General features: G+C 56.6%; 108 protein-coding genes and 1 tRNA gene (2 of these 109 only partly in view). 53 read left to right on the top strand and 56 right to left on the bottom strand.

All coding sequences use genetic code 11. The features are described 5' to 3' along the window. A protein-coding gene (ctaD, locus tag AC2FJC_RS05730) for a cytochrome c oxidase subunit I (protein ID WP_496738759.1) crosses the window boundary here: on the bottom strand, nt 1-1,265 show its 5' portion. It extends 409 nt beyond the left edge of the window; only the first 1,265 of its 1,674 coding nucleotides appear in the window; its start codon is at nt 1,263-1,265; its stop codon lies off the left edge, out of view. 289 nt (nt 1,266-1,554) lie between these two features. Between ctaD and AC2FJC_RS05725 the strand changes: the two genes are divergently transcribed. Continuing rightward, nucleotides 1,555-1,974 carry an HIT family protein gene (locus AC2FJC_RS05725; protein ID WP_496738758.1) on the top strand — a complete coding sequence of 140 codons (420 nt, stop codon included), beginning with the start codon at nt 1,555-1,557 and terminating at the stop codon, nt 1,972-1,974. Between the two features lie 11 nt (nt 1,975-1,985). Here AC2FJC_RS05725 and AC2FJC_RS05720 read toward each other — a convergent pair whose 3' ends face one another. Continuing rightward, nucleotides 1,986-2,411, bottom strand: coding sequence for a MerR family transcriptional regulator (locus tag AC2FJC_RS05720; protein ID WP_496738757.1), 426 nt, complete (start codon nt 2,409-2,411; stop codon nt 1,986-1,988). Nucleotides 2,412-2,495: 84 nt separating this feature from the next. Here AC2FJC_RS05720 and AC2FJC_RS05715 point away from each other — a divergent pair, with 84 nt between their 5' ends. Further along, entirely contained in the window at nt 2,496-3,443 is a 948-nt protein-coding gene (locus AC2FJC_RS05715) for a cation diffusion facilitator family transporter (protein WP_496738756.1), read from the top strand. Nucleotides 3,444-3,741: 298 nt separating this feature from the next. Here AC2FJC_RS05715 and lipB read toward each other — a convergent pair whose 3' ends face one another. Beyond that, the gene (gene lipB / locus AC2FJC_RS05710) at nt 3,742-4,398 is read right to left on the bottom strand and encodes a lipoyl(octanoyl) transferase LipB (RefSeq protein ID WP_496738755.1); all 657 of its coding nucleotides are present in this window, start codon (nt 4,396-4,398) and stop codon (nt 3,742-3,744) included. Between the two features lie 39 nt (nt 4,399-4,437). After that, nucleotides 4,438-5,097: a DsbA family oxidoreductase gene (locus AC2FJC_RS05705; protein WP_496738754.1), complete on the bottom strand. Its 660-nt coding sequence runs from the start codon at nt 5,095-5,097 to the stop codon at nt 4,438-4,440. Between the two features lie 144 nt (nt 5,098-5,241). Here AC2FJC_RS05705 and AC2FJC_RS05700 point away from each other — a divergent pair. Together AC2FJC_RS05700 and AC2FJC_RS05695 are read left to right on the top strand one after the other, a co-directional pair. Beyond that, nucleotides 5,242-5,328: transfer RNA gene (locus AC2FJC_RS05700), tRNA-Leu, on the top strand. 222 nt (nt 5,329-5,550) lie between these two features. Further along, complete coding sequence (locus AC2FJC_RS05695) at nt 5,551-5,712, top strand: hypothetical protein (protein WP_496738753.1); 162 nt, start codon at nt 5,551-5,553, stop codon at nt 5,710-5,712. Nucleotides 5,713-6,197: 485 nt separating this feature from the next. Here AC2FJC_RS05695 and AC2FJC_RS05690 read toward each other — a convergent pair whose 3' ends face one another. After that, the gene (locus tag AC2FJC_RS05690) at nt 6,198-7,631 is read right to left on the bottom strand and encodes a sensor histidine kinase (RefSeq protein WP_496738752.1); all 1,434 of its coding nucleotides are present in this window, start codon (nt 7,629-7,631) and stop codon (nt 6,198-6,200) included. 382 nt (nt 7,632-8,013) lie between these two features. On the opposite strand from AC2FJC_RS05690, the gene AC2FJC_RS05685 reads away from it, so the two are divergent. Next, nucleotides 8,014-9,264 (top strand): cytochrome P450, encoded by a 1,251-nt coding sequence (locus AC2FJC_RS05685; RefSeq protein WP_496738751.1) that lies wholly within the window; start codon nt 8,014-8,016, stop codon nt 9,262-9,264. Nucleotides 9,265-9,330: 66 nt separating this feature from the next. Here AC2FJC_RS05685 and AC2FJC_RS05680 read toward each other — a convergent pair whose 3' ends face one another. Both AC2FJC_RS05680 and AC2FJC_RS05675 read right to left on the bottom strand, forming a co-directional pair. Continuing rightward, on the bottom strand, nt 9,331-10,464 hold the full coding sequence (locus AC2FJC_RS05680) for a response regulator (protein WP_496722239.1): 1,134 nt from the start codon (nt 10,462-10,464) through the stop codon (nt 9,331-9,333). 402 nt (nt 10,465-10,866) lie between these two features. Beyond that, entirely contained in the window at nt 10,867-11,607 is a 741-nt protein-coding gene (locus AC2FJC_RS05675; RefSeq protein WP_496738750.1) for an acyl-homoserine-lactone synthase, read from the bottom strand. A 557-nt stretch (nt 11,608-12,164) separates the two neighbouring features. Here AC2FJC_RS05675 and AC2FJC_RS05670 point away from each other — a divergent pair. From AC2FJC_RS05670 to AC2FJC_RS05640, 7 genes are all read left to right on the top strand, one after another. Next, complete coding sequence (locus tag AC2FJC_RS05670) at nt 12,165-13,106, top strand: response regulator (protein WP_496722243.1); 942 nt, start codon at nt 12,165-12,167, stop codon at nt 13,104-13,106. 503 nt (nt 13,107-13,609) lie between these two features. Continuing rightward, nucleotides 13,610-14,032 carry a hypothetical protein gene (locus AC2FJC_RS05665; RefSeq protein WP_496738749.1) on the top strand — a complete coding sequence of 141 codons (423 nt, stop codon included), beginning with the start codon at nt 13,610-13,612 and terminating at the stop codon, nt 14,030-14,032. A gap of 393 nt (nt 14,033-14,425) precedes the next feature. Then, a complete protein-coding gene (locus tag AC2FJC_RS05660) occupies nt 14,426-15,409 on the top strand; it encodes a glycosyltransferase family 2 protein (RefSeq protein WP_496722247.1) in 984 nt (327 codons plus the stop codon). A 5-nt stretch (nt 15,410-15,414) separates the two neighbouring features. Continuing rightward, the gene (locus AC2FJC_RS05655) at nt 15,415-16,359 is read left to right on the top strand and encodes a hypothetical protein (RefSeq protein ID WP_496738748.1); all 945 of its coding nucleotides are present in this window, start codon (nt 15,415-15,417) and stop codon (nt 16,357-16,359) included. Beyond that, nucleotides 16,356-18,371, top strand: coding sequence for a hypothetical protein (locus AC2FJC_RS05650; protein WP_496738747.1), 2,016 nt, complete (start codon nt 16,356-16,358; stop codon nt 18,369-18,371). Before AC2FJC_RS05655 ends, AC2FJC_RS05650 begins: the two co-directional genes overlap by 4 nt. A gap of 108 nt (nt 18,372-18,479) precedes the next feature. Beyond that, nucleotides 18,480-19,478, top strand: coding sequence for a glycosyltransferase family 2 protein (locus AC2FJC_RS05645; protein WP_496738746.1), 999 nt, complete (start codon nt 18,480-18,482; stop codon nt 19,476-19,478). 31 nt (nt 19,479-19,509) lie between these two features. Beyond that, nucleotides 19,510-20,493 carry a hypothetical protein gene (locus AC2FJC_RS05640; RefSeq protein ID WP_496738745.1) on the top strand — a complete coding sequence of 328 codons (984 nt, stop codon included), beginning with the start codon at nt 19,510-19,512 and terminating at the stop codon, nt 20,491-20,493. Nucleotides 20,494-20,496: 3 nt separating this feature from the next. On the opposite strand, the gene AC2FJC_RS05635 is transcribed toward AC2FJC_RS05640, so the two are convergent. After that, on the bottom strand, nt 20,497-20,802 hold the full coding sequence (locus AC2FJC_RS05635) for a DUF6476 family protein (protein ID WP_496738744.1): 306 nt from the start codon (nt 20,800-20,802) through the stop codon (nt 20,497-20,499). On the opposite strand from AC2FJC_RS05635, the gene AC2FJC_RS05630 reads away from it, so the two are divergent. Both AC2FJC_RS05630 and rpoH read left to right on the top strand, forming a co-directional pair. Next, nucleotides 20,801-21,835 (top strand): RluA family pseudouridine synthase, encoded by a 1,035-nt coding sequence (locus AC2FJC_RS05630; RefSeq protein ID WP_496738743.1) that lies wholly within the window; start codon nt 20,801-20,803, stop codon nt 21,833-21,835. The two genes, AC2FJC_RS05635 and AC2FJC_RS05630, sit on opposite strands and share 2 nt — an antisense overlap. Nucleotides 21,836-21,981: 146 nt before the next feature. Beyond that, a complete protein-coding gene (rpoH, locus tag AC2FJC_RS05625) occupies nt 21,982-22,878 on the top strand; it encodes an RNA polymerase sigma factor RpoH (RefSeq protein WP_058273882.1) in 897 nt (298 codons plus the stop codon). Nucleotides 22,879-22,919: 41 nt separating this feature from the next. Here the strand turns inward: rpoH and AC2FJC_RS05620 are convergent, their stop codons facing one another. After that, entirely contained in the window at nt 22,920-23,990 is a 1,071-nt protein-coding gene (locus AC2FJC_RS05620) for a fasciclin domain-containing protein (RefSeq protein WP_496738742.1), read from the bottom strand. A 224-nt stretch (nt 23,991-24,214) separates the two neighbouring features. On the opposite strand from AC2FJC_RS05620, the gene AC2FJC_RS05615 reads away from it, so the two are divergent. Genes AC2FJC_RS05615 through AC2FJC_RS05605 form a run of 3 tightly spaced genes read left to right on the top strand, consistent with a single transcriptional unit; the run spans nt 24,215 to nt 26,418 of the window. Then, the gene (locus tag AC2FJC_RS05615) at nt 24,215-25,189 is read left to right on the top strand and encodes a Gfo/Idh/MocA family protein (RefSeq protein WP_496738741.1); all 975 of its coding nucleotides are present in this window, start codon (nt 24,215-24,217) and stop codon (nt 25,187-25,189) included. Between the two features lie 58 nt (nt 25,190-25,247). Next, nucleotides 25,248-25,517, top strand: coding sequence for a DksA/TraR family C4-type zinc finger protein (locus tag AC2FJC_RS05610; protein ID WP_496738740.1), 270 nt, complete (start codon nt 25,248-25,250; stop codon nt 25,515-25,517). 13 nt (nt 25,518-25,530) lie between these two features. After that, nucleotides 25,531-26,418: a DMT family transporter gene (locus AC2FJC_RS05605; RefSeq protein ID WP_496738739.1), complete on the top strand. Its 888-nt coding sequence runs from the start codon at nt 25,531-25,533 to the stop codon at nt 26,416-26,418. On the opposite strand, the gene AC2FJC_RS05600 is transcribed toward AC2FJC_RS05605, so the two are convergent. The 3 genes from AC2FJC_RS05600 to AC2FJC_RS05590 form a co-directional block, all read right to left on the bottom strand. Beyond that, entirely contained in the window at nt 26,419-28,239 is a 1,821-nt protein-coding gene (locus AC2FJC_RS05600; RefSeq protein ID WP_496738738.1) for a M3 family oligoendopeptidase, read from the bottom strand. Between the two features lie 68 nt (nt 28,240-28,307). Beyond that, nucleotides 28,308-29,291, bottom strand: coding sequence for an alpha/beta fold hydrolase (locus tag AC2FJC_RS05595; RefSeq protein ID WP_496738737.1), 984 nt, complete (start codon nt 29,289-29,291; stop codon nt 28,308-28,310). After that, the gene (locus tag AC2FJC_RS05590; protein ID WP_496738736.1) at nt 29,291-29,581 is read right to left on the bottom strand and encodes an SCP2 sterol-binding domain-containing protein; all 291 of its coding nucleotides are present in this window, start codon (nt 29,579-29,581) and stop codon (nt 29,291-29,293) included. Before AC2FJC_RS05590 ends, AC2FJC_RS05595 begins: the two co-directional genes overlap by 1 nt. A 69-nt stretch (nt 29,582-29,650) precedes the next feature. On the opposite strand from AC2FJC_RS05590, the gene AC2FJC_RS05585 reads away from it, so the two are divergent. The 6 genes from AC2FJC_RS05585 to AC2FJC_RS05560 all read left to right on the top strand — a co-directional run bounded on the left by AC2FJC_RS05585 (nt 29,651) and on the right by AC2FJC_RS05560 (nt 35,539). Continuing rightward, complete coding sequence (locus AC2FJC_RS05585) at nt 29,651-30,220, top strand: tetratricopeptide repeat protein (protein WP_496738735.1); 570 nt, start codon at nt 29,651-29,653, stop codon at nt 30,218-30,220. 22 nt (nt 30,221-30,242) lie between these two features. Continuing rightward, a complete protein-coding gene (locus AC2FJC_RS05580) occupies nt 30,243-33,074 on the top strand; it encodes a helicase-related protein (protein ID WP_496738734.1) in 2,832 nt (943 codons plus the stop codon). Nucleotides 33,075-33,080: 6 nt separating this feature from the next. Beyond that, nucleotides 33,081-33,446 (top strand): RNA-binding S4 domain-containing protein, encoded by a 366-nt coding sequence (locus AC2FJC_RS05575; RefSeq protein WP_496738733.1) that lies wholly within the window; start codon nt 33,081-33,083, stop codon nt 33,444-33,446. A 66-nt stretch (nt 33,447-33,512) separates the two neighbouring features. Beyond that, complete coding sequence (gene fdxA, locus AC2FJC_RS05570; protein WP_058273871.1) at nt 33,513-33,851, top strand: ferredoxin FdxA; 339 nt, start codon at nt 33,513-33,515, stop codon at nt 33,849-33,851. 285 nt (nt 33,852-34,136) lie between these two features. Next, nucleotides 34,137-34,655, top strand: coding sequence for a CarD family transcriptional regulator (locus AC2FJC_RS05565; RefSeq protein ID WP_058277666.1), 519 nt, complete (start codon nt 34,137-34,139; stop codon nt 34,653-34,655). Nucleotides 34,656-34,771: 116 nt separating this feature from the next. Beyond that, nucleotides 34,772-35,539: a potassium channel family protein gene (locus AC2FJC_RS05560; RefSeq protein ID WP_058277667.1), complete on the top strand. Its 768-nt coding sequence runs from the start codon at nt 34,772-34,774 to the stop codon at nt 35,537-35,539. Here AC2FJC_RS05560 and cobS read toward each other — a convergent pair. Next, a complete protein-coding gene (gene cobS / locus AC2FJC_RS05555; protein WP_496738732.1) occupies nt 35,536-36,300 on the bottom strand; it encodes an adenosylcobinamide-GDP ribazoletransferase in 765 nt (254 codons plus the stop codon). The two genes, AC2FJC_RS05560 and cobS, sit on opposite strands and share 4 nt — an antisense overlap. 79 nt (nt 36,301-36,379) lie before the next feature. On the opposite strand from cobS, the gene cobT reads away from it, so the two are divergent. Then, entirely contained in the window at nt 36,380-37,393 is a 1,014-nt protein-coding gene (gene cobT / locus AC2FJC_RS05550) for a nicotinate-nucleotide--dimethylbenzimidazole phosphoribosyltransferase (protein WP_282150975.1), read from the top strand. A 28-nt stretch (nt 37,394-37,421) separates the two neighbouring features. Here cobT and AC2FJC_RS05545 read toward each other — a convergent pair whose 3' ends face one another. Together AC2FJC_RS05545 and AC2FJC_RS05540 are read right to left on the bottom strand one after the other, a co-directional pair. Then, nucleotides 37,422-39,302 carry a monovalent cation:proton antiporter-2 (CPA2) family protein gene (locus AC2FJC_RS05545; protein WP_282168519.1) on the bottom strand — a complete coding sequence of 627 codons (1,881 nt, stop codon included), beginning with the start codon at nt 39,300-39,302 and terminating at the stop codon, nt 37,422-37,424. 19 nt (nt 39,303-39,321) lie between these two features. Beyond that, nucleotides 39,322-39,777, bottom strand: a complete 456-nt coding sequence (locus AC2FJC_RS05540; protein ID WP_496738731.1) for an Lrp/AsnC family transcriptional regulator — start codon at nt 39,775-39,777, stop codon at nt 39,322-39,324. Between the two features lie 146 nt (nt 39,778-39,923). Here AC2FJC_RS05540 and hppD point away from each other — a divergent pair, with 146 nt between their 5' ends. After that, the gene (hppD, locus tag AC2FJC_RS05535; protein ID WP_496738730.1) at nt 39,924-41,021 is read left to right on the top strand and encodes a 4-hydroxyphenylpyruvate dioxygenase; all 1,098 of its coding nucleotides are present in this window, start codon (nt 39,924-39,926) and stop codon (nt 41,019-41,021) included. Nucleotides 41,022-41,087: 66 nt separating this feature from the next. Here hppD and AC2FJC_RS05530 read toward each other — a convergent pair whose 3' ends face one another. Further along, nucleotides 41,088-43,244 carry a hypothetical protein gene (locus AC2FJC_RS05530; RefSeq protein ID WP_496738729.1) on the bottom strand — a complete coding sequence of 719 codons (2,157 nt, stop codon included), beginning with the start codon at nt 43,242-43,244 and terminating at the stop codon, nt 41,088-41,090. A gap of 164 nt (nt 43,245-43,408) precedes the next feature. Between AC2FJC_RS05530 and AC2FJC_RS05525 the strand changes: the two genes are divergently transcribed. Continuing rightward, nucleotides 43,409-44,104 (top strand): SIMPL domain-containing protein, encoded by a 696-nt coding sequence (locus tag AC2FJC_RS05525; protein WP_496738728.1) that lies wholly within the window; start codon nt 43,409-43,411, stop codon nt 44,102-44,104. 2 nt (nt 44,105-44,106) lie between these two features. On the opposite strand, the gene AC2FJC_RS05520 is transcribed toward AC2FJC_RS05525, so the two are convergent. The 3 genes from AC2FJC_RS05520 to AC2FJC_RS05510 all read right to left on the bottom strand — a co-directional run bounded on the left by AC2FJC_RS05520 (nt 44,107) and on the right by AC2FJC_RS05510 (nt 47,181). Continuing rightward, entirely contained in the window at nt 44,107-44,817 is a 711-nt protein-coding gene (locus AC2FJC_RS05520; protein ID WP_496738727.1) for a GNAT family N-acetyltransferase, read from the bottom strand. Nucleotides 44,818-44,820: 3 nt separating this feature from the next. Continuing rightward, a complete protein-coding gene (locus tag AC2FJC_RS05515; protein WP_282150981.1) occupies nt 44,821-46,113 on the bottom strand; it encodes an O-acetylhomoserine aminocarboxypropyltransferase/cysteine synthase family protein in 1,293 nt (430 codons plus the stop codon). Between the two features lie 72 nt (nt 46,114-46,185). Continuing rightward, nucleotides 46,186-47,181 (bottom strand): GT-B fold glycosyltransferase domain-containing protein, encoded by a 996-nt coding sequence (locus AC2FJC_RS05510; RefSeq protein WP_496738726.1) that lies wholly within the window; start codon nt 47,179-47,181, stop codon nt 46,186-46,188. A gap of 167 nt (nt 47,182-47,348) precedes the next feature. Between AC2FJC_RS05510 and AC2FJC_RS05505 the strand changes: the two genes are divergently transcribed. The 4 genes from AC2FJC_RS05505 to preA all read left to right on the top strand — a co-directional run bounded on the left by AC2FJC_RS05505 (nt 47,349) and on the right by preA (nt 51,681). Next, entirely contained in the window at nt 47,349-47,981 is a 633-nt protein-coding gene (locus AC2FJC_RS05505; protein ID WP_496738725.1) for a cupin domain-containing protein, read from the top strand. Nucleotides 47,982-48,140: 159 nt separating this feature from the next. Beyond that, nucleotides 48,141-49,475: an NAD(P)-dependent oxidoreductase gene (locus tag AC2FJC_RS05500; RefSeq protein WP_496738724.1), complete on the top strand. Its 1,335-nt coding sequence runs from the start codon at nt 48,141-48,143 to the stop codon at nt 49,473-49,475. A gap of 46 nt (nt 49,476-49,521) precedes the next feature. After that, entirely contained in the window at nt 49,522-50,358 is an 837-nt protein-coding gene (locus tag AC2FJC_RS05495) for a methyltransferase domain-containing protein (RefSeq protein WP_496738723.1), read from the top strand. A gap of 18 nt (nt 50,359-50,376) precedes the next feature. Further along, entirely contained in the window at nt 50,377-51,681 is a 1,305-nt protein-coding gene (preA, locus tag AC2FJC_RS05490) for an NAD-dependent dihydropyrimidine dehydrogenase subunit PreA (RefSeq protein WP_496738722.1), read from the top strand. A gap of 102 nt (nt 51,682-51,783) precedes the next feature. On the opposite strand, the gene AC2FJC_RS05485 is transcribed toward preA, so the two are convergent. From AC2FJC_RS05485 to AC2FJC_RS05465, 5 genes are all read right to left on the bottom strand, one after another. Then, nucleotides 51,784-53,043: a TRAP transporter large permease gene (locus AC2FJC_RS05485; RefSeq protein ID WP_496738721.1), complete on the bottom strand. Its 1,260-nt coding sequence runs from the start codon at nt 53,041-53,043 to the stop codon at nt 51,784-51,786. Beyond that, nucleotides 53,040-53,573, bottom strand: a complete 534-nt coding sequence (locus tag AC2FJC_RS05480; RefSeq protein ID WP_496738720.1) for a TRAP transporter small permease — start codon at nt 53,571-53,573, stop codon at nt 53,040-53,042. The genes AC2FJC_RS05485 and AC2FJC_RS05480 overlap by 4 nt, the downstream gene beginning before the upstream one ends. A gap of 63 nt (nt 53,574-53,636) precedes the next feature. Continuing rightward, on the bottom strand, nt 53,637-54,611 hold the full coding sequence (locus AC2FJC_RS05475) for a TRAP transporter substrate-binding protein (protein WP_496738719.1): 975 nt from the start codon (nt 54,609-54,611) through the stop codon (nt 53,637-53,639). Between the two features lie 24 nt (nt 54,612-54,635). Then, on the bottom strand, nt 54,636-55,178 hold the full coding sequence (locus AC2FJC_RS05470; RefSeq protein ID WP_058273852.1) for a 3-hydroxyanthranilate 3,4-dioxygenase: 543 nt from the start codon (nt 55,176-55,178) through the stop codon (nt 54,636-54,638). Between the two features lie 95 nt (nt 55,179-55,273). Further along, entirely contained in the window at nt 55,274-56,227 is a 954-nt protein-coding gene (locus AC2FJC_RS05465; protein WP_496738718.1) for a dihydrodipicolinate synthase family protein, read from the bottom strand. Nucleotides 56,228-56,372: 145 nt separating this feature from the next. Between AC2FJC_RS05465 and AC2FJC_RS05460 the strand changes: the two genes are divergently transcribed. From AC2FJC_RS05460 to AC2FJC_RS05450, 3 genes are all read left to right on the top strand, one after another. Then, nucleotides 56,373-57,146, top strand: a complete 774-nt coding sequence (locus AC2FJC_RS05460) for an aspartate dehydrogenase (RefSeq protein ID WP_496738717.1) — start codon at nt 56,373-56,375, stop codon at nt 57,144-57,146. 2 nt (nt 57,147-57,148) lie between these two features. Further along, the gene (locus AC2FJC_RS05455; protein ID WP_496738716.1) at nt 57,149-58,093 is read left to right on the top strand and encodes a LysR substrate-binding domain-containing protein; all 945 of its coding nucleotides are present in this window, start codon (nt 57,149-57,151) and stop codon (nt 58,091-58,093) included. 103 nt (nt 58,094-58,196) lie between these two features. Continuing rightward, the gene (locus tag AC2FJC_RS05450; protein WP_496738715.1) at nt 58,197-59,627 is read left to right on the top strand and encodes an NAD-dependent succinate-semialdehyde dehydrogenase; all 1,431 of its coding nucleotides are present in this window, start codon (nt 58,197-58,199) and stop codon (nt 59,625-59,627) included. Between the two features lie 30 nt (nt 59,628-59,657). On the opposite strand, the gene AC2FJC_RS05445 is transcribed toward AC2FJC_RS05450, so the two are convergent. Then, nucleotides 59,658-60,266 (bottom strand): TetR family transcriptional regulator C-terminal domain-containing protein, encoded by a 609-nt coding sequence (locus AC2FJC_RS05445; RefSeq protein WP_496738714.1) that lies wholly within the window; start codon nt 60,264-60,266, stop codon nt 59,658-59,660. Nucleotides 60,267-60,437: 171 nt separating this feature from the next. Between AC2FJC_RS05445 and AC2FJC_RS05440 the strand changes: the two genes are divergently transcribed. The 10 genes from AC2FJC_RS05440 (at nt 60,438) to AC2FJC_RS05395 (ending at nt 70,377) form a co-directional block, all read left to right on the top strand. Next, entirely contained in the window at nt 60,438-61,688 is a 1,251-nt protein-coding gene (locus AC2FJC_RS05440; RefSeq protein ID WP_496738713.1) for a Zn-dependent hydrolase, read from the top strand. Between the two features lie 74 nt (nt 61,689-61,762). Further along, the gene (gene hydA / locus AC2FJC_RS05435; protein ID WP_496738712.1) at nt 61,763-63,217 is read left to right on the top strand and encodes a dihydropyrimidinase; all 1,455 of its coding nucleotides are present in this window, start codon (nt 61,763-61,765) and stop codon (nt 63,215-63,217) included. A 79-nt stretch (nt 63,218-63,296) separates the two neighbouring features. Then, nucleotides 63,297-64,343 (top strand): hypothetical protein, encoded by a 1,047-nt coding sequence (locus AC2FJC_RS05430; RefSeq protein ID WP_496738711.1) that lies wholly within the window; start codon nt 63,297-63,299, stop codon nt 64,341-64,343. Further along, nucleotides 64,340-65,137 (top strand): ABC transporter ATP-binding protein, encoded by a 798-nt coding sequence (locus AC2FJC_RS05425; RefSeq protein ID WP_496738710.1) that lies wholly within the window; start codon nt 64,340-64,342, stop codon nt 65,135-65,137. Before AC2FJC_RS05430 ends, AC2FJC_RS05425 begins: the two co-directional genes overlap by 4 nt. After that, nucleotides 65,130-66,059: an ABC transporter permease gene (locus AC2FJC_RS05420; protein ID WP_496738833.1), complete on the top strand. Its 930-nt coding sequence runs from the start codon at nt 65,130-65,132 to the stop codon at nt 66,057-66,059. Before AC2FJC_RS05425 ends, AC2FJC_RS05420 begins: the two co-directional genes overlap by 8 nt. Then, complete coding sequence (locus AC2FJC_RS05415; protein ID WP_109312097.1) at nt 66,056-66,901, top strand: ABC transporter permease; 846 nt, start codon at nt 66,056-66,058, stop codon at nt 66,899-66,901. The genes AC2FJC_RS05420 and AC2FJC_RS05415 overlap by 4 nt, the downstream gene beginning before the upstream one ends. A gap of 56 nt (nt 66,902-66,957) precedes the next feature. Then, nucleotides 66,958-67,947, top strand: coding sequence for an ABC transporter substrate-binding protein (locus AC2FJC_RS05410; RefSeq protein WP_496738709.1), 990 nt, complete (start codon nt 66,958-66,960; stop codon nt 67,945-67,947). Between the two features lie 153 nt (nt 67,948-68,100). Next, nucleotides 68,101-68,814: an ABC transporter permease gene (locus AC2FJC_RS05405; protein ID WP_058277689.1), complete on the top strand. Its 714-nt coding sequence runs from the start codon at nt 68,101-68,103 to the stop codon at nt 68,812-68,814. Then, nucleotides 68,807-69,541 (top strand): ATP-binding cassette domain-containing protein, encoded by a 735-nt coding sequence (locus AC2FJC_RS05400; protein ID WP_496738708.1) that lies wholly within the window; start codon nt 68,807-68,809, stop codon nt 69,539-69,541. The genes AC2FJC_RS05405 and AC2FJC_RS05400 overlap by 8 nt, the downstream gene beginning before the upstream one ends. A gap of 20 nt (nt 69,542-69,561) precedes the next feature. Beyond that, nucleotides 69,562-70,377, top strand: coding sequence for an ABC transporter substrate-binding protein (locus AC2FJC_RS05395; protein ID WP_496738707.1), 816 nt, complete (start codon nt 69,562-69,564; stop codon nt 70,375-70,377). A gap of 4 nt (nt 70,378-70,381) precedes the next feature. Here AC2FJC_RS05395 and AC2FJC_RS05390 read toward each other — a convergent pair whose 3' ends face one another. The 11 genes from AC2FJC_RS05390 to AC2FJC_RS05340 form a co-directional block, all read right to left on the bottom strand. Next, complete coding sequence (locus AC2FJC_RS05390) at nt 70,382-71,254, bottom strand: substrate-binding domain-containing protein (protein WP_496733016.1); 873 nt, start codon at nt 71,252-71,254, stop codon at nt 70,382-70,384. Then, nucleotides 71,255-71,380 (bottom strand): hypothetical protein, encoded by a 126-nt coding sequence (locus tag AC2FJC_RS05385; protein WP_255414867.1) that lies wholly within the window; start codon nt 71,378-71,380, stop codon nt 71,255-71,257. It lies immediately after the preceding gene. A 13-nt stretch (nt 71,381-71,393) separates the two neighbouring features. After that, complete coding sequence (locus AC2FJC_RS05380) at nt 71,394-72,656, bottom strand: c-type cytochrome (protein WP_496738706.1); 1,263 nt, start codon at nt 72,654-72,656, stop codon at nt 71,394-71,396. Next, nucleotides 72,657-73,856, bottom strand: coding sequence for a formate dehydrogenase subunit gamma (locus AC2FJC_RS05375; protein ID WP_496738705.1), 1,200 nt, complete (start codon nt 73,854-73,856; stop codon nt 72,657-72,659). It abuts the gene before it with no gap. A 27-nt stretch (nt 73,857-73,883) separates the two neighbouring features. Continuing rightward, nucleotides 73,884-74,234 carry a putative quinol monooxygenase gene (locus AC2FJC_RS05370; protein ID WP_496738704.1) on the bottom strand — a complete coding sequence of 117 codons (351 nt, stop codon included), beginning with the start codon at nt 74,232-74,234 and terminating at the stop codon, nt 73,884-73,886. A gap of 111 nt (nt 74,235-74,345) precedes the next feature. Beyond that, the gene (gene fdh3B / locus AC2FJC_RS05365; RefSeq protein WP_058273836.1) at nt 74,346-74,939 is read right to left on the bottom strand and encodes a formate dehydrogenase FDH3 subunit beta; all 594 of its coding nucleotides are present in this window, start codon (nt 74,937-74,939) and stop codon (nt 74,346-74,348) included. An 11-nt stretch (nt 74,940-74,950) separates the two neighbouring features. Next, entirely contained in the window at nt 74,951-77,845 is a 2,895-nt protein-coding gene (locus tag AC2FJC_RS05360) for a formate dehydrogenase subunit alpha (RefSeq protein WP_496738703.1), read from the bottom strand. 128 nt (nt 77,846-77,973) lie between these two features. Then, nucleotides 77,974-78,162, bottom strand: a complete 189-nt coding sequence (locus AC2FJC_RS05355; RefSeq protein ID WP_058273834.1) for a ubiquinol-cytochrome c reductase iron-sulfur subunit N-terminal domain-containing protein — start codon at nt 78,160-78,162, stop codon at nt 77,974-77,976. A 61-nt stretch (nt 78,163-78,223) separates the two neighbouring features. After that, on the bottom strand, nt 78,224-78,835 hold the full coding sequence (locus tag AC2FJC_RS05350) for a TorD/DmsD family molecular chaperone (RefSeq protein WP_496738702.1): 612 nt from the start codon (nt 78,833-78,835) through the stop codon (nt 78,224-78,226). A 4-nt stretch (nt 78,836-78,839) separates the two neighbouring features. Next, nucleotides 78,840-79,424 (bottom strand): DUF3306 domain-containing protein, encoded by a 585-nt coding sequence (locus AC2FJC_RS05345; protein ID WP_496738701.1) that lies wholly within the window; start codon nt 79,422-79,424, stop codon nt 78,840-78,842. Continuing rightward, entirely contained in the window at nt 79,421-79,975 is a 555-nt protein-coding gene (locus AC2FJC_RS05340; protein WP_082637104.1) for a DUF3305 domain-containing protein, read from the bottom strand. The genes AC2FJC_RS05345 and AC2FJC_RS05340 overlap by 4 nt, the downstream gene beginning before the upstream one ends. A 263-nt stretch (nt 79,976-80,238) precedes the next feature. Here AC2FJC_RS05340 and AC2FJC_RS05335 point away from each other — a divergent pair, with 263 nt between their 5' ends. Further along, nucleotides 80,239-82,191 carry a 4Fe-4S binding protein gene (locus AC2FJC_RS05335; protein ID WP_496738700.1) on the top strand — a complete coding sequence of 651 codons (1,953 nt, stop codon included), beginning with the start codon at nt 80,239-80,241 and terminating at the stop codon, nt 82,189-82,191. Here the strand turns inward: AC2FJC_RS05335 and AC2FJC_RS05330 are convergent. Beyond that, a complete protein-coding gene (locus tag AC2FJC_RS05330; RefSeq protein ID WP_496738698.1) occupies nt 82,185-82,913 on the bottom strand; it encodes a c-type cytochrome in 729 nt (242 codons plus the stop codon). The genes AC2FJC_RS05335 and AC2FJC_RS05330 overlap by 7 nt on opposite strands. A 132-nt stretch (nt 82,914-83,045) precedes the next feature. On the opposite strand from AC2FJC_RS05330, the gene AC2FJC_RS05325 reads away from it, so the two are divergent. Genes AC2FJC_RS05325 through AC2FJC_RS05315 form a run of 3 tightly spaced genes read left to right on the top strand, consistent with a single transcriptional unit; the run spans nt 83,046 to nt 85,278 of the window. Beyond that, nucleotides 83,046-84,107: an Mrp/NBP35 family ATP-binding protein gene (locus AC2FJC_RS05325; protein WP_496722359.1), complete on the top strand. Its 1,062-nt coding sequence runs from the start codon at nt 83,046-83,048 to the stop codon at nt 84,105-84,107. Further along, nucleotides 84,104-84,799 (top strand): biotin/lipoate--protein ligase family protein, encoded by a 696-nt coding sequence (locus AC2FJC_RS05320; protein ID WP_496738697.1) that lies wholly within the window; start codon nt 84,104-84,106, stop codon nt 84,797-84,799. The genes AC2FJC_RS05325 and AC2FJC_RS05320 overlap by 4 nt, the downstream gene beginning before the upstream one ends. After that, nucleotides 84,799-85,278 carry a DUF6505 family protein gene (locus AC2FJC_RS05315; protein WP_496722363.1) on the top strand — a complete coding sequence of 160 codons (480 nt, stop codon included), beginning with the start codon at nt 84,799-84,801 and terminating at the stop codon, nt 85,276-85,278. Before AC2FJC_RS05320 ends, AC2FJC_RS05315 begins: the two co-directional genes overlap by 1 nt. A 3-nt stretch (nt 85,279-85,281) precedes the next feature. Here AC2FJC_RS05315 and AC2FJC_RS05310 read toward each other — a convergent pair whose 3' ends face one another. From AC2FJC_RS05310 to acs, 9 genes are all read right to left on the bottom strand, one after another. Next, on the bottom strand, nt 85,282-85,971 hold the full coding sequence (locus tag AC2FJC_RS05310; protein WP_496738696.1) for a sulfotransferase family 2 domain-containing protein: 690 nt from the start codon (nt 85,969-85,971) through the stop codon (nt 85,282-85,284). A 61-nt stretch (nt 85,972-86,032) separates the two neighbouring features. Beyond that, entirely contained in the window at nt 86,033-86,533 is a 501-nt protein-coding gene (locus AC2FJC_RS05305; RefSeq protein WP_496738695.1) for a flavin reductase family protein, read from the bottom strand. An 89-nt stretch (nt 86,534-86,622) separates the two neighbouring features. Next, nucleotides 86,623-88,035 carry a 3'-5' exonuclease gene (locus tag AC2FJC_RS05300; RefSeq protein WP_496738694.1) on the bottom strand — a complete coding sequence of 471 codons (1,413 nt, stop codon included), beginning with the start codon at nt 88,033-88,035 and terminating at the stop codon, nt 86,623-86,625. Between the two features lies 1 nt (nt 88,036). Further along, nucleotides 88,037-88,555, bottom strand: a complete 519-nt coding sequence (locus AC2FJC_RS05295; RefSeq protein WP_496738693.1) for a hypothetical protein — start codon at nt 88,553-88,555, stop codon at nt 88,037-88,039. Between the two features lie 24 nt (nt 88,556-88,579). Beyond that, entirely contained in the window at nt 88,580-90,403 is a 1,824-nt protein-coding gene (locus AC2FJC_RS05290; RefSeq protein WP_496738692.1) for a DUF294 nucleotidyltransferase-like domain-containing protein, read from the bottom strand. A gap of 109 nt (nt 90,404-90,512) precedes the next feature. Continuing rightward, nucleotides 90,513-92,297, bottom strand: a complete 1,785-nt coding sequence (locus AC2FJC_RS05285; RefSeq protein WP_058273825.1) for a sodium:solute symporter family protein — start codon at nt 92,295-92,297, stop codon at nt 90,513-90,515. A 5-nt stretch (nt 92,298-92,302) separates the two neighbouring features. After that, nucleotides 92,303-92,587: a DUF4212 domain-containing protein gene (locus AC2FJC_RS05280; protein ID WP_496722375.1), complete on the bottom strand. Its 285-nt coding sequence runs from the start codon at nt 92,585-92,587 to the stop codon at nt 92,303-92,305. Nucleotides 92,588-92,772: 185 nt separating this feature from the next. After that, a complete protein-coding gene (locus AC2FJC_RS05275; protein WP_496738691.1) occupies nt 92,773-93,456 on the bottom strand; it encodes an adenylate kinase in 684 nt (227 codons plus the stop codon). Nucleotides 93,457-93,463: 7 nt separating this feature from the next. After that, on the bottom strand, nt 93,464-95,428 hold the full coding sequence (gene acs / locus AC2FJC_RS05270; RefSeq protein ID WP_496738690.1) for an acetate--CoA ligase: 1,965 nt from the start codon (nt 95,426-95,428) through the stop codon (nt 93,464-93,466). Between the two features lie 427 nt (nt 95,429-95,855). Between acs and dctP the strand changes: the two genes are divergently transcribed. From dctP to AC2FJC_RS05255, 3 genes are all read left to right on the top strand, one after another. Further along, nucleotides 95,856-96,872, top strand: a complete 1,017-nt coding sequence (gene dctP / locus AC2FJC_RS05265; protein WP_282168483.1) for a TRAP transporter substrate-binding protein DctP — start codon at nt 95,856-95,858, stop codon at nt 96,870-96,872. Between the two features lie 64 nt (nt 96,873-96,936). Then, entirely contained in the window at nt 96,937-97,566 is a 630-nt protein-coding gene (locus AC2FJC_RS05260; RefSeq protein WP_496738689.1) for a TRAP transporter small permease, read from the top strand. A gap of 3 nt (nt 97,567-97,569) precedes the next feature. Then, nucleotides 97,570-98,973 carry a TRAP transporter large permease gene (locus AC2FJC_RS05255; RefSeq protein WP_496738688.1) on the top strand — a complete coding sequence of 468 codons (1,404 nt, stop codon included), beginning with the start codon at nt 97,570-97,572 and terminating at the stop codon, nt 98,971-98,973. A 52-nt stretch (nt 98,974-99,025) separates the two neighbouring features. On the opposite strand, the gene ocd is transcribed toward AC2FJC_RS05255, so the two are convergent. From ocd to rocF, 3 genes are read right to left on the bottom strand one after another with little or no spacing between them, the layout of a single operon-like run. Further along, on the bottom strand, nt 99,026-100,069 hold the full coding sequence (ocd, locus tag AC2FJC_RS05250) for an ornithine cyclodeaminase (RefSeq protein WP_496738687.1): 1,044 nt from the start codon (nt 100,067-100,069) through the stop codon (nt 99,026-99,028). Between the two features lie 6 nt (nt 100,070-100,075). Continuing rightward, complete coding sequence (gene ctlX, locus AC2FJC_RS05245; RefSeq protein ID WP_496738686.1) at nt 100,076-100,996, bottom strand: citrulline utilization hydrolase CtlX; 921 nt, start codon at nt 100,994-100,996, stop codon at nt 100,076-100,078. Next, nucleotides 100,996-101,916 carry an arginase gene (gene rocF, locus AC2FJC_RS05240; protein WP_496738685.1) on the bottom strand — a complete coding sequence of 307 codons (921 nt, stop codon included), beginning with the start codon at nt 101,914-101,916 and terminating at the stop codon, nt 100,996-100,998. The genes ctlX and rocF overlap by 1 nt, the downstream gene beginning before the upstream one ends. Before the next feature lie 86 nt (nt 101,917-102,002). On the opposite strand from rocF, the gene AC2FJC_RS05235 reads away from it, so the two are divergent. After that, on the top strand, nt 102,003-102,431 hold the full coding sequence (locus AC2FJC_RS05235) for an Lrp/AsnC family transcriptional regulator (protein WP_496722388.1): 429 nt from the start codon (nt 102,003-102,005) through the stop codon (nt 102,429-102,431). 98 nt (nt 102,432-102,529) lie between these two features. After that, complete coding sequence (mprF, locus tag AC2FJC_RS05230; protein WP_496738684.1) at nt 102,530-105,139, top strand: bifunctional lysylphosphatidylglycerol flippase/synthetase MprF; 2,610 nt, start codon at nt 102,530-102,532, stop codon at nt 105,137-105,139. 3 nt (nt 105,140-105,142) lie between these two features. Here mprF and AC2FJC_RS05225 read toward each other — a convergent pair whose 3' ends face one another. The 6 genes from AC2FJC_RS05225 to AC2FJC_RS05200 all read right to left on the bottom strand — a co-directional run bounded on the left by AC2FJC_RS05225 (nt 105,143) and on the right by AC2FJC_RS05200 (nt 109,892). Continuing rightward, nucleotides 105,143-106,705, bottom strand: coding sequence for an efflux transporter outer membrane subunit (locus AC2FJC_RS05225; protein WP_496738683.1), 1,563 nt, complete (start codon nt 106,703-106,705; stop codon nt 105,143-105,145). A gap of 11 nt (nt 106,706-106,716) precedes the next feature. Further along, the gene (locus AC2FJC_RS05220; RefSeq protein ID WP_058273814.1) at nt 106,717-107,862 is read right to left on the bottom strand and encodes an HlyD family secretion protein; all 1,146 of its coding nucleotides are present in this window, start codon (nt 107,860-107,862) and stop codon (nt 106,717-106,719) included. A 21-nt stretch (nt 107,863-107,883) separates the two neighbouring features. Then, the gene (locus AC2FJC_RS05215) at nt 107,884-108,246 is read right to left on the bottom strand and encodes a DUF3302 domain-containing protein (protein WP_113788976.1); all 363 of its coding nucleotides are present in this window, start codon (nt 108,244-108,246) and stop codon (nt 107,884-107,886) included. A gap of 34 nt (nt 108,247-108,280) precedes the next feature. Next, a complete protein-coding gene (locus AC2FJC_RS05210; protein ID WP_496738682.1) occupies nt 108,281-108,850 on the bottom strand; it encodes a disulfide bond formation protein B in 570 nt (189 codons plus the stop codon). Between the two features lie 9 nt (nt 108,851-108,859). Then, a complete protein-coding gene (locus tag AC2FJC_RS05205) occupies nt 108,860-109,015 on the bottom strand; it encodes a DUF5993 family protein (protein WP_496738681.1) in 156 nt (51 codons plus the stop codon). A gap of 115 nt (nt 109,016-109,130) precedes the next feature. After that, a complete protein-coding gene (locus AC2FJC_RS05200; RefSeq protein WP_496738680.1) occupies nt 109,131-109,892 on the bottom strand; it encodes a DeoR/GlpR family DNA-binding transcription regulator in 762 nt (253 codons plus the stop codon). Between the two features lie 193 nt (nt 109,893-110,085). Between AC2FJC_RS05200 and glpD the strand changes: the two genes are divergently transcribed. Then, nucleotides 110,086-111,678 carry a glycerol-3-phosphate dehydrogenase gene (gene glpD, locus AC2FJC_RS05195; RefSeq protein WP_496738679.1) on the top strand — a complete coding sequence of 531 codons (1,593 nt, stop codon included), beginning with the start codon at nt 110,086-110,088 and terminating at the stop codon, nt 111,676-111,678. 47 nt (nt 111,679-111,725) lie between these two features. On the opposite strand, the gene AC2FJC_RS05190 is transcribed toward glpD, so the two are convergent. Beyond that, nucleotides 111,726-112,908: the end of an efflux RND transporter permease subunit gene (locus AC2FJC_RS05190; RefSeq protein ID WP_496738678.1), read on the bottom strand. It continues 1,955 nt past the right edge of the window; only the last 1,183 of its 3,138 coding nucleotides appear in the window; its start codon lies beyond the right edge, outside the window — the gene reads right to left on this strand; it ends in the stop codon at nt 111,726-111,728.

The following is a 112,908-nucleotide window of genomic DNA, read 5'->3' as shown; positions in this document are numbered from 1 at the left end:
GCAAACACGGCACCCAAGCTCATCACGTAGTGGAAGTGCGCAACCACGTAATAGGTGTCGTGATACGCACGGTCCACACCGGCCTGCGACAGAACCACACCGGTCACACCGCCAACGGTGAACAGGAACAGGAAGCCGAAGGCGAACAGCATCGGTGTCTTGAACTCGATCGAACCGCCCCACATGGTCGCGATCCACGAGAAGACCTTAACCCCGGTCGGCACCGCAATGACCATCGTGGCCAGCATGAAGTACGCCTGCTGACGCAGTGACAGGCCAACGGTGTACATGTGGTGCGCCCACACGACAAAGCCCAGCACACCAATCGCGATGATCGCCCAAACCATCGGCAGGTAACCGAAGACCGGCTTGCGCGAGAAGGTGGCGATGACGTGACTGATAATTCCGAACCCAGGCAAGATCACGATGTACACTTCCGGGTGGCCAAAGAACCACAGGATGTGCTGATACAGGATCGGATCGCCGCCACCGGCGGGATCAAAGAAGGTGAAGCCAAAGTTGCGATCCATCAGCAACATGGTGATCGCACCCGCCAGAACCGGCAGGGACAACAGAATCAGCCACGAGGTGACAAAGATCGACCAGCTGAACAGCGGCACCTTAAACAGAGTCATGCCCGGGGCACGCATGTTCAGAAAGGTGGTGATCATGTTGATCGCGCCGAGGATCGAGGAGGCGCCCGATACGTGCACGGCAAAGATCGCAAGGTCCATGGACATGCCGCCTTCGGTCGTCGACAGCGGCGGGTACAGAACCCAGCCAACGCCCGAACCGAGCTGATCGTTACCACCGGGGCTCAGCAACGAGGCCACACCCAGCGACGTACCAGCGACATAAAGCCAGAAGGACAGGTTGTTCATCCGCGGGAAGGCCATGTCCGGTGCACCGATCTGCAACGGCATGAAATAGTTGCCAAATCCGCCGAAAAGCGCGGGGATGACCACGAAGAACATCATCAGAACACCGTGGTAGGTGATCATAACGTTCCACAGGTGTCCGTTAGGGGTGCAGAGCTCGGCTCCGCTGCCGAACAGTCGGAAGCCTTCCAGGCACATATGCTGCACCCCGGGTTCCATCAATTCGATCCGCATGACAACAGTCATCAGAACTGAAATCAGACCGGCAAGTGCCGAGACGACCAGGTATAGAATCCCGATGTCCTTGTGGTTGGTCGACATGAACCAGCGCTGGAAAAATGTGCGCTGGTCTTCATGGTCGTGACCATGAATGGCTGCGTCTGCCATTATAGGTGCCTCCTGTTGCAACTGCACCGCGCAGTTGGACCTCTCCAACGCGCGGGATTCCTGCTGGTTTTAGATTGCGGGGGGACGACCTTCAATGGTCGAGTTTGATCTGGATCAAGATTAATTGTCGCGGGCAGGAGGGCGACCCGCGAAATTTTCACCAAATTCCGCATTCATCTGGGTATCAGCGCCTCGAATTCAAGGGGGCGGCTGGGAATTGCGTTCCCCGCTTGACCCGGGCCAGGGTGCGCCGCAGAACTGTCGGCAACGCGTTAATCGGAGAATTGAAATGACCGCTTATGATCCCGAGAATATTTTTGCCAAGATTTTGCGCGCAGAAATCCCTTCGAACCGAGTATACGAAGATGACGATACGGTGGCCTTCATGGATATCATGCCGCGCGCGGACGGGCATCTGCTGGTGATCCCTAAAACCCCCTGCCGCAACATTCTGGATGCAACGCCTGCACAACTGGCTGCTGTGACCGCAACGGTCCAGAAAATGGCCAAGGCCGTCGTTGCAGCGTTCGATGCGGATGGGGTCACGGTCCAGCAATTCAACGAGGCCGCCGGAGGGCAGGAGGTGTTCCATCTGCATTTCCATATCCTGCCACGCCATGATGGTGTTGCCGTGCGGGCACCCGGAACGATGGGCGATTTCGACCTGATCGCGCAGCATGCCGAAAAGATCAAAGCCGCGCTGAGCTGACCGGCAAGCAGTTACTTCGAGTGCGCGTGTGGCCCCGCGCACTCACTGTGATCGCCAAATGCGTGAAGCACGGCGCAGACATGGTCGTGCTTGCCATCGCAGGCTTTGGAAATTCGGGTCAGTTCGGCCTCAAGGCTGCGCAGGCGGGAAATACGGTCCCGCAGGTCGGCCAACTGTCTTTCGGCAATTTCATGAGCTTGGTTAAGGTCGCGGCCAGACGCGCCTTCCAGAGACAGCAAACCTACGACATCGGTCAGCGGTAAACCCAGATCGCGGCAATGGCGAATAAAAAGCAGCCGTTTCAATGCAGTGTCGTCGTACCGGCGCTGATTACCCGCTGTTCGGTCCGGGCGCGGCAACAGCCCTTTGTCTTCATAAAACCGGATGGTCGGAACCTTGACCCCCGTATGACGCGACAGAAACCCAATTGAATACATCTTTTTTCCTCAGGGCTCTTGAACCTCTAGTTACTAGAGGAATTACATGCAATGTGCAGCCGTAACAAGGGACAAACATTTCAGATGGCACATGATCACTCTCATAAGGGGCACAGCCACGCGCACCATCACATAGACCCGGAGGCAGGAGACGCGCGCGTTGCTTGGGCCATTGCCGTCAACATGTTCCTGACGCTGGCACAGGTCATTGGGGGCATTTTTTCAGGGTCGCTGGCGTTGATCGCTGACGCCCTGCATAATTTCTCTGACGCCATCGCGTTGGTCATCGCCTTTTTTGCCCGCAAAATCGCCCGCCGACCTGCCGACCCACGCATGAGTTTCGGCTATGGCCGGGCCGAGGTCGTAGCCGCGCTTGTCAACTACACCACTCTGGTCGTGCTGTCGGTGTACTTGTTCTACGAGGGTGTGATGCGGTTTTTTGAGCCTGAGCCGGTCAACGGCTGGATGGTCGTCTGGATCGCGGCGCTGGCTTTGATTGTGGACCTTGTCACGGCTGCGCTAACTTACTCGATGGCCAAGGACAGCATGAATATCCGGGCGGCGTTTCTGCACAATGTTGCGGACGCCTTGGGATCGGTGGCTGTGATTATTGCCGGCGCCGCGGTGATCCTGTTCAACTGGACATGGGTAGACCCCGCCGTCACGATCCTGATTTCGGTCTACATACTGTGGCATGTCAAAAGTGAAATTGGCGAAACGATCCGCGTTCTGATGATGGCAGCGCCCCCCGATCTGGACCCGGAAGAAGTTGCCTCGGCCATCGAGGGTGTACCCGGAGTGTCCGAGGTTCACCATATCCACCTGTGGAGCATGCAGGAGAGAGAGCCTGCATTAACGGCCCATCTGGTCGTGGACGCGGCGGCCTGGGCTGATGCGGAAGGGGTGAGAGCCAGCGTCAGACATTCGCTCCGCGACCGGTTTGCCATTGGTCACGCCACGCTTGAGCTTGAGCAGATCGACCGCGCGTGTGTCGGGTCGTCACGTTTTGGGCATACAGAAGAGAATCCATAGAGTTTAATGTGAATTGCCGCTCCGATTTGGGGTCGGAACGGCAGACTCGTTAACTAATACATTTCCGATTGCTCAGGATGACCCAAGATCACCGGTTAAAACACCACTCACTCTAAGAACGGTAAGCCTATACTACTCGCAAATACGCGCGATGTATCTATTTGAGTGAGTTTTTCACCCATTTGCCCTATTTGCACTGTAGCCATTGGGAAATTTTGGCTCAGTATGGAAACAGAAGCGTCAGAATTTGTGAGATTGTTAACAGCGCATTGATTTTGAACGATTCGCAGGTATCATTTTAGCACCCATTGGAGGCAAAAACCTCTGAGAAGGTTTTGCGCAGGGCCGCGTCAACGTCCATCAGGGTGACCGGCAACCCCAGATCGACAAGCGACGTAACCCCATGTTCGGTGATGCCGCAGGGGACGATGCCCGAAAAATGTTCGAGGTCAGGTTCGACATTGATCGAGATGCCGTGGAAGCTGACCCATTTGCGCAAGCGCAATCCGATCGCCGCCACCTTATCCTCGGCAGGTTGGCCCGAAGCGGTCAGTGGTTTGTCGTTGCGCCGCACCCAAACACCAACGCGCCCGTCACGGATTTCACCGTGCACGTTGAACTCGGCCAGCGCTGCGATCACCCATTCTTCCAGTTGCTTGACGAAACGGCGCACATCCTTGCCGCGTTTGTTCAGGTCCAGCATTACATAGGCCACGCGCTGGCCGGGGCCGTGATATGTGTATTCACCGCCACGCTTGGCCTCAAAGACCGGAAAGCGATCCGGGTCGGTCAGGTCTTCGATCCGGGCTGAGGTGCCGGCGGTGTATAGCGGCGGATGCTCCAGCAGCCACACACACTCATCCGCTTCTCCGGCCGCAATTGCAGCCACGCGCGCCTCCATGAAGGCGACGGCGTCATTGTAATCGGTCAGCCCGTCAGTGATCTTCCATTCCATAAGTGCTCCTTACCGCCGGGGCAGGGCGAAGAAAAGAGGTCACGCAGCCTCGGTCAGGCACCGCTGCAACAGGTCAGAATAGGTTTCGGCCCCTTGCGCACCGGTCACCAGGTACTTGCCAGCAAACACCATCGACGGAACACCTGAAACACCACGACTGATCCAGAACTGTTGCTTTTCGCGAACCGGCGCAATGTGATCGCCCGAAGTCAGAGCCGCTTGGGCGGCGTCCCGATCCAGCCCTGCCGCTTGGGCTGCATCAAGCAGGACCTCAGATTGGGATACGTCCTGCTGATTGGTAAAGTAGGCCTCGAACAGGGCCATCTTCAACGGATGCTGGCGGCCTTGCGTTTCGGCCCAGTCCAGCAGCTGATGCGCGGCAAACGTATTTACCATCCGGCTGTCGTCATTGAAATTGAACGTAAAGCCAAGCTCGGCGCCGATCTGGGTTAACCGATCGCGGGCCTGCTGGCTCTGCTCGACCGTCGAGCCATACTTCTCCATGATATGTTCGCGCAGATTCTGGCCCTCTGGCGGCATATTGGGGTTCAGCTCAAAAGGATGCCATCTGAGATTGGCGAGAACGTTTTGTTCTTTCAAAGCCAGGTCCAGCTGGCGAAACCCCACGATGCACCAGGGGCACACAACGTCTGAGACGATATCAATCTGGACAATTGGGCGGGGATCTTGCGCGGTCATGGGCGGGCTCCGGGGAAGGGGGAAATATTCGCTGTCTGCAGTACAGATAAGGATGGCACTGCGGAATTCAAATCGGCGTGTTTTTTGCCTCTTCACATCCTGTTCGCCACCGTCTATATGCCCCTCTACCAAGTCATTGGCAGTGCGGTCGTGGCGGAATTGGTAGACGCGCAGCGTTGAGGTCGCTGTGGGGTAACACCCGTGGAAGTTCGAGTCTTCTCGACCGCACCATATCTTGTAAGCTATTGAAAATAAAAACAATACCTTTCGGAGTGAAGCTCAAAAAAAATCACTGTAATTTCAACTGTTTCGTAGACCTTTACGCAATATTTTCGCATCGATTACGCATAAATTGAACGGCATCGTTTGCTTACGTACAGGCGGCAACCTGAGGTTGCCACTAGATCTGCCACTCAGAAGTTCATCGACGCCCAGCAACTTGCAAAGCATTAAATGGCGGGTGTTCAAGGGTTGGACCCCGACGATAGCTGGACCCGTCGGCTAGTGGGGGAAAGCCTAGAAGCCCGTGGAGAGGCCCGCGAAGTTGTAGCCGCTATCCTGAACCATAATCGGGAACCCCCGAAGCCGATGTTGTTCGGCATGCTGGATATTTAAGCGCAAGACAACGAGTGAATTAGTTCAAATAGAGAGTGCCGAATCGATGGGTAAGCTGAAAAACGTTAACAGTTTGGTGGCCATTGCCTTCTTTGTTTCCAGTTTCTATCATTTGGAACAGCGGAAACGAACAAAACACGAGAAATTCTCAGTGCTTGGATAGTTCATACCTTAATATAAATCTTGTGATATCGCGGCCTGCAAGTAGGAGGCCTTTTTGCCGAAAGTTGTGAACCTACCGCATCTTAGGAAATGTACTTAGTAACGAGTTTGCTGTTCCGATCGCATGATCGGAACAGCATTTTCTTTTTGGAGTTGCATTGGCATTACGCAGAATCCCTCTTTTCACCACAGGCGGTTTCGAGTGTGCCACGAGGTCTTGTGATTTTAGGGTTAACTCTACCATGGAAAATCCGCTCGGGAACCATGGGATTGCTTCGAAGTAGTACGTTGATGTGCCATCGAAATTGCTCAGTAGGATTCCGCTAATGTTGCTTGGATTGCATGGCGCAGGGTAGTGAGGTCTGCTCGTCTCCGGCGGTACCTACTTCATGCCCGCATATGGCGGGAAGCATAATAAAAAACTCTGTGCCTTCACCAAGTTTGCTTCTGTAGTCTATTTCTCCTCCCAAATGCTCCACAATTTCTTTTGAAATGTGCATCCCGAGCCCTGTACCGCCTGCGTGACGTTCATCGGAAGAGTCAATCTGTGAAAAACGATCGAAGACTTTGTCCTGGCACCCCTCGGGTATCCCTATGCCGTGGTCTTTGACGAAGAGGCGAATCTTCCCACGGACTTTTTCGCATCCGACCGTTATCTCGCCTCCATCAAGGGAAAATTTGGCTGCGTTGGAGATCATGTTGGCCAACACTTGAAGAAGGCGGGACGCATCACCTTTAACGAACAGATCTTTGTTTCCCCTTATGTCCTCCACAATTTCTACGTTGTGAGCACTGGTGTAACCGGTGTTAACGGAAATCGCTTCCTGAACGAGCGTATGTACATCAATAGTTCCTTCACGGTAGTTCATTTCACCGGCCTCCATTTTTTGTATGTCCAGCACATCATTGATAAGTGATGCTAGCCGTTCGCTGTTTTTGCACGCTAACTGTATGAGGCTTTGCATTGAATCTGGAACTTCACCCAACGCGCCTGTGTTGATTAGGTCAAGTGACCCCTTGATCGATGTAAGAGGCGTACGCAGCTCATGGCTGACTGTCGATATGAACTGAGTTTTTGCAATGTAGGCCGCTTTTGTTCTTTCGTGCTCTGCTTTGAGCTTTTCGAGTTGCTCCAAATTCCTGCGGTAGAGCTTCAGAAACACCATCGAACAGTCGATCAGAAAATACATTACAAAGATAACGGTGAAGAAGTGCAGCCAGAGTTCAGATGAAAGCTCGGGGCGTTCGATCCAGATATCCTTGACGACAATCAACATGAACGAAACGCCGTACATGGCCAAACGGACAATCATCGCCCACAGAAACTGATGGTTGTTCATTGCTGCAAACAACGCCGCAGCAAACAAGAAGAACATTGGCGTAAAGTGACCACCGGCGGGCTGTGCGAAAGCAACTGAAACTGCGTACAGGCAGATTGCGGCTGAGCTCAGGACCGTGTTCAACAGAATCCAAACAACCATCATACCTATTGCTTTGTGCTGGTCTGGCTTTAAGCGCGGTACGCGTTTGGCCAGCAATAAATCTTGCACTTCACAAATGAGGATCGTCCCATAGAACAGCATGGCGTTAAAGGGATCGAAGAAGAACGCAGTCAAAATGGTCGTGGCCAGATAAATAGCCTGCCGCTGCCACAGAAGCGCAAAGCTCATGGCAGTATAATCTATGATGTTTTGCAGAAGCCGGTTTTCCGTTTCACCGGAATCCCGGTCCGGCAGATTGGCGTCGATGGCTGTCATCCAAATGTCTTCGTTTTTCGCGCTTGGAAAGTACCAATACCGGCATAATGAGGACTTAGTTGGTCCAAATTGGGTTCACAGTTTGGCACCAATCCTTTGACGCCTATCGCGATTGTTGGGCGATTCACGCAAGTTTTTGGTATAGGAGACCGCAAATTTTTGCACAATTGCAGAGCAGGGTACCCAAAATCGAGGATCTCGTTGCTAAGTGGGAATTTTTTCACCTTAATGTGTCCGAAAGAAGGAATAATTCTAAAAGGGTTGGGGTTTGACTGCAGTTGAAATTGCGAAGTTGAGGCAGGGTACTGTCGCTCCTGTTACCGCTAGGCTTGCGACCAAGCCGGTGACACTGCTTCAGTTTGCAAGGTCAGCTGGCCGCAACATGTTTGAAGTCATCCCGGCAGAAACTCTGCGTGAAACTTATGTTCGTGGACCTTTGAACATACACTATATCTGCGATCCTGAAATGGTAACCGAATTACTTGTCGGCCAGGGCCGTTCGTTTCCCAAAGCCAAGTTCACCAGAGACATTATTGGATCGGCTGTAGGCAACGGTTTAATACTCTCAGAAGGGGAAAAATGGCGTCGGCAGAGGCGAAGGTATTCTCCATTGTTCGCCGCCAGAAACCTCCCGGTTCTGGCTCGGCATTTTGCAGAGACTGGTGTCGAGATTGCAGACTCATTGGCGGAACACGAAGGCCCTGTAGATATTGCACAAATTGCGCCTGCATCAACATTGACGAATATTTCTAGAGTGATTTTTTCAGGTAATAAGGAAGTCAGTTCAGAGCAGGTACGAGTGGGGCTGATCAAGTATTTCGAGTACATTTCTGATCTGTCCCTTTTCGATTTAATGGGTTTGCCAAAGTGGTTGCCGCGGAAAAATTGGCTACGCAGCTTGGCCCCGGTTACTAATATGCGAGACCTCGCCAGACGGGTCATAGATCAGCGTCGGGCCGAAGGCCGTAGCGAGCCATTGGACTTCCTCGATTTCATGATTGAGGCCTTGAAAACCGATTTCGAAGATGAAGCGACAACTGTTGACAACCTTTTGACCTTTGTCGTCGCTGGTCATGAAACTTCCGCTAACGCATTGGCCTGGGGATACTATCTGCTGGCATTGCACCAAGATATGCAAGCAAGGGTTAGACAAGAAATTCGATCTGTTCGCCCAGAAGGCCTATTGGAATTCTCGGACCTGGAGGCAATGCCACTCTTGCGCGCGCATGTTAAAGAGACGCTGCGGCTTTATCCCTCCGCCGCGTTTTTTGCCAGAGACGCAGCTGCGGACCTTGAAATTAAAGGGGTAAAGATTGAAAATGGCGATGCGTTGTTTTTCCCAGTTTACTCTTTGCACAGAAATGAAAAATTATGGGATGCTCCCAACGACTATCGGCCGGAACGGTTCCTGGGATCTACACTGCCTCGAGGTCAGTACATTCCGTTCGGAGATGGTCCCAGAATCTGCATTGGCGCTCAGTACGCTGAAACTGAGATCATGGTGCTTATGGCTTCGGTGCTCCGTAGAATAAATTTTTCGACTACTGAGTCAGAAATACCGGAACCAGTTTTGACGTTCACCATGCGTACCAGTGGCCCACTCATCCTCAATGCCGAACGGGTTCGCGACTAAAGTTGATATCTAAACCCTAGTGCTCGACTTCTGTTCGAGGTCGGCCTTTGCCAAAGACAAAGCTTGCTACCGGCGAGTGAGGTAAGTGTCATCGCCGTACATTTCACGCAGGACGGTATCAAACAATCTATTGTTGGCCATTTCTTTGCGATGCGGCGTGTGCTTTGAAATCGAGGGGCAGGTCGCAACAAGGCCCTTTCTGAGATTGGTCTCACGAAGATTCACCATTTTAACAGCGGTGTCCAAAGATGCGAATGCTCCAACCTTTGTAATTGAACGAAGCGACACCGGTGTACTCTTCACCACCTTAAGATGGACAGAGGCGCATCGGTTACTGAGAACGGTCCTTAGTTCCTGGTTTAGAAAAGCTTCGGTTGGAATATTCAGGGTGCGTTCCCGTCCATGTGTAATAACGAGAAAAACGCCACTCCCTCGATAGGAATAGATTCCTCCGGCGGCCTGTGTTGTCTTTTGAATGCAAAATCCAATGTCGGAAACAGCGCGCCGAAAATCTCCAAATTCCCTCAGATCAAAGTGGTACCCCGCATCGCGAAATTTGATTGCTGTAACCCAGGAGTCAAATCGGCGCCCCCGTGAAAGCTGCTCCACATAGTTGTCGAATTCGACATACCCCAAGCATTGTTCCTGCTCGTCGATAGACAGGGGGTCTTCAAAACTGAATTTCTGATTAAAATCCAGTTCACTACGAAGACTTTCTATCGACGCTGAAGAGGATTGTGTTTTCTTTCTCTCCATCATTAGAAGATGGGCGGCGTTCATACGGCTGCGCAATTCGAAGAAGTCGAAGGGCTTAGTTATGTAATCAAATGCGCCTTCTAAAAATGCCCTCTCGATGCTCTGCCTGTCATCTAGAGCAGTTAACATTATAACAGGTGTTTCCAGATTGTCCGGCAAGTTTCGGATTTGCGAAAGCAACTCTATCCCAGAGGTTCCGGGCATCTGAATGTCAACAAGCAGACAGTCGAATGGGGATTCCGCTGCTTCTATCTGCCGAAGCGCTTCATCAGCTGAACTGGCGGCAACCACTTTGCAGTTTTCGAGTTCAGGAAGTGCTGATTGGAGCAATTTCAGAATGTCAGGATCATCATCAACCGCCAGAACAGCAAGCGCGGTCTTTCTTTGTGCTCGAAGCTCCAACTTTTTTTGGAACCGATCACTTACGAATGTGGAATGTCTCATAACTGGTGAACCACCGATATCCTCATAACGGGTTAAACTTATGAGGCGAGTGGGTCGAAACAGCGGCAAAAATGGAGAAAATCGTCGTAGAAAGGGGTTTTTTCTTGACCTTTATTTGGCGCCAGCGGCTTCAACGACGAGTTGCCAGTTATTGTTGTGAACTACCGTCGCATTCTCTTAACATTTTTTTTTGGCAATGTGTTCGTGCCTAAGAGCAGTCTAAGATCGCAAAACTGCGGAATTGAACAACGGTTGGAAGTCCAAACATCAATTCTGGAAACCCCACTAACATGCAAAACAGCCGCGGTTTCCCAATAGTCTGAAAATCAATCATAGTTGCTAAGAAATCTGCGCCGAGCGTCCAAGAGTACAAAAGACGCTCTAGTGGCTGAGTGGTTCCATTTACTTATGGATGTTGAACAAAACTGACTGACTGACGGTGCCATCGATGGAAAACTTTGCGCCGACAGGCGAGGCATTGATGCCCAGTCGCCGTGACCACCGTGCCCAGACTGAGGGGACGATGCCCAGTATGCTGGTCGCACCACCTTCCATCGCGACAGTAGTCATCTGGTGAAACAACTCCTGTTGAACCAGCAGCCTGCGTGACGATGCAACATCCTTTGCCACGAAGAAACGGGATGCTTCCCAAACAGAGTGCTTTACCGGGGCGTCCATAAATAAAACGTCAGATGGTATTCCTTTAAGGATACCTCTTTGCGCGTCGCGCAGCATATAACTATATACGCCGCATTCTGCGGTCGTGGGTAGAAGTCGCACACCGCCTAAAACTTCACCGAATTCATGCAACACAATCCATCGACAGGCTGGCGTGTCGTATTGGTCGAATTCCATCCCGTCAGCTTCACCAACTTGCCACTTTAACTGGTCAATGAAAATTGACTTTCTGGTTTCAAGGTATTTTGCCAGCAGGGTGCCATACTCGTAAATATTGCGAAAATTAAGTGTAGTCGCGCGAATATTGCCAATGTCACCACGTGACGTTGGCGGACTGCTTTTGACAGCAAAAATTTCTAGTCGCGCCAAAGCACTTGGTGCGCCTGAAGTCCCGTTAGCAGGTGTTAGTTTCGGAAACCCCTCCGAGAGCGGGTATGTCTGCTTATACCTGAGTGGTCTGTCCATATTTTACTCATATTTTTGACACACTTATGGCAAGATTCAGTTCAGCAAGTCCACAACCCTATGCGGTAGTTGTCCGAATAGATGGATAGGTGTGTCTAAATCTCCTCCCTCCCTTTGGTTGAGTTTACTGACTGACCAAAAACTTTAGATAGTTCTTGGCTGTTATTTTCTCCCGCAGGCTTCATTTATTTCCTCGCGCCTGGCAACATTTTGAAAAAAGACAGCTTCTTTTGCGTATTCCTTTCGAATCCACGATGGATCAGGCGCCGTCTCGCTCTCCGATAATGTTTCGAGGCAGCCGTGACGGCTGATAGGAGTAAAATCAAAATGGCATCAAGAATTTGAGGGATTTACTTTTCAATATGCGCACTTGCGCGGAAAATATTGTGCAAATTAAAAAAAATGCACAGACATAAGGAAGCCCGCCTTATGTCACCGTTTTGCCGCCTTCGTAAGAGAGGATGAAGAAACCCTGAGTGTTTTATGCGCCGGCCAAACGTTGCCTTAAGTCTGCAATGCCTAACGTTTGGTGAGGTGCAAAAGGTTGGTGAAAAGTTATGCGTATACTTGCTGTAGATGACGATCCGAGTATCCTGGAGTTGCTAGATAGAGTTCTGGACGCGTTCGGTTATAAAGATGTCGTCACCGCCAGAAGTGGGCGGGAGGCCATTGAAATACTGTCGAGACCTAACGAAGCGTTTGACTGCTTGCTACTGGATGTGCAGATGCCGCAAATGAACGGCATTACTCTTTGCGAAGAAGTGCGAAAACTACCAGAACACACGTACACGCCCATTATCATGGTGACCGCCATGGTACAAAAAGAGTACATCGACGAGGCATTCGGAGTTGGGGCCACAGACTACGTTACAAAGCCTTTTGAGTTCTCTGATCTGAAGCAGAGGTTGTCCGACGCGTATAGGATGGCAGCGGAACGCAGAGCCGCAATCGAGGTGCTCGAAGCTGAAGCGGATTTTGAGTTGTGTTTTGACAATAGTCCGGACGTTCGCTTAAGTGATCCGCAATGTTTCGGAGAATTGCCCGGATTCATTGGGTTAGCTGAATTTGAGAACTACGTAATTCAGCTTTCAACGATGCACTCCATGGCTGCAAAACTTGTGGCGGTTAAATGCACAGGCGCTGAACAAATCTATAAGACGAGCACGGTCAGTGAATTCCGTAGTGCCATGACTTTAGCTGGCACAGCAGTTCTGTCAGCTAATCAGGAAGGGCGTAAAGTGGCGACCTATTGGGGGAATGGCGTGTTCTTGGTGATCTACGACAATCAAATTGACTTGAGAGTGGACCAGTTGGGTGCTCCGCTTCCGGAAGCATTGAAAGATATTTCCGGTGATGCCACTTCAGGCCGGCCAATTGGCTTCCAGGTGAGCGAAGAAGTTATGCTAAAAGCCAAAACCAAGATGGAGGCGTTGTTCTTGATAGACAAGGCCGTCGAAATGGCTGAAATGTCGGAAGGTCGAGCGGCGAATATCGGTTGAAAAACTGCACACATGGATGGTGATTATGACCAGATACTGGTGGAAAGAGCGCGTTAAAACGCCCTAAGTTTTTTGGGGGGGGAAGTAAAGCTACGCGCTCATTCATAGGGCGGTCAAACTGTGTGCATTTGCCCTACTTTGTTCGATCCTAGCGCCCATCCGGCGGCAACAATTCGGAGAAAGAACCCGTCAGCCTTTTCTCGGGGTCCGACTTGATGCGAGATCTGGTATCCCCGCCTTTCTTTCATTCCCTGAATAGTAAACTCTTATCTTTCTATGGCTTCACACCCAAGATGCGCTCATTTGTTTCTGCGCCTTGCTCTGTAAACCCAAGCGAAGTGGGTTGGGCCGCTGACGGCAATTCCTCCAATTTGGTCCTTCGGTTTGCCGCGTGACCATTACCAATATTTGGGGCTTCCTCAGGTTCTCAAATAATCCCAAGAGTTCTGCGGAATTTTCGAACTCTCCAACTTCTTGGCACAGTTTTGTATGAGGGTTCAGTTTTGAGTGCAGCAGTTAAGGTATTGAAAAATATGAAATTAGTAAACGGCATTGGTATAGTAATTGCCCTGTTAATCGGGTCAGTATTTTTGGCTGTCGTATCGCCTGAGTTAGGTTTCGTCACGGGCTTATTGCTGTTGCTTGTGCCGGGGTTTGCGCTGATCAAGCCGCTGCCTAAGCTCAAGCTGGGCCATAGAGGTTTTAGCTTCGCTGTATTGTCCTTCGTGGGGATGCCAGCCACGTTCAGGTCACTTAGCATGGTAAACAAACAAGAGGAAGTTGAACCAGCGTTACTTAAACAAGACAACCCAGAGGCATACCTTCCCTCGCTAAAAGACAAGGACCAAGAACTCTGGATTTCCGAAATGGCGGATATCGGCCCGGAACGGTATACTGCCGAATTAGTTCGAATTGATAAAGAGTAGGAACTTCGCCATGCGGAGGCAGCGGCACGGTGTGAAGCAGAAAACCCTCTGCATGCGCAAAGCGTGTGCCATAACTATCTGGACGAAAAAACCTGAGCCGATTGACAGCCTCCACAACACACAATACCTCCTTACACAGCACACATTTGGGGAAACCTGATGGCTAAAGAAGGGCGTTTTGCTCATAAAAAATTTTGGGTCTGAGAAGCTAGTTCGAAATCGCCAGATGCTTCTCGACCGCACCATTATCCAGCTGAAATTAGCGATTTATCAGTGCATCTGCCGTTTAGAGATGCACCAGTTCGCGTTGGAATGCCCGCACCGCAATTTCCTATCTCGCCCACGTGGATCGGGATGTGTATGAGTGGGGCAAGACTATTTGGGAAGGGTAATATGTCTCAGTCCATCACCGTGTTCACAACGATGAAGAACGAAGGCCCGTATATGCTGGAATGGGTCGCGTTCCACAAAACACTCGGCATTGATCATTTTGTGATTTTCACCAACGACTGTGATGACGGAACGGACAAGATTGCTGCAAGATTGCAAGAGCTTGGCTTGGCCACTCATGTCAGCAATGAAGTGAAAGAAGGGGGCAATCCCCAGCACCAGATGCTGCGCCGCGCGCGCCGTCAGCCCAAGGTCAAGGAGGCCGATTGGCTGTTATGTCTGGATGTAGATGAATTCTGGAATATCCGCTGCGGCGACAACGGATTTCATGACCTGATTTCCGAGGTCGAACAAAAGGCAGGTCAACCGGTCGATGCGATATCTCTTGCGTGGAAGTTGTTTGGAAGTTCTGGAAACATCAGTTTCGAAGACAGACCGGTGACAGAGGTATTCTCGATGGGGGATCAAGAGTTCCCCTATCATTCAAGCCGCGCTTTTGGGCTGAAAACGCTGTTCCGAAACAATGGCAAGTTCACTCGGTTTGGTCCGCATCGCCCAAAGGGCTTTGACGAGGAGGTAGCGCCTGACATCGCTTGGTCAGATGCTGGCGGAAAGCTGTTTCCAGCCGATAAAGTCGGTTGGCGGGCGTGGCGCGGGTTCGACCATTCCTTGGGACGCATCCACCACTATTCAGTCCGGTCCATGGACGGGTTTCTTGTCAAGCGCGACCGGGGTAGAACAAACCACATCAAAGTAGATCAGGGGCAAGCTTATTGGCAGGACATGAATGCCAACAAAGAGTCCGACCAATCCATCTTGCCCGCCGCACGCCGCGCCGCACCTCTGCTCGCCGAACTGAAGGCGGATGAAGAGTTGAATGAATTGCACGCGCAGGCTTGCGACTGGCACCGCGCCAAAGTGTCCGAAATCAAGATGCGCCCGGAATGGGTAGAGTTTCGCGTCTGGCTCGCCGATAACCTGATCTGATCATCATGGCCGAAGACCTTTCGAAAGAGCAGCTGAAACCGGAACACCCTGATCGCAAGACAGGGTATGAGCGTATCCTGACGGATCCCGCTCCGCCTTGGTTTGTCGAACTGTACCCCGGCGGCGACGGCACTGGATTCTTTCAGAAACTGGAACGCCACTCGATCCTGTTCCATCAGCGCTACCCAAAGCGTCTGGTAGTCAGCTTCGACAATATCGCCAACGCCAATGACCTATCCTTCGCGCGCGAGCCGTGGGGCTGGAAATTCTTTCGCGACGAAGGGTGGTCCCACATGGGCGTCTTCGCGCGCACCAAAGCGTGGTATCGCGACCCCGAGATCATTTCCTATTTTGAAAACAAGGTCGCCGAGGGGTTCTTTGACCGGTTCGATCAGGTGGTTTTTGCAGGCGCATCGATGGGCGGCTTTGGGGCATTGACCTTTTCGGCGCATGTACCCGGCGCGCATGTGATCGCGTTCAATCCCCAAACAACGTTGGATGAACGACTGGTGCCTTGGGAAACCCGCTATAGGTTCGGCCGCGTACAGGATTGGGACCTGCCTATGAGCGATGCGGCCCAAACCGTTCAGGCCGCTGGTAAGGCTTACGTTTTTTACGATCCGTTCTTTGATCTGGACCGGCAGCAGGTTCAGCGTCTGCAGGGCGACAACGTGATGTTGCTCAAGACCTGGTTTTCAAACCATTTCGCGGCGCCTATGCTGCGCAAGCTGGATATCCTTAAGCCCGTAATGCTGGGGGCGATGGACGGCTCACTGGATACGGTCGGGTATTACAAGATGATGCGCGCCCGACGTCGGTTGCCTATGTATATTCGGGGGATTGAGGCTATTGGCTCCGAGCGGCACCCTGACTTGGCGGCAAAAGCCCGGCAACGGTTCCGCCGACTGCGTCGGCAGGCCATGGCCGAGAAGGAAAGGGACGCCTCGTGACCGCCGCCAAAGGCGTGTTTGTCGGTCAGCGCAAGGACCGCATGGGCGCGCGGTTGCTGATGATGCTGACCTGCATCCGGCTGGCCGATGATTTCGGCACGACCTACCGGGTGAATTGGTTCCCGCAGGGCGCGGACGCGCCCGAACTTGACCACCCACAAGAGTTGTTCGCGCAGGATTGGATGGATGAACATTTCCTTACTCCTAAGGAGTTCGGAGCCCTGGCACAGAATGCCTTGCCGATCTGGTCCTTCCAAAGCGACACGTCGCCCGACCGCCTGATTGCGCATCTCAACGCCGGACGGTCGGTGTTGGTCGAGGAAGGTTTCGAGGTGCTGGCCTTCCCGTGGGAGGACGTCGAGACCATCCGGCCAAGGTATCGCGACTTCATTCACCGGGTCGGGTTCACCGAAGAAATACGCGAAATTATGGATTACGCGGATGCCAGGCTGTCAGGGCAGGGCGTATCTGCCTATCACATCCGCCGCGGTGATATTTTGAATGGGTTGCCGTGGAAGCACACGACCTGGCCCGCAAAGATCGAACCCGAAGAACTGTATGAGGCACATCTGGCGAAGAACACCGATAAAGGGGCCATTATGTTCTCGGACCAGCCGGAACTGATTGCCCGGTTTCAGAAACAGTTTCCGCATCTATTGCAGATGTCAGACATTGCTGATGTCTCAGGCGTGACGCGAGCAAAGCGGGATTTTCTTGAACTCTACACAATGTCGCGGGCGGATCTGGTAATTGCGCCTGCAGTTTCGGCATTTTCGATGGCGGCCTCACGGATTGCAGGACATCAAAGCAAGGTGTTTCGGGACGTTCTCTCAGAAGACGAACTCAATGCCGCTAACGAGAAAGTCGTTCAGAGACTGTCCAAAGGAGATACGGGGTTTCTAAATCCGTCCGAAGCTGCACACATTTACGCAAAAGCGACGTTTCATCTGTTTGATTTTCGCGCTGAGGATCGCACTGCATTGGCAACGGAGATTGGAAGCCAGATCCTTGAGGCCGGAGCGGACAATGCGTTCCTGCCAGTGTTACAGGCAATTAACCTTTTCTATTTGCGGCGAGGCGACGAAGCATTGCAGATGGCCGATCGGGCGTTGGGAGATATTAACCTCTGGCCCGAGGACCACGCGGTAGCGCGCGCGTTGAGGGCTGCGGTTCTGGGCTCTCAAAAAAAAAGGTGGATGGCGGCACGAGAATTCAGCTTGGCGTTTTGGGCCAAACCTCTGCGGCCGGATGTTACAATTTTTGGGTCGCGCCTGTTGTTCCGTGATCAACTTGCTTTCAGGGCACTGCCACCAATCGACTGGGCTGTTCAGAAATCAATTCGTAGATCTTGGTTCAATTTCAATGCACATGTTGCGCAACGGAAGGTTATTGCCCGCCGTCCGTGTAACTTTGATCTCATTCTTCTGGATTGGTCCGTTCTGTCTCTGGATGAGCGCGCGCGGCGTTTGAAAGGCAACAGAGAACGTCTTTTGGCGCTGCAAGATGGTCTTAAGACCATGAAGAACTTGTCACCAGATGCCCAGTTTTCCGAGGATAGCCCCGAGCACAAAAGTTTGACATCCGTGCTGCAGGTTCGTCTGGGCCGGATGCCAAATGAAAAGGCCATTGATGTTGCGCAATGGGTTTGTACACAACGTCCGGACAATCCTCTTTATCAGAAACGTCTGTCAGAACTATATGAAGCGGAAGGCGACAATTCGCGGGCGCGTTTGGCGATGGCGGATGCATTGGCCTGTGATCCCGGTAATCCGTTTCTGATTTTCGCGATGGGGTGTTTTCTGGACCGGATTGGCGCAGAAGAGCAGGCACATCAACAAATTATGGAAGCAGCCGACATCGATGACAATACAGCGGCAATACAGGGTGCTGCAGGGCAATTATTGCTTCGAAAGGGAGAAAAGGCCAAAGCCCGAAAATACCTGTCCCGGGCGCGTGACCTTTGCCCCAAACTCAAGCGGTTCTCGAACCAACTTAAACGGGCAGGTGGGTAATTGACCGGATTTCCCCTTGGTAGTTCCATTAATTCAACTTAATTTACCGGCAAATTCAGAATGATCCCGATTAGTTCCGGGCAAAAACAACGAACAGGGCAGTCAATCATGACCGATCAGGACCCTCGATATATCAGTGTCACTCCGATGAAGAACGAAGGCCCGTTCGTGCTAGAGTGGGTGGCCCATAACCGTGCGATTGGTATCGACCAGATGGTTGTGATGACCAATGACTGCACCGATGGCACCGATGCCTTGCTGCAACGGTTGGATGAAAAGGGCGTGCTGACGCATATCGACAACAATTCACGCCGCAAAACCAGCCCGCAAAAGCGTGCTTATAATACTTTCCTGAAGATGGAAGTCGCACGCCCGCAGGATTGGGTCGTGGTGATCGACGCCGATGAACATATCAACATCAAGACCGGGGATCATACGCTGCGGGCATTGACCGATGCCATCCCTAACGCCAAGACGATTTCAATGACATGGCGGTTGTTCGGAAACGCAGGTGTCGTGCGGTACGAAGACCGGTTTTTGTCGGATCAGTTCCGACAGGCCGCTCCGGAAAAGATCTACCGACCGCCGCAGGCTTGGGGCTTTAAGACCATGTTCCAGCGTGAGATCTGGGATGGCTTGGGCGTTCATCGTCCCAAAAAGCCGACAGTCGAAACCATTGAAGAGTGCCATTGGTACAACGGGTCGGGTCAGCTGATGCCTGAACGATATTATGACAGAAGCTGGCGATCCGCCCGTGACTCGGTCGGCTATGAGTTCGTGCAGGTCAACCACTATGCTCTGAAATCCTGCGAAAGTTATCTGGTCAAAAAGATGCGCGGTCGCGCTCACCATTTGGGGGAAAGCCTTGGCCTGGAATACTGGAACATGATGAACCAGAACGCTGAGATGAATACCTCGATCGATGTGGTTTTGGATCGCAAACGTGGTTTCTATTACGAAATGCTCTCTGACCCCGAGGTTGCGCGCCTTCATCATGCGTCTTGCGATCTGCACCGCCAACAGATCGGGCAATTGCGCGACCTGCCCGAGATGCAGGACCTCATGCAGCAGATGACCGCAGGTTTCACGGCCAGCCAGCAGGCATGACGCAGCACAGTTCGTGGACAGGAGCTAGGTAATGCTTTGGCTGCACATGGGGATGCCCAAAACCGGCACGACTGCCTTGCAGGGATTTCTGCGCCGGAAACATTCGGTCATGAACGAGATCGGCTTGCATTATATGGAAACCGGCCGGCGCCGGCTGGATGGCGGCACACGTCTGGCGATAAGTCACAACATCGTCGCCTTTCACATCAACCAGAGCGCTGATCCGATGGATCCGTTTCGGTCTGCTATGACCACTGAGTACGATGCGCATGCGGATCAGACCTGTGTTGTTTCGTCCGAGATGTTCTATTCCTGCAATCTGAACCGGCTGGCCGAGGTTTTTGCTGATATCCCCTCGCGTGCATTGACGATCACCTACTATTGCCGCCGGTATTCCGATTTCTTCGAGGCGGATTACAAACAGCGGGCCAAGGCAGGGCGGTTGTCCAACGGCGGCACTGAATACATCCGCCAGCAACTTGATCTTATCCGCAACCACCCGGAACGGTTGAGCTTTTCTGCCAAAATCGCCGAAATCCGGACCGCCTTTCCCGGCGTCACCGTTGCTCCGCTTTTGTATGAACGCTCGGGCATGGTGCGGGGCAACGTCGTTGATGATTTCCTGTCGCGGATCGGTACGCCATTGGCCGAGGAGGTTTCAGCAGGAGCCGTGTCTAACCCGTCGCAATCCCGCGCGGCGAGCGAAGCTTTTGGTGTCATCTCCCGTGCAATGGGGCGTAAGAAAAGTCGCCAGTTACGCCGAATTTTTGTCGATGATCCCGTCATGGTGCGCCGGAATGATGTTCTGGAACCCGATGAGCGCGCTTGGCTGGACGAATTCCTAGCCAAGCAGGATACTGCCTTTCAGCAAGAGTTCTTTCCCGACCGGCCCGAACTGTTCACACCGACAAAACTAAGCGATGAGGACAAGATGTTCCGCCGGGATACGCCCGAAGAGTATGAGGCGTTGCGTAAAGCCTCTGAGATCGTGTTCCGTATGGCTTTGGACAGCTGATCGCTATTCCTGCACGACGATTTCCTGGCGCTGTTTTCCGGTCGTCTTGTCAAAAATCAGGATTCGGTTGCCATCGGTCACGACGGCGTACCAGTTGCTGCCGATCGTTACGGCCTGAGCTTTGGCACCATCCGGCAGTTCAATTTGATCGGGCAGGGTAGGGGTTCTGTCCGATAGTCGGATGACAATCAGTGCGAATGTCACTAGAACCCCGCCAATCATCACCGCGGTCAGCAGCATGACCATGCGCCGCAGCAAGCGAAGCTGAGGTGTTTCCTGCGGTTCTTGGGGTTCGGAAGGGACAGTCATGGGCACCCGCCAGATTGAATTTCAGATCGCGGCCGATCCGCCGCCACGCCTTGATAAGGCGCTTTCGCGGGATGTACCAGCGGATGAAAACCTGTCGCGCACCCGTCTGACCCGTCTTATCGAGAACGGTGGGGTGACAATCGACGGTGTCGAAGTCCGGGACCCCAAGGCCAAGGTGGCCGAAGGCGCCTCGGTGTCGATCTCCGTCGCCGAAGCAGAAGAAAGCCATATCGGTCCAGAAGATATCCCGCTGAACGTCGTCTATGAGGACGCGGACCTGATCGTCATCAACAAATCCGCAGGCATGGTCGTTCACCCTGCGCCGGGCTCGCCCAACGGAACGCTGGTCAATGCGTTGCTGCATCATTGTGGCGAGGACCTGTCAGGTGTGGGGGGCGTCAAACGCCCTGGCATCGTGCACCGCATCGACAAAGAGACCAGCGGCTTGCTGGTGGTCGCCAAGTCTGACGCGGCCCATCACGGTCTGGCGGCGCAGTTCGAGGCGCATAGCGTCGAACGCTATTACCGCGCGATTTGCTACGGCGTACCGGATGCGAATGACCCACGTTTGCGCGGCATCAAGGGTGTCAGCTTTGAACCGGGCAATATCATGCGCCTGACCACGCAATTGGCGCGCCACAAAAACGACCGGCAGAAACAAGCGGTTCTGTTCCACGGTGGTCGGCATGCGGTAACTCGGGCGCGGTTGGTCGAGACATTTGGCAACCCGGCAGGCATCGCGCTGATTGAATGTTGGCTGGAAACCGGCCGAACGCACCAGATCCGTGTCCATATGGCCCATGCCGGGCATGGGCTGGTTGGCGATCCGGTGTATGGGGGTAAACGCAAGCTTGCGGCGAAAGCCTTCAACCCGGCCGCTGCCGAGGCCGTGCGCGGTTTTTCGCGACAGGCGCTGCATGCCGCAGTTTTAGGCTTTGAGCACCCTGTGACAGGCGAAAACCTTCGGTTTGAGGCCGATTTGCCAAATGATATGGAATTTCTGATTGAACAACTGCGCGCGCCGCTGACATAATACGCAAACATACGTGAGTAACGCGTTCTTAGCTTTCCTTTATCAATCGTTAATTTCAAACTGTTAACGGTACCTCTTGAATGTATCGGGACTTATTCCCATATCCCATGTTAACGAAGTAAACATTTGTCGGAGGGACATGAATCATGGCAAATTACGCAAATCTCCCCGCGCCGACGCCCGAGGGCGGCCTGAACCGCTACATGCAGGAAATTCGCAAATTTCCGCTGCTTGAGCCGGAAGAAGAGTACATGCTCGCCAAGCGTTGGGTCGAAGAGCAAGACACTGAAGCTGCACATAAGATGGTCACGTCGCACCTGCGATTGGCGGCCAAGATCGCTATGGGCTATCGCGGCTATGGCCTGCCACAGGCCGAGGTGATTTCCGAGGCCAATGTGGGCCTGATGCAGGCAGTCAAAAAGTTTGATCCGGAAAAAGGTTTCCGTCTGGCGACCTATGCAATGTGGTGGATTCGTGCCTCGATCCAGGAATACGTTCTGCGGTCGTGGTCGATGGTCAAGCTGGGCACGACATCGGCACAGAAAAAGCTGTTCTTTAACCTTCGCAAAGCCAAAGCCCGTATCGGTGCACTGGAAGAAGGCGACCTGCGTCCTGAAAACGTCAAGCGGATCGCTACTGATCTGGGCGTGACCGAAGCTGAAGTCATCAGCATGAACCGCCGGATGTCTGGTGGTGATGCCTCGCTGAACGCGACCGTCGGGTCCGAAGGCGAAGGCACCATGCAATGGCAGGACTGGCTTGAGGACGAAGATGCAGATCAGGCCGGCGATTACGAAGCTCGCGACGAGCTTGACGCCCGCCGCGAGCTTCTGGCGGCTGCGCTGGATGTCCTGAATGACCGGGAAAAGGACATCCTGACTCAGCGCCGTCTGATGGATCAGCCCGTCACGCTGGAAGAGCTCAGCACGCAGTATAATGTCAGCCGCGAGCGTATTCGTCAGATCGAGGTTCGTGCCTTCGAGAAGCTGCAGAAAAAGATGCGCGAGTTGGCCCGTGAAAAGGGCATGCTGGGTACTGTCTGACCCCATTGGTTCAGCCCGCGACAACGGCGGGCTGATTTTCTTTAGGCGAAAATAAAGCTGTCTTCGGTCAGATGTCCGGCTCCAACGCCCGTAAGGACAATACTGTCCCCGTCCCCTAGTTCGATGGTGGTCTGGAAGAAGCCACCGGAGATATCATCCTCGATATCTTCAAATCCGGCGATGCCTTTGTAGCCGGACAAGTCAATCTTGTCCTTTCCGACCCGGAAGTCGACGATCCAATCATCGCCATCCCCGTTTTCAATGACAAACATGTCTTTGCCACGCCCACCGAACAGGATGTCATCGTCGGCTCCACCATCGATCACATCGGCCCCTCTGCCGCCGAATATCGTATCTTCGCCTTCGTCACCACGCAGAATGTCTTTGCCACGACCGCCAATGATCACATCGTTTCCAGCGCCGCCCAACGCGACGTCGTTTCCTCTGCCGGTATTGATGACATCGTTCCCGCCACCACCATGAACAAAGTCCTGACCACGCCCGGTAAAGTAGAAGTCGTTCGAGTCGTCTCCGAGGATGAAATCGGTGTTTTTCTGACCCAGAATGTCCGTCACCGATACGGGCAGAAGGACACCGTTTAGTGCGTGAATTATCCCGTTTGTGGCGTCAATATCGGTTTGGATGATACCCGGATCGGCGATGCCGTCATCCGCATCGCCCAGACTTGGTGGGGCGCTTTGAAGGTTCAATTCAACCGACGAACCCTGCAACGTTTCGATCTGTGCGCCGTCGCCCAAGCCGGCGACCGCAGCCAGGTCGAATTCCCCGTTGACCACGTGGTATTTCAGCACCTCTGTCAGCAGGGGGATGGGATCCCCTCCGCCCAACAGGGTCAGCGCCTTGACGATGTGCCCCAACGCGCCTGCTTCGTCCGAACCCGCATAGCCCAGAGCCTGGGCAAGTCCGATAAAGGCGGCGTCGGTTGGGGCGAATACCGTAAGGCTGGCCTCGGGGTCATCCAGTGCACCAGCAAGGCCAGCGGCAACAACGGCCTCGCGCAGGATGTCAAAATCTCCGTTGTTGTCATCGAACGAGCCGACGGCTCCGCTCATCAACACGATTCCGGTAATTGTCTCTGTCGGTGTTGGCATGTCTGGCAATCTCCCACCCAGTTGGTCACAACATCAATCCCGGGTGCTTTGAGCGGACAATGCCGATTACCCGATGACATAGTTGCTACGGCGCAGACAATGAAACGGATCAAGAAATTCTCAGGTTTGCGTGCGTTATTGGGCGGAAAACACCACGAAACCCCTGACTTTAAAGCGATTCCCTGATAGAGACGGCACAAGCTAACAAAGGATGAGGCGGCGGTATGCAGCAACCTGTTCAATGGGGCGTTCTTGGCGCCGCGAAATTCGCACGACAGTTCATGGCGCCGGCAATTCACGCGGCGGACGGGGCCCGGCTCGCGGGTCTTGCCACGTCGGACGCAGCCAAGGCTGAGCCGTTCCAGCAGTACTGCCCTGATCTGACGGTTTATGGCAGCTATGACGCCCTTTTGGCCGATCCCAAGATCGACGCGGTCTATATCCCGCTGCCCAACCATCTGCATGTCGAATGGAGCCTCAAGGCACTGGACGCGGGTAAGCATGTTCTGTGTGAAAAGCCCATGGCCATGTCCGCGCCCGAGTTTGATGCACTGATCGAAAAGAGGGATCAGACCGGTTTGCTGGCGGCCGAAGCCTACATGATTGTGCACCACCCGCAGTGGCATTTCGTGCGACAACTGATTGCGGATGGGGCCATTGGAAAGCTCGTGCATGTGACGGGCGCGTTCAGTTTTGACAACCGCGCAGACACCGGAAACATCCGTAACCGGGCCGAAACCGGGGGCGGTGGGTTGCGCGACATTGGCGTTTATGTAATCGGCAGCGCCCGGTTCGCCACCGGGCAAGAACCGGTCTCGGTACAATCTGCAATCCGCTGGGAAGACGGCATTGATGCCTTCACCGAAATACGCGCGCAATTCCCTGATTTCACCTATACCAGCTACGTCTCGATCCGGATGCACCCGCATCAGGAAATGGTGTTCCATGGCGAGGGTGGCGTGATCCGCCTGACCGCGCCTTTCAATGCGCGTGTTTTTGGTGAGGCGCGGGTGGAACTGCATCTGCCGGGTCTCGAGGTTCAGGTCACGCGGTTCCCTGGCGACGATCACTACAAGCTACAGGTCGAGGCATTTTGCCAGTCAGTCCGCGACGGGGCTGATTACCCATGCCCGTTGGAATTCTCGCGCGGAACGCAAGCAATGATTGACAGGGTGTTTGAGGGCGCGGTCGCCCTCTGACTTGCCACGCAGCGCTTGGCTGGACTAATCTGGCTGTCACCTGATCAGGAGGGAGACCATGGCAGGCGGCTGGGCGCGTGACGGCGCGGTGAGTGAACAGATTGAGGCGTCCATTACGGACGAACTGGCCCGGATGAAGGCGCAAAAGCGGCCTGTCGGGGAAAGCCTGACCCATTGCGCTGAATGCGAAGAGCCGATTCCAGAAAAGCGACGGATCGCCATTCCCGGTGTTAAACTTTGCCTGGATTGCCAACAGGATCGGGACAGCTCATTCCAGGCGCGTGGCGGAATCAATCGGCGCGGTTCTAAAGACAGTCAGTTGAAGTAAGCGGGGCACAAGGATGCCCGACACCAAAGAGAAGCAGCCACTCTTGCAAAACGGGCTGGTTCTTGGGTTTCTTGCGGCTTTCCTGTGGGGCACGCACAGCGTCATAGTCCGCTACCTGACCAGCGATCTGGGAGGGCTGCAAATCGCGGTAACGCGCCTGTTCATCGCAGCCATCGCTATTTATTGCATGCTGCGCGTGATGCGGGTCGCTGTTTCGATCCGGTTGAATGACTGGAATTTTCGGCTGGCCGTTCTGTCCACCGTGGTCAACTACATCCTGTTCCATATCGGGCTTGAACATACCGGTGCAGCCAATGCCATGGTTCTTGAGAACACGGCGCCATTCTTTGTGCTGATCTTCTTGTATTTCTTTGCGGACACGCCCGTTACGCGCACAGATATACTTGCCACGGGGTTGGCGATTTTCGGCGTCTTCCTAACGGTTTATCAGGATTTCCAAGGCGGTGGAGAGCCCCTGTTCGGGGACCTGCTTGAAATCGGCGCAGGGCTAAGCTGGGCGGTTTTCCTAATCTCGAGCAGCCGGGCGATGCGAAATTCTGAAACGACCGGAGAACGTCTGAACTTCCTATTTGGGATATTCTTGTGCTCGGGTGTGCTTTTGGTCCCGCTGGCCGCATTTTCACTGCAAATACCAACAGCCAACGATGTCGTGTTCCTGATTTTGTTGGGGGTGCTGCCGACCGCTTTGGCCTACTACCTCTGGTACGAGGCCGCCGCGCGGGTCTCGACGTTGACTGCGACCTTGATGTTCGCCGCATCCGTGGTGTTTACGTTCATCAACTCAGCCCTGTTTCTGGGGGCCGCAATCACGCCGGCCGCGGCCCTAGGGGCTGTGTTGATTGTGGTCGCCATTTTCCTGACGACCAAAAGCCAGAAGTGACTAGTTTTCCATCGCTTCCAGCTCGTCGATAAAGCCGGAAATCATCGACAGACCCTTGTCCCAGAATTTGGGATCGCTTGCATCCAATCCGAACGGGGCCAACAGTTCCTTGTGGTGTTTGGACCCGCCTGCACGCAGCATTTCGAAATACTTGTCCTCGAACCCGTCCGCACCGCTTTCGTAGACCGAATATAGCGCGTTTACCAAACCGTCACCGAACGCATAGGCGTAGACGTAGAACGGTGAATGGACGAAGTGCGGGATATAGGCCCAGAAGGTCTCGTACCCGTCCATGTATTCAAACGCCGGGCCAAGGCTTTCGGCCTGAACGCTCATCCACAGGGCGTTGATGTCGTCCGGGGTCAGCTCGCCTTCGCGACGGGCGGCGTGCAGTTTGCATTCGAAGTCGTAGAAGGCGATTTGTCGGACAACTGTGTTGATCATGTCCTCGACCTTACCGGCTAGCAGCACTTTGCGCTGTTCGGGCGTCTCGGCCTTGTCCAACATCTTGCGGAAGGTCAGCATTTCACCGAACACGGACGCCGTTTCGGCCAGCGTAAGCGGCGTTGACGACAGCATCTCGCCCTGATCAGCAGCCAGCACCTGATGGACACCGTGGCCGAGCTCATGAGCCAGTGTCATCACGTCGCGCGGTTTGCCCAGGTAGTTAAGCATCACATAAGGGTGCACCTCGGTGACGGTTGGATGCGCAAACGCGCCCGGAGCTTTACCGGGCTTCACGGCCGCGTCGATCCAGCCTTTCGAGAAGAAGGGCGCTGCAATCTCACCCATGCGAGGATCAAAGGCATTGTAGGCATCCATCACCGTCTTTTCCGCTTCATCCCAATCAACGATGCGGGTGTCTTCCATCGGCAGCGGAGCGTTCCGGTCCCAGACCTGCATGACATCCAGACCCAGCCATTTGCGTTTCAGCTCATAATAGCGATGGCTGAGTTTGGGGTAGGCGGCCACGACCGCCTCACGCAGGGCTTCGACGACTTCGGGTTCCACGTCATTGGACAGGTGGCGGCCAGTTTGCGCGGTCGGCATGTTGCGCCAGCGATCAACGATTTCCTTTTCCTTGGCCTGTGTGTTGTGGACGCGAGCGAAGGTTTTGAGGTTGTTCCGAAACACAGCGGCCAATTCGCGCGCGGCCGCTTCGCGTTTGGCGCGGTCCTGCTCGGTCAGAAAGTTCAGGGTGCCTTCAATGTTCAGTTCTTCGCCATCAACAGTGAAGGTCAACCCGGCAATGGTTTCGTCAAAAAGACGCTCCCACGCGTCGCCAACAACGCCGAGGTCGTGCAGGAATTTCTCAAGCTCGTCAGACAGTTGGTAGGGTTTCATCGCGCGGATACGGCGGAACACCGGCTCGTACCGCGCCAGGTCGGCATTCACATCGAAATGCGCCTTCAGGACATCATCGTCGATGCGGTTAATCTCGAGTGTGAAGAACACCAGCGGGGTGGTGAAGATGGTGATCTTTTCCTGCATGTCAGACAGAAACTTGGCACGCTCGGCATCTGTGGTCAGCTGATAGTAGCGCAGGCCGGCAAACGACATGATGCGCCCGGCAATTGAATTGATCTTCTCATTGCGCTCGACGCAGGTCAGCAGACCCGCAGCATCCAGATCAGCCAGCTTACCCTCGTAGTCTTCGGCAAACGAGGCGCATTCCTTTTCCAACCAGTCCAGATCGCGGGACAGTTCGGGCGCGTCCTCTGAGGTGTAGAGATCGGTCAGATCCCATTCCGGTAGGTTGCCCAGATTGCCGGCACCTCCGGCAGCATTTGCGTCTCGGACGGGAAAGGGAAGGTCGCGCATGGATCACCTCGATAATAGCTTTCGCCAACATCTAGGCGCGCGAGACGGGGATCACAAGCGGTGCGTGATCAGACTTCGGAAGACAGAACCGGTTCCGGCACCGCGTCAGTTTGCGCGGCTTTGAAATGAGCGGCCAATTGGTCAAAGACCGGCCCGCGCACGCCGGGTGCCTCCATCAGAACTTCGTGTTCGCCATCTGGGATTTCGACCAGAGTGCCACTGGGCCAGTTCGCCATGCGGGCGCGGATAGCCTTGCGGTCGACAATCTGTTCATGGCTGCCCAGAAAGGTAAGACACGGCGTATCCGGTGCGGTCTGGTCCATCAACCAGACGCATTCATCCAACGCTTCGCGCAGCCAGATGGTCGAAGGCGCACCAAGCGCTAGTTCGGGCTGTGAAGCCAGTTGATCCTTCATCATCTGGAACATGTCCGGATCGCGGGTCAGTACATTCCCCTCGAACGGTTGGGAGGCCACATAGCTTTCCAAGGATGTGGTCGGTGGTGTTTTTTCCCCCAACCCGATCCTAGGCCCCCAATAGGCTGTCAGACGGCTGAGCGGTTTCATGATTGGGGTAAAGAAAATGCCCCACATCGGCCCGGTAAAGGCACAGGCGGCAAAGCAGTTCTTTTCCAAAGCCGCGCGCATACCGATTGCCCCGCCCATGGAATGTCCGATCACGAACCAAGGCTTCGGCAGGTTCAGTTCGGCTGCCAGGTTCAGTGTGGCTTGAACATCTTGTTGATAATCCGTGAACTGCTCGACATGCCCGACGCGCGGGTCATCCAGTAGCCTGTCGGCCAGACCCTGACCGCGCCAGTCGACAGCCAGGAAGGAAAAGCCGCGGCCAGTGAATTCGGCCGCGCAATTGCCGTACTTCTCGATGTATTCGGTGCGGCCGGGGAACATCATCACCGTGCCGCAGGCATCGCCTTCGGGCAGCCAGTGGCCCACCCGAATGCGTGTGTTGTCCGCTGTGTTCAGCCAATGAGCCTGACCACCGGCGGGGACGCCGGCCATGTCTGCAAAGAAAGGGGCCGGCGACAGATCCATCAGGCCAGTGCCGATGCCAGTTGCATGGCAACGCCCATGTCACCATCTACGGTCAGCTTACCCGACATGAACGCGCCGGTAGGGTTCAACTCGCCGCTGAGGATCTGTTCGAACGTGTCTGCATCCGCGCTCATGGTGACGTCCGTTTCTTCATCACTGACGCGCGCGCCGCTTGCGTCCAGAACGATCGAGCCCAGATCGGCGATGGCAAATTTTGCCGATGCGGTAAAATCGCCGCCCGACAGTTTTTCGTTCAACGCGGCTGCCGCTTTTTCCAGAGTGTCGCTCATGATTCTCCTCACTATGTTTGTGCGCCGGGAATGGACATCCGCGGGCGCAGCGCTACACTGAACGTTGTTATGAGCATTGCAAGCACCAATCTCAAAGGTATCGTCGCGGCAACAGCGCTTCTAGTCACGTTTTCCATTCCTTCTTTCGCCCAAACGGCGGATTTAAAGGATGAAGAACAGCTGTTGCTGCAACTGTCGGAGGCAACCCCCGAACAGGCGATGAACATAGATCGTCAGCTCAAGGCGCTGTGGGCACAGTCTGGCTCGGCCTCGGCGGATCTGTTGCTTGAGCGCGGGCGCGAGGCGCTGGAGGACGGCGACTCGCTGGCCGCGATCCAGCATCTGACTGCGCTGACTGATCACGCGCCACAATTCGCCGAAGCCTGGCACGTGCGGGCATCGGCCTTTTTTGGGATCGAACGTTTCGGTATGGCTGCGGCTGATCTGGAATACGCCCTGACGCTGAACCCCAACAACTACGAGGCTATCTACGGATTGGGACTGATTTTTGAGATCATCGATCGACCCGACAAAGCGCTGGACGCTTACGAGCGTGCTTTAGCTATACATCCTCATCACGAAGAAGTAACCAATGCCGTGAATCGACTGAAGCCCCGGGTCGAGGGCTCGGCCCTCTAACAAGCTGGGGCAGGGGGCAAAGGTGAGCGGGTCATCCCGAATCGTGGCCGTACTAGGCCCGACCAACACAGGTAAAACCCATTACGCGATTGAGCGGATGCTGGGGCACCGAACCGGTGTGATCGGCCTGCCGCTGCGTCTGCTGGCGCGCGAGGTCTATGACAAGATCGTCGCGATCCGCGGGCCGTCGGTCGTTGCCCTCGTCACAGGTGAAGAACGGATCGTTCCGCCGCGCGCGCAGTACTGGGTCTGTACTGTTGAGGCGATGCCGGAAGGCATGGGCGCAGATTTCGTAGCCATCGACGAAATCCAGCTGTGTGCAGATCCCGAGCGTGGTCATGTTTTCACCGACCGTCTGCTGCGGTCGCGCGGAACGAATGAGACTCTGTTTTTGGGCTCTGACACTTTGCGCGGACCGATTGCGGCACTGGTGCCCGAAGTGCAGTTCATTCGCCGTGAACGAATGTCTCAGCTGGTTTATTCCGGCTCGAAAAAGATAAGCCGCATGCCCGCACGCAGTGCCATTGTCGGGTTTTCGGTCGATAACGTCTATGCCATTGCCGAGCTGCTGCGCCGCCAAAAGGGCGGGGCCGCCGTGGTCATGGGCGCGCTCAGCCCGCGCACCCGAAATGCGCAGGTCGAGCTGTACCAGAACGGTGAGGTGGACTACCTCGTTGCGACAGACGCCATCGGAATGGGTTTGAACCTTGATGTGAACCACGTGGCGTTTTCGTCGCTGACCAAATTTGACGGTCGAAGGATGCGTCCCCTGGCCCCAAATGAACTGGCCCAGATCGCAGGTCGGGCAGGGCGCGGGATGTCTGATGGTACATTTGGCGTGACGGGTGAGGCCCCTCCGCTGGACGACGGGGTCGCGCAGGCGATCATGGACAGCCGGTTCACGCCGATGAAAAAGCTGAATTGGCGAAATGCCGCTTTGCGATTTGGCTCGGTTGAGGCCCTTATCGACTCGCTTGAGGTTAGCCCTGACAGCGAACATTTGATCAAGGCCCGACCCGCAGACGACCTGAACGCTCTGAAATCGCTGTCTCAGGAGGTCGAAGTCATCGCTCGCGCCAGCGATGGACCGTCCGTCCGATTGCTTTGGGATGTGTGCCGAATCCCCGATTTTCGCGGTATCAGCCACGCGGAACACGCCAGCCTGCTCGAAGTGATCTACGGGCACCTGCATGAACGCGGCACTATCCCTGACGAGTTCATGGCGCGGCAAATCCGCCGCATCGACAAAACAGAAGGGGATATTGATGCACTGTCCAAAAGGTTGGCATATATTCGCACCTGGACATATGTTGCGCAACGAAACGGATGGGTGCGTGACGAATCACATTGGCGCGCGGAAACGCGCATTGTAGAAGACAGGCTGTCGGACGCTCTGCATGATCGTTTGACTCAGAGATTTGTGGACCGGCGCACGTCAGTGTTGTTGCGCCGGCTCAAACAGAAGGAGGCCCTTTTGGCCGAAGTAAATGACAAGGGTGAAGTGACCGTCGAAGGAGAATTCGTCGGTCGTCTGGAAGGGTTCCGGTTTACCCCGGACAAAAGCGCACAGGGAACCGAGGCGAAAGCTCTCAAATCGGCCTCTCTGCAAGCACTCGCACCGCAATTCCATCTGCGTGCAGACCGCTTCTACAACGCGCCCGATACCGAAATTGATTTTACCGATCAGGGTGGCCTGATGTGGGGCGAGTATGCTGTTGGCAAGTTGGTTGCCGGGGCAGAGCCTCTCAAGCCGATGGTCGAGGTTTTTGTGGATGAGGCCGCAGGCCCGGATGTCGAACAGAAAGTGCAGCGCCGTCTGCAACATTTCATCGACCGAAAGGTTGCCGCCCTGTTCGAGCCGCTTCTGAACCTGTCGCGCGACGAAGAGTTGTCAGGTCTGGCCAAAGGGTTCGCCTTCCGCATGGTTGAAGGGCTAGGCGTTCTGCCCCGCGCAGGTGTCGCGCAAGAGGTCAAAGATCTGGATCAGGACGCCCGTGGTGCCCTGCGCAAGCACGGCATCCGGTTTGGTCAGTTTACAATATTCATGCCGCTTCTGCTGAAACCCGCGCCTACGCGTCTGCGTCTGGTTCTTTGGGCGCTGGCTGGTGGATTGCAGGAATTCCCTGACGCGCCGCCTCCGGGTCTGGTCACTGTTCCGGTCGCCATTGGTGCGCCCGAGGGCTACGATACCATGTGCGGTTACCGCGATGCCGGTGAGCGTTCGATCCGTATCGACATGCTGGAACGTCTGGCAGACATGCTGCGTGCCGAAGACAGCCGGGGTGGCTTCGAGGCCAAGCCCGATATGCTGTCAATCACCGGCATGACGCTTGAGCAGTTCGCGGATCTGATGCAAGGGCTGGGCTATAAGGCCGAGCGCGGTGAGCGTGAAAAGGTGAAAGCTGCACCGGTCGAGGCCGAAAAGCCTGCGACCAATGTGACGGAACAGCCTTCCGCCGAAGAAACCCCGGCACCCGAAGCAGAAGCCGAAGAGGTCGTTGCGACCGCCGAGGCGCCAGCCGAGGCCACCGAAAGCACCGAGGCGGTAGCCGAGGCTCCAGCAGCCGAACCCGCCTCAGATGAGACCGAAGTTGAAGTGTTCTACACTTTCACCTGGGGTCGCCAGCGTCCGGCCAACCGTGCTCCGCGTCGTGAACAGCGGCAAGGGCAGGGGCCGGGCAAAGGCAAACCGCGCGGCAAACCGCAGGATGGTCGCGGCAAACCGCAGGGCAAGAAGGGTGGCAAACCGCAAGGTGGCAAGACCTTCTCGTCCCGTCCACCCCGGAAGGAAAAGGCGATCGATCCCGATAACCCGTTTGCAGCAGCGCTTATGGGTTTGAAGGACGGCAACTGATCCGCGATGGCCGAGGCCAAGCTGCGGATCGACAAATGGTTGTGGCAGGCGCGGTTCTTCAAGACCCGCAGCCTGGCCGCCAAACAGGTCAGCGGCGGTCATGTCCGATTGAACGGAAACCGGGTTCTGAAGCCGGCACAGGCCATTGGGCCCGGTGACGTTCTGACCTTCCCCCAAGGCCGTATCGTGCGCGTAGTACGCGTCGAAGCACTGGGGGAACGGCGTGGCCCGGCGTCCGAGGCACAAACGTTATACTTCGATATGACGGAAAAGAAGGACGTGCCTCCTAAGAATCCGGGATTTGAGGGAAAGGGTCGTCCAACAAAGAAAGATAGGCGCGCGCTTGATCTTTCTCGCCCCCGGGATGGTTGATCCTACCTTGAAGAGAAGGCCAGACTGAATTAGCTAGACGCCCAAACCGAGAATGGGAATCCCACAATGACCTATGTCGTCACCGAAAACTGCATTGGCTGCAAATACACCGACTGCGTCGAAGTGTGTCCGGTGGATTGTTTTTACGAAGGTGAGAACACATTGGTCATTCACCCGGATGAATGCATCGACTGTGGTGTGTGTGAACCCGAATGCCCTGCGGACGCCATTCGTCCCGACACTGAGCCTGGAATGGAGCAGTGGGTCGAGTTCAACCGAAAATTCTCGGAACAGTGGCCGGTTATCGTGACCAAGAAAGACCCCTTGCCTGAAGCGGAAGAACGCGACGGCGAAGAGGGCAAAATGGAGAAGTATTTCTCCGAAGCACCCGGCGAAGGCGGTTAAGCGATTCGGTAACTGAACCGGGTGGTTTGAATAGCGGTCTTCTGCTGTATCGCTATGAAAAGTCTGGGGTTTCTTCACCATTGTGGGGGGCGGACTTTCGGGTGTCGCAATTTTGTGATATACTCAGAAACTGAATGATGAATGAGATGGGGATGACTCCGTAAGTATGTACGCTTTGGAGTTCTGATTTTTTGACAAACTTACCGCCTGACCGGGCCAGATGTTGGCACGGTTTGGGGTCTTTTGTTGTCTCTGCCTCTCTCTCGTAACCAAGGATGAACCTGTATGTCTAAGTCGAAAAAGCTTGAGTTCCGCCCGAACGATTATGTTGTCTACCCCGCCCATGGTGTGGGCCAGATCATCTCGATCGAAGAGCAGGAAGTCGCGGGATACTCGCTCGAGCTGTTCGTCATTTCTTTTGAAAAAGACAAGATGACCCTGCGGGTGCCGACCAACAAGGTTACCGAATCCGGCTTGCGGTCCCTCAGCTCACCTGACGTTATCAGCCAGGCGATGAGAACCCTGAAGGGTAAGGCCAAGGTGAAACGTGCGATGTGGTCGCGCCGGGCGCAGGAATATGAACAAAAGATCAATTCCGGTGATCTGATCTCGATCGCCGAGGTTGTGCGCGATCTGCACCGCACTGATGACCAGCGCGAGCAGAGCTATTCTGAACGTCAGCTGTACGAAGCCGCGCTGGAACGCCTGACCCGCGAAGTCGCGGCTGTGTCCGGCGCAGGGGAAGTATCGGCGGCTAAGCAGATTGATGAGGTTCTGACCTCGCGCGCGGCCGCGGCTGCCTGATCGCTTCTCCAGTCAATTTTCTGGCCGCTCCCGAAAGGGGGCGGCTTTTTCGTGTTGATGGCTTGGTGAAAGCGCCGTTTACGGCTAATTTTCCAGCAAGAAGAGGCGCGTAGACAGTGAACCTAAAACAGACAGTCAAATACCTATATATCGGCCACGACCCCATTTCCGTCTGGTTTCGCTATGGCTTGATCCTGTTTGACGCGATCACCATCGTTTTTTTTGTCGCCACGGCAAATGGCGAACACGGCACGGGATTCACCGTTGCCAGCCTGATCATTGGGTTCTTCATTGTGCTGGATTTCTCGGCGCGGATGTGGATTTCGAAGGATCGTTGGAAGCTGCTGCGTCAAGTCTACACGATGGCCGACATTGTTGTGATCGTCTCGCTGTTTCTTGATCTGTTTCTACCTTGGAATCTGGCGTTCCTGCGTATCTTACGAGCGCTACGCCTGATCCATTCCTATCACCTGCTAAGGGATCTGCGGCGGGACAGCGATTTTTTCCGGACGCATGAGGACGCAGTGATCGCGGCGATTAACCTGTTGGTGTTCGTGTTCGCCACGTCCACCGCTGTTCTGGTGTTCTTCATCCCAGAAAACAGCCCGCACGCCTATATCGATGCGCTTTACTTCACTATGGCAACCCTGACGACCACCGGATTCGGAGACATCACGTTGGCGACCCCGGGGGGGAAACTGTTTTCGGTCTTCATCATGATCGTCGGGGTGGCGTTGTTTGTCCGGTTGGCGCAGGCGATTTTCATGCCGCAGAAAGTGCGTCACAAATGCTCAAACTGTGGCCTGTATCGTCACGATCCAGACGCAGTTCACTGCAAGCATTGCGGCGAAACCCTGAGGATCGAAACAGGCGGGACGACTTAGATCGCTGCAACCAATGCCAATAGGAACGCAAGCTCTGCCAGTTGTTGCGAGGCACCAAGGACGTCCCCCGTTTGTCCATTGATTTTGGCCTTGGCGACGAGTGCCAGGATTCCAACAATCAGCGCTGAAAAAACCGTTGCCATCAGTGTGCTTGGTCCAATCAGCAGCAGCGATAAGATGACTGCAAGGCCAAAGCCTGTCGCCGCAGTCTCGGCCTTTGGGCCGCCGACCGAATGGCTCAACCCGCTGTTTCTGGCGTTGGGTAAAGCTGCCATGAGGATGGGCATGACTGCGCGTGAGACGATGCACGCCGCCAGAATACCCGCAAATGCGTTGGCCGACAGAAGCGCCGCGATCAGCGCGACGCGCAGCAGTTGAGTAAAGATTAGAGTTAGAACGCCGTAAGCACCAATATGGCTGTCCTTCATGATTTCCAGGCGGCGTTCGGTGGTGAACCCGCCCCAAAATCCGTCAACCGTGTCCGCAAGCCCGTCTTCATGCATCGCGCCAGTGGCGATCACCAGCACCGCCACAAGTATTACGGCGCTGGCGAATGCAGGTAGGCCGAATGCACCGGCCGTCCAACCGACGGCACAGGCCAACGCCCCGACGACCAGTCCCACCAAGGGAAAAGCCCAGGCCGCATTGGCCTGCCGCGCAAACAGGTATTCCGGCAGGCGCGGCAACGGCAGACGCGTCAACAGGACCAGCGACAGCGGAAAATCCCACGCGGAAAACAGTTTGGTGTCGTTTTTGTTCACTCCCGCGCCTTTCGGGGTCTTGTTGGATCGGACGCTTCGGTTAAACACACAGGACCACTCTGATGCAACGAGGCTTTGGATGCTGCCGGAATTAAAAGACCTGAATACCCTTCGCGAGGCCCTGAGTAACGCTCCGGGACCGGATGGCAATGCGCTGCAAGGTGCTGCTGAGCGTAACGGACAACTGACTAAACCTCCCGGCGCATTGGGCCGGCTTGAGGATTTGGCAATTTGGTATGCGAGCTGGCGTGGGGATGCCCGGCCGCAGATCTCTGCCCCTCAGGTCATCGTATTTGCGGGCAATCATGGCGTCACAGCGCAAGGCGTGTCGGCCTTTCCGCCCGAGGTGACCGTTCAGATGGTCATGAACTTTGAACATGGCGGCGCGGCGATCAATCAGCTGGCCAAAGCCGCTGGTGCGACCATGAATGTGCACGCGTTGGATTTGGATCGACCGACCGCGGATTTCACCGCTGGTCCCGCGATGTCCGAAGAAGAATTGCTTGAGGCCCTGCGCGTGGGCTGGACCGCCGTGGACCACAATGCCGATTTGCTTGTGGTTGGAGAGATGGGCATCGGCAACACGACCCCGGCGGCTGCCATCGCATGCGCTTTGTTCGGTGGCGACGCCGCAGACTGGACTGGGCGTGGCACTGGGGTAGACGATGCCGGTTTGGCCAACAAAACGCGCGTCGTGGCCGAAGGCATCGCCTTGCATGGCGGGTCGGGTGACGGGCTGGAAATCCTGCGCCGTCTGGGCGGGCGTGAAATCGCGGCCATGGCCGGGGCCATCGCCGCTGCGCGTGCCTTGCGTATCCCGGTTATTCTTGACGGCTTTATCTGCTCGGCGGCTGCGGCCTGTCTGGCAAACATGTCCGAGGGCGCATTGGATCACACGATTGCAGGCCACCAAAGTGCAGAAGGCGCGCACGCAGCGGTATTGGCCAAGTTAGGCAAAGAGCCATTGTTGAGCCTTGGATTGCGTTTGGGCGAAGGCTCGGGCGGGGCGCTGGCGATCAACATACTTAAATGCGCGGTCGCGTGTCATTCCGGCATGGCGACATTTGCCGAAGCGGGTGTTTCGGACGGCTGATCAAACCGCCTGATCCGGCAGGGCCGGGTCAGGCTGACTTCTTTGCGTGTTTCTCGGCCAGTTCCAGCAGTTCGGTTTCCAGGTCTTTCTCAAGCTGCCGCGCCCGTTCGATGTATTTCTTGTTGTCACCGGTAGGCATACCGGGGATCCACAATTCTGCCAGATCACGCACAGAGGCCCTGTCGTGATGATAGAACGTCTGTTCGGCCTGAGCCGCCTCGTATTCGCTCAGACCAACGTTTTCCAGGACATAGCGACCCGCCCGCAGCGATCCGTCAAACATCTCTCGGACAATGTCGTTCGCCCCGGCCTGATACAATTGGTAGACATGGGTACGATCACGTGCGCGGGCCACAATGTGCAAATCCGGTCGCTGACGCCGGGCAAAGCCGACCAAACGTGTGACTTGCTTGGGGTCATCCATCGCGGCGACCAGAACAGAAGCTTTTTCAAGCCCGGCGGCACGCAGCAGTTCTGGCCGCGTGGGGTCACCCAAAAACCCCTTGACGCCGAACCGTCGCATCAACTGGATTGTCTCGATATCATGGTCCAGTACGACGGTCTTGAACCCGCTCGCGCGGACCAATCGGTTCACGATCTGACCAAAGCGCCCAATGCCAGCGATGATGACCGGGCCTTTTTCGTCGATTTCATCGGGCTCGGCCTCGGGGACGCCATCACCCATACGGCGCGACAGCAGATCGAAGATGATGAACAGCAGCGGAGTGATCAGCATTGTAAGGGCAATAATCATCAAAAGTTTTTGCGACAAATCCGGTGGGATGACGTTTTGCTGTGTTGAAAAGGCCAACAGAACAAAGCCGAATTCGCCGGCCTGCGCCAAACCTAATGTGAACAACCAGTGATCCCGACCGCGCAGCCGGAACGCACGACCGACCAGATACAGGATGATCCCTTTAGCCAGTATGACCAGCAGTGCCAGACCGATCAGGTCCAGTGGGTCATTGAAGAAATAGCCAACGTCAATCCCGGCGCCGACCGTGATAAAGAACAGCCCCAGGAAAAGTCCCTTGAACGGTTCAAGGTCGCTTTCCATTTCGTGCCGGAATTCTGAGCTTGCCAGAACTACACCCGCCAGAAACGCGCCCAGAGCAGGGGAGAGTCCTACTAGTGTCATCAGGAAGGAAATGCCCACGACGATCATCAGCGCCAGCGCCGTGTACATTTCGCGCAGCCTGGTGGCGTGGATGAACCTGAACAGTGGACGCGTTAGGTAGATGCCAGCCAGAATGACGAAGGCAACCGCGCCGATGGTGACCAGCGTAACAGCCCAGCCGGGCAGGCCCTCGACAAGTGACAAGCTATGATGTCCGGCCTCATGGAGCGCATCCGCGCCGCGGTCGATTGAGCCGTCGCTTTCGATATGAGGCATTGCAGGCAACGCCAAAAGAGGCAGCATCGCCAAAATGGGAATGACGGCTATGTCCTGTGTCAACAGGACCGAAAACGTCGCTCGCCCGCCATTTGTCTGCATCAGACCCTTTTCCGAGAGGGTCTGTAAAACAATAGCGGTTGAGGACAGTGATAAGGTCAACCCGACGGCCAGGGCGACCGACCAGGGGTGATTTGCATACATGGCCACTGCAGCGATGACTGCGGTGGAAAGCAACACCTGCAGGCCGCCTAAACCCAGAAGCCGGTCTCGCATGTCCCACAAAGCGCGCGGCTCAAGCTCTAGCCCGATCAGGAACAGCATCATGACCACACCGAATTCCGCTACATGCTGCAGGCTTTCGGTCTCGGCCCCCACAAGACCGAAGACAGGGCCGATGACGATGCCAGCGGCCAGATAACCCAGAACAGAACCCAACCCCAGACGTGCCGACAAGGGCACTGCAATCACGGCGGCAGCCAGATAGATCGAAGCCTGGTAAAGGAAATCGTCCATGTTTGTCCTCTCGGTCCGGTCAGGTGGGCAATGGCGCGTCGCGTTTAAGTTGGTCCATCACGATCTGGCTGTGCACCCGTGCCACTGCAGGATGCGGCAGTATCACCTGGTGAAGCAAGCGGTTGAGCGCGGAAAGATCGTCGCAATAGACGTGCAGCAGGTAATCTGCCTCTCCGGTCATCGTCCAGGCGCTGGTGATTTCGGCGCGGGTGTCGACCATGCGGGCAAAACTTGCGGATTGTTCCGGGCCATGTGTGCCCAAATGCACCTGAATGAACCCTTGGACCTGCAGGCCAAGTTTTAGGGGATCCAGCCGTGCCGCATATCCGGTGATATAGCCTTCGGCCTCAAGCCGCTGACGGCGTCGCCCGGCCTGGCTTGGTGACAGGTTCAGCATTTCACCCAATTGATGCGCGGTCAGATGTGCGTCCTTTTGCAAGGCAGACAGCAGACGCGTATCGGTGGAATCCAGCATATGCGGATTTTCTCCATATTCTTTAAAAAATATGCGCAAATTGCGCATGTGATCATAGTTTACACGAAAACTATGCGCAGAAACAGCGCTTGGTAAGGCGTATTTTGGAATCAGCAAAGAAATTCCTGTTTTTACGGAGACGCGCCATGGGTCCTTTCCCGCATAACGCCCCGAAATCTGTCATCAGCCCTGAAAATCCAGCCGGAACCGACGGATTTGAATTTGTCGAATTCGCCCATCCTGAACCACAGGAACTGCGCGACCTTTTTGCCAAAATGGGGTTTGAACTGGTCGGACACCACACGGACAAGCCTATGGTTGAGCTGTGGCAGCAGGGGGACGTGACCTATATCCTGAATGCTGATCCAGAAAGCTTTGCCGCTAAGTTCGTGGCAGAACACGGCCCCTGTGCCCCTGCGATGGGATGGCGTGTCGTGGACGCGAAGAAAGCCTATGAACACGCGGTGTCAAAAGGCGCTGAACCTTATGACGCGGCGGACAAGACCATGGAGGCCCCAGCGATCAAGGGTATTGGCGGTTCGCTGATCTATTTCATCGATCAGTATTATGAAACATCGCCTTACAATCAGGAATTCACCTGGAACAAACAGTCCAAACCGCGCGGCGATGGGTTCTATTACCTCGATCACCTGACGCACAACGTCTACAAGGGCAACATGGATAAGTGGTTCAAATTCTACGAGAGCCTGTTTAACTTCCGCGAAATCCGCTTTTTTGACATTCAGGGTAAATTCACTGGCCTCTACAGCCGCGCACTGACGTCGCCATGCGGTCGTATCCGTATTCCGATCAACGAAGACCGGGGCGAAACTGGGCAGATCGTATCTTACCTCAAGAAATACAAAGGTGAGGGCATTCAGCACATCGCGGTGGGTAGCGAAGATATCTACGCCTCGACCGACGCGATTGCGGAAAAAGGTCTGAAGTTTATGCCGGGGCCGAACCAGGCCTATTACGACATGTCCAAGGAACGTGTCGTGGATCATGATGAACCTCTGGACCGGATGATCAAACACGGGATCCTGATCGATGGCGAGGGCGTGCTGGACGGTGGCGAGACCCGGATCTTGCTGCAAATCTTCTCAAAAACCGTGATCGGTCCGATCTTTTTCGAGTTCATTCAGCGCAAAGGCGATGATGGGTTTGGTGAAGGGAACTTTAAGGCCCTGTTCGAATCCATCGAACGCGAGCAGATCGAAAGCGGTGAAATTTCAGCTGCTTAACGGCGTAAAGTAATTCACCAAAGGGCGGTCGGGGATATCCCTCGACCGCCTTTGTCTTTTGAACCGTCAGCTTCGCGGTATTTTCAACGTCAGGTTTCTTCCGCGCTTTTGGTATCGCAATTCGCTGTCGCCAATGGCGATAACATTGCCGCCGTCCAGCCTGTCTCCGACTTTCAGTTTTTTGTACCGACCACTGGGCAATCGGACCAGCGCGCGCCGATTGGCCGGGGTCCCGTAAACCCCAATCAGGTTCAGCTTGCGCAGGTTAAGCGCATTGTCGATAGTCGCCTGCCGCGCCACCGAGGCGGTCGACGGGATCTTCGGTGCCACGGCCCTTGGTTGGAAAGAGCCAGCTTCGTCCGAGCTTTGATCGACCGCAGCAGTTGACCCGAGATTGGCGGTGCTTGTGTTTGTGCTGGCCGGGCGGGCAAGTCCGGCTGGCCGCGTTTTGGGGCGCGGAACGCGAACGACTGCCAAAGCCGTTGGCGTTTCGTCAATTCGGGGGCTGCTTTGCAGGGACTTGGGCCGCAGTTTCGGACGCAGAACCGCCAGTTCTTCGCGTGTGCGTCCGCCAAGTTGCTGCCGCTCGAAGCTTTCCAGCAGATTGGCGGGGCGGGGATTTGGACGTTTCTGCGCCAAGCGGGCTGTAGGATCTTCCTCTATCGGCTCTTGTTCGAACCGAACCGGAACTGCCGGGGGAACCTTGGCGGGTCGGCCAAGGTAAACGACCACTCCGTCGGGGTTCAGGGTTCCATCGGCTGAAGGCGTGACGAGGCCGCGTTCGTCCAGTTCGTACTGGACTCCGGCCTGCGCGGGCAGGGCGTTTTGCTCAAACGGCAGGTCAGTTTCGAAGCTGCTGACGGGGGGCAGCGCCACCGCGTCCCGCGACAACTCAGTGCTGTCCAGGGATGCCAGATACAGGTCCTCTGCCGATTCCAGGACCGGATCGGGTAAAGGATCAGGAGCAAAGATCTCGATGCCCACCTGCGACGGGATTTCTATGGGCTCAGCCACTTGTCCCACCGGTTCAACTTGGGTCGGTGCCACATTCAGCGCTTCGAGGATTGCAGCATCGGTCGCGCTGAGATCAGCGGCGGTTTCTTCAACAGGTTCGGTTTGCGGCTCTTCCTCTGGCGCGGTTGCGGCCGCCTCAGGCTCGAATCCAAGCTCCGGATCGTCGTCAACCTCCTGTGTTTCGGCGATCTGCTCGTCAGGTGTGGGGTTTGGCACAGTTTCTTCAATCGAAACCGCCTCGGCTACTGAGGGTTCGGTGTCGTCAGATCCAGTCAACGACCACACGGTCAGGGCAATACCGGCAACGACAGCGGCTGCCGCAGCTGGAACGGCGTAGCGGTTGATTGGGTGTGTGGCTTTCGTTTCGGCAGCAATGTTCGCGTTGGGCGCTGAACGAAACTCTGGTGGGATCTCGGTATCAGCGATCGCGTGAATGGCAGGGCCATCATCTTCTTTGGCGGGTTCTTTACCCTCAACGGGTTCTGCTGCTGCGGTCGCATCGGGGGCGGAAGGAAATTCCGTTTGGGGCTCGGTAGAAGCGATCGCCCGATCGGCGGCAGCTTCATTTTCTTTTGCGGTCTCCTCTACCTCAAAGGTTTCCACTGCACCGACCGTGTCGGGGGCTGAAGGAAACTCTGTCGAGGTCTCGGAATCTGCAGTCGTGTTTGCGATAGGTTCTTCATCAGTTTTGGCAGAATCCTCAACCTCGAACGGTTCCGCTGCAACGACTGTGCCGTGGGTATCGATCTCGAACCGAGGTTCGGACGGAAATCCCTGACCTTCGATCGGGGTTGAATACTGCACCGGAACAAACCCGTGCTCGGCGGCAAATGTCCGGGCCTCATCCAGGGTTTGCCTCGCGACAGCGGCAATATGGGTTGTCGGACCGACGGTTGCGGTATCAAAGGCGAGCTCATCCAGCGCATAGGGAGTTGCCTCGGTCAGTTCCGCCCGCACTTTTTCAGCGCTTTCCTCGGGGCTTAGGCCCTCTGTTGATACGGACAAAAAACGCACCTGATCCGCTGGTATCACCAGCTTGCAGTTCAGGTCGTTTTCAAGGGCAAAGCCCTGATCCCGCAATGCGATGATTTGTGTATTCAGGTCGGGCGCATCCAGAGCAACCTCGCCAATGCAGTACCAGTCACCATCCGAATGGTGGTGCAAGGATATTCCGGTCGAAGAAAAAGACAGCGCAAAGGCGGGTTTCATAATCCGGAAAAACCATAGTTGTCAGCATCTGTGCAAACGATCATTCGCCCGCAGAGTGACATTAAAGCAGGATCCCGCCGAGGGAAAGAAAAAGCCAGTCTTTCCCCTTGTTCGGCAGACCCTCGCCACCCCATGTTGGGGGGAAGAAAATTGGAGGGAAGACCTTGAATAAAATCGCTTTTCTAGCTGCAGTTCTGACGATGTCAATTGCGGGCATGACCCATGCGGAAGAACGTCGCATCACCGTTGACGCGGCGGGAACCGTGCAGGCCGCGCCTGATATGGCGACTATTACTCTGGGCGTGACCAATGAAGACGCGCAGGCCTCAAACGCGATGAAGGCCACTTCGGAATCGGTGTCTCAGGTCCTGAGCCGGTTGCAGGAGCTTGGCATCGAAACGCGTGATGTGCAGACCCGCGATGTGTCTTTGTCGCCGGTTTGGAACAACCGGAACAGCACCAGCGGAGATCGGCCCGAGATTTCCGGTTTTGTCGCCTCGAACCGAGTGGTTGTGCGTGTGCGTGACCTGTCGCAGCTTGGTACGATCATGGACGCGGTTATCCAGGACGGAGCCAATGATTTTGGCGGGTTGAGCTTTGGCGTGCAGGATCCAAAACCGCTGCAAGCGCAGGCGCGGGCCAATGCTGTGGCCGAAGCGACCGCCAAGGCCGAGCAGTTGGCACAGGCGGCTAACGTGACACTCGGACCAGTTCAAGAGATCAGCGAACAGGTCGGTGGCGCGCGCCCCGTCGCCATGATGCGGGAATTCAGCGCTGCGGATGCAGGTGGTGTACCAGTCGCAGGTGGCGAGGTGTCCGTTTCGGTCACCGTCACCATGGAATTCGAAATCTCTGAGTAACCTCAGACGCTTGCACGGGCCTTCAAAGGTTGCCTTTGTTGGCCCGTCTGGTCGAAATTGTCCGGCGATAGCCAATCCTCAAAGGCGCTGCGGATGCGGGGCCATTCGCTGTCGAGGATGGAATACCACGCCGTATCCCGGTTGCGACCTTTGTAATGGGTGGCCTGTCGGAAAATACCTTCAAAGGTAAAGCCCAAACGCACGGCCGCGCGACAGGACGGCGCGTTCAGCGCGTCGCACTTCCATTCGTAACGGCGATAGCCCAACTCATCGAACACGCGCCGCATCATCAAGAACATGGTCTCGGTCGATTGCGGGCTACGCTGCAACAAGGGTGAGAAGTGGATGTGTCCCACCTCGATCGCACCCGCCGCCGGGTCAATCCGCAGAAATGAAGCCATACCCACCGGCGTTTCGTTGCTATCCAGTACCGTGTGGAACATCGGATCGGAAACCATGCAGGTCTCACGGGTCCAATCCTCAAACTCACGCTCGCCGTCGAACGGCCCGTAGGGAAGGTAGGTCCAGTTGTGGCCATCCGTGTCGTTGGCAAACGCCCGGAATAACCCGGGCGCATGCCTATTCACATCAAGCGGGACAACGGAACAATATCGGCCCTCCATCGGTGTGTAGGGTGGTGTCGGGCGAGGGAAATCGCCCGTTACCGGCAATCCGATGGGTTGGCCCAGATCATTGGTGTTGTGCCCGCTCATGGATCAGGCCGACGCTTTAGCCAGCGCCTGATCAAGATCGGCGATCAGGTCATCTGCGTCTTCGATACCAATGGACACGCGCACAACGCCGGGGCCAGCGCCTGCGGCCTCTTGTTGTTCTGGGGTCAGCTGCCGGTGCGTGGTCGAAGCCGAGTGAATGATCAGCGACCGTGCATCACCCAGGTTGGCCACGTGGCTGAAAATCTCAAGCGCGTTGACCAGCTTGATACAGGCGTCATAGCCGCCTTTGACCGCGAAGGTGAACAAGGCACCCGCGCCCTTCTTGTAGTGCGCTTTGACCCTGTCACTGTAGGGCGAAGACGGCAGCCCAGCATAAGTGACGTATTCCACGCGGTCATCTGCCTCGAGCCATGCGGCGATCTTTTGAGCGTTTTCGACGTGACGCTCCATCCGCAAAGACAGGGTCTCGATCCCCATCAGCGTATAGTGTGCCGCCTGCGGGTTCATTGTCATGCCCAGATCACGCAGGCCAATGGCAATCCCGTGGAAAGTGAAGGCCAGAGGGCCAAACGTCTCATGGAATTTAAGGCCGTGATACGCCTGCTCTGGCTCACTGAGAGAGGGGAACTTATCATTTGCTGACCAGTCGAATTTGCCCGAATCCACGATGCAGCCGCCGGTGACGGTGCCGTTGCCGGTCAGGTATTTGGTGGTCGAGTGCACGACCAGAGTCGCGCCGTGTTCGATCGGGCGGCACAGGTATGGCGTGGCCGAGGTGTTGTCGACGATCAGCGGAATGCCCGCAGCGTCAGACACATCCGCCAGCGCGCGGATGTCGGTGACATAGCCGCCGGGGTTGGCAATGGATTCGCAGAACACCGCACGGGTGTTTTCGTCGATTGCGTCTTTCACGGCGTCCAGATCATCGGTGTCGACAAATTTGGCGGACCAGCCAAAGCGCTTGATGGTCTGGCTGAACTGCGTAACCGTGCCGCCGTACAGACGGGTCGAGGCGACCACGTTGCAGCCCGGACCCATCAGCGGGAACAGCGCCATGATCTGTGCCGCGTGACCTGACGAGCAACACACGGCACCGACGCCACCTTCCAGAGTGGCAACACGTTCCTGCAGAACGGCCACGGTGGGGTTGGTGAGGCGGGAATAGATGAAACCAACTTCTTGCAGGTTGAACAGGGCGGCCGCGTGATCCGCGTCGCGGAACACATAGGCTGTCGTCTGATAAATCGGTGTCTGACGCGCGCCAGTTGCGGGATCGGGCCGGGCGCCCGCGTGAATTTGAAGCGTATCAAAACCGTAGGTGGGGCCGTCAGACATCTTGGAAATCTCCTGTTGGAAAGTGCGTTGCTGAATCTCTAGGCGATTGGGCGCGCGCAGACAACATTCCTGTCAGCGCATCCAAAGACCATTCTTGCGTATCGTGTTGCGAATAACCTGCTCGCGTTTGGGAAGGTTCTCGCGGTCGAACATGTCCCTGATCTTGTGACCTTTGCGCTGCAGAACCAGCTTCTTGATCGGGTCATATCCCTTGAGGACCTTCTTGACCCGGTTTGGCGCAACCACGGTTTCCAGCACCTCGACAGCGTGATCGCTTTCACGGGCGTAGAGCAAGGGAAACAGGCGGTAATGACAGCTGACCGATCCGTCCAGAAGACCTGCGGGCAGGGCATCGCGACCGCCGCCGAACGAATGGATAACCAGCGGCAGTGCAGCCTGATCCAGCCAGGGGTCAAAATTCTGTCCTGCCATCTCGGGGATTTCGCCGTCGCGGATCGTGCAGGCATAGTCCAGAAAGCGCTTTCCGAAGGTGTGAGGGCAGGAATGAAAGAAAAACCCGGCATTGAAGTACAGATAGCGCCGCCAGTAATCCACCGGTTGGCTGGTATCCAGCGAGCTGTCGAAATCCAGTCCGAACCTTTGGTAAAGCGCCTTCCAGATCCCATCCAGTCCAGGTCCATACAGGGTGGGCTTGGGCCAGGTTCCTTCCACCCTCAGCGACGCGCTTGGGCGATCGAAGTCAAGGGGGACGCTGTTTAAATCGCCGGTGATCAGCGTGTCACTGTCAAAAAACACAAACGGCTCACCCTCAGGCATGGCCGCCAACGCTTCGATCTTGTTGCCATAAGGATAAGCGCTGCCGAAGACCTTGTTTTCGAACGGCAGGATCTCGGCATCCAACTGGCGCAGCGCTTTCAGCAGATCCTCGTCCTGAATTCTGGGGTCTTGCTGCCAGCGTGGACCGGGTTGCGGAACAGCCACGAACAGTCGACCGGAAAAATCAGGGCTGCTGTGGCGTAGCGAGGCGGCAAACAAAAGGGCTTCGTATTGCAGACGGTTGTTTTGCCCGATGATAACGATGTTGAATTTCGGGGCGCTGGCCTGCATCCGGGGACTTTCAGTTCTTGTGGCTGCCGTGGTCCGGCGCTGCTCGGGTTTCTTGTCGGACGTACAGTATGCAGACGCGCCCGTCAAAACCAGATGCGATGCGCGCAATTTGAAAAATGTCGGCGCAATCCCATGTTAGGGACACGTCCCCGTTCAGGAGTGCCCCCATGAGGATCAACGCAGATTTCACCAAACGTGTTGCAGTTCATTTCGACCAGAATGAATGGATCGCGTCGCCAGCTGCCGGTGTAGAACGCAAGATGCTGGATCGCATCGGCGAGGAGGTTGCCCGCGCAACGACAATCGTCCGTTTTGCTCCGGGCAGCGCATTTTCGGCCCACACCCATGACGGGGGAGAAGAATATTTGGTTTTGGACGGCGTTTTTCAGGACGAAACCGGAGATTTCCCGGTCGGCAGTTATGTGAGAAACCCTCCGACCTCGTCGCACACACCTTCGGCAAAACAGGGGGCGACGATCTTGGTGAAGCTGCATCAGTTTGACCCGGATGATCGGACAGAGGTACGACGCTCGATCAATGGTCAGGGGAATACTCAACTGTTCAAAGACGCGCATGAAGATGTCCGCGTGTTCAATCTTGCGACGGGCGAGGCGTTGGATCTGGACGCGTCGCACGGACTGGAGCTGTTTGTGATCGACGGTTCGCTGAGGGAATCTGACGAGGATTTCACGACCTGGGATTGGCTGAGATTGCCGCCGGGCGCGCGATCAACCGCTGTGGCTGGGCCTTCAGGGGCGCGCGTTTGGACCAAAACAGGGCATTTGACCCAGATGGTCTGATACGTTCGCTGCAAGAAAAACAGGCAGAAACAAAGGAAAACCGGGTCGTTTGGCCCGGTTTTTTCATTTTTTGACCATTTGGCAAATTTTACCATTTGATAAAAAATTACTTTGTGGCAAGCTGAGGTCACAACGAACATATCTACAGGGAGTAGAGTGATGGCACAGGGCCAGATTGCCCCCGGCATTGTCTCCGGGCGGCTGTCCAGCGATGAGCTGACCTCGAATTTCACGGATTTGCATCCGCCACTGGCCCCCCATGAGGCCGCCGTGGCAGCGGATCGGTGCTATTTTTGTTACGACGCGCCATGCGTCACAGCCTGTCCGACAGACATCGACATTCCGCTGTTCATGCGCCAGATTCAGGCTGGTCAGCCCGAAGCAGCGGGTGAGACCATTTTGGCGCAGAACATTCTGGGCGGCATGTGCGCCCGCGTTTGCCCGACTGAAACGCTGTGCGAAGAAGTCTGCGTGCGTGAAACCGCCGAAGGTTCACCGGTCGAAATCGGAAGGCTGCAGCGTTACGCGACGGACAGCGTGATGGTCGGCGGGGAACACCCGTTCCAACGGGCCGCACCCACCGGCAAAACGGTTGCCGTAATCGGGGCAGGACCTGCGGGTCTGGCCTGTGCGCACCGGCTGGCGATGTTTGGGCATGACGTGGTGATCCACGAAAGCCGCCCCAAGCCGGGTGGACTGAATGAATACGGGATCGCCGCGTACAAATCGACAAACGATTTTGCGCAGGCCGAAGTAGACTGGCTGCTTAAAATCGGCGGTATTTCTATCGAAACCGGTTCTGTTCTGGGAGAGGGCGTCTCGCTGGACGGGCTGGTTGAGAACTACGATGCAGTATTCCTGTCTATCGGCCTTGCCGGGGTGAATGCCCTGCGTGCGCAGGGTGCTGATCTGGACGGTGTCCGCCACGCGGTCGATTTCATCTCGGACGTTCGTCAGGCCTCGGACCTGTCGCATCTTCCGGTGGGTCGCAACGTCGTGGTGATCGGCGGTGGCATGACCGCTGTGGACGCTGCGGTGAAGTCGAAACTGTTGGGTGCCGAACATGTCACCATTGCCTATCGCCGTGGACGCGACGCAATGGGGGCCAGCCGGTACGAACAGGACCTCGCAGCCTCGCACGGCGTCAAGATCATGACCAATGTGCAACCTGTGGCCATCCATGGAAACGGGGCCGCCGTCGAGATCGAGTTGGAGTATACTGCCAGCCACGATGGGCAACTGACCGGCACCGGGGAAATGATCCGCTTGCCTGCAGATCAGGTACTCAAGGCCATTGGCCAAAAGCTGGACGGCGCGCCGGAAGGGCTGAAGCTCGACGGCAACAAGATTGCTGTGTCTGGTGCCGGGCGTACCTCGATGGCGGGTGTCTGGGCTGGGGGCGACTGTGCGGCGGGAGGCGACGACCTGACCGTGACCGCAGTGGCCGAGGGCCGTGATGCCGCGATGGACATCCACGCAACTCTGGTTTCGTGATAGGGTGGGGTATTCACCCCATTCCTTTCGCTGCTGAGGTATTCCCATGTCCCAGATCGAACAAGCCGTTGCCCAACACTATACCACCGGAGCCTTGACTGACCGCGTTCGCGCGGCGCTTGAGGCCAGTGGGATTGACCCGGACGCGGCCACTGTGGCCGATCTGAAGGCGGGGGATGAGTTCCACACCGGCGGCGTTCTGGCGACAGACAACCTGTTTGCGCAATTGTCACCGACCCACGCGACCCGTGTGCTGGATGTTGGCTGCGGCATCGGTGGGACGTCGCGGTACATCGTGGATCGCTATGACTCGACCGTGACCGGGGTCGACCTGACGCCAGAATTCGTTGAAACAGCTACCGCCCTCAGCGATCTGGTCGGGCATTCCGACAAGGCCAGTTTTCACGTCGGAAGTGCTTTGGACATGCCGGTGCCGGATGCAGGGTTTGATCTTGCCGTCATGTTGCATGTGGGCATGAACATCGAAGATAAGGTCGGGCTGTTCGCAGAAGTTTCGCGCGCGCTGGCCACGGGCGGGACATTTGCCCTGTTCGATGTGATGGGCGGCGATGTGGACGAACCGCTGTCCTTCCCGCTGCCCTGGTCAACCGTGTCCGAAACCTCGTTTGTACATGCGCCGCAGGTCTACAAGGACGCGGCGGTTTCCGCCGGTCTGGAACTGGCCGCCGAGACCGACCGCACAGAGTTCGCACTGAAGTTTTTCGAGGAAGTCTTCGCGCGCATCGCTGAAAGCGGACCAGCCCCCTTGGGCATCCACCTGATGATGGGCGAGACGGCGCCCGAAAAGTTTCAAAACTACGTCGCGAACCTCAAGGCCGGGCGTATTCGCCCGACCGAAATGATATTCAAGAAAACCGGCTGAGCCGGGAAGGGAGAAGCCATGGCCGATCTGACAACAAACTTTCTGGGCATTTCCAGCCCCAATCCTTACTGGCTGGCCTCGGCGCCGCCGACGGACAAGGAATACAACGTGCGCCGCGCTTTCGAGGCCGGATGGGGCGGAGTCGTCTGGAAAACGCTCGGGTCCGAAGGGCCGCCGGTTGTTAACGTAAACGGGCCGCGCTACGGCGCGATCTATGGCGCGGACCGTCGCTTGTTGGGTCTGAACAACATCGAACTGATCACGGACCGACCGCTTGAGGTGAACCTCGAGGAAATGGCGCGGGTCAAAGCCGACTACCCGGATCGCGCGCTGATCGCCTCGATCATGGTGCCCTGCGAAGAAGAGGCCTGGAAGGCCATCCTGCCGCGCGTCGAAGAAACCGGCGCGGATGGGATCGAACTGAACTTTGGCTGCCCGCACGGGATGAGCGAACGCGGAATGGGCGCAGCAGTAGGGCAGGTGCCGGAATATATCGAGATGGTCACCCGCTGGTGCAAAAAATACTATGACCGGCCGGTGATCGTGAAGCTGACGCCAAACATCACCGATGTCCGCAAGCCTGCTGAGGCGGCGAAAAACGGTGGCGCGGATGCGGTGTCACTGATCAATACGATCAATTCAATCACCAGCGTCGATTTGGACACGTTCAGCCCGGAACCGTCGATTGATGGCAAAGGCAGCCACGGCGGGTATTGTGGCCCGGCGGTGAAGCCAATTGCCCTGTCGATGGTGTCCGAGATCGCGCGCGCCGAAGCCACCCATGGCCTGCCGATTTCCGGCATTGGCGGCGTGACCACATGGCGCGATGCGGCAGAGTTCATGTCGCTGGGCTGTGGTAACGTTCAGGTTTGCACGGCTGCTATGACCTACGGCTTTAAGATCATCGACGAACTGACCGCAGGTCTGTCCAAGTGGATGGACGAAAAAGGGTACACAAACGTGTCCGAGATTGTCGGTCGTGCGGTTCCAAACGTGACCGACTGGCAATACCTGAATCTGAACTACGTGGCCAAAGCTAAGATCGACCAGGACCAATGTATCAAATGTGGTCGCTGCTATGCGGCATGTGAAGACACCAGCCACCAGGCGATCTCGATGTCCGATGACCGGGTGTTCGAGGTCATGGATGACGAATGCGTCGCCTGTAATCTGTGCGTGGATGTTTGCCCGGTCGACGGCTGCATCTCAATGGTGCCAATGACGGCCGGAGAGGTCGATCCGCGGACCGGTCTGGAAGTTCAGCGTGATTATGCCAACTGGACGACGCATCCAAACAATCCGATGGCCAAAGCTGCCGAGTAACTCGGGTACTGAAAACATGAAGGGGCCCGAAAGCGCGGGCCTCTTACCAGATGTTGCCCCCCATACGGGGCGTTCAAAGTCGCGTGGCGACATCACATTTCGCTAGATCAGGTAGGTCGACAAGATCGGAGCATAGCTGAGCAGTATTAACACAGCAGCCACTGCAATCAGGAACGGCCAAAGCGATTTCAGAATTGCTCCGGGGGTCGTGCCGCTCATGGATGAGGCGATATAGAGGCCGATCCCGACAGGCGGAGTCAGCAGGCCAAGAACAAGGTTCAGGCATACAACAACTCCGAATTGATAAGGGCTGATGTCGTAGGATCCAGTGGCAATCGGTAACAAAATAGGGGTGATCAGGATGATGGCGGCGATCCCGTCGATCACCATCCCTACCAACAGCAGGGCGGCATTTACGATCAGCAGAAACATGAACGGGTTGGATGTGATGGATGTGATCAACCCGGCGAGCTGCTGCGGTATTTCCTCGTAGATGATGACCCAGCCAAATACGCTGGCCGCGGCGATCATGAACAGGATCATCGACGCATTTGCGGCTGTTCGCTTGAACATCTCGCCCAGATTCTGCGGCTTCAGATCTCCGTAAATCAGCCATCCGACCAGAAATGCGATTAGCGAAGCGATGGCGGCGGATTCCGTTGGCGTTGCAATTCCGAACAGAATGCCGCCAATGATCGAAACCGGGATCAGCATGGCGGGCAGGGCGGCGATCAGGGCTTGTACGGCATCTTTGCGGGACATCCAGACTCCCTTGGGGAATTGCTGAACACATCCAATTAACGTGATTACCAGTGCAAAAGCTCCGGCCAAAAGCAATCCGGGAATGATCCCGGCTATGAACATGTCGCCGATTGGTATCTGTGCCAGAACGCCGAAAATAACAAACATCATCGACGGCGGGATGACCGGCGCCAACAGGCCACCGGCGGCTGTTGTGGCAGCGGCGAAGCCCTTGCTGTATCCTTCTTCTTCCATCGCGGGGACCATGGCGCGCGACATAACGGCGATCTGCGCAGTGGCCGAGCCGATGATGGCGGCCATGAACATATTCGCCAGCAGGTTGATATAGGCCAGCCCACCCCGAAACCCGCCCACGAAAACGCGCGCCAAGGCGACCAGGCGGCGTGTCATGCCGCCTTCATTCATCAATTCTCCGGTCAGCATGAAGAGCGGGATAGCCAGCAGGCCGTAGTTTTCCAGCCCGCCAAACATCTTCTGGGCGAAACTGTCATAAAGAACCGTGTTCCCACTTTCCCAGATGTACCAGATCGCGGTGATCGCCAGTACGATGGCGACGGGGACCGACAAAAGCAGGGTCGCCAGAAAGACAATAGGACTCATGCCCGCAACCCTCGTTCAGGTCGCGCTACAAGATGCATTGTTGAATGCAGCGTGGCCCCCAAGGCAAATAGCCACATCACGAACCAAAACAGGAATTTTGGCAGCCCGAGTGTCGAGGTCGGCTCAGCATAAATGAAGTTGAACGTGTTGCCCTGAAAAGCCATTGCGTCGAACCCAGTGCGGGCGATGTCCAAAGGCAGAAACCAGCGCCAGCAGACCCACAGCATCGCGATTGCAAAAATGAAGACAACGACATCGACCGCTTTTTGGATGATTGCCCGGGCTTGAGGCGGAACCAGATCCACAAGGATCGTGATCGAGACCGAATTGCGGTGATGTAACGCCGCGGATGCGCCAAGGAATGTCATCCACACCATGGCATAGATTGCCAGTTCATCCACCCAGAACAAGGCGTTACCCGCAGTGCGCGTCACGACATTCAACAAGATCAATAGGGTGACGCAAACGGCCAGTGCTGCAGCACACCATAACTCAACCCACGCCCACGCTGCAGACAGCCGGTATAACATCGCCGATCCCCTATGGAAAAGGGCGCAGGATTGACCTGCGCCCTTTCCTTGAAACGTTCAACTTTATTTGGTTTCTGCCGCAGTCTCCCGCAGCGCGTCAAGGGACGAGGTTTTTTCAGACCAGATGCCGTTCCACTCCTCAATAGCGTCGCCAAAGAATGAGGCATCGACTTTCTTGTAGGCCTTGCCGGTTCCCTCGATCTGTTCCAGCCACTTCGCTTCGTTGGCAACGTAGGCGTCGATGGTGCTGTCGACGTGTTTTGCCATCAATTCACCGATCATTGCGCGGTCTTCTTCGGACAGTCCCGCCCAGACTTTGGCCGAGACCAGCCCGACCATCGGGAACATCATGTGGTCGGATTGAACGATCGTGTCGGCGTGATCGTAGTATTTTAGCACCCAGATCAGTTCAGCATCCATATCAATGGCATCGACCTGCCCATTGGCCAGCGCGTCATAGACCGCAGGCAGCGGCATCGGCGTCGGGGCAGCTCCGACCGCGTTGTAGAAATCGAGGATAGGCGTGAACGGCGTGATCCGCAGTTTCAGGCCCGACAGATCCTCTGCCGAAGACACATCGCCCCGGCTGACGATCTGGCGCAGCCCGGCCATACCGTAACCTAGGCCTACAACGCCAACCTGACCAGGCAGGGGTTCCAGCATCGATTTTGCGGCATCCGAACGCAGGATGCGCCCCGCGTGGCCGATATCATCCGCGAGATACGGCGCATAAAACGCACCCAGCTCAGGTGCGCGGTTCGACACTTCGGCCACGGTCATGAATGCCATGTCCAGCGCGCCGGTTTGCAATTGTTGCAGCATCTCTGCCTCGTTGCCCAACTGACGGGCAGGGAATACAGATACGGTATGGGCACCACCGCTGGCTTCGTTCAGCTCGGCCCCAAAGGACTCGGCCGCCTTGGTCCAGATATGCGGAGGTGGCGTGATCAGGCCCAGACGGAATTCATCTGCATGGGCAGCTAGCGATGTCACAGCAAGCGCTGCAGCCGAAGCGGCGATCTTAGCAAAATGTTTCATGTTCTTCCCTGTTGTTTGTTCATCTCAGAGTGTGACCCAGCCCTCTGGCGGCTCTTTTCCCGGATGCACGGTCTGGCAGTTCGGGCATGTTCTGTCTTCTTCTGATGAATAGAATTTTTCGTAGACCGGCGGCAAGTCCTTGACGATAGACTGCAATTGCATCTCGGCCCGATGAACGCGGGTGCCGCATTCAAAGCAATACCATTCGATCGCGTCCAGCTCGCCTGTTTGCCGTTTGGGTTCGATCACCAATCCGATTGAGCCTTCCTGCGGTCTTTGTGGTGAATGGCGCACATGCGGCGGCAGCAAGAAGATCTCACCTTCGCGGATCGGAACGTCATAGAATTCCTCTCCGTCATACAGCTTCAGCACCATGTCGCCTTCCAGCTGATAGAAGAACTCTTCGACAGGGTCGTCGTGGTAATCTGTCCGTTTGTTCGGCCCGCCAACAACGGTGACCATCAGGTCTGCGTCCTCCCAGACCTGTTGATTGCCGACCGGCGGTTTCAGCAGGTGACGGTGTTCGTCGATCCATTTCTGAAAGTTGAATGCACTTAACTTCGACATGTCCCACTCCCTGTTGGCAGAAGTTTGGCCTGTTTTTTCATAACCGCAAAGAAATTATCCGTATCTAGATATCCGATTTGCTTATATCGATGTGGCTATGGCTTCAGGCCGCTTTCCGCGAACCCTTTGCAGATGATCTCTTTTTCCGCATCCGTCAGTTCAAGCATTGGGGGCCGCACACGCCCTCCGACCTGTCCCAGCAGCTCTTGCCAGTATTTTCCAAAAGCGGTGGGTTTGCCTGCAGGTTTGGTTCGCTTCATCGCGTCCCGAACCGGGTTCAGGCTGTCAAACACCTTGCGCGCCTCATCTGCTTTGCCGGCAAACGCCAGCCGCGTGTATTCGTTCATGCGCTGATCGTTCTTGGACTGGATCTGATAGGGCGGGGACGAGCATAGGTACAATTTCCAATCAAGCTCCAGAATATTGTCCAACCATTCATGTTCGGCCGAGGTTGAGACATGGATTTTGTCTCCAACCATATGGGTCAGTTTCACATACATCTCACGTGGGACTGAGTATTTGATCGCCACGATATTGGGCAGCTCTGCAATTCGCGCGCACTCCTCGGGCTGCATCAGGTAGCCGCTGTCAGGGTGGCTCCACATCGCGATCCCGATGTCCAGTTCATCGCAGAACCGTTTGTAGTACTGGTAGAGAACTTCGCCACGATCCTGAACGAAGCTCAGGACAGGCGCGTGCAGAACTATGTAATCAGCTCCGCAATCCTGCGCATGACGGGCCAGTTCCAGCGCGGTGTCCATGTTCTGGTCCGAGACCGAGACGATCACACCGGCCTTGCCCGCGCATTCATCGACCGCAATTTCAAAGTTGCGCTTGCGCTCATCAAGGCTCATCGAAAAAAACTCGCCCTGTTTCCCCGCAACGAACAGGCCCTGAATATCCAGATCGTCGATCCAGTGACGAATGTTTGACCTCAGGCCTGCCTCATCCAGTGACAAATCATCGTTGAACGGGTTCAGGGCCGCCGCCCAGATACCGGTCATGTGCGCGCGCGCATAGGCTTTTGCATCGTGTTTAGAGTAATTCATATCAGGCGGACCTTTTGGTTATCCTGCTTAGAAAGCCTGATCATATCGTCTGATCCAATGCGAAAGCTGGGAATTGGATATCAGAAATTAGAATATCCATAGAATATCAATTTAGGAATCTTTGGCTCTGGGTTAAGTTTGCCGCATGAAGATTGGATTGATTGGAAAAGGCGCGATCGCGCAGCATGTCTTGGATGCCATTCAGGCGCGAGGGCATCAGGTTCATGCGGTTCTGGTTCGCGCAAGCAGCGTTTCGCAGGATCCGGATTTATTTGTGAGCGCTGTAAAAGATCTCACTTCCAGAGCAGATCTGGTGATCGACTGCGCGGGCCATCACGCGTTGGCGGAGTACGGTCCTCAGGTTTTGTCCCGTGGAATTGATATGGTCACCGTATCCATCGGCGCATTGGCAGACCGGCAGGTCGCGGATGCACTGGAGTCCTCAGCTCGCGGCGGGGGGGCCAAGCTGCACCTGGCCAGTGGCGCCATCGGTGCGCTGGATTGTCTTGGTGCGGCTGCGACCGGCAAGTTGGACAAGGTTATCTATGTCGGGCGCAAGCCACCGCAGGGCTGGAAAGGTTCAATCGCTGAGGACAAGTTAGACCTCGCAAATCTCACCAAGCCGGAAACGCATTTCAATGGCACCGCTCGTGAGGCCGCGTTGAATTATCCCAAAAATGCAAACGTGGCGGCGGCAGTCGCTTTGGCTGGGCTAGGGTTCGATGACACGCAGGTTCAACTGATTGCGGACCCTTCAGCCAACGGCAACACTCACGAGATCGAGGCCCAAGGCGAATTCGGGCGGTTTCATTTCCAGATCAGCGGGAAGTCCCTGCCGGACAATCCACGCAGTTCTGCCCTGGCGGCCATGAGCGTGGTGGCCAAGGTCGAACAGCTTCTGGACCCAATTGTGATCTGACCATGGTGGGACGTCACTCACGCATCGTCGATCGCGCCCTGACCCGGCTGAAACTGCGCCAACTGCGCCTGCTGGTTGCTGTGGGTGCGCATGGCAACATCCAGAACGCAGCACGCGAGCTGGGCATTTCACAACCCGCAGCAACCAAGATGATTCAGGATCTTGAACTGGATTTTGAGGTCAAGCTGTTCAGCCGAACCAATCGGGGCGTGATCCCGACCGTGTTTGGAGAAACCCTGATCCGTCATGGCAAGCTGATCTTTGCGCAGGTCTCGAACGCCGCGCAGGAACTGGACGACCTGAACGAAGGAAATGCAGGCCGCGTTGTGGTGGGAACTCTGCTGGCAGCCTCGACCAGCCTTCTGCCAACGGCTATTGAAATCCTGCTCGCTGACCGTCCGAATGTGGCCATCAAGATTAACGAAGGCACGAACGAAGTCCTGATGCCGCGGTTGCTTTCGGGCGAGATCGATATGGTGGTCGGGCGCCTGCCATCCCATCGGCATCGCGATAAGATCAGGCAGGAAAAGCTGTTTGAAGACCGTATTCTGGCGATTGTCGGCAATCAGCATCCCTTGTCCGAACGTCAAAACATCTCGTTCGCGCAGATCAAACCTTTTGGCTGGATTGTGCCACCGCTTGAAACCACGCTGCGGCGTCAGCTTGATCATTTCTTCGTTGGTCAGCAGCAGTACGTTCCGCCTGTGATGATCGAATCCGTGTCCTACCTGACCAACCGGGCCCTGTTACAGTCGCGGGATCTGATCGGGCTAATGCCGGCCGAGGTCGTTTCGCAGGACATCGCCCACGGCTACTTATCGCCTTTGGATTGGGACGTCCCATTTGGCCAAGGGCCGATTGGCGTCTCGTTTCGGGCAGATGCCGATCTTTCGCCCGCCGGTCGGGCCTTCAAATCGGCGCTGCATGAGGCGGCACGGCGGAAATGAGGTCAGGTATTCGCCAAATTGATATCAGTATTCCCCCAATTCACTTGAAGTAATGCCAGCCTTTGCGTGATTTGAAATGGTCAAATTCGGAGGCAACGGTTTCATGTATCCTGAGCTCAAGCTGTTCATTGCAGGCAAATGGCGCACAACCAGCCGCGACATTCCGGTTGTGAATCCGGCGACCGAGGATGAAATCGGTCGTCTTCCATGCGCCTCAAAGCAGGATCTGGATGACGCCCTGGAGGCTGCAGTCCGAGGGTTTCGCGTATGGAGCCGCACCTCACCGCGCGAACGTTCCGACACAATCCTGCGCGCTGCTGCGCTGATGCGAGAACGTCAGGAAGAGATTGCCCATGCTATCACCATGGAACACGGCAAGCCGCTGAAGCAGGCCAGGCTTGAGGTTATCCGAGGGGCAGAGTTCTTTGAATGGGACGCGGGCGAGGCGATGCGGACCTATGGGCGGGTCATCCCTGCGGCTCCGGGTCACAAGTTTTCCGTTCATCACCAGCCTATCGGTGTCGTCGCAGCCTTTTCACCCTGGAATTTCCCGATGAGCCAACCAGCACGCAAAATCGCTGGCGCGCTGGCTTCGGGCTGCTCGATCATACTGAAGGCGGCAGAAGAAACACCCGCCGGGGCAATACATATTGCAAAAGCCTTTGAAGATGCCGGTCTTCCTGCGGGCGTCCTGAACCTGGTGTTCGGAGAGCCGGCAGAAATCTCAGACCACCTCATCCCGCAGGATCCTGTAAGGCTTGTGGCTTTCACCGGCTCAACCGCTGTAGGGCGGCATCTGACTACCTTGGCCTCAGAACATATGACTTCGGTGCTGATGGAACTTGGTGGCCACGCGCCAGTAATTGTCTGCGAAGACACAGATGTGAAAGTGGCCGGGATCTCAAGCGCAGTTCGAAAAATGCGCAATGCCGGGCAGGTGTGCACATCGCCCACAAGGTTCTTTGTGCATGAAAGCATCTTTGAAGATTACGCCAAAGCTTTTGTTGAACGCGCTGCAGCAACTGTTGTCGGAAACGGCATGGACCAAAATGTGGAAATGGGTCCTTTGGCAAATGACCGGCGGGTGCCTGCATTGACCGAATTGGTGGAAGACGCCCGTGAAAAGGGCGCGACGGTTGCCACGGGTGGCGCCAAACATGGTGACAAAGGGTACTTCTTTCAGCCCACCGTCCTGCTGAACGTGCCCGACAACGCCCGGATCATGCAGGAGGAACCTTTTGGTCCGGTGGCTGTGATTAATCCGGTATCCTCACTGGATGATGCAATCGTCAAAGCAAACTCGGTGCCCTATGGGCTGGCCGGTTACGCGTTCACAAATCGCGCGGACTATATCGACCGGCTGATTGATGAGGTTGAGATTGGTAACCTGTCGATCAACACGCTGGAGGCTTCCATGCCCGAAACCCCCTTTGGTGGGGTGAAATCCAGCGGCTATGGTCGCGAAGGCGGCACCGAGGGGCTGGACAACTACATGGTTGTCAAGAATGTGTGGCATTCCGCCAATATTACCTGAGAATAGGGACCGCCGAAAAAAGCGGTTCTTCTATGGCGTAAGAAGTTTCCGATACAGCGTGTCGATAAACGGTTCGGCCCCCTCAAAGGGATCTTCGTCACCCAGAATGGCACGGACCTGAACGTCGAAGTCGGCGTAATGCTGTGTCAGCGCCCAGATTGAAAAAATCAGGTGATGGGGGTGCAGGCGCGCGATTTTGCCCTGATCCATCCACTGTGTGAGTATTGCCGTTTTCTCATCCACCAGAGATTTTAGGTCGTGCGACAGAGATTCGTGGATGCGCGGAGCGCCCTGAACCAGCTCGTTCGCAAACAAGCGGCTTTCGCGCGGCAGATCTCGGCTCATTTCCAGCTTGCGGCGGATATAGGCGAGGATTTCTTCCATCGGATCGCCATCCGCGTCCAGATCATGCAGTGGGGCAAGCCAGACCTCTAGCAGGCCTGACAGCAGGGCTGTGTGGATCGCCTCTTTCGACGGGAAATAATACAACAGGTTCGGTTTGCTTAGCCCGGCCTCGGTCGCGATTTGATCGACAGTCGCCCCACGAAAACCATGCGCCGAAAAAACGTTCAGTGCGGCTTCGAGAATCGCGGCGCGGTTCTTTTTCTGAATTCGGGTCGGGGCGCGGTCTTTGGGCATGTTTCCTGACTGTCTCTTTTTCCGCCAAGCGGGCACCAAATATGCCGAATTTTCCGGCGGCACCATGCAATTTCTTGACTGATGTCGAACCCGTGATAGCGTGAGTTTGACCAGATGGTCAAATCAAGACACCAAAAGCGAGCCAAATCGCAAGCAACAGGGAAGAACAAGATGGCAGCTCCGGCGCAAAACCTCAGGATCAATGGCGACAGACTTTGGGACAGCCTGATGGAGATGGCCAAGATCGGCCCCGGTGTTGCGGGCGGCAACAACCGTCAAACCCTGACGGATGAAGACGCAGAAGGGCGCGCTTTGTTCCAGAGTTGGTGCGAGGATGCTGGCTGCACCATGGGGTTGGACCAGATGGGCAACATGTTTGCTCGCCGCGAAGGAAGCGACCCCGAGGCGCTGCCCGTCTATGTCGGCTCGCACCTGGATACGCAGCCAACCGGTGGCAAGTATGATGGTGTTCTCGGGGTGCTTGGTGGGCTGGAGATCATTCGTACGCTCAACGATCTGGGGATCAAGACGAAACATCCAATCATCGCGACCAATTGGACCAATGAAGAGGGCACTCGGTACGCACCGGCAATGCTGTCTTCGGGCGTGTTTGCAGGAATGCACACGCAGGACTGGGCCTATGACCGTGAAGATGCCGAGGGCAAGAAGTTCGGGGATGAATTGCAGCGTATTGGTTGGCGGGGCGACGAGGAAGTCGGTGCTCGGAAGATGCATGCCTTCTTTGAGTTGCATATCGAACAAGGCCCAATCCTTGAAGCCGAGGGCAAGGATATCGGTGTTGTGACACACGGGCAGGGCCTGAGCTGGACCCAAGTCACCGTGACCGGCAAGGACGCTCATACCGGCTCGACTCCGATGCCAATGCGCAAGAACGCCGGGCTGGCGATGGCGCGCATTCTGGAGAAGGTAGACGAGATAGCGTGGTCCCACGCACCTCACGCTGTTGGCGCAGCTGGGCACATCGATGTTTATCCAAACTCTCGTAACGTGATCCCCGGCAAGGCTGTGTTCACGGTCGATTTCCGTTCGCCCGAGCTGGACGTCATTACTGATATGGAAAACCGTCTGCGCGTGGCAGCTGAGGACATTGTCGATGAGATGGGCCTGCAGATCGAATTTGAAAAGGTTGGCGGGTTTGATCCGGTGAAGTTTGACGATGGCTGCGTTGCAGCGGTTCGCGATGCGGCAGAGCGGCTGGGATACTCGCATACCGATATCATCTCGGGAGCAGGGCATGATGCCTGCTGGATCAACCGCGTGGCACCGACTGCGATGGTCATGTGCCCGTGCGTTGACGGATTGAGCCACAACGAAGCCGAAGAGATCAGCAAGGATTGGGCCGCGGCAGGTGCGGATGTCTTGCTTCACGCCGTCGTCGAAACTGCAGAAATCGTTGAATAAAAGGGAATCGGCCTGACTGCCGGGTTCTCACATCAAAACAACATGAGGCGCAAAGCGCCCGCAGGGAGAAAAACATGTCTATTGTGATCAAGAACGGGACCGTCGTTACCGCCGATCTGTCCTACAAAGCAGATGTCAAAGTCGAGGACGGTGTTATCACTGAAATCGGTCTGGGTTTGAAGGGCGACAAGGAACTGGACGCCACGGGCTGCTACGTCATGCCCGGCGGGATCGACCCGCATACACATCTTGAGATGCCCTTCATGGGCACTTATTCCAGTGACGATTTCGAAAGTGGAACGCGGGCCGCTTTGGCGGGCGGCACCACGATGGTTGTCGATTTCGCGCTGCCCAACCCGGGCGAAAGCCTGTTGGACGCGCTGAAGCGATGGGACAACAAATCCACCCGTGCAAACTGTGACTATTCCTTCCACATGGCCGTGACATGGTGGGGGGAGCAGGTGTTCGATGACATCAAGACGGTGATCGAGACGCGGGGGATCAACACGTTCAAGCACTTCATGGCCTACAAAGGCGCGCTGATGGTGAATGACGATGAGTTGTTCGCCTCGTTCAAGCGCCTGTCCGAACTGGGCGGTATTGCGATGGTGCATGCCGAGAATGGCGATGTGGTGGCTGAACTCAGTGCTAAGCTGCTGGCCGAGGGGAACAACGGCCCCGAGGCGCATGCCTATTCCCGCCCGCCGCAGGTTGAGGGCGAGGCAACCAATCGCGCCATCATGATCGCCGATATGGCAGGGGTGCCGCTTTATGTGGTGCATACGTCCTGCGAGGATGCGCATGAGGCGATCCGGCGGGCCAAATTGCAGGGCAAGCGGGTTTGGGGCGAACCTCTGATCCAACACCTGACACTGGATGAGAGCGAGTATTTCAACCAGGATTGGGATCATGCGGCACGTCGGGTTATGAGCCCTCCGTTCCGGAACAAGCAGCATCAGGACAGCTTGTGGAACGGTCTGCAATCGGGATCGTTGAGCGTTGTGGCAACAGACCATTGTGCCTTTACCACCGAGCAGAAGCGCTATGGTGTGGGCGACTTTACCAAGATCCCGAACGGCACCGGCGGACTTGAAGATCGGATGCCTATGCTGTGGACCCATGGGGTGAACACCGGACGGTTGACGCCGAACGAGTTTGTGGCGGTGACTTCAACCAATATCGCTAAGATACTGAATTGTTATCCGAAAAAAGGCGCTGTTTTGGTTGGCGCTGATGCGGATCTGGTGGTTTGGGATCCTGAAAAGTCCAAGACGATCAGTGCCGATGCGCAGCAATCCTCGATCGACTACAATGTATTCGAGGGCAAAGAGGTTAAAGGCCTGCCGCGCTTTACCCTTACGCGAGGGCATGTGGCTGTGCATGATGGGGAAATCCGCACGCAGGAAGGCCACGGCGATTTCGTTGCACGTGAGGCCAATACCACTGTGAACAAAGCGCTAAGCACCTGGAAAGAGCTGACCGCGCCTCGGCCGGTTGAACGGACGGGCATCCCGGCGACGGGCGTATGATGGGTGCCCAGCAAAAGATAGATGGCCTACCAATCGACAAAGGTACGCAAGAATTGTCAGGTTGGTTTGAGCAAGCATCATGAATTACCACAAACACGTTGATATCAGGTTTAAGCGCTTTTTTATCTTTGTGCTGGCGTCTGTCTTTCTGGCGTTTCAATTTGCACTGGTGCTTCCGCTTGTCTGGCCAGTCATTGGTTGGGAACGTGTTCCATTTGTTCAGCTTGGTTCTTGGGTGCGGCTGCTGCAATTTTACGCCACTGTTGTGTGGTTGCCGATCGCCGTGGCGGCTGTATTGCCTGGGTTCTTTGTTCAAAAAGCTTTGCATGTGCTTTGCCGTAGAGCTGGGCTTAAACCGGGCCCCTCCAATTTGATTGTCTCGGGATTACTGGGGGTTTTGGGGTGGATTCTTTTCGCATTGGCCATCTACTTGGCCAATCCGGAGGGCAATATCTGGCTGCAGTTTCTTTATGACAGTGTGTACCTGCTGGCGATGGTTCCGGCCGCTGTGCTTGCGGGATTTTTTGTTATTGTACCGGGCAATGTCGGCGAGCAGACAGACGTTCAACCTGACAACGCAATTGCGTCTGAGACAGAAAGCCCAGAAGGAAAGCTGGTTGAATTGCGAGGGTACTGGCGTCCCAGCGTTTTTCGTTTCGCCTCCTTTTTGGTCGTATCGGGCATCGTGGCAATTCTTGGAGCTATAGTCCTAGCTTTCGCCCAAATCTTTGTTGGCGGTGCATCAATCAGTTTCGACAATGGCGTCGCACTTGCTGTAGGGACTGCGTTGCTTTTTCCGATAGCGTGGTTGAATTACGTGCTTGTGGGGTTGTTTCCAAGTTTTGTTGCGTATCTCGGCGTCCGGGGGTTTTTATACCGGGTCAATCGCGCGAATTCTGCCTCCGTTGTGGCGGCCTCAGGATGCGCCATACTGGTCTGCTGGCTAACTGGTGGACTTGCGCATGGCGAGTTCTCAGAAAACTATCTCCTCCATACTTCAGGCTGGGAAAGCAGTATCTGGTTTCTTCTACCATCGTCGATGCTGATTGGATTGTTGATCCTGAAGCGACAGGAAACGCGTCGCGTTTCCGAAGTAATGAAATACCAACAGAATGAATGTGCATGAGTGAAGCATCCTCCAATCAAGCAGTGGTACAGGCGCAAGGGCTTGACCTGACCTTCCAAACCAATGACGGGCCAATTCACGCGCTGAAAGACGTAAATCTGACGGTCGACAAGGGTGACTTCGTCAGCTTCATCGGTCCCTCAGGCTGCGGGAAAACCACCTTTTTGCGATGTATCGCTGCGCTTGAAACACCGACCGGAGGAACCCTGACGGTCAATGGCATGACCCCGGATGAGGCGCGGCGGAACCGGGCCTATGGCTACGTGTTTCAGGCGGCGGGGCTGTATCCTTGGCGCACCATCGCCAAGAACATCAAGCTGCCGCTTGAGATCATGGGATATTCGTCTGCCGAGCAGGATGAGCGCGTGAGAAGCGTTCTGGAACTTGTTGATCTTGAAGGGTTCGGTGGAAAATTTCCGTGGCAGTTATCCGGGGGCATGCAGCAGCGCGCCAGTATTGCGCGGGCGTTGGCATTTGACGCCGATATCTTGTTGATGGACGAACCCTTTGGGGCGCTGGATGAGATCGTGCGCGATCACCTGAACGAACAGCTTTTGGCGCTGTGGGCCCGCACCGAAAAGACCATCGGTTTCGTCACGCACTCGATCCCCGAGGCCGTGTATCTGAGCACCAAGATCGTGGTGATGAGCCCGCGACCAGGGCGGATAACGGATGTGATCGACAGCCCGCTGCCGAAAGAACGTCCCTTGGACATCCGCGACACGCCTGAGTTCATCGAAGTGGCGCATCGTGTGCGCGAGGGTCTGCGGGCGGGGCATGCGGACGATGAATGATGGTTTCAAAGCTTTCTGGGCCGTTCTGACCGTTCTCGCGGTGATAGTCGTCCTTTGGTACGCGGCCTGTATTCCAATGAACATCAAAGGTGTTTTGACCGAACAGGAACGTGCCGGAGCCGAGGTTCAGCCACCCTCGGCCAAGGATCGTCGGGATATGTCCGAATTCGGACTGGTGTTGAATAACAGCTTTGCCATCCCCGCCACGTGGGAGCAGGACCGGCCCCGCCTGCCGGCGCCGCATCAGGTCGCCGTCGAGATTTGGGAGACCACTGTACAGAAAAAAATCACTTCGAAACGGTCACTTATCTATCATGGCTGGGTCACGCTGAGCGCAACGATGCTGGGCTTTGTGATCGGTACTGGATTGGGCATTCTGCTGGCGGTCGGGATCGTGCACAGCCGCGTCATGGACCTGTCGGTGATGCCATGGGCCATCGTCAGCCAGACGATTCCCATCATCGCTTTGGCGCCAATGATTATCGTGGTGCTGTACTCGGTGGGCATTCAGGGGATCATCCCCAAGGCGGTAATCTCGGCCTATTTGAGTTTCTTCCCTGTGGTTGTCGGTATGGTCAAAGGGCTTCGCAGCCCGGATGCAATGCAACTGGACCTGCTGCGCACTTACAGCGCCAGCCGGTCGCAGGGGTTCTGGAAGCTGCGCTTGCCTGCATCGATGCCATATCTGTTTACGTCCCTGAAGATCGGCATTGCGGCTTCGCTGGTCGGCGCCATCGTTGGTGAATTGCCAACAGGGGCGGTGGCCGGTTTGGGTGCGCGTCTGCTGGCAGGCAGCTACTATGGGCAAACCGTGCAAATCTGGTCGGCCTTGTTTGCAGCGGCCATTCTGGCGGCCTGCCTGGTCGGGTTGCTGGGGCTTGTAGAACGGAAGGTCCTGAAAAGAATGGGGATGGCGCAATGATACTAGTGCTGTTTGCAATCGTCGTTTGGGTCCTGGGTTGGTGGCTGAATAGCCGTCTGGCCAGCGGGCCTTATGCGGACACGCGCATGGTGCGATTTCTGGCTCCGTTCATTTTTGGCATAACGATCATTGTCATATGGGAGCTGCTGGTCAGAGGCCTAGACGTGTCTTTGGTCATACTGCCGGCGCCATCCGTAATTGCGGTGCGCTTTGCCAATAGCCTGCCGATCCTGTGGGAGGACTTCGTTCAGACCATCATAAAGGGCGCGTTCAGCGGGTACATCATTGGGTGCTTCGCCGCATTCCTGATGGCAATTGCGGTGGATCGCTGGGATTTCCTCCGACTTGGGTTGCTGCCCGTTGGGAACTTTGTCGCAGCGCTGCCAATTGTCGGGACCGCACCCATCCTGGTGATGTGGTTTGGGTTCGACTGGCACTCCAAAGCTGCCGTTGTCGTGGTGATGGTGTTCTTCCCAATGCTGGTCAACACCGTGGCTGGTCTGCGTGAGGCCACGGCCATGCAGCGCGACCTGATGGAGACCTATGCGGCCACCTATTGGCAGAGCTTCTTGAAGCTGCGATTGCCCGCCGCGATGCCCTTTATCTTCAACGGCTTAAAGATTTCTACCACCCTGGCGTTGATCGGCGCTATCGTGGCAGAGTTCTTTGGCTCGCCCACGCTTGGCATGGGCTTTCGGATATCCACCAGCGTGGGGCAATTGTCGCTGGACATGGTCTGGGCCGAGATTGTGGTGGCCGCTTTGGCCGGGACCGCATTCTATGGCCTTGTCGCCATGATCGAAAAGGCGGTGACCTTCTGGCACCCGTCGCAACGTGGATAAAACAATAATTCAACAGACCCCAAAAGGGGCACCAACAGCAACTAGGAGATATGAAGATGAATAAGCTACTCAGCGGGGCGATAGCCGCCTTTAGTCTGGCCGCCAGTTCGGCTTTCGCTGCGGATGAGGTGACATTGCAACTGAAGTGGGTCACGCAGGCTCAGTTCGCGGGCTACTATGTTGCCAAGGACAAGGGGTTCTACGAGGAAGAGGGGCTGGACGTCACTATTCTGCCCGGCGGACCAGACATTGCACCGACGCAGGTGATCGCAGGTGGCGGCGCTGACGTGACCGTCGAATGGATGCCCGCCGCGCTGGCTGCACGCGAAAAGGGTCTGCCTCTGGTTAATATCGCGCAGCCGTTCAAAAGCTCGGGCATGATGCTGACCTGTTGGAAGGATGCCGGGATTGCCGCGCCAGAAGACCTTAAGAATCGCACGCTGGGCGTCTGGTTCTTTGGCAACGAATTCCCGTTCATGAGCTGGATGAGCCAACTGGGCATCGACACGGGTGGCAAAAGCGAAAGCGGTGTGGAGGTTCTGAAGCAAGGCTTCAACGTGGACCCGCTGCTGCAGCGTCAGGCCGATTGCATCAGCACCATGACCTATAACGAATACTGGCAAGTCATCGATTCCGGCGTCAACCCGGATGAACTGGTGACCTTCAAATACGAAGATCAGGGCGTCGCGACGTTGGAGGACGGCCTGTATGTTCTGGAAGAGAACCTTGAGGATGCTGCGTTTGTCGACAAGATGGAGCGCTTCGTTCGCGCCTCAATGAAGGGTTGGAAATACGCCGAAGAAAATCCGGATGAGGCAGCCGATATCGTGCTGGAAAACGATGAGACCGGCGCCCAGACCGAAGAGCACCAGAAACGCATGATGGGCGAGATCGCGAAGCTGACCTCTGGTTCGAACGGTTCGCTGGACCCTGCCGATTTTGAGCGCACCGTTGCCACCCTGTTGGCGGGCGGTTCCGATCCTGTGATCACCAAGCAGCCAGACGGCGCTTGGACGCACCAGATCACGGATGCGGCTCTGAACTGATCCGCTTCGCACTGACTGAAAAGGCGCGGTCCCAAACGGGGCCGCGTTTCCTGTTTCTTATGTCGGAAATGTGTCTGTACTTGAGATCGAAATGGCGTAGAATTCTATGAATAACAGCGCATTTCATACGAAACTGGCGATAGTCCGAAGAAAATGCAGGGATTTGCATCAGAATTCAATACAGCGTTCACTCTGATCCTGAATGGGGATCCAGAGCTTTGGGCGATTGTGCTGCTTTCCCTGAAAGTTTCCGTTTTTGCCGTCCTGATTTCTGCACTGATTGGCATGCCTGTTGGCGCTGCGCTGGCTGTTGCCCGCTTTCCGGGGCGGCGGGTTTTGATCATTCTTATGAACGCGCTGATGGGGTTCCCGCCGGTGGTCGTAGGCTTGCTGGTTTATCTGATGTTGTCGCGATCCGGACCTTTGGGCGTGCTTGAACTGCTCTACACACCGACTGCGATGATCATCGCGCAGGTTGTTTTGGTGACGCCCATCGTCGCTGCGTTGACGCGGCAGGTGGTCGAGATGCTGGCCGAGGAATACTCGGAACAGCTCCGATCCTTGGGCGTGTCGCGGCTGGCCTCTGTACCGGTACTGCTGTGGGATGCGCGGTTGGCGCTGGTCACGGCCTTGCTGGCCGGATTTGGCCGCGCCATTGCCGAGGTTGGGGCGGTCATAATCGTTGGCGGAAACATCAATCACGTGACGCGGGTGATGACGACGACCATCGCGCTGGAAACGTCCAAGGGAAATCTTGCGCTGGCCCTGGCGCTCGGCGCGATCCTGATCGGTATTGCCATAGCGGTGAACGCCATGGTCAGCACGCTCAGCCTGCGGGCTGAGAGAGAGGGGTTGCGTCATGCGTGATCTGGTCTCGGAAATGGCGCGGCGCATCGCCGTTAACGGATTGCAGATTGCGCGTAATGGCACCGCATTGCTGGACGTTCCGCAACTGACATTGAACGGGCCGGGGCCGACCTTGATCCTTGGACCGAACGGCGCGGGCAAAAGCCTGTTGCTGCGGTGCCTGCATGGGCTGATTGCGCCGGACAAAGGGTACGTGGAGCAAGATGGAGTTCCTTTGAATGCTGATCACAAGGCCCGGCAGGCGATGGTGTTTCAGCAACCCGTCTTGCTGCGCCGGTCCGTTGCAGCCAATCTGGATTTTGTCCTGAAACGGCAGGGCCTGCAGCGTGTTGCTCGCAAGACGCGTATTGCTGATTTGCTGGCCCAAGGCGGGCTTGAAGGCAAAGCACGGCAAGCGGCCAGATCGCTGTCGGGAGGTGAGGCGCAGCGGCTGGCCATCCTGCGCGCGCTGGCGCTGGACCCGGATACCTTGTTTCTGGACGAACCGACCAGCGCGCTGGACCCCGGCGCCACTCAGGTGATTGAACGGATGATCCTGTGCGCATCAGAAGGGGGGGTGCGCATTGTCATGGTGACCCATGACATCGGTCAGGCGCGCCGGCTGGCATCGGATGTCGTCATGATGCAGGGCGGTCATGTGGTTGAACATGGCGATGCGCGTCAGGTATTGGACGATCCCAAAAGTGATGCCTCGCGCAGGTATCTTGCAGGCGGATTGGTGACATAACAAAAAATCTGGAGTTTAGAATGATCCGGAATTTCATTCGGGCAGCATTGGTTTCACTTGGCTTGTTTACAGGTCCGGCCTTGGCCGAAGAACCATTTATCGTGGTGCAATCAACGACCTCGACCCAAAATTCGGGACTGTTGGATTACATCCTTCCTTGGTTCGAGGCGGAAACCGGGATCGACGTGCGCGTTGTTGCTGTGGGCACCGGGCAGGCGATCCGTAACGCAATCAATGGGGATGGTGACGTTCTGTTGGTCCATGCAAAGGCGGACGAGGAGCAGTTTGTCGAAGACGGCTGGGGCGTTGAACGATTTGACGTGATGTATAATGACTTCGTTCTTGTCGGTCCGAAATCAGATCCGGCCAAGGTGAAGGACGGACCGGATATCGTGGCCGCTTTGACCGCGGTATCTGAGGCCGAAGTTCCCTTTGCATCACGCGGGGACGACAGCGGAACGCATAAGGCCGAAATGCGCCACTGGAACGACGCCGGAGTAGATCCGGCTGCGGAATCGGGTACGTGGTACAGGGAAACCGGTTCAGGCATGGGCGCGACGTTGAACGTGGCCAGTGGCATGGATGCTTATACCCTGACGGATCGTGCGACGTGGGAGTCCTTCGGCAACCGTGGAAACCTTGAAGTGTTGGTCGAAGGTGACCCGCGCTTGTTCAACCAGTACGGCGTTATTCTGGTGAACCCCGAAAAACACGCGGGTGTAAGGGCGGCGGCAGGGCAGCGGTTTGTTGATTGGCTAATCGGCCCGGACGGGCAGGCAGCCATCGAGGCCTTTGAGTTGAATGGTCAGCAGCTGTTCTTTCCGAACGCGAAATAGGGGATCACCCGCTGGCGCCATTGTGGTGGATCGTTCCCAGACCGGACAGGTCATACCCACCAAACTCATCGGCGCGGGTCAGGAACCGGTCGGACTGCACAAAGCTGAGCAATTTCAGCATCGGGTCATCGAAATAGGCCCGACGCCAAATCGCCAGGTCCAGGCGTTCGGTATGCGTGGGAACAAATCCCAGATCGTACAGCCCAGCCAATGCGCCTAGTCCGAACCCGACTTCGGCCTTGTTGTCATGCAGGGCAATGGCCAACTCTTCTTCTGTGCGGGCGCAGGTGGGCAGGGTTTCCAGATCGTCGCGGGTCATATCGTGGGCCTCAAGCTGTGCATCGAACAACCTTTGGCTGGCCGCGCTATCCTGGCGTAGGATGACACGTCGGCCTTTTAGCTGCGCAAAACCCTGAATTTCCGATGCGCCCGGTGCCAGCAGCAAACCACGCTGCCGCTGCGCGACTTCGAACAGAACGACCGGGGCCTCACCCAAAGCGTCTTTCAGGGTCTGGGTGTTGAACCCGCCATCCTCATGAATGTGCAGCGCTGCCGCCTGCGCGTTCCGGTCTTTCAGGCGGGTCAGCCCATCGAATGAGCCATCATAATAGGTCGCCAACCCCGAACCACTTTCGCGCAGCGCCCAGTCCAGCAGCGGATCGTGACTGCCAGCCACAATCGGGGGCAGGGGCGGTTCGGCCACTTCCGGGCCGGATCGTGATGCGTTGAGCCAGGCGATCACCTCGGCCCGCGGGAACAGCAGTTTGCCCATGGCGCGCACGCAAGGCACCTCACCCGATGAGGCAAGATCATAGGCCTTACGCTCGCCAATGCGCAGCAGATCGGCCAGTTCCTTGGTGGTCAGGTATTCGGACATTCAGTCGAGACGCACAGCCGAGCTGGTGCCGGCATCCGCAGCACTGAAACCGATCTGTTGCAGTGCAAAGGGCGCGGCGACTGTGATCACCACCATGGCAGCGACAGCGGCAAGAAAGGCTTTCATAGTCTCCTCCAGCTCAGTTTTCCGGTGCCGTAGCGCGGCGCAGAAATGCGATCAGGTCGTCCCTGTCCCTGGGTTCGGTGATCCGCTGCATCGGCATCTTCGACCCCGGAATGTAGTGGTCCGGCCCTTCGTCAAATAGAACGTTTATCGTTTCTTCATTCCAAATGATATCAGAGTCTTGCAGCGTGTCCGAATAAAAATATCCCGCAAGCGTACCGGCCTTGCGCCCGAACACACCATGCAGCGACGGACCCGCCCGGCGTTGACCATCCGGTGTCAGGCTGTGGCAGATCGAGCATTTGCGGGCAAACTGGCGTTCTCCGTTTTCCATTTCCTCAGGGTTTTTGAGAAAGCTGGGTTCTGTCGCGGCCATCTGTTCCTGATCTCCAAGCGCGGTAACTGGCCAGCTATACATGGTCTCGTCAATGCCGCCCGCATGCAGGTTCTGCCCATCAGGCGAAAAGGCCAGCGCCCAGACCGGGCCGCGTAAGGTGGCCCTGAAATCCTGCGCGATGCGCCATTCGACCGTGTCGATCACCATGATATAGCCTTCGCCGTCTCCGACGGCCAACATGCTGCGATCCGGGCTGAGCGCCAATGCAAGGATCGGTCGACGTTCCAAAGTGAAATCACGCTCGTCGCCAGTTGTCAGGTCGAGGACGCGGGTGACGCCATCAACCGCACCGTAGGCAATCCAGTTGTCCTGCTCGTTCAGCACCAGCTCGTTGATACCAAAGCCATGTTCAACAAACCGGTTGGTTTCCTGCCCGGTGGCGACGTCCCATATACGCAATGACCCGTCGATGCCCGCGGAATAGAGCTGTGAACCATCGTTCGAGAATTCGACAGCGTTTATACCACTGCCAGCAGGGCCGAGGATCGACGGCGCCGAACCGTCAACTGGCCATAGGCCGATTGTGCCGTCCCAACTGGCCGTTGCCACATGGGTTTTGGATGCGGCCACGCCCACGATCTTGCCTTTGTGCTGACCCACAACCTGACCTTCGGGCCACCGGCGCAATGTAAAGTCATCTCCTGCCGAATAGATCGCGGTGCCGTTGAAAACAACTGAATTGACAGCCGCTTCGTGGCCTTCCAACCATTTTGGGGATTGATCCGTCCAAACACCGACCGAGTTGTCAAAACTTGCTGTTGCGATCCGACCATCTGGCGCTGTGGCGATCCCCATGATGGGTCCGCCATGGCCCTTGAGCGTAAAGAACTCGGCCACTGCGGGCAGGGGCATCAGTGCCAGAGCCAGAACCAGCTTGCGCATTTATTCGGCGGGCGAGGCCGCCCCTTCGCTGGCCTCTTTTGCCTGCACCTCTTCCAGCCACAGCGAGTGATGCTCGCGCGCCCATTGCTCTTCAACCTCTCCGGTTCCCATGGCGTCAAAGGCACCTTCCATGCCGACCGAGCCCAGATAGATGTGGGCCAGGATGATCGCGATGAACGCATAGGCGACCATGACGTGCCAGATCTGGGCGTATTGCATCTCTTCCTGCGGGGACATCTGCACGGGCAGGTTCAGCCCAAGCATCTGCGGAATACCGGTCGAATTCGCGATCGAGAAAGTCTTGGCAAACAGTGGCATTTCGAATGGGAACAGCAATGACAGACCGGACAGGCTGATCGAGACGCCCAGCAGAATGCAAAGCCAGAATATGATCTTTTGTCCGGCGTTGAATTTCTTGGCGGGGGGATGGCTGCCTTTGGTGAACAATCCACCCCCAGCAGCCAGCCATTTCAGGTCGGTGCGGTTCGGGATGTTGTGAGAAATCCAGTTCACGGTCACGATGATCAGCCCAAGCATAAAGGCCCAAGCCAGGTTGTTGTGCAGCCATTTGCAGCCCTGAGCGATGGTCGCGAACCCCTCTTTGCCGAAAACGGGGATCAGGAAATCACGGCCATACAAGGTCAGCAGGCCGGTGATGCCCAGTATCAGGAAGGACCCGGCAAACAACCAGTGCCCGAACCGCTCGATCCCTTTGAAACGCAGAATCTTCCGTCCGGTCTTTTCACCATCGATCCTGATCTTTCCGCGGACCAGGAAGAACAGCACCAACAGAACAAGCATACCGCCGATGATGTAAGATCCGTATTCACGCAAAGGACCGGTGCGAAAATTTAGCCACCACATGCCGCCGTCCTGGATCAGTACAGTTGCGGCCGGTCCATGAGATGACACGGTCACATCCGCCGAACCGTAGCGAAGTGCACGATAGACATCGCTGTCCGAGGTCACACCGCGCGTTCCAAGCTGTCCAAGCAAGCCTTCGGCATTGCCTTGGCCGGTGTTTTCGGACCGATAGCTGCTGTCGACCTTTTCACCACGCTGACGGGCCATGATATCTTGCAGAGTGGTTGCACCGCCTGTGGCGCTGCGGTCAGATTCTGCAGGAACTTCAGTGTTTTCCTGTGCCCAGGCAAAACTGGCAAGGAAAAGTGGTATCAGCAGCATTTGGATCAGGCGCATCTATCGAATCTCCTGTGTCGTACGGGGTTATCGGTCAAAGCCGCCGACTTGTTCGTGAAAGACTGCTCCTACGGGTGTCAGGGTATCGCGCAGGTCATCTTTTGCTGGTCCGTAAACCTCTAACGTGGTGGGGGTGAGAATTGCCAGAAAACGGTCGGCGAAATTCGCTCCGAAGTTCTGCATATGGATCATTGCGTCATCTGAACTGGCGTAGCGTTCATAGATGTGAACGGTCGACCCTGTACGATGCCACTCATAAGATTTCGCACCACTTTCTGTCAGTGTCGCATCCACCATTTCGGTCATCAGCGCATCAAATGCAGCATCCTGATCGGCCTGCAACTCAAGTTTCAGCAGCCAGTAAATATCTTCGGTCATGAAATGCTCCGCGCAGATTGGACATGCAACCTAAGCTCGACCAAATCCCTTTGGTCGCGCTGTGACGGTCCCGTGGATGAATACGGGACCGTCTTTTCTTGTCAGACGAATTTATCCGTCTTTCTGGTCGTAGGCTGTGCCCCAACCCCATGCGCCCGAGCCAAACCCGCGCGCCACGACGCGCTCACGGTAGATGGCGGACACAACATCACCGTCACCGGCAAGCAGGGCCTTGGTGGAACACATCTCGGCGCAGATGGGCAGTTTACCCTCGGCGATCCGGTTGCGACCATATTTTGCGAACTCTGCGGTCGAGTTGTTTTCTTCGGGACCACCAGCGCAGAAGGTACATTTGTCCATCTTGCCGCGCGATCCGAAGTTGCCCGCCTGCGGATATTGCGGCGCGCCGAACGGGCACGCATAGAAGCAATAGCCGCAGCCAATGCACAGGTCCTTGGAGTGCAGGACGACGCCTTCCTCGTTCTGATAGAAGCAGTCGACCGGGCACACCGCCATGCAAGGCGCATCCGAGCAATGCATACAGGCCACCGAGATCGAGCGTTCGCCCGGGTTGCCGTCATTGATCGTCACCACCCTGCGGCGGTTGATGCCCCACGGCACCTCGTGCTCGTTCTTACACGCGGTTACGCAGGCGTTGCACTCGATGCAGCGTTCAGCGTCGCAGAGAAACTTTGCTCTAGCCATTTTCGTCCTCCTTACGCTGCCGAGATCTTGCAGAGAGTACACTTGGTCTCTTGCATCTGGGTCACTGAATCATAGCCATAGGTCTGGGCGGTGTTGGTACTTTCACCCAGCACATAGGGGTCTGCACCGGCGGGGTATTTGTGCCGCTGGTCTTCGCCCTGAAAATGGCCGCCAAAGTGGAACGGCATGAAGGCCACGCCGGCACCGACCCTGTTGGTCAGCATCGCCATCACCTTGACCTTGCCGCCCTCGGGACCTTCGACCCAGACCTGTGCCCCGTCACGAATGCCCAGATTGTTGGCATCGCGCGGATTGATCTCGACGAACATGTCCTGTTGCAGCTCGGCCAGCCACGGGTTTGACCGTGACTCATCACCGCCGCCCTCATACTCGACCAGACGACCAGACGTCAGGATTATCGGGTAATCCTTTGAAAAGTCGTTCTTTTGGATCGATGCATAAAGTGTCGGCAGGCGATAGGCCTGACGGTCCTCGTAGGTCGGATAGTCCTCTACCAGATCGCGACGCGGCGTATAAAGCGGCTCACGATGGATTGGGATCGGATCCGGGAAGGTCCAGACAACCGCGCGGGCTTTAGCGTTCCCGAAGGGCGCACAGCCATGCTCGATCGCAACCCGCTGGATGCCGCCGGACAGGTCGGTCTTCCAGTTGGTCTCTGGTCCTGCAACGGCGTCGATAGCCGCGCGTTCCTCGGCCGTCAGATCGCCATCCCAGCCAAGGTCCATCAGCATCTGCATCGTGAATTCAGGATAGCCATCCTGAATTTCCGACCCGACACTATAGACCCCTTCGGCCAGCAGGTTGTCACCGTCGCGTTCCACGCCGAAACGGGCGCGGAAGGTAAGGCCGCCTTCGGCCACCGGTTTGGACATGTCATAGAGGTTTGGTGTCCCCGTATGACCCATCTCAGCCGTTCCCCAGCAAGGCCAGGGTAGACCGTAATACTCGCCGTCGTTGGGTCCACCAATGGCCTGCAGGGTGGTTCTGTCGAACGTGTGCTGGTTGGCCATGTGACTTTTCAGACGTTCCGGTGACTGACCGGTATATCCGATGGTCCAGAGGCCCGAGTTGAACTCACGCGTGATGCTTTCAACATTCGGGGTTTCGGGATCTTCCATCTCGATATTGCGGAAGAATCGATCCGCCCAGCCGAACTTGTTGGCGAACTTGGCCATGATGACCTCGTCCGGCAGGCTTTCGAACAGTGGTTCCACCACCTTGTCGCGCCACTGCAGCGAGCGGTTCGATGCCGTGACCGAGCCACGGGTTTCGAACTGCGTACAGGCGGGCAACAGGTAGACACCATCGGTGCGGTCATGCAGAACGGCCGAGACGGTGGGATACGGGTCGATCACGACCAGCATGTCCAGCTTCTCCATCGCCGTCTTCATTTCCGTCATCCGGGTCTGTGAATTTGGCGCGTGGCCCCACAGAACCATGGCACGGACGTTGTTGTCCTGATCCATGTTTGCCGGATCTTCCAGAACACCATCGATCCAGCGGGAGACCGGGATGCCGCGTTCGTTCTGAAGCGGTTTGTCCTTGCCTTCCTTGTCTTTGATCGTGGCAAACTGGCCAGCGAGCCATTCGGGTTCTTCACCCCAGACACGTGCCCAGTGACCCCATGCACCTTTTGACAGGCCGTAGTAGCCGGGCAGGGTGTGGGACAGAACACCAAGGTCCGTTGCGCCTTGTACGTTGTCATGGCCGCGGAAGATGTTGGTGCCACCACCCGAAGTACCCATGTTGCCAAGCGCAAGCTGCAACACGCAGTAGGCGCGGGTGTTGTTGTTGCCGTTGGTGTGCTGCGTACCACCCATACACCAGATCACCGTACCAGGACGGTTGTTGGCCATGGTGCGCGCAACACGCTTCAGCTGCGAACCGGGGGTGCCGGTGACGCGTTCGACTTCTTCCGGGTTCCACTTGGCAACCTCTTCACGGATCTGATCCATGCCCCAGACACGGGTGCGGATGAACTCTTTGTCCTCCCATCCGTTGTCGAAGATGTGCCACAGAATACCCCAGACCAAAGCAACGTCTGTACCGGGGCGGAAGCGGACATATTCATCCGCATGCGCCGCGGTGCGCGTAAAGCGCGGGTCGCAGACGATCAGAGGGGCGTTGTTCTGCTCTTTCGCGCGCAGAACGTGCAGCAGCGAGACGGGGTGCGCCTCGGCCGGGTTGCCGCCGATGATGAAGATGGCCCGAGAGTTATGGATGTCGTTGTACGAATTGGTCATGGCGCCGTAGCCCCATGTGTTCGCAACACCCGCAACCGTGGTTGAGTGGCAGATACGCGCCTGATGGTCCACGTTGTTCGTGCCCCAATAGGCGGCGAACTTGCGGAACAGGTAGGCCTGTTCGTTGTTATGCTTGGCCGAGCCTAGCCAGTACACGCTGTCCGGTCCGGATTCTTCGCGGATGCTCATCATGCCGTCGCCGATCTCGTTGATCGCCTCTTCCCAGCTGATGCGCTTCCACTCTCCGCCTTCCTTCTTCATCGGATACTTGAGGCGACGCTCGCCATGGGCGTGCTCGCGAACTGCGGCCCCCTTGGCGCAATGTCCACCCAGATTGAACGGGCTATCCCAACCGGGTTCCTGCCCGATCCAGACGCCATTCTGCACTTCGGCAACGACGGTACAGCCGACCGAGCAGTGGGTGCATATGGACTTGATGTTTTCCACGGCCTGATTGGCCGCTGTCTGAGCACTGGCTGGCGTCACGGTTCCACCCGTGGCGCTGATCGCGGCAAGGCCGCCGATCGTCAGGCCCGAGCCACGCAGGAATGCGCGGCGATCGACGGTTTTCTCGCCGACCTGGGACAGGATACTTGTCCGCTGGGGGCGTCTCGCAACCCCGTTGGTCTTTTTCCTAAGCATTTCTTTCCTCCCTTGCGCGCCGTGTGAGCCACGGCTGGCTTGGTACTGCTGGTGCCGACGTCAGGGCCAATCGCAACCGTCAGTCGGGTGTGACCTCGTCCGGGTTAGAACCGGGCGCTGTCGTCGCGCTAGAAGCGTGCGCTTTTCAAGTATGCGCGCGTGTGCGCGGTGTCCTGAATGCGGTTCTCGTCCGTAGGCAGCTCGGCTGCCTCGGCTTTTCCGCTCAGGCTGGCGGCAGCAACGGCAGCGGGTGCTGCGGTTCCAGCCAATTTGAGGAAGTCGCGGCGCGTTGCGCCTTCTTCCTTGGTCTTGCTCATGGGTTTCTCCTCTCCCATTTGCGAGTTAGCACCCCTTGGGGCGCCGGCGAGTGACAGCGGTTCACGCTGCCGTCATTCGGAAGGCTTCGCGCTCGATCTCCATGAAGACCCGACCGGCTGTGCCGATCGAGGCATAGAGAACCGAGTTCTCGGCGCCTTCCAAATCCGAATAAAAATGCATGGCCCAAGGGCCGATATGTTTGTTCCAGAATGCCCTCTGGTCTTCCAAAGATGCAGCCGCGCCAAAGCGACCAACGATCATTCCGGCCATCATCTCCATCAATGAGGCGATGTTGTCTTCCGGTTCAAAAACGTTCCGGGCTCGGGTAATGCCACGCATTGCCATGTCGTTGCGCAGTTGCGCCAGAGGTTTCTCATTCAGGAACCCTGTGAGGTAGAAACTGGCATAGGGCAGCAGCTCACCGCGCCCCAAACCGATGAACAGCGCGTTGAATTCGCGTTCCGCTGCGGCGGGCTTGGTCACTTTGGCGACGCGGGCCATGGCCTGAATGGCCTGTCCAAGATCGGTCTCATCGCCAGTCAGGCCGGATACTTGATCCAGCAGCATCTGATCGGGCGGCGCAGACAGAAGCAGCCCCAAAAAGTTGTAGAAATCCGCGCGCATGCGATCCTCCGCCGAGACATTCAACTGTTGCGCTTCACTTGCGGTCATCAGGTTATCCTTCGAATTCAAATTTCATGCGGCGTGGGGCAGGGGTGACCTCTGCCTCTTCAGACAGGTCCGGCGCTATGTCCACCTCAGCCACCAGAACGGGCTCTGGTGTCGCGGTTACGGGTGACGCAGGTTCGTCCTGCGGTTCATCCGGTTCAATTGTTTCGTCCGTCTCGCTGTCTTCGGCCTCAGCCGCCAGCGCCTCGACATGTGCAAGCATACCTTTTCCAACCTGATATGCGGTCTGAATGTTTTCGATCACGCAGGCGGCGTCGGTATAATCCTCGCCGTAGTCCACAAGGCCATCGACATTGGCCAGAACCGGGTTTAGTCGCCACAGCCGTCGCAAGGCACGACGTCGAAGACGGTCAGGCACGGCCTTGCCCATAAAGCCCGAGACATCATCGCCCGCCTGCAATTCGTCAGGGTCAGGCAGATTAAACTCGGCCAGTATCTCGGCATCGGATTTTTCCTGCAGCTCGGCGTGTTGGGCGGCAATGGCCTGTTCTTCAATCGCGATGACCTCGGCCTCGGCTTCCGCCTGTACCGCCGCTTTGCGGCGGGACCAGAAATCGCGGGCTTGGGTCACTGCACGATCCTCCGCGGGGCGCGGTACACGTCTGACTCTTGCCGGATGCGTGCATCGCCCTTGCCGTCCTCGACCAAATCGATCCGCTTTTTGTCCCGGCGGCGTTTCACGAAGACTTCGTCGTTATGATGTTCGAGAGCGAAGTCGCGCACCCAGGCGATCAACCCATCGGTCATCGGGATTTTCTCCACGATCTCCTCTCCGGTATCGGCATAGTCCTGACCTTCGAAAGGTGACGCGGTGACCAGGACCGCATCCATGGGCCTTTCGCCATCCAACGCATCACGAAGGACAAGGTAGATCGACGGCTGGCCGTCCGACAGGTTCACCATATAGGCTTCGGTTTCATCTGCCCAAAGTGTCAGGGGCAAGGTCGCTGCGTGGTACTCAATGGCCTCGCCTTCCCGTCGCATTTCGTGCCAGTCGGCAGGTCCGGCACCGGGCAACACAGCAATGGCGCGCCAATTCCATTTCGCCCAGCGGGTTACACCGGGTGTTTTGCGCACGACGACGCCGATTGGCATTTCAATCTGGCTTGCGGCCTTGGCCACTGGCTCCTCCCCGGAAGGCTCTCCCATGCCTTCCCATAGGTCCACTATGGTACACAAAGCGCTCAGGTGCCAAGCCCGCGTCGTACGACCTTAGTCGTAATGGCTGGTAGCAAAATAGTGATCCCCGCAAACGGACGCCTTTGTTTATTGTAAAGAAAGGGGTTTCCGTGGCCAAATGGCCCGCAGTCCCAAAGGGTTTACATTCCAGCAACGGGGATACAGCCTGCGATGCGAAGAGGTGGAGAAGTATCCGGGGGAGGATCATGGGCACCAAACTACTGTTATGCGATTGCGCCGGGTCTCAACCTCTGAATTCCGACAAGATCGGTTCGGCCTGCGAGATGGAATGTTCCAAGGTTTTCACAGCGCTTTGCACGCGAGAGTTGGAAGCGGCGGCCGCGGAGATACAACAGGGGGACACCATCATTGCCTGCGGACAAGAGCAGGAAGTGTTTCAGGCCCTGGCCGAAGAACTGAATGTGGACGCCCCGGGCTTTGTTGATCTTCGTGACAGGGCCGGGTGGTCTGATGAGGGCGCGGATGCGGCCCCCAAGATGGCTGCCCTGGCCGCCGAAGCCTTGTTGCCGCAGCCGGTGACGCCCAGCGTAGACGTCTATAGCGAAGGCACATGCCTGATCATCGGTCCCGGCGACGTTGCATTTGCGCTTGCTGAAAAACTGGCCGTTACGCTTGCAGTTACAGTACTGGTCACGGATGAGGCCGCGCCGTTTTCGCGCGCGTTCGACGTGGTGCGTGGGCGTATCAAATCGCTCGATGGGGCGTTGGGCGGATTTACGATGCGGCTTGACGCGTTTCAGCAGCTTGAGCCCGGCGGTCGCGGAGCTTTTATGTGGACAGAGGCACGTGACAGGGCACAATCGGGCTGTGACATCGTTCTGGACCTGACGGGCGACACACCATTGGTTCAGGCCCCGGCCAAACGCGAAGGCTATCTGCGGGCTGATCCCAAAGATCCATTTTCCGTCGAACGGCTGGCGTTTGAGGCGGCCCAATTGATCGGCACCTTCGAAAAGCCACTTTACGTGCGGATGGAAGAAACGCTGTGTGCACATTCTCGGGCTGAACAGGTCGCTTGCACGAACTGTCTGGATATCTGTCCGACAGGGGCGATCACACCTGCGGGCGAGCATGTTGAAATCGATCCAATGATCTGCGCCGGATGCGGTGAATGCGCGGCGGTTTGTCCGTCAACTGCGATCACCTACGAAGATCCGCCGGTTTCGGCGTTGCTGTCGCGGATGCACATCCTGGCGCGCACCTATCGGCGGGCCGGTGGAACCGCGCCGCGCTTGTTGGTGCATAATGCCCACGGGGCCGAGATGATCCGACTGGCCGCCCGTTTTGGACGTGGGTTGCCTGCCGATGTGATTCCGCTGGAGCTGAGTGTGATTTCAGGCTTTGGCCATGCCGAGATGCTGGCTGCTTTGGCGCATGGTTTCGCGCGAGTGGACGTTTTGCTATCCCCAACTACCGAGCGCGATGCGTTGGACCGTGAACTGGCCTTGGCGCTGGCAATTGCGGGGCCGAATGCCTTGGGGTTGGTGGATGAGGCCGACCCGGATGCGCTGTCTGATGTCCTTTATGCGCAAGATGTCCCTCAGCCTTTGGCCGACCCGGTGCTGCCATTGGGCAACCGCCGCCAGATCGCCCGTTTGGCCGCGCAGGCGCTGAACCCCAAAGCTGAAAAGCCGCTGGCCTTGCCGGAAAACGCGCCCTATGGGGCGATCGCTGTCAACACGGATGCCTGTACTTTGTGCCTCAGCTGTGTGTCGCTGTGCCCGTCGGGTGCTTTGATCGATAACCCGGACAAGCCGCAATTGAACTTCCAGCAGGATGCTTGTCTGCAGTGCGGGTTGTGCAAAGGCATCTGCCCGGAAGACGCGATTGCTCTTGTCCCGCAGCTTGACCTGAGCGATGCAGCCCTGTCTCAGCAGGTGCTGAATGAAGAGGAGCCGTTTGCTTGTGTAGAATGTGGGGCACTGTTTGGAGTTAAGTCCACCGTGGAACGGATCATGGAAAAGCTTGCGGGTACACATCCGATGTTTGCCTCCTCGGACAAGGCGCGGATGATCCAGATGTGTGACAATTGCCGCGTGAACGCACAGTTCCAGCAAGAGGACAACCCGTTCCAGTCTAACCCGAAGCCTCGTGTCGTTACGACCGAGGATTATTTCTCAAAACGAAAGGATCACTGAAGCTGTAAGGGCGCACCCAAGTCCGCTGCAGTTATGACCGAGACAAAGGCAAGGATGGCTTCCAGATCATCCAGCGTCATCTCGACGGGATAGATGGGCGATGGACGCTGTGGATCAAACGGAGGTGTCAGCCCGTCGATTTGTGTGAACGAGGGGTGCGGGTTGAGGGCGAAGAACGCCTCGAACCGTTCCGACCAGTCCGGCATGGCGCGCAGCACCGCGAAAGAGGGCGTCGATCCCAGACCATTCATCCGGTTTTTTGGTCCGATCACATGGCACCGACCGCAATGGGTCATCGACAGTTCCTCGCCGCGCAGCGTATCGCCGTCGATCACTGTTTCGGTTTCCACGGCTGCGATGTCGAAGCTGGCCGAGAAGGGCGCGCCTTGCTCTGGCGCATAGCTTTCAACCGTCCGTTTTCCGATATCGGACAGCAGCCAGTCGCGGAACCGCTCATGTTTGGCGTCCTCTTCGATCCGAAGGTGATAGATCACGCCGTCGCGCGCAAACACAGGATCACCCGGAGGCGCGGTTTCAAGCACCAAAACGCCGGCATCATCTGCAATAACCCGGATCCCGGTCTTGAGAGAAAAGCGAGGAAGGATATGTTGCAGCAGACCTGAGTCAGCAACCTCGTCCGGCGCGGCAAGACCAATCGCCTCTTGCGACCAAGAGGGGGTGGCAGAGAGCGTCAGGCTCAGGCACAAGAGGACAAAGCGCATGCCTCAGCCTAACGGCACGGCACCAAATGCGTCAAATGAACTGAATGAGACGGAGACACGTGCAATGAACGGCAACCACAGCTTGTCGATACGCAGAGCCCTGACCACCGGGTTCCAAAAGGAGAATGACGCATGAGTGTTCGTGACGCAGTTCTTGCAAACCTGAGAAAGATCATCGATCCGGTTTCTGGACAGGACATCGTCAGCGCCGGTGTCGTCCGCGCGCTGAACGTTGAAGGGGATACAGTGCGCTTTGTGCTGGAGATCGACCCCAAGCAGGCTGAGCGTATGGAGCCCGTCCGCGCCGCTGCCGAACAGGCCGCGAAACTGGTCGATGGTGTTTCGACAGTTTCCGCGATGCTGACCGCACATTCTGAAAAAGCACCGCCGGATCTGAAGCCCAAGCCGAAACCTTCGCAGACCGGACCGCAGGCCGTGCCGGGTGTGGACAGAATTATTGCTGTGGCTTCGGGTAAGGGTGGCGTTGGCAAGTCCACCGTTTCCGCCAACCTCGCTTGTGCATTGGCAGCCGAAGGGCGACGCGTGGGTCTGCTGGATGCGGATGTTTATGGCCCGTCGCAGCCCCGGATGCTGGGTGTTTCTGGCCGCCCGGCCAGCCCTGACGGCAAAACGATCCTGCCATTGCGCAACCACGGCGTCACCATGATGTCGATGGGTCTGATGACCAATGAAGGTCAGGCCGTTGTCTGGCGTGGCCCGATGCTGATGGGCGCGCTGCAACAGATGATGGGTCAGGTGCAATGGGGCGCTCTGGATGTGCTGATCGTCGACTTGCCGCCCGGCACCGGTGACGTGCAGTTGACGTTGAGCCAGAAGTTCAACGTGGACGGCGCCATTGTTGTTTCGACCCCACAGGACGTGGCCCTGATCGATGCCCGCAAGGGGATCGACATGTTCAACCAGCTCAAGACGCCCATCCTTGGGATGATTGAGAATATGTCGACGCATATCTGCTCGAACTGCGGCCATGAAGAGCACGTGTTCGGCCATGGCGGCGTAAAGTCCGAGGCAGAGGCGCTGGGCGTTCCCTTGCTGGGTGAAATCCCGCTGCATCTGGATATCCGCGTTGCCGCTGATGGCGGTGCACCGATCGTGGTCAGCAAGCCCGACAGTCCGCAAGCCGAAGCGTTCCGCCAAATTGCGCGCGGCATGATTGCCAAGGGCAACGCATGAGCGAGCCGGTCTTTCCCCCATTGCTGACGGGCCACCCGGTGCAGGGTGGGGAAGACCCGTTCGAGCGCGCGCAGGCTATGGCCGCGCTGGGCTGTGATGCTGGTACCGTGGTCTATAACATTCAGGCCGATCGTCTGCGTGTGGCCATCGTTTTTGCCCCCGAGGTTGTCTTGAGCGAAGCGATGGCAATGCTGCCCCTCTGTGCCGTAGGGTTTCAGAACGCGCTGGGCGCGCTAGCTCCGCCTGAGGTCGCGGTTCATCTGGGCTGGGACGGGTTGATCTGTGTAAACGGGGCGAAATGCGGGATGTTCCGCGTGGCAGCTTCGGATGCAGATCCAGAAGCGGAACCGGATTGGCTGATCGTCGGTTGGGATTTGGCGCTGCTGCAAACCAGTGAGGCGCCGGGCGAAAACCCGGACGTCACCGCCCTTTACGACGAGGGCTGCGCTGATGTCTCGGCAACGCAGCTTGTCGAAAGCTGGTCGCGGCACACGATGACATGGCTGAACCGCTGGCAAGAGGACGGCAACGCGCCTGTGCACGGAGAATGGATAGGCCTGCTGCGCGGTGTCGGAGAGCCCATTGGTGAAACGGGTGTGTTTCTTGGAACGGATGAACGGTTCGGTATGCTGATCCGGCACGGTTCTGACACGCAGCTTCGCCCACTGACGGAATTGTTGGAGAACGGATGATGAAACTGGCCCGCGCAATCCATTTCGACGAAAGCGACATGAACGTGTTCCACTCTCCGGCCCGAACCGGGGAATGGTGCATCTCGGGCGGATTCGAGTTCTCAAATTGGGGCGAGGGCGATCTTGAAGGCAAAGCACGTCAGGCTTTTGCAAATGGCTGGTTGGGTGTGGAAACTTTTGGGCGGGTGACATTCGTCGCCGTCACGCAGGTGGAACAGGCCGAGCTGGATCAGATCGCGCAGAGTCTTGCTGAACATTTTGTGCAGCTTTACGGGGCACCGTCGGTCGAGGCCGCCATGGACGTCGCACAGGCCGAGATCGCCCATATGTCCGAGCTGTGTGATGAGCATAACCCAAACACGCTGCTAACCGTCTCGCGTGAGCTGTCAGATGCGGGAGTGCGTGAAGCTTTCCGCGTGATCACGCCGCAAGAGACTCAATTGGAAGCACTGGCGGTTCATGGCTCCTTGGATGAGTGACATCTAAAGCCCAAGCATTGGGTGCATTTTCAGTTTCATACTGCCGGTTTCATGGGTGGCAACATCCGTGCTGTAGCCAAAGGCGTCAAAATCCTGCTGGTAAGTCCGGATAAGGATATCCGTCAATCCGGCACCGTAATAGTCCGAGACGTGTTTCCGCTTTGACCGGTTAACGTGTCCCACCCCTAGATCCGGACAAAGATGTCGGCAGGCGATCAGGAAATCATCGTCCAGAGTCTCAACCCGTCCGACTTGTTTCACTAAGCATTCACCATCTTCGTTCAGCAGGAACGACGTTTGGGGCATGGCCGATTTTGGGTCGCTGGCAATGAACGCCAGGAACTCTTCGAACGAAAAGTCCCGCACCTTATCATGCTGATAATGAACAGGGGTTTGCTGAATATAGTGATAAAGCGAAACTGCCCGATCGAACGGATTTCGAACAAATGCGAAGCTGTACATCTGCCAGTACTGTGTGCCCAGGTGCTCAAGATACTCCTCCGCTGTGGCATGGTCCTTGAGTTTTTGGACAGGTGTTATGATCTTTTTACCGGAAAGTCTTTTGGCAACACTGTTAATCAGTTTCTCCGGTCTGCTGAGCTTGCCGAAGCGCGTGTTCAAAGCTGCTGACACCGATGTGCCAGCATTTTTGGGAATGTGTACAAAAACAAAGCTATGCTTTTTGCTGAACATTTGGGCAGTCTCCACTTTCGGTGAAGAACTGGCAAACATTATCACATTATGACATGTGAATCTAAATTAAGTCAGCAAAGCCGCCAAATTGACCGCGCTTAAAGATCAATCCTTTGCCGGTGCGGTACATGACCTTTTGAACCTCACCAACAATGATCAGGTGATCCCCCGCATCGTGTTGTGCGTGCACCTGACAATCGAACCGGGCCAGACAACCGGATAATTGCGGTCGGCGCGCAGGGTCGTGGGCCCATTCTGCGTGCGAGAAATCCTTGCCATCCCGGGCAAAGCGCAGGGCCTGTTCTTGCTGATCCTGCCCCATCACGTGGATCGAATAGTGTCGGCTGGCGTTGAAATCGTCGAACCGGTTGGAGTCTTTGGCCAAGCACCACAAGACAAGGGGCGGGTCCAGCGATACCGACGCGAATGAGTTGACCGTGATGGCCCGAGGGCCCTGATCGGTGTTTGTGGTGATCACCGTCACACCGGTTCCGAAACACCCCAACGCTTCACGGAAAGCGGTGCTTTGATCCGGGGTTGGAGTGAATTGTTTTTCCGTCATTGCGCGCTCATCCCGTGGCCGTGCCTCAGGTGCCACGACGCGCGGGGTTTGTCCATTAAAAGCTGCGTCCGGTATGCGTGTTTTCCGAGCTAGTTCAGGTCTTCCAACAGACGACCATGTTGGCGCGTTGCCTCAACGACCAGGCCAAAGGTTGTCATACCGCGCGCCTGCAGCATCGGTAGCATTCTGACCAGCGCTTCGGCGGTAGCAACCGCATCACCCAGGGCGGTATGGCGCAGTTGTTCGGGGATGGTGATGTCCAACCGTTCGCACAGAGCATCTAGCGTGTGTTTATCACTTGCCCCGAACAGCACGGCAGACAACAGAACTGTATCCAGAATGGGGTGATCCCAATCGACATCCATGCGTTTGGCATGCCGCCGCAGAAACGCCATGTCGAAAGGCGCGTTATGGGCCACGATCACTGCATCGCGGGCAAACTGATGCAGCGTGCGCCCGGCATCGGCAATGTCCGGTGCGCCCTGAACCATGCGATCGCTGATCTTGTGCACCTTGGTCGAGGCCGGAGGGATCGGGATGCCGGGATCAACCAGCATGTCCAGTTGTTCTCCTTCCACGATCCGCCCGTTGACAACTCGCACGGCCCCGATCTGAACAATTTCGTCCTTGTGGGGCAGTAGTCCGGTGGTTTCGGTGTCAAACACGACAAAGCACAAGTCCCGCAGGGCAAGGTTGTCGATGGCCTCGTCCGTGGACGTGTTCAGCAAGTCGAAGTCATAGACCAAGGGTCGCGCAGCCTCGGGCGCGATGTTTGCAGCACTGTCCTCAAAAACCAGCATATACCCGGGTGCGTTGCCCAAGGGTTTCATGCGCGCCCTGTAACTCTGGGCACCATCAACACTGGTCAGTGTACAGGTGACCTCTAGCCCGGTCTTCACCAACTTGGCATGAGCTTCTTCCAACGGATCAGACTTCAGATATTCCAACAACGAAGCATTCAGCCGGGGATGCGCAATCTGTGCAAGCACCTCGGCAGCCTGACCATCATACAAAACGATCTTGTGGGTAGGGCCGGCCAACAGCATCGCAACTGGGATTTCGGTCAGAAGGGCCGTCAGACGTTGTTTCTCTGCCGCCAGGTGCGCGGTTTCCTCGGCCACGGCCTGTGCCACGTCCAGTGTTTTGCCGGACAGCTGGTCCGCTAGCCCGGCCGCGGCTGGTGCCAGATCGCCCAGATATCGCGCGGCCTGCGCGTCCAATTCCGTGCTGACCCCGGCATGCGCGCGCGCTCTGAGTTGAGCAGATATCCGTTCGATTGGCTTAGCGACATTGTCGTCGAACAATAACCAAACTGCTGCAATCAAAGCCAGAAACCCAAAACCCATCAGGATCTCGGCAAAAACGAATGCGTCGAGCAGGCCCGGATCAGCGACGCGCCGATAGCTGATCCACAGCGCCAGAGAACTGACGGCCAGAGCGCCAAGGGCCAGCAGGCAGAAGAACAGGAAAATGCGCAGACGCAGGCTTAACCGGGTCAGCATGTTACACTCCGCAGGTTGCCTCAACAATCGGATCACTGGCAGTGACGTCAATCCAATCGGCGTTCAGCAGTTGGCCGTCATCCGCGAACTCTGCCCCATCCGCAAGGTTGGCGCGGCTGAACTCTTTGCAATTGACCGCTACAGGTAGTTTTGAGACCGGGGCCCAGCGACCAAAGAGATACAGTTCCACCAACCGTTGTTCGGGAACCTGTTCATTGGTGCGCACGGAACCGGCATCAATGGCGGCAAAGCGGTCCACGAAGGGCACGGCATAGGTCCAGGGGCGATAGAAGGCGCGGCTTTCGACCTCTTGAATGACGGTCATACCTTCGGGAAGGGTATCGCGGGTGCGGTCGTACCATGAATACTCGCTGGTGATCGTCATGCCGATCATACCCAGACCCGCGGCAACGGGTGTCATCCAGCGGGGCAGGCGGCCACCTGTCAATTTGTTTAGAACCATTACGATGCCGGCAAAAGCAAAGCCTGCAAAAATAGTGCCGATCAGTTCCAGAAACATGTATCTCTCCGTGTGTCTGCCGCTTTAGCCCAGCATTCCCTTGCCGTGACCAACTGCCGATTGCATGGTTTTTACCACAACGAACGCATCCCGAAGATGACTTCGCTCAAAATCCGACAGGTCCGAGGGCGGAAGGAAATTGTCGGGTTTCCGATCACTCTTCACAAGCCTGACCTGATGTTCAAGCCGGGTTTCTGCAATCAGATCATAGGCATCCAGCAAATCCCGCGCCCCGGAGGTACTGAGGATACCGCTTGATGCGGCGGCGTTCAGGCGTGCTCTGGTATTGGCTTCGGTCAGTTGCCCTTGAAGGCTGTAGATCCGCGCAAGGTCAACGACGGGGACCACGCCATTATGTTTGAGATCCAGCGTGTTGCGATGCTCACCCGACCGAATGGTTGCAATCCCGCGCAACAGACCCAGCGGAGGCGTGTGTTTTAGCGAGTTCGAGATCATATGCGCGACAAAGATCGAATTTGCGTTGGCGGCTGCCAAAGTCTCGGCCTGCAGATCGTCGAACAGGTGAAAGGCCCCTCCGATAGGGCGGAGGTCGAACATGACCGAAGCCAACATCTGTGCCTCTGGATTTGGTTTGGCGATCCAGCCGTTGAAGTACTCGCGCCAGACACGGACGGGCTGACACCAGCGCGGGTTAGTGGCCATCATGTCGCCAGGGCAATAGAAATAACCACAAACATCCAGCCCATCCGAGACGAATTTTGCCAGCTTTGCGAAGTAGCCCATATCCGCGTCCGAAACGCTGTCATCCAGCATCAGGCAATTGTCCTGATCGGATACGCCGGTCTGCTCCTGCCGCCCCTGTGATCCGCAAGCCAGCCACAGGTAGGGAACGGGTGGGGGTCCCAGTTTGTCTTCGGCCAGTTTCAGCAGGCGGCGGGTCGCCGTATCTGCGATATCGGTGATCAGGCGGGTTACGATTTCATGCCTGTTTCCGGCAGCCACCAGTTGCACCAGAAGTTGCGGGATGTCAGCAGTGACCGCCGCCATTTGATCCGCCGAGTCCGCCTGCGCAATCCGCCGGACCAGCTCGGCCGAATTTACCGCCTGATAGTGCGTCAGATCCGTCTGCGTCACGATACCGACCAGACGACCCCCCTCGCTGATCGGAATGTGGCCGATCCCGCGTTCCATCATCACATGCAGAACGTCCGAGCCAATATCCGAAGGTGATAGGGTGATCGGGTTTGCCGTCATGATCGCTGAGATCGGCGTGTCGGCAGGCATGCCATTGGCCACGAATTTACCTGAGATGTCGCGCAGTGTGGCGATGCCTAGAAGATCATCCGCTTCGGTTACACAAAGCGAGGAAATGTGCTTGTCGCGCATCATCCGGGCGGCTTCCTGAACCAGTGTGCCCGGCGTGCAGGTCGCAGGGTTATGGGCCATCAGGACGTCGATTGCACTTGTGGCCAGACTCTGCGGACCGGACCGGTTCGAACGGGTCCGATTGAAGAATTTCGAAACGACGTCGTGGCCATCTATAAGTTGGCGCACCAGGTCGGGGGGCAAAACCAGCAACACGGATGGCGTATGCGCCCGCGCTTTGGTCGCGGCCTTGCCGTCTTTCAGCAGGCCGCGCTCTCCGAACGAGTTTCGCAGGCCAAGATGGGACACGACAGCGTCGTTCTCATCGGTAATCTCAACTTGCCCCTCGTAGATCACAAAGACGCCGGGCAGGGTGTGCCCCAATTCGTATACGGGAAAGTCCTCGTCGACCTCCCATACCTCGATCTGCTTTGCGACCTGATCCAACGTTTCCGGGGGCAGGGCATCATAGGGATGTACGGACTTTAGAAACCGGGTGATCTGGTCATGGGACAGGGGCATCAATCACTCCTTGGTTTCTGGTTTAAAAATCCCGCCCGGTGGAGTGCCGGACGGGAAAAGTTGATCGAAAGACGCGGCACAGGAAAGTTAACCATATGCCGCATCATGCTCACTTGTTCTGAGCTGCGCCAGCGCCACGGGGAATACGCACGCTTTCGACCAATTCAACGATCTCCGGCGGAGTCTCTTTGGTCATTCCAGCGACGACGTAAGCAACGCCGAAGTTGATCATTGCACCGATGGCGCCGAACGAGGTCGACTTGATCGGACCCAGAAGCGGATCAGCATCGGTGAACGAGTTGGTGCCCGGAATGAACAGCCAGCCCTTGTGCAGGAAGATGTAGACCAGGGTTACGGTCAGACCAGCCAGCATACCTGCGACAGCACCGGTGTTGTTGATACGGGTCGAGAAGATCCCCATCATCAGCGCCGGGAAGATCGAGGCAGCCGCCAGACCAAAGGCCAAGGCCACGGTTTGCGCTGCGAAGCCCGGTGGGTTCAGACCCAGATAGGTTGCAACGACGATGGCCACAGCCATGGCGATACGAGCGGCCAGCAGTTCTCCTTTTTCAGAGATTTGCGGGTTGATCGCACCTTTGACAAGGTCGTGGGATACCGCCGACGAGATCGCCAGCAACAGACCCGCAGCGGTCGACAGAGCAGCCGCAAGACCACCGGCAGCGACCAGACCGATCACCCAACCCGGCAGGTTGGCAATCTCGGGGTTGGCTAGAACCAGGATGTCGCGGTTGAACTTGGTCAGCTCGTTTCCGACCCAGCCTTTTTCTTCCGCAAGTGCCTGCATGTCGGCGTTCTTGTCGTTGTAGTACTGGATCTTGCCGTCGCCGTTCTTGTCTTCCCAGTCCAGCAGGCCGGTTTTCTGCCAAGTCTGCATCCAGTCATATCGCGGATCATTGTCGATATCCTCGACCGAGACAGCGCCACCTTCAATGCCACCGTTGGGCCACATCATGTCGGTGATGTTCAGACGCGCCATTGCGCCGACCGCAGGGGCGGTCAGATACAGCAGAGCGATGAAGACCAGCGTCCAGCCAGCAGACCAGCGGGCGTCAGACACTTTGGGCACGGTGAAGAAGCGCATGATCACGTGGGGCAGACCGGCGGTGCCGATCATCAGCGACAGCGTGAACAGAACCATGTTCAGTGTGTTCGAGTGGTGGGCAGTGTATTCGTTAAAGCCCAGCTCAGTCACGATCGCGTCCAGCTTGGTCAGCAGAGGCTCACCGCTTGCGGTGTCGCTGAACAGACCCAGCGCCGGAACCGGCGTACCGGTCAGCTGCAGTGAGATGAAGATCGCCGGGATTGTGTAGGCGGTGATCAGTACGCAGTACTGAGCGACCTGAGTGTAGGTCACGCCTTTCATCCCACCGAACACCGCGTATGCAAACACGACACAGGCACCGATCAGCAGACCAGAGGTGTTGGACACCTCGAGGAAGCGGCCAAAGGCCACGCCCACACCGGTCATCTGACCAATCACGTAAGTCACCGATGCAACGATCAGACAGATCACGGCAACGATACGTGCGGTCTGGCTGTAGAAACGGTCGCCGATGAATTCCGAGACGGTGTATTTGCCAAACTTACGCAGATAGGGCGCAAGCAGCAGTGCCAGCAGCACGTAACCGCCGGTCCAGCCCATCAGGAAGGTCGAATTGTCATACCCGGTAAAGGCGATCAGGCCCGCCATCGAGATGAACGAGGCCGCAGACATCCAGTCTGCCGCTGTTGCCATGCCGTTGGTGACAGGGTGAATGCCGCGACCGGCGGCGTAGAATTCCGATGTGGAACCCGCGCGGGCCCAAATCGCGATGCCGATGTACAGCGCAAAACTCGCGCCGACAAAGAGCAGGTTAATGGTAAACTGGTCCATTCCGCTTACTCCTCATCCACGCCGTATTCGGCGTCCAGCTTGTTCATGCGCCAGGCGTAGTTGAAGATCAGCACCAGAAAGACCAGGATTGAACCCTGCTGAGCGAACCAAAAGCCCAGATCGGTGCCGCCAACTGCAATGCCGGACAGCAATGGACGCAGCAGAATGCCGAATCCAAAAGACACCAGCGCCCAGATCACGAGGCTGATGTAGATGAGACGCAGGTTCGCCTGCCAATAGCCCTTGTCGGCCTCGGCAGTCTGCGCGGAGTGTGTTGATTGATCCGCCATTGCGGGTTCCTCCTTCGCTTCTTCCATGGGCGACCCGTTGTCCTAAACCTCCAACGCGCGGGGTCGCTTTTCGAAATGCCGAATGCCAGCTTGGCATCAGGCACGACTTCTCCGATCCGCCACGGCGGGTACTTTGAAGTTTTCCTTTAGGAATTGGGCCCTTATTCAGGGCGGACCGTCTTCCCTTAGTTCATGGCGTCGCTGACAATCCTTTCCAGATTGCCCGCGATGTCATCGATATTGCCCATGGCGTTCAGACCTTTCAGAACGCCGTGGTCTTGGTAATAAGTAATCAAAGGCGCGGTTTGCGCGTGGTAGGCCGCCAGACGTGAGGCGACGGTTTCGGCATTATCATCAGCGCGGCGCTTGAACTCAGTGCTTCCGCACTTGTCGCACTTGCCTTTAACAACAGGGACCTTGAACGTATCATGGAACCCCTCGCCACATCCGGCACAGGTGTAGCGGCCCGAGATACGGATAACCATTTCGCCATCTTCGACTTCAAGACTGATGGCGGCGTTGATCTTCTGTCCGGTTTCCGAAAGTAGTCCATCCAACGCCTCGGCCTGAACCGTGGTGCGAGGAAAACCGTCCAGAATGACGCCCTTGGCGCAGTCCGCCTCAGTTAGGCGATCACGAAGGATGGCAATGACGATGTCGTCGCTGACCAGATCACCAGCCTCCATCACGGCCTTTGCGGCTTTGCCAGCATCGGTTTCTGCCGCAACAGCGGCACGCAGCAGGTCGCCGGTGCTGAGTTGAACCAGCCCGAACTTGTCTTCAAGCATACGAGCCTGTGTTCCCTTCCCGGCACCCGGAGGGCCGAGAAGGATCAGAACAGCGGGTGTGGTGATCGTGGCAGCGTCCATCACATCCTCACTTGTTCGCACGGTTTTCGATCAGGTCTTCGACCACCGACGGATCAGCCAATGTCGAAGTGTCGCCCAATGCGCCAAAGTCGTTCTCGGCGATCTTGCGCAGGATACGGCGCATGATTTTGCCCGAGCGGGTCTTGGGCAGGCCGGGCGCCCACTGGATTACGTCAGGTGATGCAATCGGGCCGATCTCGGTCCGGACCCATGTGCGCAGCTCTTTCAGTAAATCATCCGACGGCTCACGGTCATTCATCAGAGTGACATAGCAGTAGATGCCTTGCCCTTTGATCTCATGGGGATATCCGACCACGGCGGCCTCGGCCACGGCGGCATGCGCTACAAGCGCGCTTTCAACTTCGGCGGTCCCCATACGGTGGCCCGAGACGTTGATCACATCGTCAACGCGACCGGTGATCCAGTAATCACCATCCTCGTCACGGCGGCAGCCGTCACCGGTGAAGTAGTAACCTTTGTAGTCCGAGAAATAGGTCTTCTCGAACCGCTCATGGTCGCCCCAAACGGTGCGCATCTGACCCGGCCAGCTGTCTTTGATGCACAGAACGCCTTCGACACCGTTTCCGGTGATCTCGACACCTGACTGCGGGTCCAGCACAACCGGCTGAATGCCGAAGAATGGTTTCATCGCTGCGCCCGGCTTCATCGCGTGCGCGCCGGGCAGGGGGGTCATCAGATGACCGCCGGTCTCGGTCTGCCACCATGTATCTACGATGGGGCAATTGCCTTTGCCGACTACCTCATTGTACCAGTTCCAGGCTTCGGGGTTGATCGGTTCGCCCACGGTGCCCAGTAGTTTCAGGTCGCTCAGATCATGCTTCTCGACCCACTCGTTGCCTTGCCCCATCAACGCGCGGATCGCGGTTGGTGCGGTATAGAACTGGTTGACCTTGTGCTTGGCGCAAACCTCCCAGAAACGACCCGCGTCGGGGTAAGTGGGAACGCCTTCGAACATCAGCGTCGTCGCACCGTTGGCCAGCGGGCCATAGACAATATAGCTGTGCCCAGTGACCCAGCCCACGTCGGCCGTGCACCAGTAGGTGTCGCCCTCGTGGTAATCAAAAGTGATCTCATGGGTCAGTGATGCAAAAACCAGATAGCCGCCAGTGGTATGCACCACACCCTTGGGTTGTCCGGTCGAGCCCGAGGTGTAGAGGATGAACAGCGGGTCTTCGGCGCTCATCTCAGCTGGGGCGCAGTAGTCATCGGCCTCAAGCGCCATTTCGTTGTAGTCATAGTCGCGGCCGTCGATCCATGTGGTCTGACCGCCGGTGCGCTTGACCACCAGGCATTTAACGGTGTCCTTGCAGTGCAGAAGTGCGGCGTCCGCGTTGGATTTCAGCGCGGTTTTGCGGCCGCCTCGCGGGGCCTCGTCGGCAGTGATTACAACCTTTGCGTCGCAACCATTGATCCGCGCTGCCAGAGCATCAGGCGAGAACCCTGCAAAAACGATGGAGTGGATCGCGCCGATGCGCGCACAGGCCAACATCGCATAGGCGGCCTCGGGGATCATCGGCATGTAAATCACGACGCGGTCGCCCTTACGCACGCCCAGCGATTCCAGAATGTTGGCCATCCGGCATGTCCGGCGGTGCAACTCGGCATAGGTGATGTGCTGCGCTTCGTCTTTTGGATCATCCGGTTCCCAGATGATCGCAGTTTGATCGCCGCGGGTTTGCAGGTGGCGGTCCAGGCAATTGGCCGAAACGTTCAGCGTGCCGTCAGCGTACCAGTTGATTCCGACCGAGCCGAAATCATAGTTTACGTCTTTGACTTGTGTGTAGGGCTTGATCCATTCGATCCGCTTGCCTTGTTCGTCCCAGAACGCGACGGGATCGTTGATCGAAGCCGCATACATCTCAGTGTATTTTTCAGCGTTAACATGCGTGCGGGCCACGGTTTCGGCGGACGGCGGAAAGGTATTGGCTTCTGCCTGGGCAGCGGTTGTCATTCTGAGGCTCCTCCCTCTGGATCATATTGAATCAGACCGATTTTGCCTGCTGAACTGGCGATGTCGATCTGTTTCCTCCTTGTGCGCAATAATACGGAGAGCTGAAAACAAGGAAATAAATTACCGATTTCTCACGATTAGTTTGTAAATTATTTTTTTAACCTGGAGGGAATTTGTAAAGAAAGAGGTCATCTTTGGAAATAGTGGTTTTTTTACATAGCTTTGGCTGTAATGAAAATTTGTGGGGAAATAAGCCACCCGATTACAACTAAATTGCATCTGAGACTCACCTTTCGGTTGTTAGCGCTCAACGGTGCCATTCCTTACTGGCCATGAATGCTGACCGGGGGTTGGCACATTCCGATGTTGGCGCTAGCTTTGATCGCAAGCGCCTCGGTAAGGGGGTGCAGCAAAGGGAGAAATCAGTATGAAAAAGATTTTGAGCGGCTCTGCTGTGGCCGCCTTGTGTGTTGCGTTCGTGTCCGAGGCAGCCGCAACTGAATGGAATGCTTCGGTCTGGGGCAAACGTCGTGCGTTCACCGAGCATGTTGAGAAACTGTCTGAGTTGGTCAGCGAAAAGACCAATGGCGATTTCACAATCAATGTCAGCTATGGCGGCCTGTCCAAACCGCGCGAGAATTTGGATGGAATCGAAATCGGCGCATTTGAGATGGCGCAGTTCTGTGCCGGGTATCATCGTGACAAAAACCGCGCGATCACCGTTCTGGAGCTGCCGTTCCTGGGCGTTGACAACTTGGACGAGGAAGTTGCCGTCAGCCACGCGGTTTACGATCACCCAGCCGTCAAGGATGAGATGGCGCAGTGGAACGCGCGTATCATCATGACCTCACCCATGCCGCAGTACAACATTGTTGGAACCGGCGACCCGCGTGACGAACTTGCCGAGTTCGAAGGCATGCGTGTCCGCGCCACAGGTGGTCTGGGCAAGGCATTCGAAGCGGTCGGCGGTGTTCCGACCTCGGTTCCTGCGACTGAGGCTTTCAACGCAATGGAATCTGGAGTCGTTGACACGGTTGCCTTTGCTCAGCACGCGCACCTGTCCTTTGGCACCATCAACGAAGCGGATTGGTGGACGGCCAACCTGAACCCGGGCACCGTGAACTGTCCGGTCGTGGTCAACATCGATGCCTATGAGGCACTGCCGGCTGAGCATCGCGAAGCGTTGGACAGCTCGATCGACGAAGCGATTGATCACTATCTGGCCAATTATGGGTCGCTGCTGGAACAGTGGGACAGCGTTCTGGATGAAAAGGGCGTCGCAAAAGTACAGATCGATGATGCGGTAATCGCAGAGTTCCGCACCAAAGCTGCCGATCCCATCCGGGCACAGTGGATTGAGGATATGTCCGCTCAGGGTATCCCTGCGCAGGACCTGTATGATCTGGTCCAGTCCACGCTGGAACAACAACGCAGCGGTAACTAGACGCAAAATCCGGATGCCCATCGGGGCATCCGGACACCAATAAAAAATACAGGGGAACACCGCAATGGCAGGACAGGCCACGGTGCTTGAAGACAACAGCCTCCTGAGTTCTTTGGACCGTAAGTTGTTGAGGTTAGAGCGGTTTCTGGCTCTGATCAGCGGCCTTGCCGTGTTCAGTCTTATGGTTCTGGCGGTTGTCTCGGTCAGCGGACGCAATGCGATTAACGCACCTTTGCCGGGATATGTCGACTGGATCGAACAGGCGATGCCGCTGATTGCTTTTCTGGGCATTTCATATGTTCAGCGCGATGGCGGTCATATACGGATGGACATTGTCATCTCACGCCTGCACGGCCGGGCGCTGTGGCTGTTCGAGCTTATTTCGGTTCTTCTGATCCTGGTGCTGATGCTGGCCTTGGTCTGGGGCAGTTGGTCCCATTTTGACCGCTCGTTCGACTTTGGCGCGCCGATGTGGAGCCGGGACAGTTCAATCGACATCGGTATCCCGCTTTGGCCGGCTAAACTGCTGGCACCTGTGGCGTTCTCGGTGCTTTGCCTACGGCTGCTACTTCAGGTTTGGGGATATGGTCGCGCGCTGATCGTAGGGACCGAAAGCCCCGTAGCCGTTCCACTGATACAGGATGCGGCTGCTCAGGCCGCTGCCGAAGCCGAACAATTCGAAGGGCAGGACTAGCGCATGGACTCGATAGAGATTGGCCTGTGGGTCACGGGTGGCCTGCTGGTTCTGGTTGTGACCGGAATGCGCGTGGCGTTCGCGGCGGGGCTCGCGGGTCTTGTTGGGCTGGTTTGGATTTTCTGGGCCAAATTCGGCTACGACCCGGACCGCTTTGGCAAGGCAGTGACGGTTGCCGTTAAGACTGCCGGGCAGGTGCCTCATTCCAAGGTTGCCGCCCATACGCTCAGCCTGATCCCCACCTTCATTCTGATTGGCTATCTGGCCTATTACGCAGGCCTGACGCGCGCGTTGTTCGAGGCTGCAAAGCGTTGGGTGGCATGGGTACCAGGGGGGCTCGCGGTTTCGACTGTGTTCGCTACAGCCGGTTTTGCTGCCGTTTCCGGTGCTTCGGTCGCGACTTCGGCTGTGTTTGCCCGGATCGCAATCCCCGAGATGCTTAAGGTCGGTTACAACAAACAATTTGCGGCCGGAGTGGTCGCGGCAGGCGGTACCTTAGCGTCATTGATCCCGCCATCCGCAATCCTTGTGATATATGCAATCATCGTGGAACAGGATGTGGGGAAATTGCTGCTCGCCGGCTTTATCCCTGGTGCGTTCTCGGCTGTTGTTTACGGCCTGTTGATTGTCGGTATCGCGGTTGTTTTTAAATCCGTTGGTCCGCCGGTCACGGGATTCACCTGGAAGCAGCGTTTTGCGTCTCTGCCGGGCGCGTTTCCGATTGTCGCGGTGATCCTGATCATCATCTGCTTTGTCTATAACCCGTTTGGAGAAAAAGCCTGGGGCACACCGACCGAAGGCGGGGCAATCGGTGCTTTCATCGTCTTCTGTTTTGCCCTGTTCCACGGGATGCGGTGGCCCGAGTTGAAGTCGGCGCTGCTGGAAACTGCCAAGTTGACCGCAATGATCTTTACCATCATTTGGGGCGTATTGATTTACGTGCGGTTTCTGGGGTTTGCCGATCTTCCGGGTGCGTTTTCGGACTGGATAACCTCGTTGGAAATGTCACCGATGCTGATCCTGATCTGTATCCTGCTGGCCTACGCCGTCTTGGGCATGTTCATGGATGCCATTGGGATGTTGTTGCTGACATTACCGGTCGTCTATCCGGCGGTCATGGCCCTGAACGGGGGCGAGACGGTAAGCGCCGCAGAAAGCGCCTTTGGCATGTCTGGTCCGATGTGTGCGATCTGGTTTGGTATTCTGGTGGTGAAAATGGCCGAGTTTTGCCTGATCACGCCGCCCATTGGCCTTAATTGTTTCGTGGTTGCAGGCGTGCGTCCGGATCTGAGCGTTCAGGACGTGTTCAAAGGCGTAACCCCGTTCTTCATCGCCGATGGTGTGACGATCGCGCTGCTCGTGGCGTTTCCCGGTATCGTACTCTACCTGCCGTCACTCGCCGGATAGAAAAAACCCCCGGTGGTGAACCAGGGGTTAGTTGATGCGAAGTGCGGGTTCTTCAGCTCGCCCGCATCAGCATCCCATACAGATCCCGTGGATCATCCGGATCGGCCAGCATGTCCAAAGGTTCAAAGAAATCAGTGCCTTCGATGGCGGACTGGATGTAGCGCAGCGCAGAGAAATCCTCGATCGCGAAGCCGACGCTGTCAAACAGCGTGATCTGGTGGTCATCTTGGCGCCCCTTGGCCTGACCTGTCATCACCTGCCACATCTCGGTCACCGGATGATCGTCATCCAACGCCTGAATCTCGCCTTCGATACGAGTTTGCTCGGGGTATTCGACAAAGATCTCAGACCGCAGAAGGATGTCTCGGTGCAACTCGGTCTTGCCGGGACAGTCTCCGCCAATGGCGTTGATATGCACGCCCGGTCCAACCATGTTGTCGGTCAGGATAGTGGCATATTTCTTATCCGCTGTGCAGGTGGTGATGATCTGCGCGCCCTCGATGGCATCTTCAGGTGTTTTGCATAACACAACTGTCAGTCCGGTGTTCTTGAGGTTCGCTGCACATTTCTCGGTCGCTGCGTGATCGGTGTCATACAGACGTACGGTGTCAATTCCACACATGGCCTTGAACGCCAAACATTGGAATTCAGACTGCGCGCCGTTGCCGATCATCGCCATGACGCGCGAGTTTTTCGGGGCCAGGTAACTGCCCACCAATGCTGACGTCGCGGCGGTGCGTAGCGCGGTCAGCATCGTCATCTCGGTCAACAGGGTCGGGTAGCCGGTGTAAACGTCAGCCAGAAGGCCGAAGGCGGTGACGGTCTGTAGCCCCTCGGACGTGTTCTTTGGGTGGCCGTTGACGTACTTGAACCCGTAGGCCTCGCCATCCGAGGTCGGCATCAGCTCAATCACGCCATGGGGTGAGTGGGCCGGGATGCGGGGGGTTTTGTCAAAGCTCTCCCAGCGTTTGAAGTCGGATTCAATCTGAGCTGCGATCTGAGTGATCATCTTTTCAAGCCCGATGTGGTGCACCAGCCGCATCATGTTGTCGACGGATACAAAGGGCACAAGCGCCTTGTCAGAAGGTTGCATCATGGTCTCCTATCGGCGGGCAAGGTGGATGCCGGCGATCATGCAGCGTACTGATCCTCCGGCTGTTTCTATGGTTGGAACTGACAATGGCAGCAGAGTGGCGCTGTCTTCGATAATGTCGGTCTGTTGGGGTGTCAGCGCATCTTTGGCGCGACTGGAAAGAGCCAGCACGAGCCCATCACGACCACTAAGCTCGATGGTGTTTCCGGCAAAATCTGCGATCTGGTCATGGGACAGATCGATTACGGTGCGACCGGATTCTTCCAATCGCGCCTGTACGGTCGCGCGACGTTCGGCATCGATGATCATGTCGAGGCAGATCAGTGCATAATGTGTGCCGATCCCCATCAGGACATTGGTGTGATAAACGTCTCGGCCTGCGTCGTCCCTAGCTTCGAACGCGATGGGTTCGTAATTGAAGTTGGTACAGAACCGCTCCAACAAAACGGGATCAGCGCGGTTTGACTTGACCGTGTAAGCGATGCGGCCGACGTGATCGAGAACCATTGCTCCGGTACCTTCCAGTGCGAGATCGTCCTGTTCCAGCCCCGAATAATCGATCACGTCCTGAACGCGGTATTCCTGTTTCAGCAACTCGATAACATCTGTGCGGCGTTCGCGTCGACGCGACGGAACAAACATCGGATAGATCGCAACGTACCCGCCGGGATGTGTCGAGAACCAGTTGTTGGGAAAGACACTGTCCGGCGTGTTCTGTTGACCGTGATCATCAAATACATGAACTGTGACGCCTGCATCGCGCAGTTGCTCGACTGCGCGATCATGTTCATCGCGCGCGGCTGCTGAAGTCGCTTCGGCGGATCGGTGTGCCAGTGTCTGAAACGCATTGTCATGGCGAGTCTCTGGGTTCGACACAAACTCGTGCGGTCGAACCATGACGACAGCGGAAGGAGATTGCAGGGAATTCATCAGAAACTCCGGGTCGGGCGGTCGAAGATGCGACGGCCAAGCAGGGATGCGGCCAAGTCGACCATCAGCTTTGCGGTACGCCCACGCTCATCAAGGAATGGGTTCAACTCGACCAGATCCAGCGAACAGACGAGCCCGCTTTCATGCAGCAGCTCCATCGCCAGATGAGCTTCGCGTTCGGTTGCGCCACCGGGAACGGTTGTACCGACAGCGGGGGCGATCGAGGGGTCGAGGAAATCAACATCCAGAGATACGTGAAGAATGCCATTTGCCGCGCGGACACGGTCGAGGAACGCGATCAGCGGCGCTTTGATGCCGTGCTCGTCAATGCTGCGCATGTCTGCCAGCATGGCCTGATCCTGTTCCAGTCGTGCACGTTCAGCCGGGTCCACGGATCGCAGGCCGATCATGCCTACTCGATCCGTTGGGACCGGGGCAGCCAGCGTAGGGAAGGCGTCAAATCCGGGTTGCCCCGTGAAATAAGCAACCGGTGTGCCGTGCAGGTTGCCACTGCCCGTGCTGTCGGGTGTATGAAAATCGCTATGAGCGTCCAGCCAAAGTACGAACAGAGGTCGCCCGATCCCGTCGGCATGTGCTGCCATCCCGGCAACTGTGCCCATGGACAAGGCGTGATCGCCGCCCATAAAAATCGGCAGTCCGTTCGGCGCGGTTTCCTGTGCGGCGCGGCTCAGAGCGCTGGTCCAACCGACGCACTCGGGCAGGGCCACAAGGTGTGGATGCTCCGGTACATCTGACGGATCGGCACCGACATTGCCGACATCCGTCACTTGGTGTCCGAGGTCAGTTAGAGCTTGTTCCAGACCTGCCACCCGATAGGCGTCCGGGCCCATGCGGCAGCCCTGACGACGCTTTCCTGCGTCCATCGGTGCGCCAACCAATATTACATTTTGCGTATCCATATGACTATCTAGACCCTCATGATGGCTTGCGAAAAGGCAGCAAAATGTTCAAAATGACATTCGGATAAGCGAAATGGGAAGTAGTTATGGACGATTTGGATAGTAGGCTGCTGAGTGCATTGCACCGCGACGCACGAGCATCGCTATCCGAACTCGCCGAAACGCTGGGGGTAACACGCACCACTGTCCGCAGTCGCCTGCAACGGCTCAAACAGTCAGGTGAGATAGTTGGGTTCACCGTCCTCACCCGACAGGACGTTGCGCAAAGCCCGGTGCGCGGGCTGATGATGTTGGAAATCGAAGGCCGTGGGACTGAACGTACGATGGCTCGTATTGCTGCTATGCGGCAGGTGCGCGCGGTTCACTCCACGAACGGCAGCTGGGATCTGATCGCCGAAATCTGGACCGAAACCCTGGCCGAACTGGACGAGGTTTTGTTCCAGATCCGGCGCATGGAAGGGATAACCAAGTCCGAGACTAACCTGTTGCTGTCCACGCGCAAAGGTCGGGTCTGACGCCCGTAGCGCTTTGAGCTAGAACGAAATTGTGCGAAAGTCGGCCTGCGCGTTTCGATTGTTCAGAGTGTGATCGCGCCTGAGAGCAGGGACAAAGCATGGCAACTCATGAAAATGCCGAAGAACTCTGGGCTGTGCGCCTGGCCGAGCGGGTATCGGGATTTCTAGAAAAGCCCGTAGTCCGAATCGCGATACCGATTCTGGTTACCCTTATTGCCCTGACTGTCCTTCATGAACTGTCTTCGCACGTCAAATGGGCTGATGTAAAAACGGACGTCGCGAACACATCGTGGAAACTGATGTTTTTCGCCCTGTGCTGGACGGCAGTCAGCTTTTTGTCACTGTCACTTTACGATGTGTTTGCCGTGCAAAGCGTGGCAGATGGCGAGGTCCCATTGCCTGTCGCAGGCATGGCTGGGGCCTGTGGCTATGCCGTCTCGAATTGCCTTGGGTTTTCCTACATCACCGGCACGGCGATCCGGTATCGGATCTATGCGTCTCTGGGTCTTGATCTAGGTCGGGTTGCGGGGGTGATTGCCACATCCTGGATAGCATTCTGGTCAGGTTTCATTCTGCTTCTGGGTGGCTTGCTAACCTTTCATCCGGATGGAGTGTCCAAAGTTCTGCCCATAAGTGACACCGTCGAAACCGTGATGGGACTGTGCCTGCTTGTGGGTTTCGCAACGCTGTTCATTTGGCTCTCCAAGGGCGGACGCAGGCTGGCCACCGGCGGTTTGGGCTTCAATTTACCGGGCGGCAAGTTGCCGGGATTGCTGACGCTGGCGGCTGTGGGCGACCTGTTTGGGGCGTCAATGACACTGTACGTGTTGATGCCGGATGACCTGGGGGTCGGGTTTCCGTTCTTCTTCACAATCTACATTGGCGCCATTGCAGTCGGAATTCTCAGCCACGCTCCGGGCGGGATTGGCGCATTTGAGGCGACTTTGATCGCCGGGCTAGGGGCCTCGGGTCGGTCTGACGTAATCGCGGCCCTGTTGCTTTACCGGTTGATCTATACCTTCCTGCCATTTGCAATCGCAACGTTATCCATCGCAGTGGCCTCGGCCCTGACGCACCGACATCACATCAGCGGAGCCGCCACGTGGGTTTACCGCGTGATCCGTCCGATTGTGCCTATGGTCGCGGCCGGTGTCGCAGCTGTGGCGGGTGTCATTCTGCTGGTGTCCGGGGCGTTGCCTGCAGGCAGCGAGAACCTTAGTGCACTGCGAGACTTCCTGCCTTTGTCCTTCGTCGAAGCCTCGCATCTTGCCGGCAGCGCTGTCGGAGTTCTACTGATCCTTGTTTCACGCGGCCTGTTCCGCAAGCTGTACCGCGCATGGATAGTGGCCATGCTGCTGATGGTTGCCGGGTTCGTCGCATCGCTGACCAAGGGTCTCGATACGCACGAAGCGATCAGCATGTTGGGCACAATCGCCTTGCTGGCCACGTTTCGCGGGGCGTTTTACCGGGTCAGCGGGGCCTCGATATTCCGCCTGAACATCCCGTGGCTGGTCAGCGTGGTTGCCTTGCTTTTGGTTGTCTTTTGGGTCGGGCTGTTTTCCTATTCGCATGTCGAATATCAGAACGCTTTGTGGTGGGAGTTCGCGTGGAACGGTGACGCCTCACGCTTTTTGCGATCCAGTCTTGTGGTGGCGGTTATTCTTGGCGTGGTGGCGGTGAATTCTTTGTTCGGGCGCGAAGTTCCGGAACCGGTCCGGACGGAGATCCCCGAGGTTGTTGAACGTCTGGTCATGGAAAGCGAAGACACCGAGTCGCAGATTTCACTGACCGGCGACAAGCAATTCCTGATTTCACCGGACGATGACGCATTTCTGGCCTATGCCGACACAGGCAATGCGCTGATCACCAAGGGGGAACCGGTCGGGGACGAAACCGCCGGAAAGCAACTGATCTGGCAATTGCGCGAAATGGCGGACCGTGAGGGCAAGTTGTGCGCCTTCTACAGCGTATCAACTAAGTACCTGCCGACGTTTCTGGATCTGGGCCTGTCTATTCTGAAGATCGGAGAGGTCGCGCGCGTGCCGTTGAAAGATTTCTCGCTGGACGGCAAGTCTCGCAAGCGGTTCCGTCAGGCCAAGAACCGGGCCGAACGCGAAGGGTACGTATTCGAGATCATACCGAAGGACAAAGTGGGCCCTGTATTGCCCGAACTGCGCAAAATTTCAGACGACTGGCTGGAGCATAAGGCTGGTGAGGAAAAGGGCTTTGCCTTGGGCGGGTTTGACGATGAATACCTGTCCTATTTCGATTTCGCGGTGCTGAAGAAGGCAGATACGGGAAAGATCGTCGCCTTCGCCAACCTCTTCCAAGGCGGGAACAAGTCCGAATTGTCGTTGGACCTGATGCGGTATGAGCCGGACGGGTCGAACTTTATCATGGATGCCTTGTTTGCCGAGATGATGACCTGGGGGGCAGAGCAGGGGTTCCATTGGTTCTCGCTGGGGGCGGCACCGTTTTCGGGAATCGAGAACCGGCAACTGGCGTCTTTCTGGAACCGCGTCGGAGGGTTCGTATATGAGCACGGCGAGCAGTTCTATCACTTCGAAGGGCTGCGATCTTTCAAGCAGAAGTTCGATCCGGAGTGGAGCCCGAATTACCTCGCCAGCCCCGGTGGTCTGGCAGCACCACGTATTCTGTACGAGGTGAACATCCTGATTTCAGGCGGTTTGCGCGGGCTGACGAAGTAACACTCAGTTCAGACTGGCGCGGGTTGGGGTTTTCTCCAGAAGATCGCCCCAATCTGTGCGATATGCCATTTCGGCCAGAACGGTTTCTGGTAGGAATTCCTGGTTCTGCCGGATCTGCCAGCCGCCACCCAATCCCTTGTAAACCGCAACCAGATTGCTGGACACCTGCTGGCGGGCCTGAATCAGATTGGCTTGTGATCGCAACAGCGCTGTTTGGGTGTTCAGGATACGCGAATAGCTGGCGATACCGTCCCGATACTGGTCGATGGCGATATCAGCCGCTTTGCGCGAAGCCGCGACGCTTTTTTCATAGAAGCCAACTTGCTTGCGAGATTGGGCATAGGCCACCATGGCGCTTTCAACCTCGGAATAGGCGGTCAGGACAGTGTTCTGGTAATTGGCGATCAACGCCTGATAGGCCGCATCCTGCGCGCGGACGTTGTTTTTGATCCGGCCATAGTTGAGCACGTTCCAGACTACTCCGGCATTCGCGAGCCCGGTGTTGCTGCCTGCTGAAAACAAATCCTGCCCGCCCGAGGCCTGCAGGCCAATTGCACCAGACAGGATAAATTGCGGATAAAGGTCGGCCAAAGCGATCCCGACCTGCGCTGATTGCGTGGCCGCTGCCAGCTCGGCTGCGCGAACGTCTGGGCGGCGGCGCAGCAATTCGGCCGGGACACCGACGGACACATTTGTACGTGCAGAGGGAATCCGTCCAGAATTGCCAAGTAGGCTGGTCATGCGGGACGGCGTGGTTCCCAACAGCACGGCCAAAGCATTTTTGGCCTGTTGAAGATCACTTTCAATCTCTGGCACCAAGGCCTTGGTATTGTTCAACAGGGCCGTGGATTCCTGCACGTCCAGCTCGGTTGTCACGCCATTGTCAAACCGCAATTGGGTCAGATCTGCGGATTCCTGTTGCAACTGGATGTTGTCGCGCGCCACGGCCAGCGACTCCTGCAAGGCACGGATGTTGACATATAGCGCCGCAACATCGCCGGTCAGGGTGACAAGCGCGTCGTCATAATTGGCCACTTGCAGCGCCAGATTGGATCGCGCGGCCTGAACGCCGCGACGTTGCTGGCCCCAGACGTCTAGTTCCCATTGGGCATCAAACCCGACTTGTGAGGTCGAAAACTCGGTGTCGAGAGGTATGATCCGGCGGATATCTGAAATCGGTCCGAGGTTGTCGCTGACTTGGCGGCGTTCAATCGATGCTCCGATGGCCTGCGATTGCGGATACAGCTCGCCAAACGCAATGCCCAACTGCGCGCGTGCCTGCAGAACGCGAGCACCGGCGACCTGCAGGTCAAGGTTCTGGGCGTAGGCCTCGGCGATCAGTTTATTGAGGGTGGGGTCATTGAAGGTCTGCCACCATTTCACCACCGGAGCGCTGCGCGAGGTCAGACCGCTTTGACCAGTGCTTGGGCTGTTGACCTCGATCCATTGCTTCACGACCGGAGAGCTTGGGCGCACGAAATCCGGGCCAACTGGTGCGCAGCCGACCAGCAGCGCGGCGCATAGGGCTGTACCCTTCAGTCGGCGGTATAATCTGGCCCGGGTCATCATATGCGTCCTTAGATATCCAGTGGTCGAATGAAGTTGGCGAAGGAATAGAGACGAATGTTGATCCGCCGCAGGAACTCAAAGCTTTTGCCCTGACCGGTATAAATCGCCACAGCCGCGTGACCACCGGCAGGGAAGGTGTGCCCGTCCGGGATATCGACCGAGATTTGCACGGCAATGCGTCCGGGCAGTTTTGGCAGCTCAAACCCGGGCAAGCGGCCAGACGGCAAGTACTGACCTTGTCGGGTTGCCCACCAGATTGCCTCGACCTTGCCGGTCAGGATTTCACCCGGATACAGATCAAGAGCAACTTCAACGGGTTGGCCAACCTCGACAAATTTCAGGTTCTGCTGTCGGTAGGTTGCAAGAATATAAGGGTTGTCCTTGGTGACAAAACTGGCAATGGCGCCCAGGCGGATATCGCCGACGACCAGACCCGGACGGGCCTGTTGGGACACGATCATGCCGTCTTCGGGGGCGTAGATTGTTGTATTGTCTAGAAAATACTGGGCCTTGTCTAATTGCGCCTGTGCCTGAAGGATGCCGGTGTTCACGCCGTCAATCTGGGAATCTAGCGCAAGCTGAGCCTTTTCCAGATTTGCCGTGGCCTCTTTGACCTGAGCCTGATCCTCAGTCACTTGTTCGTTCCAGCGATCTAGCTCGTCCTGCCGCGCACCACCTGCGGGTACAAGATTTTCGTATCGGGCCTGCTGCGTCTGTGCGTAGGCAAGTTGAGCGTTGGCACGCTCAATGGCTTCCCCGGCGGCAATGACGTCCTGTTCAAGGATCTTGGCGTTCTGCTCGGCCGCGACCAGTTGCGCTGTGGCTTCCTCAACCTCAAGCGCGAACACAGTGTCGTCGAACCGATACAGGGGATCGCCCTTTGTGACTTCGGTATTTGGCTCGACCAGTACCTCAGTCAATATCGTCGGTTCGGTCAGCCGTGGGACGATCTGGATGGTCGAGCGGACCACGTGGCTGTCGATAGAGAACGGCTGAAAGAACCGAAGGGCGACAAGGAAGATCAACAGCAGGTGCGCACCGACCCAGAAGGATACGATGCCCCACATGATGTTGAACTTCAGCCACTGGAACTTGAAGAAAATAAGCCAGACGAAAATGATGTAGAAAAGCGTAATGCCGAGGGCGACAAACATATTTTGTAGTTTCCTTTGGCCTTAGCTCTTTTGCGTCTCTTCCGGATCCAGCGGGTCACGGTATTCTTCCGTCAACTCACCACCCAAGCGCTTGATTTCTTTGCGAACCGCCTCACGCTCATCATCGGGCATACGGCGGATATCGACCACCGTTCCATCGTGGAACGCCCAGATGAAGGCATGGACCCAGGGTACGATGGCGAGAAACCCCATCCATCCCATGATCTTTATCGCCTCGGCATGAGGGTGGTTGCGTTTAATTGCGATGCGGCCGGGCAATCCCATCACGAATAGAAACAGCGCCATGACGGCGGCCAGCAGCAAGATCAACGCAACAAATGTCAGGTAGTCATAGTAGCCAAGCGGCTGCCCAAGTAGCCCCATCTTCGTGCCTCCGTTCGGGAAGGTTTTCCCATCCTCAGTTGTTGGTGCCCAGTTCGTCAATCACTTTGTAGCTGGTTGGCGGGTCAGCGCAAATGCCAGGACCACATTCAAGCAGTGTCGAGCCGGCGTTCAGAACAGCCAAACCAAGCATGACAAAAAAGGCTGTTTTGGCCAGTGTGCTTCCACCAAACCGCGGCTGATCCGAAGTGTCGTCAGCGTATTGGCGATCAAACAGAAGCATAACTGCGGTACCCAACAGGATCAGGAAAAAGCAAATGGCCGCCCACGTGTAGTAGTGCAGCCCCAACACGGGCGAGCCGTAATGACCCGTGCCGGGAACGATATGCAGAAGGATCTGGCGCACCGATACGCTGCCGCCATAAAGCGCTGCGATTAACATCAACGCATAGTGCTGCGGCCGCGCGCCGTATAACAGGTTCAACCCCAGCCCAACGCCCACGGCGACAAAGCCAACGCGCTGCAGCAGGCAAAGCGGGCAGGGCAGTTCATAAAGCGTCAGTTGGTAAATAAAGGCCATAAGCAGCACTAGACTGACCGCCAGCATGCCTATGGCGTTCAGGGTTCGGGACAGTTCTGGTGTCATCATCGCCCCCTACAACTGGATGGTCAGTTGGCTGGTGGCGTGGAATTTGAGCCAGTACACACTCAACGCCAGCGTGAAGAAAAACAACGTATTGGCTGCCGTTGTTTGTCGAAAATAATTCAGCCCCATAGTGGCTGTAAGTAACGCAAATAAAAGCGCTATCATGGCCCGGTTCTCCCCTTCCGTGCAACGACCGCAATACCGCGATACTGTCAGGCGCTGGGAGGTCTGGCAAGAAAACTCTTACCCAGTTCACCTTTTAGGAGAACTACTTAGGGGGCTATTGGCACATGCGAAGGTCGGTCTTCCACGCCTGACACCTCTTGCTTAGGCGGTCCGTCAGAGGCCGGTCGGTGTAGAACGTGTCGATCTCAGCCAATGAGGTGATACGCGCGGGGGCTGCACGCTGAAACTTTGAATGATCGGCCACAAGAAATGTGCGCCGTGTTTGGGCAAGGATCGTCTGGCTGACCTGGACCTCTTGAAAATCGAAATCCAGTAGGTCGCCATCGGCATCAAGTGCCGAGCAGCCGATGACCGCATAGTCGAATTTGAAGTGCCGGATGGTCGAGACAGTGAGATTACCCACCAACCCGCCATCTGATCTGCGCAGGACACCGCCTGCAACGACGATTTCGCAATCGGCGTTCTCGGCCAGAATATTGGCGACATTCATGTTGTTTGTGACGACCATCAGGTTCTTGTGGTTCACCAATTGGCGCGCAACCGCCTCGGTCGAGGTCCCGATATTCATGAAAACCGACGCGCCGTCCGGAATGTCTTGGGCACAAGCCGAAGCAATGTGCGCCTTGGCCTCATCGTTCAGGGCCCGGCGATCCTCATAGCCAATATTGGAAACGCCTGAGCGAATGACGGCCCCGCCATGAACCCGGTCCAGCTTCCCCAGATCCGCCAGCTCAGACAGGTCGCGGCGAATGGTCTGAACCGTGACCCCGAACTGAGCGGCCAGGTCATCCACCATCACACGGCCATCCTGTCTGGCGATGTTCAGAATGTCTGACTGACGAAAGGAAAGGGACATGGTCGGCTCCGAAACGGTGTGTGTTCGTTTTTGTTCTAATTTCGAAGGGTTTCCAAGAGATCTGATTGACCACACTTTTGAAACACTTCGATTTGTAGTGATAAAACGAAAATAAACGAAAGGAAACGTTGACGAAACGCGCGTTCATCGGGTTAATGAGCCCGGTTTTTCAAACAAAGAGAATCATCCGGACATGGAACGGCACACGGACAAGGTCACGGACCTTTTCATCATTGGTGGTGGGATTAACGGGTGCGGAATAGCGCGCGATGCGGCCGGGCGCGGATTGTCCGTGACATTGGCCGAGATGAACGACCTTGCCTCGGCGACGTCTTCGGCCTCGACCAAGCTGTTTCATGGCGGCCTGCGGTATCTGGAGTACTTTGAATTCCGTCTGGTGCGCGAGGCGTTGATCGAGCGTGAAACCCTGCTGCGGGCAATGCCGCATATCAGCTGGCCGATGCGGTTCGTGTTGCCGTATCACAAGGATATGCGGTTCGATTCTGAAACGCCGACCTCGCGACTTCTCAGCACAGTAATGCCTTGGATGAAGGGCCGGCGCCCGGCGTGGCTGATCCGTCTGGGCTTGTTTATGTATGACCATCTTGGGGGGCGCAAAATCCTGCCGGGGACAAGCTCACTGGATTTGCAAAGCGCGCCGGAAGGCAGGCCGCTGCAGGACAAGTTTCACACAGCCTACGAGTATTCCGATTGTTGGATTGAGGATTCACGGCTGGTTGTGCTGAATGCCCGCGATGCCGAGGCACGTGGCGCGAATATTCTGGTGCGGACCAAAGTTCTGGCGGCCAAACGCGTCGATGATCTGTGGGAAATTACCATCCGCGATATGCAGAGCGGCGACACGCAGACGGTGCAGGCCAAAATGCTAATCAACGCAGGTGGACCTTGGGTTGGGGACATCATCCAGACCAAGATCCACATCAACTCTCGTGAAGGTGTGCGATTGGTGCGCGGCAGCCATATCGTGACGCCTAAGCTTTATGATCACGACAAATGCTATTTTTTCCAAGGTGAAGACGGGCGCATCATTTTCTCCATTCCGTATGAGCGCGATTTTACGCTAATCGGCACAACGGATCAGGATCACCCAGACCCAGCAGAGCCCCCGACCTGCACGGAGACAGAGCAGGACTATCTGTGCGCGTTTGCCTCGAAGTATTTCCAAAAACCGGTTACGCGCGATGACATCGTGTGGACGTATTCCGGTGTGCGTCCGCTGTATGACGACGGGGCCAGCAGCGCCACCGCGGCAACGCGGGATTATACACTAAAAGTTGACGCGCACGGTGGGGCGCCAGTGCTGAATGTCTTTGGCGGCAAGATCACCACCTATCGGCGTCTTGCCGAAAGCGCGCTGGACAAAGTGTCCGAGCATTTCCCTGATCTTCCCGGCCCCTGGACTGCAGGCGTTTCGCTTCCGGGCGGCGATTTTCCAGTTGGTGGCGTACCGGATTTGGTCGAGGCACTGTCGGCCGACTACCCGTTTCTGGATCGTGTCTGGGCGCAACGTCTGGTTCGCGCCTATGGCACTGAGGCCAAGACAATTTTGGGCGATGCCAAGTCCGCATCGGATCTGGGCGAGGACTTCGGCGCGACGCTAACCGCACGGGAATTGGCGTGGCTGATGGACAAAGAATATGCGCGCACGGCCGAAGATGTTGTTTGGCGCCGAAACAAGATGGGCCTGCGGTTAAGTGCCGAGCAGATCGCCGGCATTCAAGGCTGGATGGATCGCAAAACCGAACCCGTCGTAGTGAACGCCTGACCAAAAAAGTAAAAGCCCCGCCAGTTTGGCGGGGCTTTTGTTTTGGATCACGCGGCCTCTTCTGATGGGCCCGGATCATCCTTGGTTCCCTTGATCCATTCCCGCATCCCTTGCAGCAAGGCGTATAGGACCGGCACTAGGATCACGCCGACCAAAGTGGCTGCCAGCATCCCGCCGAACACGGCGACACCGATGGCCTTCTGACTGGCGGCACCCGCGCCGCTGGCCGCCAGAAGCGGCACAACACCCAACAGGAAGGACAGGGCTGTCATCATTACCGCACGGAAACGCTGATAAGCGGCCTCGGCTGCGGCGTCTTTGACCGACAACCCCTTGGCGCGTTGTTCCATCGCGAATTCAACGATCAGAATGCCGTTCTTCGAGGCCAGCCCCACAAGCATGATCATCCCGATCTGCGTATAGAGGTTGATGTCGCTGCCCACGATGGCCACGGCCGCCACCGCCCCGAACAAGGCGACGATCACCGATAGCAGGATCGACACGGGCAAGGTCCAACTCTCGTATTGCCCCACCAGGAAGAGGTAGCCGAACAGGATCGCCAGCCCGAGGATGACGACCACCAGACCACCGGTCGCCAATTGCTGTTGTGCAGTACCGGTCCATTCAAAGGCATAGCCCGGGGGCAGGGCAGTCGTGGATTCCTCGGTCATGACATTGATCGCGTCACCGGTGGATAACCCAGGGGCCGGAACCGCCGTTACGGTCGCCGAACGGAACAGGTTGTGACGTTTCAGCAAGACCGGACCCAGTACGTTTTCGACATCGATGAGCGTACCCAACGGCACCATCTCACCCTTGGTCGATCGCACATACAGGTTCGCGATATCGTCGACATTATCACGATATGAACCGTCGGCCTGGATCATCACGCGATACACACGCCCGAACAGGTTGAAGTCGTTCACATAGTATGACCCCAACTGCGCCTGCATCGTCTGGAACACCTCGGCCACGGACACTTGTAGCGTCTTGGCCTTTTCGCGGTCCAGATCCACGAACAACTGAGGAACGTTGGCCCGGAATGTGGTGTAGGCCTGACCGATTTCCGGTCTTTGGTTGGCTGAATAGACGAACGACCCAACGGCCGAGGCCAGATCCTGAGGCGTACCGCCTCCGGTCTGCTGCACCTCCATCTCGACGCCAGCCGAGTTGCCCAAGCCTTGAATGGGTGGTGGGTTGAACGCGATGATCGATGCAGCGGATTCACCA

The sequence above is a fragment of the Ruegeria sp. CDSB117 genome, assembly GCF_059611005.1.
This window is presented reverse-complemented; position numbering and strand designations above follow the sequence as displayed.

Bases quoted from the DNA above. Each gene is read 5' to 3' on its own strand.
- AC2FJC_RS05310 (WP_496738696.1), bottom strand. From the start codon at position 85,971: ATGTTCAGCAAAAAGCATAGCTTTGTTTTTGTACACATTCCCAAAAAT.
- AC2FJC_RS05630 (WP_496738743.1), top strand. From the start codon at position 20,801: ATGGGCACCCGCCAGATTGAATTTCAGATCGCGGCCGATCCGCCGCCA.
- AC2FJC_RS05465 (WP_496738718.1), bottom strand. From the start codon at position 56,227: ATGAATTACTCTAAACACGATGCAAAAGCCTATGCGCGCGCGCACATG.
- AC2FJC_RS05660 (WP_496722247.1), top strand. From the start codon at position 14,426: ATGTCTCAGTCCATCACCGTGTTCACAACGATGAAGAACGAAGGCCCG.
- AC2FJC_RS05610 (WP_496738740.1), top strand. From the start codon at position 25,248: ATGGCAGGCGGCTGGGCGCGTGACGGCGCGGTGAGTGAACAGATTGAG.
- AC2FJC_RS05460 (WP_496738717.1), top strand. From the start codon at position 56,373: ATGAAGATTGGATTGATTGGAAAAGGCGCGATCGCGCAGCATGTCTTG.
- AC2FJC_RS05605 (WP_496738739.1), top strand. From the start codon at position 25,531: ATGCCCGACACCAAAGAGAAGCAGCCACTCTTGCAAAACGGGCTGGTT.
- AC2FJC_RS05695 (WP_496738753.1), top strand. From the start codon at position 5,551: ATGGCGGGTGTTCAAGGGTTGGACCCCGACGATAGCTGGACCCGTCGG.
- AC2FJC_RS05540 (WP_496738731.1), bottom strand. From the start codon at position 39,777: ATGCTGGATTCCACCGATACGCGTCTGCTGTCTGCCTTGCAAAAGGAC.
- AC2FJC_RS05360 (WP_496738703.1), bottom strand. From the start codon at position 77,845: ATGCTTAGGAAAAAGACCAACGGGGTTGCGAGACGCCCCCAGCGGACA.
- ctlX (WP_496738686.1), bottom strand. From the start codon at position 100,996: ATGAATTCCCTGCAATCTCCTTCCGCTGTCGTCATGGTTCGACCGCAC.
- AC2FJC_RS05215 (WP_113788976.1), bottom strand. From the start codon at position 108,246: ATGGGGCTACTTGGGCAGCCGCTTGGCTACTATGACTACCTGACATTT.
- AC2FJC_RS05290 (WP_496738692.1), bottom strand. From the start codon at position 90,403: ATGCCCCTGTCCCATGACCAGATCACCCGGTTTCTAAAGTCCGTACAT.
- AC2FJC_RS05390 (WP_496733016.1), bottom strand. From the start codon at position 71,254: ATGTCCGAATACCTGACCACCAAGGAACTGGCCGATCTGCTGCGCATT.
- AC2FJC_RS05440 (WP_496738713.1), top strand. From the start codon at position 60,438: ATGGCAGCTCCGGCGCAAAACCTCAGGATCAATGGCGACAGACTTTGG.
- cobT (WP_282150975.1), top strand. From the start codon at position 36,380: ATGCTGCCGGAATTAAAAGACCTGAATACCCTTCGCGAGGCCCTGAGT.
- AC2FJC_RS05445 (WP_496738714.1), bottom strand. From the start codon at position 60,266: ATGCCCAAAGACCGCGCCCCGACCCGAATTCAGAAAAAGAACCGCGCC.
- AC2FJC_RS05335 (WP_496738700.1), top strand. From the start codon at position 80,239: ATGGGCACCAAACTACTGTTATGCGATTGCGCCGGGTCTCAACCTCTG.
- AC2FJC_RS05590 (WP_496738736.1), bottom strand. From the start codon at position 29,581: ATGAGCGACACTCTGGAAAAAGCGGCAGCCGCGTTGAACGAAAAACTG.
- AC2FJC_RS05235 (WP_496722388.1), top strand. From the start codon at position 102,003: ATGGACGATTTGGATAGTAGGCTGCTGAGTGCATTGCACCGCGACGCA.
- fdxA (WP_058273871.1), top strand. From the start codon at position 33,513: ATGACCTATGTCGTCACCGAAAACTGCATTGGCTGCAAATACACCGAC.
- AC2FJC_RS05210 (WP_496738682.1), bottom strand. From the start codon at position 108,850: ATGACACCAGAACTGTCCCGAACCCTGAACGCCATAGGCATGCTGGCG.
- AC2FJC_RS05725 (WP_496738758.1), top strand. From the start codon at position 1,555: ATGACCGCTTATGATCCCGAGAATATTTTTGCCAAGATTTTGCGCGCA.
- fdh3B (WP_058273836.1), bottom strand. From the start codon at position 74,939: ATGGCTAGAGCAAAGTTTCTCTGCGACGCTGAACGCTGCATCGAGTGC.
- AC2FJC_RS05220 (WP_058273814.1), bottom strand. From the start codon at position 107,862: ATGTTTGTCGCCCTCGGCATTACGCTTTTCTACATCATTTTCGTCTGG.
- AC2FJC_RS05495 (WP_496738723.1), top strand. From the start codon at position 49,522: ATGTCCCAGATCGAACAAGCCGTTGCCCAACACTATACCACCGGAGCC.
- mprF (WP_496738684.1), top strand. From the start codon at position 102,530: ATGGCAACTCATGAAAATGCCGAAGAACTCTGGGCTGTGCGCCTGGCC.
- AC2FJC_RS05295 (WP_496738693.1), bottom strand. From the start codon at position 88,555: ATGTTTCTGGAACTGATCGGCACTATTTTTGCAGGCTTTGCTTTTGCC.
- AC2FJC_RS05520 (WP_496738727.1), bottom strand. From the start codon at position 44,817: ATGAGCGGGCACAACACCAATGATCTGGGCCAACCCATCGGATTGCCG.
- lipB (WP_496738755.1), bottom strand. From the start codon at position 4,398: ATGGAATGGAAGATCACTGACGGGCTGACCGATTACAATGACGCCGTC.
- AC2FJC_RS05715 (WP_496738756.1), top strand. From the start codon at position 2,496: ATGGCACATGATCACTCTCATAAGGGGCACAGCCACGCGCACCATCAC.
- AC2FJC_RS05450 (WP_496738715.1), top strand. From the start codon at position 58,197: ATGTATCCTGAGCTCAAGCTGTTCATTGCAGGCAAATGGCGCACAACC.
- AC2FJC_RS05600 (WP_496738738.1), bottom strand. From the start codon at position 28,239: ATGCGCGACCTTCCCTTTCCCGTCCGAGACGCAAATGCTGCCGGAGGT.
- AC2FJC_RS05690 (WP_496738752.1), bottom strand. From the start codon at position 7,631: ATGACAGCCATCGACGCCAATCTGCCGGACCGGGATTCCGGTGAAACG.
- AC2FJC_RS05510 (WP_496738726.1), bottom strand. From the start codon at position 47,181: ATGCAGGCCAGCGCCCCGAAATTCAACATCGTTATCATCGGGCAAAAC.
- AC2FJC_RS05705 (WP_496738754.1), bottom strand. From the start codon at position 5,097: ATGACCGCGCAAGATCCCCGCCCAATTGTCCAGATTGATATCGTCTCA.
- AC2FJC_RS05300 (WP_496738694.1), bottom strand. From the start codon at position 88,035: ATGCTGACCCGGTTAAGCCTGCGTCTGCGCATTTTCCTGTTCTTCTGC.
- AC2FJC_RS05400 (WP_496738708.1), top strand. From the start codon at position 68,807: ATGCGTGATCTGGTCTCGGAAATGGCGCGGCGCATCGCCGTTAACGGA.
- AC2FJC_RS05280 (WP_496722375.1), bottom strand. From the start codon at position 92,587: ATGGCGGATCAATCAACACACTCCGCGCAGACTGCCGAGGCCGACAAG.
- AC2FJC_RS05380 (WP_496738706.1), bottom strand. From the start codon at position 72,656: ATGCGCAAGCTGGTTCTGGCTCTGGCACTGATGCCCCTGCCCGCAGTG.
- AC2FJC_RS05680 (WP_496722239.1), bottom strand. From the start codon at position 10,464: ATGAGACATTCCACATTCGTAAGTGATCGGTTCCAAAAAAAGTTGGAG.
- AC2FJC_RS05305 (WP_496738695.1), bottom strand. From the start codon at position 86,533: ATGACGGAAAAACAATTCACTCCAACCCCGGATCAAAGCACCGCTTTC.
- AC2FJC_RS05480 (WP_496738720.1), bottom strand. From the start codon at position 53,573: ATGTTATACCGGCTGTCTGCAGCGTGGGCGTGGGTTGAGTTATGGTGT.
- AC2FJC_RS05620 (WP_496738742.1), bottom strand. From the start codon at position 23,990: ATGCCAACACCGACAGAGACAATTACCGGAATCGTGTTGATGAGCGGA.
- AC2FJC_RS05675 (WP_496738750.1), bottom strand. From the start codon at position 11,607: ATGGACAGACCACTCAGGTATAAGCAGACATACCCGCTCTCGGAGGGG.
- hydA (WP_496738712.1), top strand. From the start codon at position 61,763: ATGTCTATTGTGATCAAGAACGGGACCGTCGTTACCGCCGATCTGTCC.
- AC2FJC_RS05455 (WP_496738716.1), top strand. From the start codon at position 57,149: ATGGTGGGACGTCACTCACGCATCGTCGATCGCGCCCTGACCCGGCTG.
- acs (WP_496738690.1), bottom strand. From the start codon at position 95,428: ATGACAACCGCTGCCCAGGCAGAAGCCAATACCTTTCCGCCGTCCGCC.
- AC2FJC_RS05325 (WP_496722359.1), top strand. From the start codon at position 83,046: ATGAGTGTTCGTGACGCAGTTCTTGCAAACCTGAGAAAGATCATCGAT.
- AC2FJC_RS05670 (WP_496722243.1), top strand. From the start codon at position 12,165: ATGCGTATACTTGCTGTAGATGACGATCCGAGTATCCTGGAGTTGCTA.
- preA (WP_496738722.1), top strand. From the start codon at position 50,377: ATGGCCGATCTGACAACAAACTTTCTGGGCATTTCCAGCCCCAATCCT.
- AC2FJC_RS05635 (WP_496738744.1), bottom strand. From the start codon at position 20,802: ATGACTGTCCCTTCCGAACCCCAAGAACCGCAGGAAACACCTCAGCTT.
- AC2FJC_RS05655 (WP_496738748.1), top strand. From the start codon at position 15,415: ATGGCCGAAGACCTTTCGAAAGAGCAGCTGAAACCGGAACACCCTGAT.
- AC2FJC_RS05415 (WP_109312097.1), top strand. From the start codon at position 66,056: ATGATACTAGTGCTGTTTGCAATCGTCGTTTGGGTCCTGGGTTGGTGG.
- AC2FJC_RS05430 (WP_496738711.1), top strand. From the start codon at position 63,297: ATGAATTACCACAAACACGTTGATATCAGGTTTAAGCGCTTTTTTATC.
- AC2FJC_RS05225 (WP_496738683.1), bottom strand. From the start codon at position 106,705: ATGACCCGGGCCAGATTATACCGCCGACTGAAGGGTACAGCCCTATGC.
- AC2FJC_RS05370 (WP_496738704.1), bottom strand. From the start codon at position 74,234: ATGACCGAAGATATTTACTGGCTGCTGAAACTTGAGTTGCAGGCCGAT.
- AC2FJC_RS05595 (WP_496738737.1), bottom strand. From the start codon at position 29,291: ATGGATCTGTCGCCGGCCCCTTTCTTTGCAGACATGGCCGGCGTCCCC.
- AC2FJC_RS05375 (WP_496738705.1), bottom strand. From the start codon at position 73,856: ATGCGCCTGATCCAAATGCTGCTGATACCACTTTTCCTTGCCAGTTTT.
- AC2FJC_RS05320 (WP_496738697.1), top strand. From the start codon at position 84,104: ATGAGCGAGCCGGTCTTTCCCCCATTGCTGACGGGCCACCCGGTGCAG.
- AC2FJC_RS05285 (WP_058273825.1), bottom strand. From the start codon at position 92,297: ATGGACCAGTTTACCATTAACCTGCTCTTTGTCGGCGCGAGTTTTGCG.
- AC2FJC_RS05315 (WP_496722363.1), top strand. From the start codon at position 84,799: ATGAAACTGGCCCGCGCAATCCATTTCGACGAAAGCGACATGAACGTG.
- AC2FJC_RS05420 (WP_496738833.1), top strand. From the start codon at position 65,130: ATGAATGATGGTTTCAAAGCTTTCTGGGCCGTTCTGACCGTTCTCGCG.
- AC2FJC_RS05200 (WP_496738680.1), bottom strand. From the start codon at position 109,892: ATGTCCCTTTCCTTTCGTCAGTCAGACATTCTGAACATCGCCAGACAG.
- AC2FJC_RS05615 (WP_496738741.1), top strand. From the start codon at position 24,215: ATGCAGCAACCTGTTCAATGGGGCGTTCTTGGCGCCGCGAAATTCGCA.
- AC2FJC_RS05585 (WP_496738735.1), top strand. From the start codon at position 29,651: ATGAGCATTGCAAGCACCAATCTCAAAGGTATCGTCGCGGCAACAGCG.
- AC2FJC_RS05260 (WP_496738689.1), top strand. From the start codon at position 96,937: ATGGCAGGACAGGCCACGGTGCTTGAAGACAACAGCCTCCTGAGTTCT.
- AC2FJC_RS05275 (WP_496738691.1), bottom strand. From the start codon at position 93,456: ATGGACGCTGCCACGATCACCACACCCGCTGTTCTGATCCTTCTCGGC.
- AC2FJC_RS05475 (WP_496738719.1), bottom strand. From the start codon at position 54,611: ATGAAACATTTTGCTAAGATCGCCGCTTCGGCTGCAGCGCTTGCTGTG.
- AC2FJC_RS05505 (WP_496738725.1), top strand. From the start codon at position 47,349: ATGAGGATCAACGCAGATTTCACCAAACGTGTTGCAGTTCATTTCGAC.
- AC2FJC_RS05575 (WP_496738733.1), top strand. From the start codon at position 33,081: ATGGCCGAGGCCAAGCTGCGGATCGACAAATGGTTGTGGCAGGCGCGG.
- AC2FJC_RS05410 (WP_496738709.1), top strand. From the start codon at position 66,958: ATGAATAAGCTACTCAGCGGGGCGATAGCCGCCTTTAGTCTGGCCGCC.
- AC2FJC_RS05330 (WP_496738698.1), bottom strand. From the start codon at position 82,913: ATGCGCTTTGTCCTCTTGTGCCTGAGCCTGACGCTCTCTGCCACCCCC.
- hppD (WP_496738730.1), top strand. From the start codon at position 39,924: ATGGGTCCTTTCCCGCATAACGCCCCGAAATCTGTCATCAGCCCTGAA.
- AC2FJC_RS05255 (WP_496738688.1), top strand. From the start codon at position 97,570: ATGGACTCGATAGAGATTGGCCTGTGGGTCACGGGTGGCCTGCTGGTT.
- dctP (WP_282168483.1), top strand. From the start codon at position 95,856: ATGAAAAAGATTTTGAGCGGCTCTGCTGTGGCCGCCTTGTGTGTTGCG.
- AC2FJC_RS05425 (WP_496738710.1), top strand. From the start codon at position 64,340: ATGAGTGAAGCATCCTCCAATCAAGCAGTGGTACAGGCGCAAGGGCTT.
- AC2FJC_RS05685 (WP_496738751.1), top strand. From the start codon at position 8,014: ATGTTTGAAGTCATCCCGGCAGAAACTCTGCGTGAAACTTATGTTCGT.
- AC2FJC_RS05530 (WP_496738729.1), bottom strand. From the start codon at position 43,244: ATGAAACCCGCCTTTGCGCTGTCTTTTTCTTCGACCGGAATATCCTTG.
- rocF (WP_496738685.1), bottom strand. From the start codon at position 101,916: ATGGATACGCAAAATGTAATATTGGTTGGCGCACCGATGGACGCAGGA.
- glpD (WP_496738679.1), top strand. From the start codon at position 110,086: ATGGAACGGCACACGGACAAGGTCACGGACCTTTTCATCATTGGTGGT.
- AC2FJC_RS05640 (WP_496738745.1), top strand. From the start codon at position 19,510: ATGCTTTGGCTGCACATGGGGATGCCCAAAACCGGCACGACTGCCTTG.
- AC2FJC_RS05485 (WP_496738721.1), bottom strand. From the start codon at position 53,043: ATGAGTCCTATTGTCTTTCTGGCGACCCTGCTTTTGTCGGTCCCCGTC.
- AC2FJC_RS05515 (WP_282150981.1), bottom strand. From the start codon at position 46,113: ATGTCTGACGGCCCCACCTACGGTTTTGATACGCTTCAAATTCACGCG.
- AC2FJC_RS05645 (WP_496738746.1), top strand. From the start codon at position 18,480: ATGACCGATCAGGACCCTCGATATATCAGTGTCACTCCGATGAAGAAC.
- AC2FJC_RS05385 (WP_255414867.1), bottom strand. From the start codon at position 71,380: ATGAAAGCCTTTCTTGCCGCTGTCGCTGCCATGGTGGTGATCACAGTC.
- AC2FJC_RS05205 (WP_496738681.1), bottom strand. From the start codon at position 109,015: ATGATAGCGCTTTTATTTGCGTTACTTACAGCCACTATGGGGCTGAAT.
- rpoH (WP_058273882.1), top strand. From the start codon at position 21,982: ATGGCAAATTACGCAAATCTCCCCGCGCCGACGCCCGAGGGCGGCCTG.
- AC2FJC_RS05355 (WP_058273834.1), bottom strand. From the start codon at position 78,162: ATGAGCAAGACCAAGGAAGAAGGCGCAACGCGCCGCGACTTCCTCAAA.
- AC2FJC_RS05405 (WP_058277689.1), top strand. From the start codon at position 68,101: ATGCAGGGATTTGCATCAGAATTCAATACAGCGTTCACTCTGATCCTG.
- AC2FJC_RS05500 (WP_496738724.1), top strand. From the start codon at position 48,141: ATGGCACAGGGCCAGATTGCCCCCGGCATTGTCTCCGGGCGGCTGTCC.
- AC2FJC_RS05545 (WP_282168519.1), bottom strand. From the start codon at position 39,302: ATGGACGATTTCCTTTACCAGGCTTCGATCTATCTGGCTGCCGCCGTG.
- AC2FJC_RS05350 (WP_496738702.1), bottom strand. From the start codon at position 78,835: ATGACCGCAAGTGAAGCGCAACAGTTGAATGTCTCGGCGGAGGATCGC.
- AC2FJC_RS05565 (WP_058277666.1), top strand. From the start codon at position 34,137: ATGTCTAAGTCGAAAAAGCTTGAGTTCCGCCCGAACGATTATGTTGTC.
- AC2FJC_RS05470 (WP_058273852.1), bottom strand. From the start codon at position 55,178: ATGTCGAAGTTAAGTGCATTCAACTTTCAGAAATGGATCGACGAACAC.
- ocd (WP_496738687.1), bottom strand. From the start codon at position 100,069: ATGATGCAACCTTCTGACAAGGCGCTTGTGCCCTTTGTATCCGTCGAC.
- AC2FJC_RS05720 (WP_496738757.1), bottom strand. From the start codon at position 2,411: ATGTATTCAATTGGGTTTCTGTCGCGTCATACGGGGGTCAAGGTTCCG.
- AC2FJC_RS05395 (WP_496738707.1), top strand. From the start codon at position 69,562: ATGATCCGGAATTTCATTCGGGCAGCATTGGTTTCACTTGGCTTGTTT.